Origin of the sequence: Rubrivivax gelatinosus (genome assembly GCF_004340905.1) — a bacterium.
Classification (GTDB): domain Bacteria; phylum Pseudomonadota; class Gammaproteobacteria; order Burkholderiales; family Burkholderiaceae_C; genus Rubrivivax; species Rubrivivax gelatinosus.
Map to the genome: position 1 here is coordinate 167,744 of NZ_SLXD01000006.1, position 110,634 is coordinate 278,377.

Below are 110,634 nucleotides of genomic sequence, written 5' to 3' on the forward strand. Positions count from 1 at the left end.
GAGCCGGTGCTGGCGCAGCTGCAGATCAGCCACCCCAACCACACCGGGCTGGCGATGGACCCGTTGACCCGGGCTTACACGCCCGCGCACTACCTGCGCCAGCTCGAGGTGCGCCACGCCGGGCGAACGGTGTTCTCGGCCGACCTGGACTTCTCGATCAGCGAGAACCCCTGGTTCCGCTTCCCCTTCCTGCCGCAGGGCGACGGCCGCCTGGAGGTCGAGGCCGTGGACACCCAGGGGCGGCGCTGGGCCGGCGTGCCGACGCCGCAGGCCGAATGAGAGCGGCGCTCGCCCTGGCGCTGGCGGCCGCGGCCTGCGCGGCGCAGGCCGCACCCTATGCCTGGATCACCAACCAGGGCAGCCACGACGTCTCGGTGATCGACCTGGCCGAGGAGCGTGTCGTCGCCACGGTGCCGGTCGGGCGCTCGCCGGCCGGTGTCGTGGCTTCGGCGGCGGCCGGCCGGGTCTTCGTCTCCAACCCCGACAGCCGCACGATCTCGGTCATCGACATGCACGCGCGCCGCGTCGTCGCGACGCTGGACGCCGGCAGCGGCCCGGTCGGCCTGGACGCCTCGGCCGACGGACGGCGCCTCGTCGCCGCCGACTGGTACGCCAACCGCCTGCTGGTCTGGGACACGGCGCGTCTGGACGCCGCGCCGCGCGCCATCGCCGTCGGCCGTGCGCCGGCCGGCGTCGTGGTGCAGGCCGACGGGCGCGCCGCCTGGGTCGCCGAACGCGACGACGACAGCGTCGCGCTCGTCGACCTGGAGCGCGGCACCGTGACGGCGAGGGTGGCCGTCGGCTCGCACCCCTTCGCGCTGCTGCTCGACGCGCCGCGCGGGCGGCTCTATGCGCTGAACGTGCAGAGCGACGAGGTCTCGGTCGTCGACACCGCGCGTGCGGCCGTCGTCGCCACCGTCGCCGTCGGCCACGCGCCCTACGGTGCGGCGCTGGCCGCCGGCGGCCGGCTGCTGTACGTGACGAACCAGCACGACGACAGCGTCAGCGTGCTCGACGCCGAAGGCCTGACGGTGCTGCGCACGCTGCACGGCTTCGGCTACCCCGAAGGCGTGGCCGCCTGGGGCGACCGCGTCGTCGTCGTCAACTGGATGGACGACGCGGTCAGCGTGCTCGACGCCGAGACCGGTGCCGAGCGCCGCCGCATCGCCACCGGCCGCAACAGCCGCGGTTTCGGCGCCTTCATCGGCGCGCCGGCCGCTCCCTGACCCACGAGGAGAACGAACCCGATGATCAGCCGCAGAACCGTCGTCTTCACCGCCGCCCTCGTGCTCGCCGCCGGCGCCGCCGTCGCCCACGGGCCCTCGCGCCTGAAGGTGACCGAAACGATCACGATCGCGGCGCCGCCGGCCGCCGTCTGGGCGCGCCTGCGCAACTTCGACGCGCTGAAGGACTGGCACCCGGCCGTCGCGCAGAGCCCGGCCAGCCAGGGCAACGAGATCGGCTCGGTGCGCGAGATCGTGCTCAAGGACGGCGGCAAGCTCAGCGAGCGCCTGGAGCGCTGGGACGACACGGCGATGAGCTACAGCTACCGCGCCGCGCCGGGCGGCGCGCTGCCGGTGACCAACTACGCGTCGACGATCACCGTGCGCGCCGAAGGCGAGGGCAGCGTCGTCGAGTGGCGCGGCGCCTTCTACCGCGGCTGGCCGAACAACGACCCGCCGCCGGACCAGAACGACGACGCCGCGGAGCGCGCGGTCACCGCGGTCTACCAGTCCGGGCTGGGCAGCCTGAAGCGCCTGGTCGAAGGCCGCTGACGATGGACCGTCGCCGCCGCCGCGCCCTGCTCGCCCTGGCGCTTGCGCCGGCGGTGCTGGCCGCGTGCGCGTCGGCCGCGGCCGGCCCGGCGCCGCGTGCGCTGGCCGAGGGCGTGTGGTGGGTGGCCGGCAGCGGCGGCGCGGCGGCGCCGGCCAACGCGGGGCGAATCGGCAACAGCGGTTTCGTCGTCGGCCCGGCGGGTGTCGTCGCGCTCGACACCGGCACCTCGTACGCGCACGGCCGGGCGTTGATCGCGGCCATCCGCGCCACGACCGAGCGGCCGCTGGCGCTGGCGCTGATCACCCACGTGCGCCCGGAGGCCTTGTTCGGCGCCACCGCGTTCCGCGAGGCCGGCGTGCCGGTGGCGATGCACCGGCAGGCCGCACGGCTGATGCGCTCGCGCTGCGACGGCTGCCTGGCGCAGCTGCGCCAGACGCTGGGGGATGCGGCGATGGCGGGCTCCGCGGTCATCGCGCCGGACCACGAGTTCGACGGCCCGACGACGCTGCACCAGGCCGGCCGGCCGCTGGAGCTGCTGCACGACGGCCACGCCAGCGGGCCGGGCGACGTCGCGCTGTGGGACCCGGCGCGGCGCGTGCTGTTCGCCGGCGGCCTGGTCGAGAACCGGCGCGTGCCGGCGATCGACGACGCCGACCTGCCCGGCTGGCAGCGTGCGCTGGCGTCGCTGGCCGCGCTGCAGCCGCGGGTGGTGGTGCCCGCGCACGGCCCGGCCGCCGGGCCCGAGGCCATCGCCGCGACCTCGGCCTATCTCGCCGCGCTGGACGAACGTGCGCGCGCCCTGGTGGCCGACGGCACCTCACTGATCGACGTGCCCGAGGCCGCGGCGCTGCCGGCCTACGCCGGCTGGGACGAGTACGAGGTGATCCACCGCCGCAACGCCTCGATCGCCTTCCTGCGCGCCGAACGGGCGCTGCTCTTCGGCGAGGCGGCGCGATGAGCCCGACACGCCGCGACGGCCTGCGCGTGCTGGCGGCCTGCGTGCTGGGCGGCGCCGCGCCGGCGCTGCGGGCGGCACCCGGCGGGCTGCCGTCGGCGGCCGACGGCGACTCCTCGCCGGCCTGGGAGGTGCTGCGCGCCCGTCTCTTCGGCGAGCGCCCGATGGCGGCGCAGGACGCGGTGCAGCTCGTCGCGCCGAAGCGCGCGCCCTACGGCGCCTCGGTGCCGGTGAAGATCGTGCCGGCCTTCGCTCAGACGCCCGCGCGCTGGGTGAAGCGGCTGACGCTGGTCGTCGACCACAACCCCTCGCCGCTGGCCGCGGTGCTGGATCTGACGCCGGCGCTGGGCTTCGCCGAGTTCGAGACCCGGCTGCGTGTCGACCAGTACAGCCACGTGCGGGTCGTCGCCGAGCTGTCCGACGGCACGCTGCACACCGACTCGCGCTACGTGAAGACCAGCGGCGGCTGCTCCGCGCCGCCCAACCGCGACGCCCCGGAGCACATCGGCCGCACGCTGGTGCGCCTGCTGGAGCCGGCGCGGCGCGGCGTGGCTGGCGCCGCCGAGGTGACGGTGCTGCACCCCAACGACACCGGCTTCGAGCTCGACCAGAGCACGCTGCTCTACATCCCGGCGCACTTCGTGCGGTCGCTCGCCGTGCGCTGGGCCGGCGCGCCGCTGTTCGACGCCGAGCTCGACTTCTCGGTCAGCGAGAACCCGAGCTGGCGCTTTCGCTTCGTGCCCCAAGGCCCGGGCGAGCTGCACGCCGAGGTCCTCGACACGCATGACGAACGTTTCGTCGGCCGGCTGGACGTGGAGCCCGCGGCATGAGGCGGCGCCTGCTGCTGTCGCTGCCGCTGGCGCTGGCCGCCGTTGGCGCCGTCGCCGGCGTTCCGGTGGCCTATGCGCCCGTCGTCGTGCAGCCGCGCGCCGTCGACGGCCACCAGGAGTACGACCTGCGCCCGGCGCTGGAGCGTGCGCGGCGCGAGAACCGGCGGCTCTACGTCTACCTCGGCGCGCACGACTGCGGCTTCTGCAGGCGCTACGAACGTTTCCTCGAGCAGCACGCCGCCGAGCTCGTGCCCGAGTTCAACAAGGGCTGGATCGTCGTCGACCTGCGCAGCAGCCTGGCGACCGGCGCCACCCGGCTGTGGCTGCAGACCGGGCCGCAGGCGCTGGCCTATGGCGACTTCCAGCGTGCGCTCGGCGACGAACGAGCGCGCCAGCTGATCTATCCCAGCGTCTGGCTGCTCGACGGCCAGGCGCGGCCGCTGATGCCGATGCCCGCGGGCACCGGCACCTTCGAGACCGTTCCCGAGCAGCTGGAGATCCTCCGGCTCGAACAGTAGGGCGCCCAGCCAGCGCCGCCGAATCAACAAGGGTCCACCATGATGCGAAGCGAGACTGCTCTTCCCCTGTCTGCCACGGCCCGCGACCAGGCCCGCAGGACGCGCCGCCCCCTGCGCCCGGCCGCGCTGGCCGCCGCGTTGTCGCTGGTCTGCACGCTCGGCGCGGCCTGGGCGCAGGGGCCGGCCTCGAAGGCCGAGCTGCCCGCGGTGCAGCGTGCGGTGCACGTCTGCGCGTCCTGCCACGGCGACTTCGGCCGCAGCACGCACAAGGCCTACCCGGCGCTGGCCGGCCAGACGCGCGACTACATGATCCGGCAGATGAAGGACTTCCGCGACCAGGCGCGTGCCGAGACCGACATCCAGGCCTACATGTGGGGCATCTCGGCGCTGCTGACCGACGAGCAGATCGAAGGCCTGGCCGACTACTACGCGGCGCAGACGCCGCTGCCCGGCAAGTCGCGCAACGCCAGGCTCGAGGCCGAGGGCAAGCTGATCTTCGAGCAGGGCGTCGGCGACCACACGGTGCGCGCCTGCACCAGCTGCCACGGCACGAACGCCCAGGGCGACGGCGCCGCACCGCGCCTGGCCGGGCTGCACGCCGACTACGTCTTCCGCCAGCTGCAGGCCTTCAAGACCCCGCTGCGCCGCCACGGCAACGTGATGAAGTCCGAGGCGATGGCGCTGAACGACGTGCAGATGAAGGCGCTGGCGGCCTACGTGATGTCGAAGTGACGGGACGGGGCCGGGCTTGCCGCGCTGGGCTCGCAACCAGCGCCGGCCCGGCCGATTTCCGCGCTCGATCACGTGGACGATGTAATGCCCGGGGCCCGGCAGCTCGTATCGGGCCTGCCACGCGAATGGCTCCAGCGCATCCAATTCAAATTGCAATCGATGCGCGGTGCGCAGCCGCGGATGACCCGGTGCTCAGCCCATCGGCATCGTGCCGAACCCGCTGCCGCCAGCCCGGCAGGCCGCTGTCGACGGCAGGTGTCCGCACCGATTGACTTCAAGTGGGCCTGAGATAACTTGTTGCATCCGACCCACCTCGTTCGAGCCGATCCGCGCGCGTACGACCCCTCATGGATCTTGACCACATCGAGCTGTTCGTCGTTGTCGCCGACCTCGGCAGCCTCAGCAAGGCCGCCATCCGCAGCGACCTGAGCGCGTCCGCCCTGAGCCGCAAACTGGGCGCCCTGGAGGCGCAGTGCCAAGGCGCCCTGCTCCACCGCACGGGGCGCGGTGTCAAGCTCACGGCGCTGGGTGAACATGTGCTTCCGATGGCCCGGGTGCTGCTGGCGCAGGCGAAGGCACTGAAGCACGAGATGAGCGCGTCCACCTCGGTCTGCAGCGGCACCGTTCACGTCGGCTGCGTGCCGGCCCTGGTGTCCCCGGTGCTCACCCGCGTCGTGCGCGAGGCGCGCGAACGGTTTCCCCATGTGGTGGTGCATGCGGCGGAGGGGTACCCGAACCAGATCGAGGAGTGGCTGGTCGACGGCAAGGTCGACCTCGGCTTCGTGCTGCGCAAGCCGCCTGAGAGCGTCGACAAGCCGCTGGCGGTGGCCAGGCTCTGCCTCGTCGGCCCCAGGCAGGACCGCATCACGCAGCAGGCCGAAGTCGACTTCAAGGCGCTCGACGGCCTTCCGCTGATGCAGCCGGCAGCGCCGAGCACGTTTCGCAATGCCATCGCGGAAACCGCACGGCAGGTCGGCATCAAGCTCAATGTCGTGGCCGAGGTGGACTCCGTGCACCTGATGAAGGAAATGGCCTGCGCCGGCGTCGGCTACGGACTCCTGTCGAAGACCGCGGTGCAACGGGAATTGCGCAGCGGGGAGCTGAGCGCGACGCCGATCGTCAACCCGGAGATCGTGCGCTCGATCTATCTGGGCACATCGCCCCGCAAGACGGAAAGCCGGGCGACGCGCGAACTCGCGCAACTCATCCGCCAGGTCGCCGGGCAAATGGCCGAGAGCGGCGAGTGGGGTGACGAGGAGGCTTCCAGTTAGATTGTCCTGCCGATGAACTGGCGTAACTCGTCGGCAAACAGTGCTGGCGTCTGCAGCGGCATGAAATGTCCCGACGGATGCTCCACATAGCTTGCCTGGGGCATCCGTGCGGCGATCTCCCGGCTGCGCTGCGGCGGGCGGATGGCGTCATGCGTGCAGCCGATCACACGCACAGGGCATCCGATGGCCGACAGTCGTGGCTCCAGATCGAAGCTCGCCAGCATTTCATTGACGGCGATGAACGAGTCCGGGTCGATCGCCAGCCAGCGCTGCCGGTGCAGCCGGAAGGCCTCCTGACGATCGCGCAGCGGCGCTGGATACGTGACCTCGAGCATGGCGTCGGCCACGCCGCGCATGCCATGCGCCCGCACCTTGCGCATGCGGTCCTGCATGGCGTCACGCGCGGCTTGCGGCATGCCGCCGGTGGCCGGGCTCGAGACCACCAGCCCGGCGGTGCGTTGCGGGTATCGGAGGGCGAACGCCAGGCAGACGGCCGCACCGAGCGCCGCGCCCGCCAGCACCACAGGCTGTGCAATGTCCAGGCCGTCGAGCAAGGCGGCCAGGTCCGCCTCCAGCGTGCCGAGCGTGATGTCCCGGTTCTTCTCCGACAGGCCAAAGCCGCGCTGGTCGTAACAGAGCAGGCGATGCTCGCCCTCCAGGCGTTCGACGACGGCATCCCAGCTCTCGATCGAGCCCCCCATCTCGTGCACCAGCACCACGGTCAGCGGGCCCTGGCCGGACAGCGCGTAGCGCTGGCAGATGCCGCCGGCGTCGACCCAGCCCTTATGCCGCGCGCCCATACAGTCGTGCGGGGTTCTCGACGTACACCTTGCGGCGCAGCCCCTCGTCCGGCGTCCAGCGGTCGAAGAGGTCGATCTGCCTGCCGATATCCGGCAGGTCCGGGTCCAGGGCGATGTAGGGCCAGTCGCTGCCCCAGAGCGCGCGGTCGGGCACCGTTTGCAGAAGGGCGTCGTGGAACGGCCGAACATCGTCGGCCTCGCACCAGCGCTGGCGCGTGACACGCGTCGCGACCAGCTTGACCCAGGCATCGGTATCACCCAGCAGCGACAGGAAGCTGCGAAAACTGGCGTGCCCGGCGCCCAGCGACACGTCGAACTGCCCCATGTGGTCGAAGACCAGCGGGACGCCGCAGCCCGCCAGCCAGGACGCTGCGTCGGCGATGTGCTCGCACCGGGCCCAGATCTGCGCATGCAGCCCCAGGGCACGCAGCCGCGGCGCCATGCGCTGCAAGGCATCCAGCCCGAGCGTGCCCGAGGGTTTGGGCGCGCCGAAGACGGGGCCGGTCTCGGTGAAGCGCAGCGCGCGCACACCGTCCTGCCGCATGCGGGCCAGCTCGGCATCGCTCGTTTCCTCGCGCACGACCGCGACCACCGCCAGCCGCGAACGGGCGGCACGGGCCGCGTCCAGCACGGCGCTGTTGTCGAAACCGTTGGCCGACGCATGGACCAGCACGCCGCGTGCAAAGCCCGCCGCGTCCAGCGCCGCCAGGTGCAGTTCGGCAGGCCCCAGCGGCGGCTGGTAGCGGCAGTCGGCGGCCAGCGGATAACGGTCGAAGGGGCCGAAGACGTGGGCATGGGTGTCCCAGGCGCCGGCGGGCAGCGGGCGCGCCGGTGAGGACACCCCGCGAAGCGCCGGTTTCGGGGTTTCAGGGCTGCTCATGGCACTCCTCGATGAATTCGCGCAGCAGCGGGGCGAACAGTTCGGGTGTCTGCACGGCGACGAAGTGGCCGGAGTCGACCTCGACGAAGCGGCCGCCCGCGATGCGCGCGGCGAGTTCGGCGCACTCCCGCGCCGGCTTCAGGCCGTCCCGGGTGCAGCCCACGATCAGGGCCGGGCAACGGATCCGGCCGTGCAGCCCCGTCAGGTCGACCGTGCCGAATGCGCGTGTCAGCGCAGCGAAGCTCCGGGGATCGTTGGCGAGGTAGCGGTTGCGGTACTGCTCGAAGCGCTGCCGGTCGGTGCGCAACTCGGGCGGATACGAGCGCTGGAGGCTGGTGTCCGCGACGGCCCGCATGCCCTGCGACTCCACCAGGGTGGCCCGCTGCGCCAGCGAAGCCAGTGCCGCGCCGGGCAGCGGGCCGGTGACCGGGCTGCTGGCCACCACGCTGGCGACACGATCCGGATGCGCGGCAGCGCAGGCCAGCGCGATGCTGCCGCCGATGGCCGTGCCCACGAGGTGGCAGGGGCCGTCGACGTCCAGCGCGTCCAGCAGGCCCACCAGGTCGCGCACCATGCCTTCCAGCGTGAGTTCGCCGGTCTTCTCCGATTGGCCGAACCCGCGCTGGTCATAACGCACCGCCGGCCACGCGGCCGGCAGGCGCTGCACCACCTCGTCCCAGCTGTCGAGCGAGCCGCCCGCTTCGTGGACGAACACGACGGTGTCGCGGCCGGCGCCGCGGGTGTCGCAGCGCAAAGACACGCCTGCAGCGTCGACCCACTTCATGGCGTCTGCGCAGCGTCGGCGGCGTCGTCGGGAATGATGGGCAGCAGCAGGTGGGAGGGATGCCGGGCGTCGCGGTAGATCTTGTGCAAGGTGGTCCGGCTGCTGCAGACGTGGAAGGGGATGTACTCGACGTTCGTGTTGCCGCCCACGCCGGTCGGAAGATCGAGCGACGTGATCTCCAGGCAGATCCGGTGGCCGCGGCGGAACAGGTTCGCGGTGGACATCATCTCGATCGTGTACTCGTGGACTTCACCGGGCCGTACCTCCTGCTGCGCTTCGCGCGTCAAGCGGTGCCAGGGCTTCCAGGGCCTGGACCTCTCGGGGTCCAGGGCCCGGTGCGACGCCTTCAGCCAGCCGCGGCTGACCTCGCGCTCGGGCAGCTGCAGGCTCACGCTGCTCTCGCCGGGGCGCGCACTCTGGATCGACTCGTCCGGCCCGACGTCCTTGAGGATCGCGATCCAGTTGGTGTCGGGCTGATCGATCTCGGCGTGCAGGACCAGGGAGGCGGGTCCGATCACCAGGGTGTCCTCGGCCAGCGGCGGCGTCAGATAGCGCAGCTTCGAGATCGTGCGGGTCTGCGTCGGCGGCATCTGGACGAACGCGTCCGGGGCGTTGCACCCATCGCGGCTTTGCGGGGCAAAGGGCTCGGTGCGCAGCCGCTCCCAGCTGTCGAGGTAGAACGCCTTCCACTGCGTTTGCGGCAGCGGCCAGTCGTCGGCCGTGCGCCAGCGGTTGGCGCCCATCACGAACACCTTCACCGGCGGCTCGTCCATGATCCCGGTGTCGATGCCTTTGAGCCAGTGGTCGTACCAGCGCAGGATCTCGTCGTGGAAACCGCGGAAGGGCCGTTCGAGCTGGGCCATGCCGGTGAACATCAGCTTCTTCGGCGAGTTCAGCCCGGCATACCAGTGCTGCGCACCCTGGAAGTGCGACTTGTAGGTCTGCGAATACCAGCCCGTGCCCAGATAGGCCGGGATGCGGATGCGCTCGAACATCTGCTCGGCCTTGCGCACGGCTTCGGGGGTGTCGAACGGCCGGATCAGCGTGTTGAACAACACGTTCGCCTTCTGGCCCTTCATGCTCAGGATGTTGTAGAGCTGGTGGTACATGACGAGGTCGGTGTTCGACATCGCCTGCCGCCACAGCGCCTCGGTCTCGTCCGGCAGTGGCGCGGGCGCGCCCAGCGTGCCGTGGCTGACCGAGCCGGCATCGATGGTCAGCGCAAAGGTGTGCAGCACGCCGCCCGGGTTGCGGTCGCGGAACTCGCGGTAGGCCGGCCCGGGGTCGTAGGGGAAGATCGCCTTCAGATGCGGCGGCTGCTGTGCCGCCGCCTGGAGCTGTGCGGCGCCGTAGGCCGAGATGCCGATCATCCCGACGTTGCCGTCGCACCAGGGCTGCACGGCGATCCACTCGATGAGATCGTAGAGATCCCAGGCGCCGCTGCCGCCGCCTTCGGACGGGCCTGCGCCGCGCAGGGTCCCGACGACATGCACGTAGCCGCGTGCGACCAGGAAGTCGGTGTCCCCCGCCTCGACCGAGCCGGCCCACAGCGAAGACCAGGCCGGCTGGGGCGGCACGGCCGCCGCGTACTCCGGCGACAGCAAGGCCTTGTTGTACGGCGCCATGGCCAGCAGCGCCGGCAGTCGGTCCTGGGTCTTGGGGCGGAAGACGTCGATGCACAGGCGAACGCCGTCGCGCATCGCGACCATCACGTCGCGCTCGGTCTCGATGCCGCTGTAGCGCGCGGCGGGCCGGTAGGCGCCGGGCGGCTCGCTCGGGCCGCCGTTCACCCATCTGGACTTCGAAACCATGTTCGCCTCTGCAGAGTTGGCCAAGGACGCCTCCCGCCTCAGTCGCTCAGCTTGATGTTGAGTGCCTTGACCAGGGCCTGGTTGTCGCCGAACTCCTGCGCCAGGTCGGCCCTCAGGGCGCTGCCGTCGCGCAGGCTGGTCTCGAAGCCGATGCTCTGCAGCTTCGTGCGGACCTCGGGGCTGGAGAGGGCTGCGCTGAAGACCTGATAGATCCTGTCGGCCAGCGGCCTGGGCATGCCGGCCGGAGCGGCCAGCGAGTAGAACGAGCCCTCGGCGAGCTTCAGGTTGCCGAAGCCGGCTTCGGCCAGCGTGGGCACGTCCGGCATCTGCGCGATGCGCGTCCTGGCCGTGGTGGCCAGCACCCGGAGCTTGCCGGAGCGGGCCCATTCGGCGAACAGCGGCGCGTTCAACAGCGTCACGTCCACCTGCCCCCCGAGCAGCCCGGTGACGATGGGCGCGCCGCCGGTGTAGGGGACCAGCACGATGTCGGTGCCGGTGTCCTTCTTGAAGCGTTCGAAGTCGAGGTGGTGGGGGACCCCGAGCATCATGGCGTAGTTGAGCTTGCCCGGCTGCGCCTTGGCCAGCGCGACCAGTTCCTTCATGTTCCTGGCCGGCACCGAGGATGCGACGGCGAAGACGTTGGGCGTGTAGGCCAGTTGCCCGATGAAGGAGAAGTCCTCGAGCGGCTTGTAGGGCATCGAGCGCAGGATCGGCACCAGCGAGAACGCGGCGTTGGCCGTGATCAGCAGGGTGTAGCCGTCTGCCGGTTGTTTGATCGTGTAGCCGAGCGCAATCGCGCCCGAGCCCCCGGCCTTGTTTTCGATGATCACGGTCTGCCGGGTCTGCCTGGCGACCGCTTCGCCGACGATGCGGGCGAGCGAGTCGATCGGGCCTCCCGCCGGCGTCGTGACGACCAGGCGCACCGGCTTGTCGGGCCAGGACTGCGCTGCGGCGGCAGTGGCCGCCAGGCAGGCCGAAGCCGCGAGCAAGAGCCGGCAGGCGGCGCGTCCGATGGCGTGGCCGTGCTGCGGTGTTCTGAACATGGTCTTGTCTCCTTGGTGTTGTCGACGCCGGGCGCGCCCGCCTGCGAGACACCGCGCAACGGCGAAGCCCGATCGGCGCCGTCGCCGGCAGCCGCAGTCTGCCGTGCTGCCGCCTGCGCGCCGGCCGTGCGTGCCCACCGGGGCGTCCCGGCCCACTGGGCTGCGAAGGCGGTGGTGGATCGCTCCTGCGTGTTCTGTCCCTGGCTGTCGGAGCGAATCGTGGCCGGGGGGCGCGCGGCTCGTGCCGCAGATCGTGCAAACCAGCCCTGCAGCTTGTGCAGACGCTGCCGGCCGGGGCCGCGCCCGGCTCTCCGTGTGCACGGGCCACGTCGCAGCCTGCAAAGCAGCTCTGCAGCTTCCACGCATGCGGACCGGCGTCGTCCGCCTACGCTGACGCGTTCATGAACTTCGGACTGGAGACGCCGTGCACGACCTGAGCCAGCTGCGGGTTTCGATCACCGGGCACGTGGCCCTGCTGACGCTGAACGCCCCGCCGGTGAATGCGCTGACGAGAATCCTGAACGATGAACTGACCGAGGCGCTGGACCGGATCTCCGAACTCGACGAGGTGCGCGCGGTGATCCTGACCGGCGACGGCAAGGTCTTCTGCGCGGGCGCCGACCTGAAGGGCCGCGCCGAGACGATCAAGGGCCCCGGCGACCTGCCCGCGCACTCGCGGCGCACACGCGAGTGTTTCCACGCCATCCGCGAGTGCGCCAAGCCGGTGATCGCCGCCGTCAACGGAGCGGCGCTGGGGTCGGGCCTGGCGATGGTCGCTTCGTCGGACATCATCGTGGCGTCCGAGAAGGCCTCGCTGGGCCTGCCGGAGGTGGATGTCGGCCTGCTGGGCGGCTGCCGCCATGCGATGCGCCTGTTCGGCCATTCCCGGCTGCGCCGCATGGCGCTCACCGGCCTGCGTGTCGACGGCGCCGAGCTCTATCGGCTGGGCGTGGCCGAGACCTGCACGACGCCGGAGAACCTGCTGGCCACGGCCTGGGAGATCGCCAACACCATCGCCGCCAAGAGCCCGGTGTCCACGCGCATGGGCAAGCACACGCTGAACGTGATCGAAGACATGAGCCTGCGCGACGGCTACCGCTACGAGCAGGACATGACGGCGCAGATCGGCAAGACCGAAGACGCGCGCGAAGCCCAGCTCGCCTTCAAGGAGAAGCGTGCGCCGGTGTTCAAGGGGCGTTGACCCCGGCACCGGGCAGCGGCGCGCCGCTCAGACGCGTTCGATGATCAGCGCGATGCCCTGCCCGACGCCGACGCACATCGTGCACAGCGCGTAGCGGCCTGCCGTGCGCTGCAGCTGGTTGACGGCCGTCGTCACCAGCCGGGCGCCGCTGGCGCCCAGCGGATGACCGAGCGCGATGGCGCCGCCGTTCGGGTTGACCCGTGCGTCGTCGTCGGCCAGGCCGAGCTCGCGCAGCACCGCCAGCCCCTGGGCGGCGAAAGCCTCGTTCAGTTCGATGACGTCGATGCGCTCCAGGCTCAGGCCGGTGAGGGCGAGCAGCTTGCGCACGGCCGGCGCCGGGCCGAAGCCCATGATGCGCGGCGCAACGCCCGCGCAGGCCATGCCCAGGACACGCGCCCGCGGCGTGAGCCCGTGGCGCCGGGCCGATGCTTCGTCGGCCAGCAGCAGCGCGCAGGCGCCGTCGTTCACGCCGGACGCGTTGCCGGCGGTCACCGTGCCGTCGGGGCGCACGACGCCCTTGAGCGCGGCCAGCGCCTCCAGCGAGGTCTCGCGCGGATGCTCGTCTGCGCAGACGACGAGCGGCGCGCCCTTTTTCTGCGGCAGCGACACGGGCACGATCTCGCTGTCGAAAAAGCCCGCGCGCTGCGCGGCGAGGGCTTTCTGCTGCGACGCCAGCGCCATCCGGTCCTGCGCCGCGCGCTCGATGCCGAACTCGGCCGCGACGTTCTCGGCCGTCTCCGGCATCGAGTCGACTCCGTGCTGCTGCTTCATCAAGTTGTTGACGAAGCGCCAGCCGATCGTCGTGTCGTGCACGGCGCTGTGGCGCGAGAACGCGCTCTGCGCCTTGGGCATCACGAACGGGGCCCGGCTCATGCTCTCGACGCCGCCGGCGATCATCAGCTGCGCCTCCCCGCTTCGTATCGCGCGCGCCGCGCTGCCCACGGCGTCCAGCCCCGAGCCGCACAGGCGGTTGACGGTGCTGCCCGGCACGCCGACCGGCAGGCCGGCGAGCAGGGCCGACATGCGTGCGACGTTGCGGTTGTCTTCGCCCGCCTGGTTGGCGCAGCCGAAGATGACGTCGTCGACGGCGGCCCAGTCGAGATGCGGATGGCGCGCCATCAGCGCCCGGATCGGGATCGCTCCCAGGTCGTCGGCGCGCACGGATGAGAGCGCACCGCCGTAGCGACCGAATGGGGTTCGCACGGCGTCGCAGATGAAGGCTTGGCGGTTCATGGAGGTCCTCGCTCGGGTTCGGCGCCACCTTAGCCAAGGGCGGTGGCTGCGCCTGCCTCACCGCCTGCAAGGCAGCTATGCACGCGGCGAGCATTGCGCCGCACGCAGGGCAGCCTTGCAGGCCACGGCGATGCCCGACGGCGGCGGCTGCCTAGAGTCGCCGGCACCGCTTCAGCGACCAGCCACCACCATGACCCTCCGCAACGGCCCTCTGTCCCACGTCAGGGTCCTGGACCTGAGCCGCATCCTCGCCGCGCCGTGGGCGGGCCAGATCCTGGCCGACCTCGGCGCCGACGTGATCAAGGTCGAGCGCCCGGGTGCCGGGGACGACACGCGTTCCTGGGGGCCGCCCTTCCTGAAGGATGCCGACGGCCGGGACACTCGCGAGGCCGGCTACTACCTGGCCGTCAACCGCGGCAAGCGCTCGATCACGCTGAGCCTGGACAAGCCCGAGGGCCAGCGCGTCGTGCGCCAGCTGGCGATGCAGGCCGACATCGTGCTGGAGAACTACAAGGCCGGAACGCTGTCGCGTTACGGCCTGGACGAGGCCTCGCTGCGCAGGCTCAACCCGCGTCTGATCTATTGCTCGGTCACCGGGTTCGGGCAGACCGGCCCGCGACGCGACCAGCCGGCCTACGACTTCCTGATCCAGGCCATGGGCGGGCTGATGAGCGTGACCGGCGAGAAGGACGGCCGCCCCGGCGGCGGCCCGCAGAAGGTGGGCGTGCCCATCGTCGACCTGATGACTGGCATGTACACCGCGGTGGCGGTGCTGGCGGCGCTGGCACGGCGCAACGAGACCGGCGTCGGCGACGCCCTGGACATCGGCATGCTCGACGTCCAGGTGGCCACGCTGGCGAACCAGGCCATGAACTACCTGGTCTCGGGCCGGGTGCCGCAGCGCAACGGCAACGCCCATCCGAACATCCAGCCGCAGGACGTCTACGCCTGCGCCGACGGCGAGGTGATCCTCGTGGTCGGCAACGACGGCCAGTTCGCCAGGCTGTGCGAGGTCTTCGGAGTCCCGTCATGGGCCGCCGACGAGCGTTTTGCCACGAATGCGCAGCGGGTGCGCAACATCACGGCGCTGTCGGCGCTGCTGCGCGAACACTTCCGCGCCTGGGAGCGCGAACGGCTGATCGCCGCACTCGACGCAGCCGGCGTGCCCTGCGGCCCGATCAACAGCGTGGCCGATGTCTTCCAGGACCCGCAGGTGCGCGCGCGCGGCATGCTGCAGCACGTGCCGCACCCCTGCGGCGTCGACGTGCCGCAGGTCATGTCGCCGATGCGCTTTGCCGCGGCCCCGCTGACGCCGCGCCCGGCGCCGCCGCTGCTGGGGCAGCACAGCGACGAGATCCTGGCGGAACTCGGCTACAGCGGCGCCGACATCGCCGCGCTGCGCGCCAGCGGGGCCGTCTGATGACCTCGCTGCCAACCGGCCACGCGGGCGCCGCGCTGGCCGCGCAGCGCGCGGTGCTGGTCATCGGTGCCGGCACGATGGGCAGCGCCATCGCCCAGGTGGCGGCCACGGCCGGGCACCGGGTCTACCTGCGCGACACGAGTGACGCTGCCCTGGACCGCGGGCGGGCGCAGATCGCGCAGGACCTGGAGCGGCGCGTGCAGCGCCAGCGGCTGGACAGCGCGCAGCGCGATGCAATCCTCGAACGGGTGACGCCGGCGCCGGCCGGCTCGGCCGTGCACGGGGTCGGGCTGGTCATCGAGGTGATCGTCGAACAGCTGGAGGCCAAGGCCGCGGTGCTGCGCGCCGTCGAGCAGGAGGTCGGCCCCGACGCCATCATCGCGACCAACACCTCGTCGCTGTCCGTGACCGCCATCGCCGGGCGGCTGGCGCGGCCGGATCGTGTCGTCGGCATGCATTTCTTCAACCCGGCCACGGTCATGCCGCTGGTCGAGGTGATCGCCGGGGCGTCGACGGCGCCCGAGGTCGTGCAGAGCACCTACGCCACCGCGCGCGCCTGGGGCAAGGTGGCGGTGACCTGCCGCAGCACGCCCGGTTTCATCGTCAACCGCGTCGCGCGCCCGTTCTACGCCGAGGCGCTGCGGCTGCTGCAGGACCAGGCGACGACGCCGGCCACGCTGGATGCGGTGATGCGCGACAGTGGGGGCTTCCGGATGGGCCCCTGCGAGCTGATGGACCTGATCGGGCACGACGTCAACTTCGCCGTCACCCGGTCGGTTTACGAAGCCTTCTTTCACGAGCCACGCTTCAGGCCCTCGCCGCTGCAGCAGGAACTGGTGGCCGCGGGCTGGCTGGGCCGCAAGAGCGGCCGCGGCTTCTTCGACTATGGCGAGGCGGCAGCGCCGCCCGCCGTGAGCGACGTCGGCGCCCGCGCGCAGCGTCCGCGCAAGGTCCGCGTCGAGGGTGCTCTCGGTCCGGCGCGCTCGCTCGTCGACCTCTTGCGAACGTGCGGCGAGGTCGAACTCGAGCTCGTCGACGGACCGGGGCTGCTGCGTGTCGACGGCCATGTCGTCGCGCTGTGCGACGGGCGCAGCGCGACGGCGCGCGCGCAGGCGCTCGGCGAGCCGGTGCTGCTGTTCGATCTGGCGCTGGACTTCAGCCGCTGCCCGCGCGTGGCGCTGGCCGCCTGCGCGCAGGCCTCGCCGGAACACGTCGACAAGGCCATCGGACTCTTCACGCTGCTGGGCAAGAAGGTCTCGCTGCTCGACGATGCGCCGGGCATGGTGGTGACGCGCACGGTGGCCATGCTGGTCAACGAAGCCGCCGAGGCCCTGCAGCACGGCATCGCGTCGGCTCAGGACATCGACGCGGCGATGCAGCACGGCGTGAACTACCCGCTCGGGCCGCTGGCCTGGGGCGCCGCGCTGGGGTTCGACCACGTGCTGAGCGTGCTGCGCCACCTCGGCGCCGCCTGCGGCGAGGACCGCTACCGGCCTTCGCTGTGCTTGCAGCGCCAGGGCGCGTGCACGCTGCCTGGCGGGATGGCGCCATGACGCGCCTGGTGCATCACGGCAGGCAGGGGCGTGTCGGCCTCGTCACGATCGACCGGCCGGAGCGCCGCAACGCGCTGAACCTGCAGGTCAAGCGGGAGATCGTCGAGTCGCTCCAGGGGCACGCAGCCGACGACGAGGTCGCGGTCATCGTGCTGGCCGGTGCCGGCGGCTGCTTCGTCGCCGGCACCGACATCGCCGAGATGGCGTCGATGTCGCCCACCGACCACCTGCGGCTGGACACCGACCGTGTCTTCCAGGCGCTGCGCCAGTCACCGAAGCCGGTGATCGCCGCGGTCGAAGGGTATGCGCTGGGCGGCGGCTGCGAACTGGCCCTGGCGTGCGACATCGTGGTCGCGGCCGAGGACGCGCAGTTCGGCCAGCCCGAGATCCGGGTGGGCATCATGCCCGGCGCCGGCGGCACGCAGCGCCTGCTCAGGGCGGCCGGGCGCCACAAGACCGCGCTGTGGACGCTGACGGGCCAGACGATCCCGGCCCGCGAGGCCTACGCGTCCAACCTCGTCAGCCAGCTCGTGCCGCCTGGCCAGGCCGTCGAACGGGCGACGCAGCTCGGCCTGCAGATCGCGCAGATGCCGCCGCTGGCCGTGCTGTCGATCCGCGAGGCGCTGCGCCTCGGTGCGGACGTGCCGCTGGACACCGCGCTGGCGCTGGAGCGGCGCCTGTTCGAGCGTTTGTTCGACACCCAGGACCAGCGCGAGGGCATGCAGGCTTTCCTCGACAAGCGCAAGCCGGCCTATCGCGGCCGCTGAGGCGCTGGTGCCGCCGCTGCGTCCTGCACGGCCTGGTGCTGCGGCAGTGGAAAGGCCGGCTCCACGCCGGCGGGCAGCGGGATCTCGTGGGCGTTCAGGGTCATCGCGACCATCGTGTAGTAGCCGACCAGCGCCGTCAGCTCGACCAGGGTCTGCGCGTCGAAACGTTGCAACGCGACGGCGTAGGTGGCGTCGGACACCGAGTTGAACCGGTTGAGCTCGGCTGCAAAACGCACGACCGCATCGTCGTCGGCGTCCAGCCCCTGCGGATGTTCACGCGCCAGCAGCGCGTCGATGACGGCGCTTTCAATGCCCGCCTTTTCGGCCTCCTGGCGGTGCGCGTACCACTCGAACGGCGACTGGCATGCCCTGCCGGTCAGCAGGATCGCCAGCTCCGACTGCCTGCGCGTCAGGCGTGTGCGATAGCGCAGCAGCTCACCGAGGGCCTGCCAGCGGTCGGCCAGCTCGGCGTTGTACAGGGCGGCGCGCAGCGGCCCCTGGATCCTGCCGCGCGGCCCCGACACGATCTGGTCGTGGACCCGGCGCTGCTCGGCGTCCATCTCGGCCGGGGCGAGAAGCCTGATGCGCGGCATGTCGCGGCCCCGCTTCAGCGGACGTCGGGCCGGCGGCCCGCGTCGTGGTCCATGCCGATCACGAACCGGCTGAAACGCCAGCGCCCGTCGTCGTCCTTGCGCGCGCGCACGATCTCCAGGCGCGCTTCGTCATCGGCCCCGCCCCAGCGCTCGAAGCAGTCCTGGATGGCGAGCCGGTCCACCAGGCCCTGGGCGCCGGCGCCCGCCGAGGCGCACGCGGCGATCGACAGGCGGGCCAGCGCATGCCAGCCGGCGGGCGTGCCGGTAGCTTGGCTCATGAATGAGTCTTCCCGTTCGGTTGGATGGGCGAGCCGGCCCGGCGACCTGGCGCCGTCGCGCTCAGAAGCGGTGCGTCATGCCCAGACCGACAACCGTCTGGGTCGACTTCGACGACGGCCCTTCGAGGTACAGCGCCGCGACCTGGTTGGTGCCGCTGGCGCGCTGATGCAGCACCCGAAGGTAGACGTCGGTGCGCTTGCTCAGGTAGTAGTCCAGGATGCTGTAGGCGGTGTTCCAGGTGGAGCCGGCCATGCGCGTGTGGTTGAAGCCGGCGCCGGGCCGCAGGCCGACGTCGTTCGGGTCGCGCGTGAAGCCGAGCGCGGTCGTGCGCATCTTTTCCGTCCGGCCGAGGGCCTCGAGTCTGGTGTTCGTGTGCTGTCCCAGGACTCGCCAGCCGGCGATGTCGTAATACGCCCCCAGACCGAGCACGGTGTTGTTCGACAGGACCGTCTTTGTCGCCTGATTGGCGTAGCTGACGCCGAACAGCCGGTCGATGCCGGTGTCGCCGAACGGCCGCAAGGTCAGCCCCTCGATCTTCAGGTACGCCATCGACACCCGCAGCGGGCCCTGGATGTAGTTCAGCGATGCGCCCACCGATTTGCCGCTGTTGGTCGTCGAGCTGCCGTCTTCCTGCGGGCTGTACATCAGGCTGCCATTGACGCCGTCCAGGGTCGGCGAGCGGTATTTGATGACGTTGTTCACGTACACCCCGGCCGTGCGGTCGTAGTTGCCCACGTGCACGCCCGTCACCGAGTTGAACCGGGGCGGATCGACGGCCACCAGGTCGACGATGGTGTCGTATTGCCGGCCGATGGTCAGGGTGCCGTAGCGCGTCGAGCTCAATCCAACCAGCGCCTGACGGGAGAATCCGTTGGCCACGCCGGTGTCCACGGCGATGCTCTGCTCCATTTGATAGATCGCCGCCAGGCCGCCGCCGAGATCCTCCCGGCCGCGCAGGCCCCAGTAGCTGGGCTCGTGTCGTGTTTCGACCTTCTTGCGACTGCCGCCGCCGATGTTGCTGTTGTACGTGGTGCCGACGTCCAGGACGCCATAGATGCTGACGCTTCCCTGGCTGAAGGCGGGGCTGGCGGCCGAGGCGCCAACCAGGGCTGCGGTGAGGATGTCTCTTTTGATTTTCATGTTGGCCTCGGTGAATGCGGCTCAGCGCTGCGTGGTGGAAGCAAGAAACTCGAGGAGCACGGCATTGAAGGCTCGGGGCTGTTCCCAATTGGCGGAATGCCCGGCGCCATCAATGACACGCGTACGGCTGTCGGGGAACGCTCGAGCGATTTCGAATGCCAAGGCCGGTGGCGTGTACAAGTCCGCGTCGCCCGTCATCAATAGAACCGGCATGCGCAGCGTTTTCAGCGCCTCGAGCGTGAGCCTGTTTTCGAGCGTGGGACGCGCCGATGCCTGTGCCGCAGGATCAATGGCATTGGCCCGTTCGATCGCGAGCCAGGCGGCAACGCCGCTCGGGCAGCTGGCCCGGTATTGCGGTCCCAGTTCGCGGAACTCGGACGGCAGTTGGTTCAAAATGGCAGGGCGCAGTGCGGAGCTGCGTTTCATGTAGTCCGCATCGGCTATGGCGACGAGGCTGCCGGCGATCGTCAGGCTCAGCAGCCGATCGGGATGCGAGAGCGCGAAATCGGTGGCGTAGATGCCGCCGGCGGCAACACCGACGGCGTGAAACCGGCGGACCTTCAGTGCATCGAGCAGCTGCAGCAGGTCGCTCGCTGCCGGCGGCGCTGCTCCGGGCCCGGAGTCCGATCCCGCATGGCCCCGTCGCGAATAGCCGATCACGCGATAACCGGCGCCTGCCAGTGCCGGTTGTTGCCGGGTCCAGCTCATGAGGTTGCCGGTTCCCGGGTGCAGCAGCACGACGGCCGGGCCATTGCCGCCCGTGTCCCAGTAGCGCAACCGGGCGTCGCCGATGCTCAGCGTTCCTTCGACGACGCTTGCCTGCGCAAGGACCTCCGCTTCATCGCACGCCGGCTCGCTGGCCCGGGCGGGAAGGGTGACTGCCGTGGCCATCGCCGCGATCACGGCTGCAATGCAGGATTCGGCAACGTTCGAGCGCAGGGACATGGGGTGGCCTCGCAATGGCTGCTTGTGTCAGCGATGCGAGGTTAATCAACCGATTTCGAAGGCACGCCTCAGGCATTGCAATGCAGCCTTTCGTGAATCGCACGACGGCAGCGACCGCGTGCCTGCGCTCGCAGGCCGCGGGAGAGGGCGCAGGTTCAGCCCGCCAGCCGCCGCGACTCGGCCGGGCCGCGGAAGATGAGCGGCTGCTCGGCGACACCGGCTTCGGCGCGCGCCACCGCCTCGGTGATCAGGCCGTGCTGCGGGCTTTTGGGGCACACCGGGTCGGCGGCCTCGGGGTCGTGGGCGACGAGCCAGGCCTGGCAGCGGCAGCCGCCCAGGTCTTCTTCCTTCTTCTCGCAGCTCGCGCAGGGCTCCTTCATCCAGCCGGTGCCGCGGTAGCGTGCGAAGCCTTCGCTGTCGAACCAGACCGAACGCAGCGACATCTCGCGCACGTTGGGGAAGGCCAGCCCCGGCAGCATCTTCGCCGTGTGGCAGGGCAGGGCGGTGCCGTCGGGCGTGACGGTCAGGAACATGCTGCCCCAGCCGTTGACGCACTTCTTGGCCCGGCCTTCGTGCCAGTCGGGCGCGACGAAGAAGAGCCGCATCTCGTCGCCCAGCTTCGTGCGCCAGGCGTCGGTGACGGCTTCGGCGTGGCGCAGCTGCTCGCGTGTCGGCAGCAGCTGCGCGCGGTTCAGGTAGGCCCAGGAGTAGTACTGCGTGTTCGCCAGCTCGACGTACTCGGCGCCCAGCCGGTGCGCCATCTCGATGATGCGGTCGACGTGATCGATGTTGAGCCGGTGCAGCACGACGTTCATCACCATCGGCCAGTCGTTGGCGCGGATCGTCTCGGCGACACGCTGCTTCAGCTCGAAGGTCTTGGTGTGCGACAGGAAGTCGTTGGTCTCGCGCGTCGAGTCCTGGAACGACAGCTGCACGTGGTCCAGCCCGGCGGCCTTCAGCGCTGCGGCACGTTCGGGCGTCAGGCCGACGCCCGAGCTCAGCAGGTTGGTGTAGTAGCCCAGGCGGTGGGCTTCGGCGACGAGTTCCTCGAGGTCCTCGCGCAGCAGCGGCTCGCCGCCGGAGAAGCCGCACTGCACGGCGCCGAGTTCGCGGCCCTCGCGCAGCACCCGCAGCCAGTCGGCGGTGGAGAGTTCCCCGGGCTGCGCGGCGTAGTCGACCGGGTTGTAGCAGAACACGCAGTGCAGCGGGCAGCGGTAGGTGACCTCGGCCAGCAGCCACAGCGGCGGGCCCGGGCGCGGCGCCGTCATGCGCTGTCCCAGGCCAGCCAGCGGCGCTCGCCGGCCATCGAGACGAAAGCCAGCACGTCGGCGGCGAGTTCGGGCGCCGCGAAGACGGCTTGCAGTTCGGCGGCGATGTCGGCGATGCGGCGTTCACCGTCGCAGCGCTCCAGGATCGCGCCGGCGCTGCCGTTGAGCTTGACCATGCCCTCGGGGTAGAGCAGCACGTGGCAGCCCTGCGCCGGCTCCCACTGGAAGCGGAAACCGCGTGCCAGGCGCGGGCGGCTGTCCAGCGTCGCGGTGCTGGCGCTCATGCCGTCACGCCGTAACGCTGCGCCATCGCGTCGTTCATCGCCCAGAGGATGTCGAGCTTGAACTGCAGCACGTCCAGCGCGCGTTGCTGCTGCGCCTGCGTCGTGAAGTGCGCCAGCGTGATCGCCAGCCCCTGCTCGACGTCGCGCCGGGCCTGGCTGACGCGGTTGCGGAAGTAGGCCAGGCCCTCGGGCTCGATCCAGCGGTAGTGCTCGGGCCAGGTGGCCAGGCGCTGTTTATGAATCTCCGGCGCGAAGAGCTCGGTCAGCGACGAGCACACCGCCTCCTGCCAGGGCGCACGGCGCGCGAAGTTGACGTAGGCGTCGACGGCGAAACGCAGCGCCGGGATGACGTGGCGTTCGTCCAGCACCTCCTCGCGCGTCAGCCCGACGGCCTGGCCCAGGCGCAGCCAGGCCTCGATGCCGCCGGGGTCGCGCAGGCCGCCGATCTCGAAGCCGTCGTGGTCGAGGATGCGCTGCACCCAGCCGCGCCGCACCTCGCGGTCGGGGCAGTTGGCGAGGACGGCCGCGTCCTTCAGGGGAATAGCCACCTGGTAGCAGAAGCGGTTGGCGACCCAGCCGCGCACCTGCTCGGGCGTCGCGCGCCCGGTGTTCAGCATGACGTTGAACGGGTGATGGATGTGATAGGCCTTGCCGCGCTCGCGCAGCCGGGCCTCGAACTCGTCGCGGGTCCAGGGTGTGGTCATGGCGTGCTCAAGGTTCGACGGTCTGGCCGTCCTCGCAGACCTCGACGCCGCGGCGTGCCAGCTCGGCGCGTTCGGGCGAGTCCTCGTCGAGGATCGGGTTGGTGTTGTTGACGTGGATGAGCAGGCGCCGCGTGCGCGCCGGCAGCCGGTCCAGCCACTCGAGCATGCCGCCGGGGCCGGACTGCGGCAGGTGGCCGATGTCGCGCGCCGTCTTCTTCGACAGGCCCAGGCGGATCATCTCGTCGTCGGTCCAGAAGGTGCCGTCGACGAGCACCGCGTCGGCGCTGCACATCAGGTCGAACAGCGGCGGCGTGATCTCGCCCAGCCCCGGCGCGTAGAAGGCGCTGCGCCCGCGCCGCGTGTCCTCGATGACCACACCGACGTTGTCGCCGGGCACCGGCGCGTCGCGGTGCGGCGAGTAGGGCGCGGCCTTGCTCGCCAGCGCGATGGCGCGGAACTGCAGGCCGGGCACGCCGGGCATCGTGAACGCGCGGCCGTCGGGCTCGACCCCGTGGCGTTCGACGCCGCAGAAGTGGCCCAGCACCCGCAGCAGCGGCAGGCCTTGCGTCAGGTCCTCGGCCACCGGGTCGGTGCACCACAGCGGCAGCGGCAGTCCGCGCTCGCGCAGCATCAAGAGCCCCGTCGCATGGTCGACCTGGCCGTCGACCAGCATCACCGCGGCGATCGCCGTGTCGCGTTGGCCGCGCGCCGGCTGCAGTACCGGGTTGGCTTTGATCTGCTGCAGCAGGTCGGGCGAGGCATTGAACAGCACGCCGTCAGCGCCGCCATCGGGTGCGACGAAGATCGAGGACTGCGTGCGCGGCCGGGCGCGCAGCGTGCCGCGGCGCACGCCGTCGCACTGGCGGCAGTTGCAGTTCCACTGCGGGAAACCGCCGCCGGCGGCCGAGCCGAGGATGTGGATGCGCATGGTGCGATGCGGGGAGGCCGGCGCAGGGCGCCGGCCGGCGGCGTCAGCGCGCCGCGACGTACAGGGTGATTTCGAAGCCGAAGCGCCAGTCGATGGCGGTCGGGGTCTGCCATTGCGGGGTCTGCATCGTGTGTCTCCTTCGAAGCATGGGCACGCACCGGACGGTGCGCGCGGGACTCGTGTTCCCGTGGACCATGGTCGCCGCGTGGCCGCCGCGCTCACAGCCCCCCGGTCATGAATCGGCCCTCGTGAAATTCATGAAACTCCCCTGGTGTTGGCCGCGGCGCTGGACAGAATGGGCCGGGTGATGGCCGAGCCGACGCCCCTGTTCCCCGAGACCGCGCCGCGCCGCGTGCACGAGGGGGTGACGGGCGACGGCCACGTGCTGGCGCTGCGCGAATGGGGCGCCGCCGGCGGCCGCCCGGCGCTGGTGCTGCACGGCGGGCCGGGCTCGGGCGGGTCGGCGCTGCTGGCGCGTGTCTTCGACCCGGCGCGCTGGCGCGTTCTGGTGCCCGACCAGCGTGGCGCAGGCGCGAGCCGCCCACGCGGCGCGACGGTGCGCAACACCACCGAGCATCTGCTCGCCGACCTGCGCACGCTGCGGCATGAACTCGGCATCGCACGCTGGACCGTCGTCGGCGGTTCCTGGGGCGCGACGCTGGCCCTCGCCCATGCGGCCGACGAACCCGGGGCCGTCGACGCGCTGCTGCTGCGCTCGGCCTTTCTCGGCCGCGGCGAGGACCTCGCCGCCTTCTTCGACGCGTCGCTCGCGCCGGCCGCCTGGGCGGCGCTGGTCGACGCGGCCGGCGTGCCGGCCGGGGCCGCCGTGCCGGAGCTGCTGGCGGCGCTGCAGCAGGCGCTGCACGGCGAACACGCCGAGGCCGCCGCGCTGGCCTGGCGGCGCTGGGAGCGTGCGCTGTCCTCGTCGGCCGGCGACCGCGGCCCGGTGCAGGGCGAAGACGCCGCCGCGCTGGCCGACCGCTACCGCGTGCAGGTGCACTACCTGCGCCATGGCTGCTGGCTGCGCGAGCGACCGCTGCTGACGCGCTGCGCCGCCGTGCCCGCGGTGGCGACGCTGCTGCTGCACGCCGACGACGACCGCGTCTGCCGCCCCGAAGGCGCGCGCTCGCTCGCCGCGGCGCTGCCCGGTGCTGCGCTGCGCTGGGTGCCGGGCGCCGGCCACGACCCGGCGCACCCGGCGATGGCCGCCGCCAGCGTCGGTGCGCTCGCGGCGCTGGCCGCGCGGGGCGACTTCGGCGGCGGCGCATGACGCTCACCGCCCAGATCCGGTTCATCGTCGGCGGCCTGACGCTGCTCTTCGCCGTGGCCGTCGTGCTGCTGCAGGGCTGGGTGCTGCGTGCCTCGGTGCACGAGGAGGTCGTCGCCGCCAACCGCGTCGCCGCGCAGCTGCTGCACCGCACGGCGCTGCGCTACGCGGCCCAGGGCACGCCGGCGATGCTGGCCTATCTGCAGGGCATCGGCCGCATCCGCAGCAACGACCTGACGCTGTACGAAGGCGACGGCACCGTGCTCTACCGCTCGCCGCCGTCGCCGTACAAGGCCGGGCGCGACGCGCCGGGCTGGTTCGAGCGCCTGATCGCGCCGCGGCCCGCGCTGCAGGCGGTCGACTTTCCCGACGGCCGGCTGGAGGTGCGCTCCAACGCCTCGCGTGCGGCGCTCGACGCCTGGGACTATCTGGTCCGCCTGGTTGCCGGCGCGGCCGTGCTGCTGCTCGTCGTCAACGTGCTCGTCGACCTGCTGGTGCGGCGCACCGTGCGGCCCTTCGGCCGCATCGTGCAGGCGCTGGAGGCGCTGCAGGCCGGGCGTTTCGACGTCGTGCTGCCGCCGCTGCCCGGGCGCGAGGCCGGCGCCATCGGCGAGGCTTTCAACCGCATGGTCGGCGAGGTCGCGCAGCGCCTGGAGAGCGAACGCCGGGCGCTGCGCGCCGAGAACGAGCTGTCGGACCGGCGCGAACTCGCGCGCTGGGTCGACCGCCAGATCGAGGACGAGCGCCGGCGCATCGCGCGCGAGCTGCACGACGAGTTCGGCCAGTCGGTGACGGCGATGCGTGCGATCGCGCTGTCGATCGCCCAGCGCCCCGGCGCCGACGCCGACACGGCGCAGGCCGCGCGCCTGATCGCCGGCGAAGCCTCGCGGCTGTACGACGCGATGCACGGCATCATCCCGCGGCTGGCGCCGCTGGTGCTGGACGCCTTCGGCCTGGCCGAGGCGCTGGACGACCTGGCCGAACGCACGCGCGCCGCGCATGCCGGTGTCGCCGTCGAGGTGGCGGTCGAGCTCGGCGCGCTGCGCCTGGCGCCCGAGGCCGCGCTGGCGCTGTACCGCGCGGCGCAGGAGGGCCTGACCAACGCGCTGAACCACGGCGGCGCGCGCCGCCTGGTGCTGCGGGTCGGCGCCGACACCGACACGCTGACGCTGCGCCTGCGCGACGACGGCCGCGGCCTGCCCGACGGCGGCGCGCCGCGTGCCGGCCACTACGGCCTGCGCTGGATCGCCGAACGCGCCGAGGCGCTGGGCGGCACGGTGACGCTGGCGCCGGCGCCCGGCGGCGGCGCCGAACTGAGCCTCGTCCTGCCGCGCGCCGCGGCCGAGGCCGCCCCCGAACCCGCGAGCGCCGAAGCGCCGCTTGACCCGAGGCCCGCATGACCCGCGTGATGCTCGTCGACGACCATGCGCTGGTGCGCATGGGTTTCCGCATGCTGCTGGCCAACGCCGGCGTCGAGGTCGTCGGCGAATGCGACAGCGGCGAGGAGGCCTGCAGCGTGGTGCCGCGGCTCAGGCCCGACGTCGTCGTGATGGACCTGGCGATGCCCGGCATGGGCGGCCTGGACGCCGTGCGCCGCCTGCTGGCGCAGGACCCGAAGCTGCGCATCCTGGTGCTCTCGGCGCACGAGGACACCGCGCACCCGCAGCGCGTGCTGCGCGCCGGCGCGCTGGGCTACCTGAGCAAACGCGCCGCGCCCGAGGCGCTGATCGCCGCGGTGGCCGCGGTCGCGCGCGGCGAGGCCTATGTCGACGCCCAGACCGCACGGGCGCTGGCGATGGTGCAGGTCAAGGGCGACCCGAGCCCGGCCGAGGCGCTGAGCGAACGCGAGTTCTCGGTCTTCCTGCAGCTGGCGCGCGGCCGCAGCGTCGCCGAGATCGCCGAGGACCTGAAGCTGTCGACCAGCACCGTCGGCACCCACCTGTACCACGTGAAGCAGAAGCTGGGTGCCGGCAACCAGTCGGAGCTGACGCTGGTCGCACTGCGCTGGGGACTCATTCAGGTGTAGCGCCGCGGGTAAACCCGATTCCCCGGCACGCGTGTTGCCGGACATTGGGCGTGGGCGGCAGGGTTGTGACGCCGCCAGCGGGGTGCGAGATGCGCGCGACGACGGCGGCTTGGATCGTGGTGGCCTGGACGGCCGCGGCGCAGGCCGCCGATCCGCCGGCGATCGGCGAGGTGCTGGAACACTCGCAGCAGCAGCGGCTGGACGCCTTCCACGTTGCCCCCGACGGCCCGCGTGCGGCCGCCGTGCGCGCCAGCTTCGAGCGCCTGCGTGGCGTCGCCGCACCCGGCGTCCAGGTCGAGCTGCGTGTGATCACCGGCGAGACGATCGCCGAGACCCTGCAAGGCCACGTCATCGTCGCCCACGAGCGCCTGGCCGACCTGCCCGAAGGCCAGAGGACCTTCGTGCTCGCGCACGAGCTGGGCCACGTCGTGCGCGAGCACTGGGCGGCGATGGGCGGCGTCTACCGCCGCTGGGTGCCCGGCGAGGTGACGCCCGAGCGCACCGACCCGGTGGCCGGCGCGCTGGGCCGCGACGCCTCGGCGCTGGCCCACCGCCAGGAGTTCGAGGCCGACGCCTGGGCGCTGGAGATGCTGGGCCGGATGGGTTTCGCCAGCGAGGACGCGGTCGGCGCCTTCCTCAGCCTGGGCATGCAGCCCGACACCGCGACGCACCCGGCGACACGCAAACGGGTCGCGGCGCTGCGCGCGCTGATCGCCGAGCGTGCCGCGGCGCGCTGAAGGCCTTCAGTCGCCGACGCGGAAACTCGTCACCGCGGTGCCCAGCCGGTCCGACTGGCCTTCCAGCGACTTGGCCGCGGCGGCCAGCTGCTCGACGAGCGCGGCGTTCTGCTGCGTCATCGTGTCGAGCCGGCCGATCGCCTCGCTGAGCTGGCCGATGTCCTGACCTTGCGTGCTGCCGGCCTCGGCGATGTCGCCGATCAGCGCCGAGACACGCGCGATGCTCGTGTGCACCTCCTGCATCGTGCGCCCGGCCTCGCCGACCAGGCGCGCGCCGTCGCCGACCTGGGCCGACGAGGCCTCGATCAGCGTCTTGATCTCGCGCGCCGCGGTCGAGCTGCGCTGCGCCAGCGCCCGCACCTCGGAGGCGACGACGGCGAAGCCGCGGCCCTGTTCGCCGGCGCGCGCCGCCTCGACGGCCGCGTTCAGCGCCAGCAGATTGGTCTGGAAGGCGATGCCGTCGATGACGCCGACGATCTCGCCGATGCGCGCGGCGCTGGCGTGGATCTCGTCCATGCGCTGCACGACGCTGCGCATCGTCGACGCGCCGCGGTCGGCCACGGCGCTGGACTCGGCGACCAGCGTGCGCGCCGTCGCCGTGTGCTCGGCGTTGCGCTGCACGGCGTCGGCCAGCTGCTGCATCGAACTGGCGGTCTGCTGCAGCGCGCCGGCCTGGCTTTCGGTGCGGTCGGACAGGTCGACGTTGCCGCTGGCGATCTCGCGCGAGGCCTCGCCGACGCTGCCGGCGGCCAGGCGCACCTCCATCACCATCGTGCGCAGCTTCTTGCGCATGCCGTTGAGTTCGGCACGCAGCCAGGCGATCTCGTCGCGGCCGGGCGACTCGATCTTCGTCTCCAGGTCGCCGGCGGCGATGCGCGAGACGCAGTGCACCGTCGGCTCGACGGTGACGCGGATGCTGGCGCGGATCGCCCAGCCGGTGAGCGCCGAGGCCACCGCGCCGAAGCTCGCCAGCGACGCGACCAGCAGGTTCGCCGGGGTCGTCAGCAGGGCTTCGACGGCCAGCACGGCGAACAGCGCGAAGCTGAGCGCGAAGCCTATCGTCACGCGCTGCACCAGGCTGACGCGGCGAATCCATTCCATGGCGGCCTCCGGCGCCACCGTGGGCGCTACTGCATGCCTTGTGATCGGCGTGCTGCCGGGCCTGTTTGAGGCCGCCAGCCTCCTGACAAACCCCCGGCGCCGCGGTGTTCGGTCACGCTCGGAGCGTGTCGTGCACCGGCCAGCCGGCGGCCTGGGCGTGCGCGCGCAGCCGCGCGTCGGGCCTTATCGCGACCGGGTGCGTCACCGCCTGCAGCAGCGGCAGGTCGCTGGCCGAGTCGGAATAGAACCAGCTCTCGCCGAAGTCGGCCAGCGTGCGTGCGCCCAGCCCCGCCAGCCAGGCGGCGACACGTGCCGGCTTGTGCTCGCGGAAACAGGGCAGGCCGTCGATCTCGCCGGTCGGCCGGCCTTCGGCGTCCAGCACCGCCTCGGTGGCGACCAGATGCTCGATGCCGAAGGCCCGTGCGAAGGGTTCGGCGACGAAACGCGAGGTCGCGGTGACGACGGCGCACAAGTCGCCGTTGGCCTGGTGCGCGTCGACGATGTCGCGCATCGCGCCCGGCAGGCGCGGCGCGATCTCGGCGGCGAAGGCCTCGCGCCAGGCGCGCAGCTGCGCGGGCGCGTGGGCGGCCAGCGGCGCCAGCACCGCGCGGTGCATCGCGTGGATGTCCAGCGTGCCGGCGACGTACTGGTGGCAGAAGGCGAGGTAACAGGCCTCGGCGTCGGGCGGCAGCGCGCCGCGTGCGACGAGGAAACGTGTCCAGGCCTGGCCGCTGTCGAAGTCGATCAGCGTGTGGTCGAGGTCGAAGAGCGCGAGCCTCATCCGGCCAGCGCCGGGGCGCGGGCCGCGGCGGTGTCGGCGATGTCGGCGACTTCGAGCACGCCGCGCAGCGCGTTGCAGACGACGAGGGCTTCGGCGCGTTCGACGTCGGCGCGCGTCAGCGGCCGTTCGACCGCGTCCCAGGCCGGGTCGGCCAGCAGCGCCGCCCGCTGCACGCCGGCCAGCGCGCCGTCGGCCAGCGGCGGCGTGCACCAGCGGCCGTCGAGCCTCGCGAACAGCGTGCAGCGGCCGCCTTCGACGACGCGGCCGTCGGCGTTGCAGAACAGCGTGTCGAAGGCGCCGGCGGCCTCGGCGGCGCGCACGCCGGCGTCGTAGAGCGCGCGGTCGGTGGTCTTGTGCGCGGCCAGCGGGCGCGGGCCGGGCAGCGGGGTCTCGGCCCAGCGCAGCCGAACCGGGCCGGGCGGCAGCGGCGCCAGCGGCGCGCGCACGACGGTGATGCGGCCGTCGTGCGCCAGCGTCAGCCGCAGGCGCTGGGCGAGGCCGGCACCCGCGGCCGCGGCGGCCTGCAGCGCACGCCGAGCCGCGTCGGCGTCGAGTGCGAAACCCAGCGCGGCGGCGCTGGCCGCCAGCCGCGCGAGGTGGCGCTCCAGCAGCGGCATCCGCCCGTCGGCCTCGGCGCGCACGGTCTCGATCAGCTCGAAACCCGGGTCCAGGCCGGTGAGGAAACGCGCCTTCAGCCGGCACTCGTCGTACTCGTCGTCGGCGCGGCTGTCCTGCACGATGCCGGCGCCGACGCCCAGCGTCAGCGCGCGGGTGCCGCAGGCGTCGGGGGCGGCCAGCGAGAGCGTGCGGATCGCGACCGACCAGCACAGGTCGCCGAGCGCACGCCCGGGCGGCGGCGCGTCGAGCCAGCCGATGGCGCCGCAGTACAGGCCGCGCGGCGTCGTCTCCAGCCCGGCGATCAGGCCCATCGTGTGCAGCTTGGGCGCGCCGGTGATCGAGCCGCAGGGAAAGATCGCGCGCAGCAGCGCCGCTGCGTCGACCTCGGGCCGCAGCCGCGCCTGCACCGTCGAGGTCATCTGGAACACCGTCGCATAGGGCTCGATCGAGAACAGCGCCGGCACCTGGACCGAGCCGACCTCGGCGACGCGGCCGAGGTCGTTGCGCAGCAGGTCGACGATCATCAGGTTCTCGGCGCGGTTCTTGACGTCCAGCGACAGCAGCCGCGCCGTCTCGCTGTCGCCTTCGGGCGCGCCGGTGCGCGGCGCGGTGCCTTTCATCGGCCGCGCGGTGATCACGCCCGCCTCGTGGCGCACGAAGAGCTCGGGCGAACACGACAGCAGGTGCGTCGCCGGCCCGCCCGGCGGCAGCACGACGTAGGCGCCGTAAGCCACCGGCTGGCGCGCGCGCAAGGCGCGGTACAGCGCCACCGGCGCGCCCCAGGCGCGGCCGTGCAGGCGGTAGGTGTAGTTGACCTGGTAGGTCTCGCCGGCGGCGATGGCCTCGTGGATGCGTGCGATCGCGGCGCGGAACTCGTCGCGCGAGACGCTGGGTTCGAGCGCGCCGACGCCGGCCGCCTGGTCGGCGCCGGGCTGGGCGGCCAGCCAGGCGTCGGCCTGCTCGCGCGACAGGCGTTCCAGCCGGCGGAACATCAGCACGCGCAGGCTGGCCCCGTCGTCGGCCGCCAGCCGCGCCGTGCCGGCGCGCTGCAGCTTCGCACCCCACTCGTAGTCGGCCAGCAGCAGCGCGTGCAGCCCGGCGCGCTGGTCGGCCGCGACGGCGTCCCAGGTCGCGTCCAGCGTCGCCGGGTCGGTGCAGCGGTGCTCGTGCACGAAGCCGGTGTAGAGCCGGCTCGTAGTCGACGCCGGCGTGGCGTCGCGGTCGTCGAGCAGCGCGCAGACGTCCATCGTGGCTCTCAGGACCAGTCGTCCATGTCGTGTTTGATCTTGTGGCGATTCGCGATGAGTTCGTCGACCGACGGCTCGTCGTTCAATGCTCGCTTGATCGCCAGCTTCGTCGCCTCGTAGTTGGTGCGGTACATGTCGCGCTTGTCCAGGTTCGGGTCCTGGGCGCAGCGCGGGTCGATCCAGACCAGGCTGACGATGCACAGCTCGTGGGCCATCTCGCGCGGGATCACGTTCTCGATCAGGCAGTCGACCACCGCGTCGGCGGTGGCGCTCTGCACCACGCCGCCGAAGAGCTCGATGTTGGCGCTGTCCTTGAGCGTCACCTTGGGCACCATGATCGTTGCCGGGCGCACGAGCTGGTTGCAGGCGCGGATCGCGAACATCGCCGTGTGGCCCTTGCTCTGCGCCATCATGTTGGCGAAGGCCTGGCCCACCGGGCCGTCGGTGCGGCCGATCAGGATCTCGGGCATCGCGTCGGTGAACTGGCCGTCTTTGGCCAGCACGGTGGCTTCGCCGGCGTGGAAGAGGTAGTCGCGGGGCATCGTCGGTTCTCGCGGTCGTCGAAGAAGAGGGTCAGCGCACGGCGATCCACTCGCCCAGCCCGCCGGCGGCGAGGTCGCCGCGGTGGCGCACGATGCCGCGCCGGGGCAGGTCGGCGAAGGGGCCGCCGTGCCGGGCGAGGTCGCGCGCGAGCAGTCGCCAGAATACCGTCACGTCGTCCTGCGCCGGCACGAAGCTGGGCGCGGGCGGGCCGGCGTCGGGGTTGCCGAGCACGACGACGCTGCCGCGGCGCATGCCGTAGCCGGCGTGCACGCCGCTGCGGCCGGCGATCGCCACCGTGCCGGCCACCAGCCGCGACGCCGCCCAGTCGCCGGCATTGCCGAAGACGACGAGCGTGCCGCGGCGCATGCGGTCGGCCAGGCGCGCACCGGCGTCGCCGCGCACGACGAGCGTGCCGCCGCGCATGCCGTCCAGGCTGCCGGGCAGCGGGCCGGCGCAGAACTCGCCGACGTGGCCGTGGATCTCCAGCGTGCCGCCGCGCATCTCGCAGCCGGCCAGCGCGCCGGCGTCGCCGCGCACGTCCAGCGTGCCGCCGGCCAGACCCGCGCCGGCGTGGTCGCCCGCCGGGCCGTCGACGAGCAGCCGGCCGGCGGCCATCTGCCAGCCGATGCGGTCGCAGCGGGCGGTGTCGCCGGCGATCACCAGCGCCTCGTCGTCACGCGCGGCGACGTCGAAACATTCGCCCAGCGCCAGCGTGCCGCGTCCGTGGCCCAGTGGCAGGCGTGAGATCTCGGCAGCGCCCAGCGTGGCCAGCGCGGCCGGCTGCAGCGCGCGCAGGTCCAGGCGCAGCGGCGGCGGCTGGCGCAGCGTCAGCGTCCAGCCGCTCATCGCGCGCCTCCGGGCAGCAGCTCGTGAAGATGGAAGTGGAAGGGCCCGAGCTTGCCGCCGTAGTTGCCGGCCGAGACGCGCCGCAGCCCGCCGGCGGCGCCCAGCGCCAGCGCGGCGTCCAGCCCGGCTTTCATCGCCGCGGCGACGTCGGCCGCCGACAGGCCGTCGATGACGACTTCCATCACGCAGCCGACCTCGGGCGTCAGCTCGGTCCTGGCCACCAGCCCGACCAGCGACGGGCAGAAGGCGTCGTTGGTCGACGCCGACAGCGCCGGGTACTTGCTGCCGACCTTGGAGCCCGAGCGCACGACGCCGCCCGGGAACGGCATCACGACGTTCGGCACGCGGCGCATCGCGGCGACGGCAGCCTCGGCGGCGGCGAGCGCGGCGTCGGTGTCGCGCGCCAGCAGCAGCAGGTTGCCGCCGCCGACGGCCTTGACCACCGGCGTCGATTCCTGGGCGACGAACTCGCCGTCCATCACCGGCACGCGCCAGTGGCGCTGGCCGCCGATCTGCTTGGCGATCTGCCAGCCGTCGCCGAAGAAACGCAGGTTTTTGCCCAGCGCCACCGGCTCGCCGTCGGCCAGCCCGGCGTAGACCGCGGTCGTCGGGCAGGTCAGGATGCACTGGCCGACGCGGCGCTCCAGCTGCTTGGCCAGCTCCTTGCCCGACATCGCGAAGAACAGCAGCGCGACGCCGGGGCGACCGTCGGGGGTCTCCTCGGGCGACAGCCGGCGTTCGATGCCGGCTTCGCAGCCGCAGCCGATGACCGAGGTGGCGAAACCGGTGGCCGCCAGCCCCGCCTGCTCGGCCCAGTGCGGCGTGTGCGCGGTGACGACGATGCGCGTGGCCTTCATCGGGAAGGCTTCGGCGAAGGTGGCGTCGACGACGACGCCGTTCAGCACGACGGCTTCGCTCATCCCTCACTCCCGTCGAACAGCGCCGCCGGCAGCAGCCGCCCGCCGTGGCCGCAGCGGCAGAGTTCGTCGTGCGTGATGCACACGTGGTCGAAGCGCATCGAGCGGTTGTGGTCCCAGTGGCGGCGCAGCGTCTTCTCGATGATCGGGTCGTAACCCGGCTCGACGAAGTGCACGCCGCCGGTCGGCAGCGCGAGCACGCGGCCCGAACGTGCGACCGCGGCGCCGTCCTTGAAGACGTGGGTCGGCGTCGCGAACATCGCCTCCCTGTCAGCTTCGTCGCGGTAGACGGCGATGTCGGCCGCCGCGCCGACGCCCAGATGGCCGCGGTCGGCCAGCCCCAGCAGGCGCGCCGGGCCGGCGCGTGTCATCACCGCGATCTCGTCCAGCGTCAGCTCGCGGCTCATCGAACGCAGCGCGCAGTTGGTGGCCACGTCCGGGTGCAGCCGGGCGAGCTGCTCCTCGCGGAACGAGCGGTCCATCAGCAAGCGGATCAGATGCGGGTAGCTGGTGAATGGGCCGCCGTTCGGATGGTCGGTGGTCAGCACCACCTGCCAGGGGTTCTTCACCAGCAGGAAGAGCTCCAGCCCGATGACCCACTGCAGCGCGTTGACATAGCTTTGCTCGCGGTAGCGGAAGGGCACGACGCCGCAGCCGGCGGTGCATTCGATGTCGGCGCCGACCCATTTGCGTGGCGAGGCCAGATGCGACTGCGCGTGCTGGCGCATCGTGTCGCCCGAGGCGGTGACGGTCTGGCCGAAGATGATCTGGCCGACGTCGATGCTGACCTTCGGGTTCGCGTCTACCGCCTCGGCCAGCGCCAGCGCGGCCGACGAGAACTTCTTAGGTCCGTCCGTGCCATAGGCGTGGAACTGCACGTGCGTCAGGTGTGCCGGCAGGCCTTCGAGCGCTTCGATGGTCTCCAGCGTCGACGCGATGTTGCCGGCCACGCCCAGGTTGCTGCCGTGGATGTGCAGCGGGTGCGGCATGCCCAGCTCGTGCACCGCGCGCGCCAGCGTGCGCACCACCTGGCGCGGCGTCACGCCCCAGTGCACGTGGGCTTCGTCGACGTCGAGCTTCCTCTGGTTGAACTTGAAGGCCGAGATGCCGCCCGGGTTGACGACCTTCACGCCCATCGCCTTGCTGGCGTTGACGGTCCAGGCGACGTAGTCGCGGATCTGCGCGAAGTTGCGCTGCTCGGGGCCGCCGGCGGCCAGCAGTTCGAGGAACAGCTCGTCGCTGCCCAGCATCACGTAGGCGCCGTGGTCGAGCACCGGCATGTCGCCCATCTCCATGTGGGCGTGGCGTGCGTTGCTGGGCACCATCGCCGGCTCGAAGGCGGCGGTGTAGCCCATCTCGACGTAGCGGTAGGCGGTGGCCAGCGTGCCGGGCGTGCTGTGGCCGCAGGACGGCAGTTCCAGCGCATTCGTCGGCAGCGGGATGGGCCCGGCCTCGGCGCGGTGGTCGTCGGTCATCAAGAGCCGCGCCAGATTCACCTTGCCGCCGCCGACGTGCGTATGCAGATCGATGCCACCGGCCATCACGACGCAGCCGCTGGCGTCGACCGTCTCGTCGTGGGGACGACCAGGCTCCGGCTGGACGATGCGGCCACCGACCACGGCGATGTCGCGCACGGTGCCGCTGTTCGGGTTGGCCGGGTCGATGACTTGGCCGTTGCGGATCAGGAGGCTGCTCATCGTGGGTTCCGGACGATTGCCTTGGCAGGGCTGACGCCGGCGTGCTTCAGCAGCAGCGAGCCGCGGTCGCCGGGTGGCCGGTTCCGTTCATGTCCCCCGGCCCGGCAAGCCGGGCCTCCTCCTAATACTTCACTCCACCGGCCACCCGACGCCCGCGGCAGCCACCGGCGTGGCGTGTCGCGAGTGGTGGTGCGCCTGTGCTGTGCCGGAGCCGGGGAGTGGGGCGTGTCCCGCAGCGAAGTATTAGGAGGAGGCGGCGGCCGCAGGCCGGCGCCGGGGGACATGAGCGGAGGGATACGCCCCACTCCCCGGCTCTCACGCCAATGCGGAAACGCGTGCTTCATCGCCTCGCCTCCAGCACCGCCCGCAACAGCGCCTGGGCGACCTGGGCGACCGAGGGCAGGGGGTCGGGGCGCACGGCATGGAGCGGCATCAGCACCGTGCCGTCGGTGCGGAACAAATGGCCGTCGTGGCCGATGCCAGGCGTGGTGACGGGGATGAAGACCGTGCCGGGGCGGCGGCAGGTGGCGGCCTGGGCAGGGTGGCCGAGCACGACCGTCGGCAGATCGGCCGCCGGAGGGCCGGCATCGGGATCGAAGCTGGAGACCCAGAGCAGCGCGTCGACCGCCCCGTCGGCCAGCAGGCGCTCGCTGCCGTAGAGGAAGGGTTCGTGTTCCAGGCCGAGCGCGCTGGCGCGCGTGCGCAGCGGCAGGCCCGCCAGCCAGGTGAAGACCTGGTTGGCGGTGGCGGCGCCGTCGCCGCCGCCGATCCACAGCGCTGCGGCACGGGTCGTTCGGTTCAGGTGGCCGACCGTCGCGTGCACCGCCTCGATCGCCAGCGCCGCCTGCGGCCCCAGGCGCGCCGGGGCACCGACGAAGACCGCGTAGTGCGCGGCGCGCAGCCGCGCGGCCAGGGCCGCGAGTGCGCTGCCGTCGTCAGATGGCGGGCGCGGCACCCAGGTCAGCAGGCGCTGCAGCGTCGCGGCGAGGTCTTCGCCCGGCGCTGCCGGCAGCATCTCGACGCTGACCGTGTCCGAGGCCCAACCGGCCAGCGCCGCGTCGTCGCCGTCCGGTGCGGCAAGGGCGACCGCGTGGCGGCGCGGGCCGTCGCTGTCGCCCAGGCCGCAGCGCCAGGCGGTCAGTGGGGCGAGGTCGGCCGGCACGCCGCCGACGAAGACGATCAGGTCGGCGCGGGTGCGCACTTCGCCGAGCGTGGTGGTGAACTGGCCGCGATCCTGCAGCGCACGCAGACCGGCGAACAAGGCTTCGCCGCCGGCGGCGTCGCTGATGGCGCCGGTGGCGCAGGCCAGCGGGTAGAGCGCACGGGCGCCGGCGACGTCGGTGCCCAGCCCTGCGAACAGCGGCAGCGCCGCGCCGGCCAGGATGGCGGCGGCGGCGGCCAGCGCGGCGTCGTCGGAGGCCGGGCGGCCGTCGATCTCGGCGCGCGTCTGGACCGGGTGGCTGGCGAAACGCGCCAGCCGCGCCTCGGCGCGCGGGCAGCGCTCGCCGGCCAGCGCCAGCGCTTCGCTGCCGGCGCCCAGACGCACGCCGAGGTGGTCGCAAGCCAACGGGCAGAAGGGACAGGTCCACGCGGACGGGGCCGCGGCGAGCTCGCTCATGGCCTGCTTGACGCAACACATGTGCCACCGCACCGTTCCTGCGTGGACGGCCGTCGTCCGGCCAAAAGCGCAACACTGTGTCGCGCTTTTCGTGCCGCGAGTCCCGCCACCACCGGGGCAGACCGTCGTCCCGGCTCTCCGGGTAAACGCCCGGTGGCGGGCCCTGAAACGTGACGCCGCGGGCCCGCCGCGCGGCCCGGCCCGTTCAGCGGCGCGCCGACACCGGTCGTGGCACGAAACGTGAACGCGCGGCGCCCATGCCGAGACCGCTCCGCCCTGCCTACGCCCCCGGCGCCAGCCGGCCGTCGTGCAGCGCGCTCGCGACCAGCCAGGCCTCGGCGCCGGACTCGCGGGCGCGGCGCAGGTCGGCGCCGTTGCGCACGCCGCCGGCGCCGATGAAGTGGGTCGCGGGTGAACGTGCACGCAGCGCGGCCATCGTCTCCAGGTCGGGCCCGGCGTCGCTGCCGACCCGCTCCAGCGTCATCACGATGACCTGGTGCGGCCAGCACTCGGGTGTGTCCCAGGCGCCGGCGGCGTCCAGGCGCTGCGCGCCGCGGCGGTCCAGCGACAGGATGCCGGCTTCGGGCGTCGGGAAGCAGGCGTCCAGCGCCGCGCGCGAGACCAGCGATTCGCTGCCGAACACCGGCCGCACACGCGCCGCCGCGGCGCCGAGCCGCGCACGCAGCGTGGCGGCCGCGGTGGCGTCGGCGAAGCCCGCGTCGAGCCAGAGTTCGACGCCCGGCAGCGCCGCCAGCAGTGCGGCAATCGTCTCGGCCTGCGGCCGGCCGTCGACGATCGCGTCGAGGTCGGCCACGTACAGCGTGGCCGAGGCGCAGGCCCGGCACAGCGCGCGCGCCACGGCCACCGGCTCGTGGCCGTCGACCAGGCGCGAGACCAGCGGCCGGTACGTGCTGCGCTCGCCGCGCCGGGCGCGCACGGCCACGCCATGCATCAGATCGACGACGGGGATCAGCCGCATCGGCAGGCTCCGCAGCAGGACCAAGGGGGCGCGATGACGCGCGTGTTCGTCTACGAGTATCTCAGCGGCGGCGGCCTGGTCGACGGCGACCCGGCCGCCAGCGCGACGCTGCTGCCGATGGGCCAGGCGATGCGCGATGCGATCGTGCGCGACCTGCTGCGCGCGAATCTCGGCGCGGTGACGGTGGCCACCTGTGCCGCCGCCGGCCCGGTGCCCGCCGGCACCCAGGCCGTCTGCGCCGCGCCGGGCGAAGCGCCCGAGGTCTTCGTCGCGCGCCAGGCGGCTCGCCACGACCTGGTCTGGGCCGTGGCGCCCGAGTCCGACGGCCTGCTCGCGGCGATGCAGGCCGCCGTCGGCCGCACCCGCTGGCTGGGCTGCGACGCGGCGGCGATCGCGCTGGCCTCGAGCAAGGGCGCGACGCTGGCGCGGCTGCGTGCCCACGGCATCGCCACGCCGCACGACCTGGCGGACGAAGCGAGCCGCTGGGTCGTCAAACCCGACGACGGCGCCGGCGCGGTGGCGACCCAGGTCTGGACCAGCCGCGCCGCCGCCGCCGCCGACGCTCGCCGGCGCGAGAACGTCGGCGCCGCCGCCTGGCTGGAGCCCTGGGTCGACGGCGAGCCGATGAGCCTGTCGCTGCTGGCACGTGCCGGCCACGCCGAGCTGCTGTCGGTGAACCGCCAGCGCATCGCCGTCGACGGCGACGGCCTGGTGCGCTACGACGGTGTCGACCTGGACTGCGTGTCGCCGAACGACCCGCGCCGCGCCGTGCTGGCGGCGCTGGCCGGGCGCGTGGCGGCGGCGATCCCCGGGCTGTCGGGTTTCGCCGGTGTCGACTTCGTCTGGCATCCGGCGCGCGGGCCGGTGGCCATCGAGGTCAACCCGCGCACGACCTGCGCCTTCGTCGGCCTGTCCGAGCGCCTGGGGCGCTGCCTGGCGGCCGACATCGTCGCCGCGCGCCGGGAGACGCTGCATGCCTGAGGCGGTGATCGGCTGGGACGTCGGCGGTGCGCACGTCAAGGCTGCGCGCTGCGAGGGCGGCGCCGTCGTCGACGTCGTGCAGTGGCCCTGCCCGCTGTGGCAGGGGCTGGACAAGCTCGAGCGTGTGCTCGACGCGGCGCTGGAGCGCTGGCCCGACGCTGCGCACGCCGCGCACGCGGTGACGATGACCGGCGAGATGGCCGACTGCTTCGCCCACCGCGAGGACGGCGTCGCGCGCATCGCCGCAGGCCTGGCCGGCCGCCTGCCGGCGCCACGTTTTTTCGCCGGAGACGGCTGGTGCAGCGCCGCCGAATGCGGCCCGCGCTGGGAGGCCGTGGCCTCGGCCAACTGGCTGGCGACGGCGCGCCACGCCGCCGCCGCGCTGGCGCCCGCGACCGGTCTGCTGGTCGACGTCGGCAGCACGACGACCGACTTCATCGCCTTCGGCGGCGGCCGTGTGCTCGGCCCCAGCCGGCGCGATGTCGACCGCCTGGCCAGCGGCGAACTCGTCTACCACGGCGTCGTGCGCACGCCGCTGTGCGCGCTGGCGCGCCGCATCCCCTGGCGCGGCCGGTCGCTGAACGTGATGAACGAGTTCTTCGCGACGACGGCTGACGTCTACCGCCTGAGCGGCGAACTCGACCCGGCGCACGACCAGCACCCCGCCGCCGACGGCGGCGCCAAGGACGCGGCGGGCAGCCGCGCGCGGCTGGCGCGGATGATCGGCCTGGACGCGCGTGACGCGTCGGACGCCGAGTGGGACGCCTTCGCGCTCGCCTGGCGGGCCGAGCAGGCGGCCGAGCTGCGCCGCCAGCTCGCGCGTGTCGCCGCCGCCCGGAGCCTGCCGCGCGACACGCTCGCGGTGGCCGCCGGCTGCGGCGCTTTTCTCGTGGCCGAGATCGTGCCGCCGGGCTGGCGCGTTCAGCCCTACGTCGGCGCGGTGGCCGCGGTCGCGCCGCAGGCGGCGCCCGAGGCGCGCGCCTGGGCCCAGGTGGCGGCCCCGGCGGTCGCGGTGGCGGCGCTGTTCGAGCGGGAGGCCGGCCGATGTGGGTCGTGAAGATCGGCGGCAGCGTCAGCGAGGACGCGCTGTTCCCCGTCTGGCTGGACCTGCTGGTGCAGCTGGGCGGCGGCCGCGTGACGCTGGTCTGCGGCGGCGGCGGTTTCGCCGACCAGGTGCGCCACGCGCAGGCGCGCTGGCGTTTCGACGACCTCGCGGCGCACAACATGGCGGTGCTGGCGATGGCCCAGACCGCCTACCTCGCGCAGTCGCTGCAGCCGCGGCTGCGGCTGGCCGGCAGCCAGGAGCAGATCCGCGCCGTGCTGCACGCCGGGCAGACGGCGCTGTGGCTGCCGATGGAGTCGATGCGCGATGCGCCGAGTGCGCAGACGAGCTGGGAGATGAGCTCCGACAGCCTGGCGCTGGACCTGGCGCGCCGGCTGAACGCCGAGCGCCTGGTGGTCGTGAAGTCCTGCAGCGTCGACCCCGCTGCGACGCTGGCCGAGCTGGGCCAGCGCGGCGTGCTCGACGGCCTGTTCGCCGGCATCGCACGCGACGCGGCGTTCCCGATCGACGTCGTGCACCGCGCCGAACTCGGCCGGATGCGCGCGCTGCTGCTCGACCCGGGGCTCGCGCTCGGCGCCTGATCAGGCGGCGACGGCCGGCCGCGCCAGCGCCTGCGCCAGCGCGCGCACGCGTGCCGGCTCCAGCGTGCCGCCACGCCCGATGCTGCAGACGGCGCTGCGGAACCCGGCGAACTGCGGCGCCAGCGCCACCAGCCGCGGCAGGTCGGGCGTGCGCAGGGCGCCGGCCAGGCCGACCGGCACGCCGGCGGCACGCGCCGCCTCGACGAAGGCCGCCAGCGCGGCCGGCGGCACCAGGTCGAACAGCGAGCCGGCGTGTTTGTCCGCGGTGTCGGCCATCAGCGCCGGGAAACGCAGTTCCAGCGCCAGTGCCACGAGCGCCATGTCCAGCCCGCGGTCGGCGACGAAGACCGGCACGACGGCGTGGCCGCAGCCGGCCAGTGCACGCAGCCGTGCCGCGGCCCGCGGCCCGGCTTCGATGCCGACCTTGACGAAGCGCACCCCGGTGGCCGCCATTGCCGCAACCCGCGCCAGCAGCGTGGCGGGTTCGTCGTCGGCGGTGTCGCCGATCGTCGCGCTGGTCGCGCCGCCGAAGCCGCAGGCCAGCAGGCGCACGATGGCGGCGACGGTGGCCGTCGGCAGCGCGCCCAGCGCGCCGGCGGACGGGTCCTTGCAGTCGATGAAGTCGGCACCGGCGGCGGCCGCGGCCAGGGCTTCGTGCGGGTCGCGCACGCTGACGAGCAGCTTCATCAGGCGGCCTCGCTGCGGTGGCGCCAGGCGGCGACGGCGTCGAGCAGCCAGCCCCAGGCTTCGAGTTCGGCCGGCCCGGCGGTCTTGTCGATCGCGATCTGCAGGTAACGCATCTCGCTGTCGACCTTGTCCGGCGCCAGCATGAACAGCCGGCTGACCAGCACCGCGCCCTCGACGACTGCCGCCTGCGCGCGGTTGAAGCCGACGAAGGGCGCGTGCGTCGCTTCGTGCAGCGCCGACAGCCTCAGCACCGGGCGTTCGGCGTCGTCGGCCACCTCGTCCAGCCGCAGCTCGACGTGGCGCAGCGCGGCGGCCAGGCGCAGCCCGCGGATGCGCTGGGCGCGTTCCAGCGGCCAGTCGCGCCGTCCGGTCACGCAGCCGGCGAAGACACGCACGTCGGCGACGAGGTTCAGCACCGCGCAGCGTGTCGCGAGGATGTTGTCCAGCGTCGCCGACGGCCGGAACGGCATCAGCACGACGCGGCCGTCGCGGTAACGCACGCCCATCGGCGCGACGTGCGGCCGGCCCTGGGTGTCGACGGTCGTGACGACGGTTTCGAAGATCGGTTCGGTGCTCATCGGTGCTGGCCGCGCACCGGGCGCGGGATCAGGAGGCAGGTGTCGTCCACTCGAGCGACAGCGCATGCAAGCGCTCTGCCAGCGCCGTTTCCAGTTCGGCCGGCGAGGCGACGACCTGGCAGAAATCGAGCTGGCGCAGGCGTTCGACGTTGTCGAGTTCGATGCGCCGCGGGCGCAGTGTCACCCAGTCGTGCGGCGCCTTGGTGACGACCACCGGCTCGGTGTCGCAGGCGAAGACGATGCCCGGAATGCCCAGCTTGCCGGCCTGCGCCAGCATGTTGGTCGGCAGCGTGTCGCTGATGCCGAAGGCGCATTTGGCGACGGTGTTGCTGGTGGCCGGCGCGATGATCACCGTGTGATAGACGTCGGTGTAGAGCCGGCCCACCGGCACCGCGCTGGCGGTCTTGTCGCGCACGATGCGCAGCCCGGGCGGGAAACGCTCGCGCAGCACCGGCAGCGGCCACTGGTACAGGCCCAGCACCTCCTCGGCCGCCGAGGACAGGAACAGGTCCAGCTGCGGCAGCCGCGCCGCCAGCGCCAGCGACTCCTCGAGGTAGTGGCCCGAGCCGGTGATGCACCAGGCGAAACGTGAACGCGGCGCCGGCGGGCTGGCGAAGTCCTCGTCGCCGTCGGCCCGCGCGGACCCCGCCGGCTCAGTCGGGGTGGGAGACCTCGATGTGGAGCTTGTGCAGTTTGCGGTACAGGGTGTTGCGGCTGACATCGAGCGCCTTGGCGACGTTGCTCACGTTCCAGCGATGCTGTTCGAGCAGTTGGAGCAGGACCTGGCGTTCGTTCGCCTGGATGGGGTTGAGCTTGACCGGCAGCGGCTCGGGCGTGGCGGCGGCGGCCGGCGGCGCGGGCGCGACCGGCAGGGCCAGCGCCGGGGGCGCCGCCGCCGCCTGCAGCGACGGCAGGTGCTCGCGCGTGATCGGCCGGCCGTCGGCCAGCGCCGCGGCGCTGCGCAGCACGTGGCGCAGCTGGCGCACGTTGCCCGGCCAAGCGTGCTCCATCAGCAGGCGTTCGGCCTCGGGTGTCAGCGTCGCGTCGCCTTCGGACTCGGCGGCCAGCACCGAACGGATCAGCTCGCGCCGGTCGCTGCGTTCACGCAGCGCCGGCAGCGCGAGTTCGATGCCGGCGAGGCGGTAGTACAGGTCTTCGCGGAAGCGGCCTTCGCGCACCAGCGTCGGCAGGTGGCGGTGGCTGGCGCTGACGAGCTGGAAGTCCACCGGCTGCGTCTCCTCGGTGCCCAGCGGCGTGACCTGGCGTTCGTCGAGCACCCGCAGCAGCCGCGCCTGCAGCTCCAGCGGCATGTCACCGATCTCGTCGAGGAACAGCGTGCCGCCGTCGGCCTGCAGGATCTTGCCGCGCCGGCCGTTGCGCTGCGCGCCGGTGAAGGCGCCGGCGCGGTAGCCGAAGAGCTCGGACTCGATCAGGGTCTCGGGCAGGCTGGCGCAGTTGACGGCGACGAAGGCGCCGCCGGCGTGCGGGCTGCCTTCGTGCAGCGCCCGCGCGAAGACCTCCTTGCCCGAGCCGGTCTCGCCGGTCAGCAGCACCGGCGTGCGCCGGGCGACGACGCGGCGCGCCGTCTCGAGGTGGCGCATGAGGCGCGGGTCGCCGAAGGTCGTGCCGTCGGCGGGGCGGGCACTGCCGCGTGCGGCCGGGCGCGCCGTGTGGGCCGCAGCGGTGGCTGCCGGCGCCACGGCCGGCGCGTGGGGGTCGCTCGCCGGTCGGCGGGCGACGGCGAAAAACCGCAGCGCGGCGTTGGCGCGGTACATCACGACCGGGTGGAACGAGGCCGAGCTGCTGCGCTGCAGCATGTCTTCGAGCGAGGTCTCGAAGAGTTCGTCGAGGCGGCGGTCGCGGATCTCGTCCATGGACTGCAGCCCGAGCTGGAACAGCGCGCTGCGGTTGGCGGCGAGGATGCGGCCGTCCTCGCCGATCGCCAGCTTGCCTTCGTGCAGCGTGTAGACGAACTCCGGCCGGGCGTGGAAGTGCAGCGGGTGCGCGGCGCGGAAACGCGCGTCGAGCAGGCGGTTCTCGATCATGCGTGCCGTCATGCCCAGCAGCACCAGCAGGTGCTGCTGCATCAGGCTGGAGCGGCTGGTGACGTCGAGCACCGCGGCGATCTCGCCTTGCGGGTCGTAGACCGGCACCGCCGAGCAGGTGAGCTGGGCGAACTCGGGGAAGAAGTGGTCCTCGCGCCGCACCGACACCGGCCCGGCGGCGGCCAGGCAGGTGCCCATGCCGTTGGTGCCGGCGGCGGCTTCGCTCCAGCGGCCGCCGACGCGCAGCCCCAGCGGGCCGACCTCGGCGCCGAACTCGGGTGTCGAGACCATGTGCACGATGACGCCGTCGGTGTCGGTCAGCACGACGGCCGACTCGGTGTCGGCGAGCTGCTGGAACAGCGTCGTCATCTCGTAGCGCGCGCAGGCGATGACGTCGGCGCGGCGCGCGCGGCGGTCCTCGAGTTCGGCGCGCGAGACGACGGCCGGTTCGTGGCGGCGTGCCGGGTCGAGCCGGTACTCGTTGACGCAGCGCGTCCAGGACTGCGCGACGACTTCGTTGCCGTCGTGCAGGCCGCCGCGCACCCGTTCGAGGATGCGGTCGGCATGCCGGTGGGCATCCCGCAGGCTGAGGCTCATGCATTGTCTCCGTCGCGCCAAGGGCCGCGGTCGCCGCCGCGGTTTTTTCGATTCTTGGCGACGCGGCACCCGCGCCGTACCGGGTGAAACACGGGTGAGCTGCGCTCCAGGCCTGCAACTTGCAGCCGGCGACGCGGTTGTTACACGAAGGACACGCCGATGCTGCCCCAGCCCGCTTCCCGCCTGCACGCCGAGCCGGACGCGTCCGCACCGCTGGACATCGTCTTCATCGAGGGTTTCACCGGAGAGACCGTGATCGGCATCGACGACGGCGAGCTGCACGCGCCGCAGCCGCTGGTCATCGACCTTCACGCCGGCGTGCCGCGTTTTCGCGCCTGCGACACCGACCGCATCGCCGACACCATCCACTACGGCGTCGTGCGCGAGCGCCTGCTGCGCCTGCTGGCCGAACACCGCGTGCAGCTGCTCGAAGCCTTCGCCGAAGCGGTGGCCGAGATCCTGATCCACGAGTTCGGCGCCGCCTGGGTGCGCGTGAAGGTCGCCAAGCCGCGCAAGTTCGCCGACCTGCAGGCCGTCGGCGTGCAGATCGAACGCCGCGCGCCGCCGCCGGACCGCAGCGCGGCGCTGGTGCACCTGCTCGGCACGGGGCTGGCGCCGGCGCGGCGCTGAGGCTCGCGCAGCCCGCATGCAAAAGGCCGCCCGAGGGCGGCCTTCTTCGTGGTGTGCTGCGGGGTCAGGCCGCGGCGAAGGGGTGTTGAGCCGAGCCCTTCTTGGCCACGACTTCCGCCGCGGTCGGCGTGCCGGCGACGGCGCGCTGGATCGACTCGCGCGTGGCGCGGTAGTTGTAGTCCTGGATCTTCTTGTCGTCCTCGGCGAGCCAGTGGATGAAGACGCCGACGCAGATGAACAGGTTGTCGGCTTCGTCGGCCGGGATCGTGCCGTCCTCGACGCTGTCGGCCACCGCCATCGCGACGCCGCGCTGCGCCGGGCCGAACATCTGCACCGCCTGCTTGGCGCCCTTGATCGTGACCTTGTTGAACATCACGGTCGCCGGCTTGGTCAGCAGGTTGGGCGCGACGACGGCCAGCAGCGAGGTGAAACCGTCCTTGTTGTTGGTGAGCGCGTTCGCGAACGCGGATTCGGCCGGGCTGCCGCGCGGGCCGATGATCAGGTCGATGTGGGCGACTTCGTTGCCGTCGCCGACCAGGGATTCGCCGACCATCATGCGATCGATCTTTGCCATGGGGGGTTTGTCTCCTTCGGTGGGTGGGGATGGCGGTGGCCGTGGGCGCGTCCCGCGAGGGGCTGCGTAATCACGTTCCATGCCACTCGCGGGGCGCATCCCCCACGAGTGCGGCGGCGAACAGCGCGGCCACCGTCAGATCGGCGCTGGTGCCGGGGTTCAGCCCCTCGCGCTTGAGCTGCTCGTCCCAGGCGGCGAAGCCGGCGTCGCTGTCGGGCGCGGGATGGCCGCGCCAGCGCTGCGCCGCGTGCAAGACAGTCTGTGCCACGGCCTCGCCGTGTTTTCGAACAATGTGTGAATCGGGCCAGCGCGCCAGGCATTCGAGGTGCAGGCGCTGCACGACGGCCGTCGTCGCGGCCCGGTCGCCGCCCGGAAAACCCTCGTTCTGCGCCTGCGCGGCGAGTGCCAGCACGTCGGCGAAACCGTTGGTGTACTGCGCCGCGATGCGGTCGCGCCCGGCGGCCAGCGCCATCGCGGCACGCAGGTCGACGTCGGGCTCGGCGTGCACGTCCTGCTCGGGCGCCTGCCCCAGGCCGGCGGGCTGCGCCTGCGCGATCGCGCGGAAGGCCGCGGCAGCGTCGGCGACGTCGAGCGCGCCCAGCACGCCGGCCAGCGTGTCGCCCAGCGCCGCCAGCGAAGCCGTCGCGCCCGGCGCTTCGGCAGCACGCGCCAGCGGCGCGGCCAGCAGCACGATGCCGAGGTTGGTGTTGCAGCCGACCGCGGCCCAGGTGGCGGCGACGGCGGCTTCGATGCGTTCGCCGACGCCGGCGCCGGGCGCGGTGATCGGCGCCACGGCCGCGGCCGCGCTGGCGACGAAGTCCTCGGCCTGCATGCGGTGGCCCGGCGAGGCGCGGCTGACGTTGCCGGGCTTGCGCACTGCGACGTCCAGCGCACAGGCCAGCCGGAAGGCGGCGGCGGCGTTCACGCGCGGCGGCGCGCCGCGCCGGCGGCGACGCGGCGCTGCAGCAGGTCGTCGACCAGGGCCTGGGCGATGTCGAAGGGCGTCACACGCTGCAGCCCCTGCCAGGCGGCGACGCCGTTGACCTCCAGCACCTGCAGCGGCGCGGCGCCGGGCGCCGGGATGATGTCGACGCCGGCGTAGTCGAGTTCCAGCGCCGCCGCGGCGTCTTCGGCCAGCCGCGCCAGCGCCGGCTCCAGCGCCGCCGGCAGGCAGCGGGCGCCTTGCGCGACGTTGTGGACCCAGTGCGTGCTGACCCGCCGCATCGCTGCCACCGCACGCCCGCCGACGACGAGCACGCGCCAGTCGAAGCCGGGCTCGGCGAGCGCCGGCACACGGCGCTGCAGATAGGCCATGCGGCCGTAACCGGCGTCCAGCGCCGGCAGCGGCCGGTGTTCGCCGTCGATCCGGCCGACGAGCTGCAGCCCCTTGCCCTGCGAGCCGAACAGGGGTTTGAGCACCAGCGCGTGGCCGGCGGCGCTTTCGCGCATCACCAGGCGCTGGGCCTCGACCGGCGACTCGATCGCCCAGGTCGGCGGCGTCGGCAGGCCGGCGGCGTGCAGCAGCAGCGAGGTGGCCGACTTGTCGACGCTGCGTTCGATCGCGCGGGCGTCGTTGTAGACCGGCACGCCCAGCGCACGCAGCGCGTGCAGCACGCCCAGGCGTTTGGTGACCTGCTCGAAGCTGCCGCCGGCGATGCCGCGCACCAGGGCCGCGTCCGGCAGCTCGCGGCCGAAACCCGGGATCACCAGGCCGTGCCAGGCGGCCGTGGTGTCGATGCGGCAGTCGGCCAGGTCGACACAGCGGCCGAGCGCACCGCGCGCGCGCAGCGCGGCCTGCAGCCGGCGGGTGTGCCAGCCGGTCTCGTCGGCGAAGATCGCGACGCGCAGGCCGCGCATCACGACGCCTCCTGCCACAGGCGCTGCAGCAGGCCCAGGTCGGTGCCGCCGGCGTGCCAGCTGCGGCCGCTGTCGACGTTGCTGACCCAGACCTCGGCCGGCGCGAACAGCGCCGGGTCGATCTTGTAGAAGTCGAAGCCGGCGTCGCGGAAGGTCTGCGCGAAGGAGCGCCCGTAGTCCGGCGAGTTGCGGCAGGGCAGGGCACGCGCCAGGCGTTCGGCCTCGGCGTCGCTGCCGCGCACCGACAGGTGCACGCGGCCGCCGTAGAGGATGGCGTCGTTGCTGCGGCCCATCGCCTCGACGCCGTCCGGGTGCGGCGCCGGCAGCGGCGCCCAGCCGACGCCGTCGACGATGTCGGCGAGCGCGAAGTGCAGCTCGTGCGCCTTGTGCAGCGCCACCTCGAGCACGCGCGCGACGACCTGGGTCGTGCCGGCGGCGCTGCGTGTCGGCGTCAGCACGATGGTCAGGCCCTCGGGCGGCAGCGCGCAGTCGCGCAGGATCTTGTCGATGACGACGGCCGGCGGCGGCCGGTCGACCTCCATCACCAGCACGCCGCGCGTGCCCTGGTCGCGCCAGCCGAGTTCGCCGTACAGCGCCTCCTTGGCAGCGAGCGCACGCGCCGGCCCCGAGCCGAGCGCGAAGAACTTCTTGCCGCCGGTCTCCTCCTTGCTGGCCGCCAGGCTCCAGCCGGCGTACTGCGAGCCCAGGCAGGCCAGCACCGGCAGAGAACTGCGCACCTGCAGCCAGCTCGGCCAGTCGGGGCCGGGCGCGAGCTCGACGCGGCCCAGGCCGCCGAGGCAGATCTCGCCGACCAGCAGCCCGGCGGCGATGCTGCCCGGCGTGGCGATGCCGGCGTCGACGAGGCGCACGCCGCGTTCGTCGTGCGAGACCTCGACACCCAGCGCCGCGGCGTCGGCGCAGAGGCGCTCGACCCAGGGTGCGACGTGCTCGTTGAGCGCGATCGTGGCGCCGGGCAGCGGCGCGGCAGAGCGGTTGTTCATCGGTTCTCCAGGAAGGCGAGCAAGGCCTCGCGGCGCGTGGCCAGCGCCGCCAGCAGCTCGGCGGCATCGGCGCCGGCGGCGGCCAGGCTGCAGACCGGGTCGCCGACGTCGAAACGCTGGCCGCCGCGCGGCCAGTCGCGCGCCAGCGGCATGGCGGCGATGCGGGCCGCGGCGAGGTCGTCGAGCACCAGCGCACGGCGAGCGAAGACGATCTCGTGGCCCTGCACGACACGCGGCGGCGCCGGCGGTGGCGGCAGCTCGCCGGCGGTGATGGCGCGCAGATGGGCGCGCAAGGCGCCGCCGCGTCCGACCTCGGGGTAGAGCTCGGCGCTGGCCGGCGGCCGGGCGTTGAGTTCCAGCAGCTCGGCGTGTTCGCCGTCGAGCAGGAAGTCCAGGCTGGCCAGGCCGTGCAGGTCGAAACGCCGCGCCAGCACCGAGGCCGCACGCACGATGGTTCGTTCGACCGCCGGCGGCACCGGCAGCGGGCCGACGATGCCGGCGAAGACCCAGCGCCGGCCGGCGACCGGGCGCACGGTCTGCCGGTTGAAGCCGAGCACGACGGCGTCGAGCCCGTTGGCGACCAGCGTCGCCGACATCGGCTGGCCCGGGCGCCAGCGCTGCCAGTAGCGGCCGGGCGCGGCGTGGCGGCCTGAATCGGCTTCGCGCACGTGCCAGCCGCCGCTGCCGCCGGCGTCCTTCTCCAGCCAGCCGACGGGGTCGGCCGGCGGCTCGAAGCTCACCGCCGGATGCGGCAGGCCCAGGTCGTCCAGCGCGGCGAAGAAGGCGCGCGGATCGCGCAGCCGGCGCAGCGCGCTGCCGCCGGTGCCCAGCAGCGGCAGGCGCTCGGCGCCGGCGTCCAGCAGCTCGGGGCGGCCGTCGAAACCCGCGCCGGCGATCCAGCCGTCGACGTCGCCGTCGCGTGCCAGCGCTTCCAGCGCGGCCAGCAGCCGCTCGCCGTCGATCTCCAGCCGGCCCGGCGTGCCGATGGAGTGCCAGTGCGCGGCACGCCTGACGGTGTCGGCGTCGCCGAACACGTCGAGCGCGACGACCGTCAGCCCGTCGAGCGCCGCCAGGTCGACCAGCGCGCGTGCGGACAGCGCGGCGACGGCCAGCATCAGCCGCCCGCGGCCGCCTTCTCGGCTTTCTCGGCCAGCCAGCCGCGGGCGGTCTCGAAGGCGTCGCCGAAGCTGAAACAGACCGCCTTCTCGGCGTTGCGCATGCGCTGCAGCAGCCGGTGCTGGGTCTGGTACTTGACGTTGCCGATGGCCAGCGCGCCGATGCCCAGCGCCTGGGTGCCGGCCAGCGGCTGGGCGTCGTCCATCACGCCGACGCCGGCGATGCCTTCGGGCGGCACGGCGTTGACGTCGGCGGCGACCTTCAGCGCGCCAGCGTGTTTCAGATCCTCGGCCGAGACCGCCTGCACGCCGGCCTTGGCGCAGGACAGCACGATGTCGGCTTCGGCCAGCGAGTGGCGCACCGCGTTGGCGTCGCCGCCGGAGATGCCGTGCAGCGTGACGCCGAAGTGGCGCGCGGTCTCGGTGGCCGCCTCCTCGGCGGCGTCGATGCCCTGGCGGCTGGACAGCAGCACCGTCGCGCCGGCCTGGGCGGCGATGACCGCGGCGATGCGGCCCACCGGCCCGGTGCCGCCGAGCACGACGACGCGCTGGCCGGCGAGGCCTTCGCCGCGTGTCTTCAGCGCCTGCTCGACGCTGGCGACCATCGCCGCGGCCGTCGTGTAGGCGCCGCTGGGGTCGGCCATCAGCGAGACGACGAAGGGCTTGACCATCGCCGCCTGGGCCTTCTTCAGCATGTCGGCGGCGAGCAGCGCGTCGCGCCCGCCGATGAAGATGCCGGTGCGCGCCACGCCCTTGGGGCCGCGCGAGAAGATCGCGTCCTGCGTCATGCCGGCCACCGCGTCGAGGCCGACCTCGCCATAGGGCACGACGAGCTGGTAGCCGGCGTCGGCGGCCATGTTGACGTCGAAGGGGCTCATCTGCTTGCCCGGCGTGAACATGTGCAGGATGTACGGACGTTCCATCGTTTGGCTCGGCTGGGAGTTCAGGCGACGCGGGCGCCGTGGGCGCGCGCGGCCACGGTGGTGAGGGCCAGCGCCGGGGAGACGACGCCGGCGGCACGCGCCGCGTCGAGCAGGCGCGCCGCGGCGGCGGCCGACGGCACGATCGCGAAGCCGGTCGGGCCCCAGGAGCTCTGGCCGACGGCGGCGGCGTCGCCGGCTTCGGCGTGCATCCACTGCAGCAGCCGGCCGACCTCGGCGCTGGTGTAGGCGCTGCCGTCCTGGGCCGGCGCGAAATGGCCGCCGAGCAGGTCCTGCACGCGGTTCAGCCCGGCGGCGAAGGCCGTGAAGTCGTCGCCGGCGGCGCCCGGCAGCACGCGCATCAGCACTTGGTGGCAGAGTTCTGCGGCGCCTTCGGCCGGCAGCGGCGGCAGCGCGGCGATGGCGCGTTTCTCCTCGTCGCCCGACAGCCCGCGCCGCCCCGGATGGCGCACGACGACGACCCGCCAGGCCGCCGGCAGCGCCAGCCGCGCCAGCACCGGCGCCGGCGAGCCGTCGCGGCCCGGGCCGCCGTCGACGATCAGCCCGCCGGCGTCGAAACCGGCGATGCCGATGCCCGAGCGCCGGCCGCGGCCCAGCCAGGCGGCGATCTGCGGCGTCGACAGCAGCAGCCCGTGAAGCTGGACGAAGGCCCGCCCCAGCGCCAGCGCGAGCTGGGTGCCCGAGCCGAAGCCGGCGTGCGGCGGCAGCACACGCACCAGGCGCAGCGCCAGCGGCGCGTCGAAGCCGCTGAGTTCGCGCAGGCGCGTGAGGTGGGCGAGCGCACGTTCGAGTTCGGCCTCGCCGTCCGCGGTGTCGGCGACGGCCGAGTCGTGCTCGGCGAACGCCAGTTCGAGCTCGGTCTCGAAACCGTCGATGACCAGCCCCAGGCTGCCGAAACGCCGGCCCAGCGTGCCCGCCGGGTCGAGGAAACCCAGGTGCAGCCGGCCGGGGGCGCGCACGGCGACCTGCACCGGGGCCTCAGCGCGGACGGGCAGGGGCGACAGCATGGTCGGCTCGCGGACGGTGGACGGCGCTCATGCCGCCACCGTTGCAAGACATGTTCCCTCGCCGCGCGCGGCGCCCGACGTGCGGGAATACCCGCAGAAAAGCGCGGATCGCGGCGCTTTAGGGCGCGTTCGCTGTGCCGCGCCGGGGACACTGTGTCAGCGCAGCGGCGCCGATCACTCGTACTTGAGGTACTTGAAACGCGGGTCGTCGGGCGTGCCTTCGAACACCGGGTCGGCGTCGCGCCCGGGCTGCCACATCAGCACCTCGTCGATCTTCTTCGCCAGCGCGAAGTCCTTCTCGGTGATGCCCTTGGCGTCGTGCGTCTGCAGCTTCACCGTGACGAAGGCGTAGGACACCGTCAGGTCGGGGTGGTGCCAGGCGGCCTCGGCGAGGTGGCCGACGGTGTTGACGACCATCAGCGTGCCCTTCCAGCCGGCGGTCTTGTACTTGCGGCGGATCCAGCCGTCCTCGTAATGCCAGGCCGGCAGCTCGTCCTTCAGCCGGGCTTCGACCTCGTCGACGGCGAACGGCTCGTTCGCCGGCTTCCTGCGCCAAGTCGTCATCGTGCGTCCTTCCCGCCCCGGGTGGAGCGGCCGGGCGCGACGATGACACGAGGCCGGCGCCCGCGTGGGCGCCGAGGTTTATGCGCGCTTGATCGCCTTGAACTTCTTCGTCTGCTCGACGAGCGCGCCTTCGACCGGCAGGCGCTCCATGCTCGACGCACCGTAGAAGCCGTTGACCTCGGGGCAGTGGTCGAGGATGTACTGCGCGTCCTCGGGCTGGGCGATCGGGCCGCCGTGGCAGAGCACGATGATGTCGGGCTTCACCCGGCGCGCGGCCTCGGCCCAGGCGTTGATGCGCGGCACGCAGTCGGCCAGCGTCAGCGCGGTCTCGGCGCCGATCGCGCCGCCGGTCGTCAGCCCCATGTGCGGCACCAGGATGTCGGCGCCGGCGCGCGCCATGTCGGCGGCGCTGGTCTCGTCGAAGACGTAGGGCGTGGTCAGCAGGTCCAGCTCGGCCGCGGCGCGGATCATGTCGACCTCCAGGCCGTAGCCCATGCCGGTCTCTTCGAGGTTGGCGCGGAAGGTGCCGTCGATCAGGCCCACGGTCGGGAAGTTCTGCACGCCGGAGAAGCCGACGGCGATGAGCTGCTGCAGGAAGTGATCTCGCAGCATGAACGGGTCGGTGCCGTTGACGCCGGCCAGCACCGGGGTGCGACGCACCATCGGCAGCACTTCCTTGGCCATGTCGAGCACGATCTCGTTGGCGTTGCCGTAGGCCAGCAGGCCGGCGAGCGAACCGCGCCCGGCCATGCGGTAGCGGCCCGAGTTGTAGATGACGATGAGGTCGATGCCGCCGGCCTCCTCGCCCTTGGCCGACAGGCCGGTGCCGGCGCCGCCGCCGATGATGGGTTCGCCGCGCGCGATCTTGGCGCGGAAGCTGTCGAGGATCTGCTGGCGGGGAATGCGTGCCATCGTGTTCTCCTGCGCCGGCCTCAGCCGGCGATCTCCTTGAAGGCTTCGACCAGCAGGCGGGCGAAGCTCGGGTCGTTGACGTGCAGCGGGCTTCGGATCAGCCGGCGGTTTTCGGTGGCCTGGAAGTCCTGCTCGATGGTGTCGAACAGCGCCGCGTCGGCGGCCGGGTCCCAGAAGGGCAGGCCTTGCGCGTCGAGCATCGAGACGCCGCCTTCGGGCAGGAAGAAACGCACCGGCCCGTCCATGCGGTTGAGCTTGGCGGCGATGAAACGCCCCATCGCGACGTTCTCGTCGACGCTGGTGCGCATCAGCGTGACGTTGGCGTTGTGCTTGTAAAGGTTGCGCTGGCGGTAGCGCTCGGGCACGGTGTCGATGGCGCCGAAGTTCACCATGTCCAGCGCCCCGCAGGAGCCGACGTAAGGCACGCGGCTGCGTGCGATGGCGCCGAAACGCTCGGGCCCGGCGCTGAAGACGCCGCCCATCAGCTCGTCGGCGACCTCGGTCGTCGTCGCGTCGATGACGCCGGCCAGCAGGTGCGAGTCGGCGAGCTTCTCCATCGACTGGCCGCCGGTGCCGGTGGCGTGGAACACCAGGCAGTCGTAGTCGGGCTCCAGCAGCGCGGTCATCGCCTGCACGCAGGGCGTCGTGACGCCGAACATCGTCAGCCCGATCGCCGGCTTCGTCGACGTGAACTCGGCGCGTTCGCGCACCATGCCGCCCATCGCGTGCGCGGCGTTGGCCAGCACACGCTGGCTGATGCGGTTGAGCCCCTGCACGTCGGTGACCGAATACATCATGCAGATGTCGCTGGGGCCGACGTAGGGCCGCACGTCGCCCGAGGCGACGGTGCTGACCATCAGCTTGGGCACGCCGACCGGCAAGGCGCGCATCGCCGGCGTGGCCAGCGCGGTGGCGCCCGAGCCGCCGGCCGACAGCAGCCCGGCGATGTCGTCGCGGCCGCGCACGAAGTGTTCGAAGGCCTGCGCCATCGCGATCACCGCGCTGCCGCGGTCGCCGGTGAAGACCGCCGCCGCGCCTTGCGGATGGCAGGCGGCCACCTCTTCGGCCGTGACGTCGACGCCGGCGCCGCGGCCCTGCGTCGAGAGATCCACGGTGCGCGTGGCCACGCCCATCGCGGCCAGGCAGTCGCGCAGGAAGACGAGTTCACGCGCCTTGGTGTCGAAAGTGCCGGCGACGACGGCGTAGCGGGGGGCGGTCGGGTCCATGCTGCTCCTCGAGAATGGAGACGTCGGGCTGAATATGAGACGAGTGTCTCACTGCGCGACCTGTGTTGCAATCCGCGCCAACCCCAGCCCCGCGATGCCCAAGACGACCCGTTCCTCGCTGCCCGCCCTGCCGCCGACCGTCGAGATCGAAGGCGGCATCCGCGGCGCGACGCGGCGCCTGCTGCTCGACGCGGCGATGGCGCTGATCCGCGAAGGCCAGGTGCCGACGCTGCCCGAGGTGGCGCGCCGCGCCGAGGTCTCGCGCGCGACGGCCTACCGCTACTTCCCCAGCCGCAGCGCGCTGGTGACCGCGGTGATCGACGTCTCGCTGGGGCCGCTGCGCAGCTTCGACTCCAGCGAGCCCGACGGCCGTCGCCGCGTGGCCGAACTTTTCGCCTCGACCTTCCCGCGTTTTCGCGAGTTCGAGCCGCAGATGCGGGCCGCGGTGCAGCTGTCGCTGGAGCACTGGGCGCTGGAACGCGCCGGGCGGCTGAAGGAAGAGCCCTACCGCCGCGGCCACCGCGTCGGCATCCTTGCGCACGCGATCGAGCCGCTGGCCGCCGAGCTGCCGGCGGCCTCGCTGGCGCGGCTGCACCGCGCGCTGTCGGTGCTCTACGGCATCGAGGCGCGGGTCGTGCTGAAGGACTTGTGGGGCGCGTCGGACGCCGAGGTCGACGCCACCGTCGGCTGGATGGCCGAGGCGCTGGTCGACGCCTCGCTGCGCGAGACCGCCGCCGCCCCGTCCAAGGCCGGCAAGACACGAAAGACCGCAGGATGAACGACGCACTGCCGCCGCTGCCGACGATCGCCCTCGGCCGCTACCGCCACTACAAGGGCGGCGAGTACGAGGTGCTGGGCGTCGTGCGCCACAGCGAGACGCTGCAGCCGCTGGTGCTGTACCGCCCCCTCTACGCCAGCGCCGACACCTGGGTGCGGCCGTTCGCGATGTTCGGCGAGACGGTCGTCGTCGACGGCCACGAACGCCCGCGCTTCGAGCGCGTCGGCTGAATCACCCGGCCCAGCGGCCGTCGGCGGCGCCGCGTTCGCGGAACCACTGTTCCAGGAACTCGACCGCGACACGCAGCTTGGCCGAACGTTCCAGCCGCGTCGGGTAGACCGCCCAGACGTCGGCCGGCTGTGTCCAGCCCGGCAGCACGGTCTGCAGCCGCCCGGCGGCCAGCAGCGGCGCCACCTGCCAGACCGAGCGCAGCACGATGCCGCGGCCGTCCAGCGCCCAGGCCAGCGCCGCCTCGCCGCTGTTGCTGGACAGCGCGCCGCCGACCTTCAGGCTCGCCTCCCGGCCGTCGCCGCGCAGCCGCCAGACGCCGAACGGGTGGTCGCGCTCCTTGATGACCAGGCAGTCGTGGGCGCGCAGGTCTTCCGGCGTGCGCGGCGTGCCGCGGCGGGCGAGGTAGGCCGGCGCGGCGCAGAGCACGCGGTGGTTGGCCGCCAGCCGGCGGGCGATCAGGTGCGGCGCGATCTCGTCGCCGACGCGCACGTCGAGGTCGAAGCCCTCGGCGGCGATGTCGACGAGGCGGTCGAACAGCTCCAGCCGGACCTGCAGCCGCGGCTGGCGCTCGGTCAGCGCGCCCAGCGCCGGCGCGAGCTGGCGGCGGCCGAAGCCGAAGCTGCTGCACACGCGCAGCGTGCCGCGCGCCTGGGCGCGCGTGCCGCCGACCTCCTGCATCAGCTGGTCGAAGTCGTCGAGGATGCGTTCGGCCCAGCGGCAGACACGTTCGCCTTCCTCGGTCAGCGCGACGCGGCGCGTCGTGCGGTGCAGCAAACGGGTGCCGAGCTGCTCCTCCAGCAGCCGGATGCGCTTGCTGACGTAGGCCGGCGACGCGCCCAGGTCCTGCGCCGCGGCGACGAAGCTGGCTTTGCGCGCGACGACGGCGAGCACCCGCAGGTCGTCGGCGGCAGGCGTCTTATTGAGCACGGTTCGTGTCGGATCGGTTCACGGATCGGGCCAGTGTAGATGCCTCGTGCACGATTACGATGGCCGCCGTCCGATCACAGGAGCCGCCATGAGCCGCCCGTACCGCATCGCGCTGATCCCCGGAGACGGGATCGGCAAGGAAGTCGCCCCCGAAGGCATGCGCGCCGTGCGCCGCGCGGCCGAACGTTTCGGTCTGGCGCTGGAGTTCACCGAGATCGAGTGGGCGAGCTGCGACTACTACCTGCAGCACGGCACGATGATGCCGGCCGACTGGAAGCAGCAGCTCGGCGGCATGGACGCGATCTTCTTCGGCGCCGTCGGCTGGCCGGCGACGGTGCCGGACAACGTCTCGCTGTGGGGCAGCCTGCTGAAGTTCCGCCGCGAGTTCGACCAGTACGTCAACCTGCGCCCGGTGCGCCTGTTCGACGGCGTGCCCTGTCCGCTGGCCGGGCGCAAGCCGGGTGATCTGGACTACCTGATCGTGCGCGAGAACACCGAGGGCGAGTACACCAACGTCGGCGGCACGATGTTCGCCGGCACCGAGCGCGAGATCGTCATCCAGGAGTCGGTCTTCAGCCGCCACGGCACCGACCGCGTGCTGAAGTTCGCCTTCGAGCTGGCCGCCTCGCGCGCACGCCGGCACCTGACCGTCGCCACCAAGAGCAACGGCGTCGCGATCAGCATGCCCTGGTGGGATTCGCGTGCCGACGAGATGGCGCGCGCCTATCCGCAGGTAGCGGTCGACAAGCAGCACATCGACATCCTGACCGCGCGTTTCGTGCTGCAGCCGCAGCGTTTCGACGTCGTCGTCGCCAGCAACCTGTTCGGCGACATCCTGTTCGACCTGGGCCCGGCGACCGCCGGCACGATCGGCCTGGCGCCGTCGGCCAACCTGAACCCCGAGCGCCGTTTCCCGTCGCTGTTCGAGCCGGTGCACGGCTCGGCGCCCGACATCTACGGCCGCAACATCGCCAACCCGATCGCGATGATCTGGTCGGGCGCGCTGATGCTGGACTTCCTGACCGGCGGCCAAGGCGCCGGCCGCGCCGCGCACGACGCCATCGTGCGCGCCATCGAAACCGTGCTGCGCGAAGGCCCGCGCACGCCCGACCTGGGCGGCAGCGCCAGCACCACCGAACTCGGCGAGGCGGTGGCGGCGCTGATCTGAGCCTGCCCCTTCAGGGGGACGAGTCCCGCCTTGCCTGCCTCTCCTGGCGCGCCGACAGTCTTGCTCAGGAGGAGGCATGGTGGAACGAATCGATAGGCACAGGCATAGGCTATCGTCGAGCCGGTTCAAACAGCGCGAGGTCGATGCTTGTCTTCCCCTGGCCCGCTGTGCGGGCCGATGAGCATGCAATTGCTCTCGCACGAGGCGGTCACGCTGCGCATTGCCACCGTGCGCGGCCAGCGCGTGCTGCTCGACGCTGATCTGGCTGCGCTCTACGAAGTCGAGACCAAGCGGTTCAACGAGGCTGTCCGCCGCAACCGGGCCAAGTTCCCGGTCGACTTCATGTTCCAGCTCACCGCCGAGGAGTGGGGGGCTCTAAGGTCGCAAAATGCGACCTTAGACGCGGCACCCGTCGGGCGAGGCCGGCACCGTAAGTACCTGCCCTATGCCTTCACCGAGCATGGGGCGATCATGGCCGCGAACCTGTTGAACAGCCCGCGTGCCATCGAGGTGTCGGTGTACGTCGTTCGGGCCTTCGTGCACATGCGCGAACTGGCGGCGACGCACGGAGATCTGGCCAAACGTCTGGCTGAGCTGGAAGAGAAGACGGAGGCCCTGGCGGTGGATCACGACAGCTTCAGCCGCAATACGCGCAACCAGCTCAGGCAGGTCTTCGACGCCCTGCGCGAACCGATGGCGCCGCCCGACCCGCCGAAGCGGCCGATCGGGTTCGTGCAGCCGGAGCACAACAACGAGAAGGCGAAGGGAACGCGGTAGAGCCCCATCGGTCGCGGCGGACGGCCTTGCAGGCCGCGCCGGGCCAGTGGCCCGGCTCTTCGCCAGGCGCGATCCGTCCACTGGACGGATCGCGTCCGGGCTCAGCCTTGCAGGCCGCGCAGCGATGTCAGCGAGCACTGGCAAGGCACCGCGCCCTCCGCGATCAAGCTTCCCGCCACGGTCCGGCTCCGCCGGACCGTTGGCGGACGGCCCCCTCGGGGGCTCACAAGAATCTCTCGAGAAGCCTCTTCGACCGCCGATCCAGCGCCTTCGCGTCGGCGATGCGGTAGCCGATGCCCTGGCTGTCGGTGATCAGCAGCGCGCTGCCGTTCAGGCGGCGGATGTCTTCCTCGCCCTTGAGCACCAGCGTCGTGCGGCCGCGGTCGGTGTCCACCGTCCAGGTGCTGGGCGTCGAGAAGGTCGAGACTTCCAGCAGGCGTTCGATGACCGGGGCGAACTCGCGCCGCGCGAGTTCTTCGTCGAGCAGCGTCTTCGCCGCCGCGGGCAGGGCCTCGGGGCGGGCGATCCACAGCCGCTCGCGGCCGTCGGTGCCGACCAGCGACACCGGGCCGGCGGGGTCGGACAGCGGGAAGACGCGCACCGGCACGACGCCGACGTGTTCGACGCCCTCGGCGTCGATCAGCACCAGGCGGCCGTGGGCGTCGCGCTGCAGCGTGATGGGCATGGGAGCGTTCATCGCGGTTCCTCAGGCGGCGCCGGCCGGATGCGCCGCCGGCGCGGGCGGCGGCAGCAGCGGGCGCTCGCTGTCGCTCTCGTCGACCTGGCGCAGCTGCGCCTCGTACAGCCGCCAGTAGGCGCCTTCGCGCGCCAGCAGCTCGTCGTGCGTGCCGACCTCGACGATGCGGCCGCGGTCCATGACGACCAGCCGGTCGGCGCGGCGCAGCGTCGACAGGCGGTGGGCGATGGCGATCGTCGTGCGCCCCTGCACCAGGTTGTCCAGCGCCTTCTGGATCTCCTTCTCGGTCTCGGTGTCGACCGAGGACGTGGCTTCGTCGAGGATCAGGATGCGCGGGTCGATCAGCAGCGCGCGCGCGATCGAGATGCGCTGGCGCTCGCCGCCCGACAGCCCCTGGCCACGTTCGCCGACCACCGAGTCGTAGCCGTGCGGCAGGCGCAGGATGAACTCGTGGGCGTGTGCGGCGCGCGCCGCGGCGACGATCTCCTCGCGCGTTGCGTCGGGCTTGCCGTAGGCGATGTTCTCGGCCACCGTGCCGAAGAACAGGAAGGGCTCCTGCAGCACCAGGCCGATGTGGCGGCGGTAGTCGGCGACGCCGAAGCGCCGCAGGTCGACGCCGTCGACCTTGATCGCGCCGTCGGTCACGTCGTAGAAGCGGCAGATCAGGTTGACCAGCGTGCTCTTGCCCGAGCCGCTGTGGCCGACCAGGCCGATCATCTCGCCCGGACGGATGTCCAGGTCCAGGCCGCGGATCACCGCGCGGCTGCCGTAGCGAAAGCCCACGCCCTGCAGCGACAGCCCGCCCTGCACGCGCTCGATCTTCACCGGCTGCGCCGGCTCGGGCACGTTGCTGACGTGGTCGAGGATGTCGAAGATGCGCTTGGCGCCGGCGGCGGCCTTCTGCGTCACCGAGACGATGCGGCTCATCGAGTCCAGCCGGCCGTAGAAGCGGCCGATGTAGGCGATGAAGGCGCTCAGCACGCCGACGGTGATCGCGTCGCGGCTGACCAGCCAGATGCCGAAGGCCCAGACGACGAGCAGGCCGATCTCGGTCAGCAGCGACACGGTCGGCGTGAACAGGCTCCAGGTCTTGTTCAGCTTGTCGTTGACTTCCAGGTTGGCGCGGTTGGCGCGGCGGAAACGCTCGGCCTCGCGCTGCTCCTGGGCGAAGGCCTTGACGACGCGGATGCCGGGAATGGTGTCGGCCAGCACGCTGGTGACCTCGCCCCAGACGCGGTCGATCTTCTCGAAGCCGGTGCGCAGCCGGTCGCGCACCAGGTGGATCATCCAGGCGATGAAGGGCAGCGGCAGCAGCGTCGCCAGCGCCAGCGACGGGTTGATGCTGAACAGGATCGCCGCCGTCATGCCGATCATCAGCACGTCGGTGGCGAAGTCGAGCGCGTGCAGCGACAGGAAGACGCAGATGCGGTCGCTCTCGCTGCCGATGCGCGACATCAGGTCGCCGGTGCGTTTGCTGCCGAAATAGTCCAGCGACAGCCGCAGCAGGTGCTCGAAGGTGGCGGTGCGCAGGTCCGCGCCGATGCGTTCGCTGACCAGCGCCAGCAGCCAGGTGCGCAGCCAGCCCAGCGCCCAGGCGACGAGCGCGGCGCCGGCCAGCCCTGCCAGCAGCATCCAGACCAGGTGGGTGTCGATCTGCTGGCCGTTCTGGTACGGGATCAGCACCTCGTCCATCAGCGGGATCGTCAGGTACGGCGGCACCAGCGACGCGGCGGTCGACGCCAGCGTCAGCACGAAACCGAGCAGCAGCTGCCACTGGTACGGCTTGGCGAACCGGCTCAGGCGCAGCAGCACCCAGGTCGACGGCGGCGCCGCCGACTCGACGCCGAAATCGGTCTCCTCGGGCTCGGCCTCGTCGTCCGGGTCGGCCTCGCCGCTGGCCAGGCGGCGCTTCTGGCGCTCGAACAGGCCGAGCAGCTTCAGCGCCGCCGGGTCGCGGCCCAGCGTGTAGCGCCAGGCGGCCAGGCGGCCGCCGGCGTCGTGCAGCGAGAGCTGGCCGACGCCGCCGTGGTCGGCGTGCTGCAGCGTCAGCGCGGTGTCCAGCGGCCAGGCGAGCCAGCGGTCGGTGCCGGCGTCGCGGGCGAGAAGACGGCGTTCGGTGAGAACTATTTCGCCGGACGCGAAGCGCTCCTTCGCGTCCAGGTCAACGTCCAGGCTTGCCAGCGCGTTCTCCCCTCGTTCGAGCGGTGCGGAGGGCACCGCGGCGAGCACAGGAGACGGATCGGTTGAAGGCATGACAGGGTAGCGGCGAGCGCGGGATTGTCGCGTAACGCGCCAGCCCGGTTCCACGCCGACCGGCCGCCGCCCCGAAATCGCGCCGCAGGTCGCTCCGGAGCGAAAAACGCACGACCACGATGAAGATCTTCGACGACATCCGCCTGCTGCGCGTGACCTACCTGCGCGGCCCCAATCTCTGGACCTACCGCTCGGCGCTCGAAGTCTGGCTCGACCTGGGCGAGCTGGAACAGCACCCGTCGGACCGGCTGCCCGGCTTCGTGGACCGATTGCTGGCGCTGCTGCCGGCGCTGGAGGAACACCACTGCGGCGTCGGCGAACGCGGCGGCTTCATCCAGCGCCTGCGCGGCGGCACCTGGATGGGCCACGTGCTCGAACACGTCGTCATCGAGCTGCTGAACCTGGCGGGCATGCCCACCGGCTTCGGCCAGACGCGCAGCACCTCGAAGGCCGGCGTCTACCGCATGGTCTTCCGCGCCCGTGACGAGGCCGTCGCACGTTGTGCGCTGCAGCAGGGCCACGCGCTGCTGATGGCGGCGATCAACGGCCGCGGGTTCGAGATCGCCGCCGCCGTGCAGGCGGTGCGCGACGCGATCGACCGCGCCTACCTGGGCCCGAGCACCGCGCACATCGTCGCCTCGGCGACCGAGCGCCGCATCCCGCACCTGCGCCTGAACGACGGCAACCTGGTGCAGCTGGGCCACGGCAAGCGCCAGCACCGCATCTGGACCGCCGAGACCGACCGCACCAGCGCCATCGCCGAAGGCATCGCGCGCGACAAGGACCTGACCAAGCGCCTGCTGGCCGCCGTCGGCGTGCCGGTGCCCGAGGGCCGTGTCGCCGCCAGCCCCGCCGACGCCTGGGAGGTCGCCGAGGACGTGGGCCTGCCGGTGGCCGTCAAGCCCAGCGACGGCAACCACGGCCGCGGCGTGACGCTGGACCTGACGACACGCGAGCAGGTCGAGGCGGCGTTCGTCGTCGCCGACGCCGAAGGCAGCGAGGTCATCGTCGAGCGCTACATCCCCGGCGACGAGCACCGCCTGCTCGTCGTCGCCGGCCGGATGGTGGCCGCCGCACGCGGCGAGGCCGCCTGGGTCGTCGGCGACGGCCGCAGCAGCGTCGCCGAACTCGTCGAGGCCCAGCTCAACAGCGACCCGCGCCGCGGCGAGACCGAGGATCACCCGCTGGGCCGCATCCGCGTGCGCGAGGACGGCGCGATCCTCGTCGACCTGCGGCGCCAGAACCTGGGCCCGGACGACGTGCCCGCTGCCGCCCGGCGCGTGCTGATCCAGCGCAACGGCAACGTCGCCATCGACTGCACCGACGAGGTCCACCCCGACTTCGCGCGCGTCGCCTCGCTGGCCGCGCGCACCGTCGGCCTGGACATCGCCGGCATCGACCTCGTCGCGCAGGACATCACGCGGCCGCTGCGCGGCCAGCACGCCGCGGTCGTCGAGGTCAACGCCGGCCCCGGGCTGCTGGCGCACACCAAGCCGGCGGTCGGTTCGCCGCGCCCGGTGGGCCAGGCGATCATCGACCACCTGTTCCCGCCCGGCGACGACGGCCGCATCCCGATCGTCGGCATCGCCGGCGGCGAGGCGGCGACCCCGGTGGCGCGCCTCGTGGCCTGGCTGCTGCAGCTGTCGGGCCACCACGTCGGCCTGGCCTGCCGCGACGGGCTGTTCCTGGACACGCGCCGCATCGACGAGCGCGACGCGACGCGCGGCGACATCGCCGAGCGCCTGCTGCTCAACCGCGAGGTCGACGCCGCCGTCTTCGAGAACGGCGCCGCGACCCTCCTCGACGAAGGCCTGGTCTACGACCGCTGCCGCGTCGGCGTCGTCACCGACCTCGACGGCGCCGAGGCGCTGGAGCGCCACGACATCCACGCCGCCGACGACCTGGCGCGTGTGCTGCGCACGCAGATGGACGTCGTGCTGGCCGACGGCATCGGCGTGCTCAACGCCGACGACGCGCGCATCGCCGCGCTCGCCGAGCACTGCGACGGCGAGGTGACGCTCTACGCCACCGACGCCGCCGCGCTGGCCGCGCACCGCGAGCGCGGCGGCCACGCCGTGCTGCTGCGCGAAGGCCGCCTCTGGCTGTGCGAAGGCCATGCCGAGACGCCGCTGAACGTGCGCGGCCGCTCGCCGCTGCCCGCCGCCGTGCTGCTGCCGGCCGTCGCCGCCGCCTGGGCCTTCGGTCTGGCGCCGGCGCTGCTGGCCGCCGGCCTGGACACCTTCGATCTGCAGACCCCTGCCGACATCCGCTGAGACCGCCATGGACGTCACCCGCATCCGCGCGCTGCGCGGGCCCAATCTCTGGAGCCGGCACACGGCGATCGAGGCCATCGTGCGCTGCACGCCCGAGGAGTCGGCGATCGAGGCCGGCTCGACGCTGGAACGCCGGCTGCGTGAACTGCTGCCCGACGTCTCGCCGGTGCGCCCGGTCGGCACGCGCGAGCCGGTGCCGATGGCGCGCTGGCTGGAGCGCCTGGCGCTGGCACTGCAGGCGCGCGCCGGCTGCCGCGTCTCGTTCTCGCGCACCGCGGCCGCGCCCGAGCCCGGCGTGCATCAGATCGTCGTCGAGTACACCGAGGAGAAGGTCGGCCGGCGCGCACTCGAGCTCGCCGAACGCCTGCTCGCCGCGGCCGTCGCCGGCGAGGCCTTCGACACCGAGGCCGCGGTCGCCGAGCTGCGCGCCATCGACGAGGACGTGCGCCTGGGGCCGAGCACCGGCTCCATCGTCTCGGCCGCGCTGGCGCGCGGCGTGCCGTACCGCCGCCTGACCGAGGGCAGCCTGGTGCAGTTCGGCTGGGGCGCACGCGTGCGCCGCATCTGGGCCGCCGAGGTCGACTCCACCGGCGCGGTGGCCGAGTCGATCGCCCAGGACAAGGATCTCAGCAAGCGGCTGCTGGCCTCCGCCGGCGTGCCGGTGCCGCGCGGCCGCCCGGTCGCCGACCTCGAGGACGGCTGGGCCGCGGCGATGGAGATCGGCCTGCCGGTCGTCGTCAAGCCGCGCGACGGCAACCAGGGCAAGGGCGTGACGGTCAACGTCACCGACCGCGCCCAGTTCGAGGCCGCCTACCGCACCGCCGACGAGATCGGCGAGGTGATGGTCGAGCAGTTCCTGCCCGGCCACGACTTCCGCCTGCTCGTCGTCGGCGAGAAGCTGGTCGCCGCGTCGCGCCGCGACCCGCCCTACGTCATCGGCGACGGCGTGCACAGCGTGCGCCAGCTCGTCGACACGGTGAACGCCGACCCGCGCCGCGGCGACGGCCACGCCACCGCGCTGACACGCATCCGCCTGGACGACGTCGCGCTGGCGCGGCTGGCGCTGCTGGGCCTGTCGCCCGAGGCGGTGCCGGCCAACGGCCAGAAGGTCGTGCTGCGCCACAACGCCAACCTCAGCACCGGCGGCAGCGCCACCGACGTCACCGACGACGTGCACCCCGAGGTCGCCGCGCGTGCGGTGGCCGCCGCGCGCATGGTCGGGCTGGAGATCTGCGGCGTCGACGTGGTCTGCGAGAGCGTCGGCGTGCCGCTGGAGCAGCAGCGCGGCGGCGTCGTCGAGGTCAACGCCGCGCCGGGCCTGCGCATGCACCTGGCGCCGAGCTTCGGCAAGCCGCGTGCGGTCGGCGAGGCCATCATCGAGCGCCTGTTCCCGGCCGGCCAGGACGGCCGCATCCCGGTCGTCGCCGTCACCGGCACGAACGGCAAGACCACCGTCTCGCGCCTCATCGCGCACCTGTTCAACGCCGCCGGCTACAAGGTCGGCATGACCAACACCGACGGCGTGTGGGTCGACGGCCACCAGATCGACAGCGGCGACTGCAGCGGCCCGAAGAGCGCGCGCAACGTGCTCGCCCACCCCGACACCGAGGCCGCGGTGCTGGAGACCGCACGCGGCGGCATGCTGCGCGAAGGCCTGGGTTTCGACCGCTGCCAGGTCGCCGTCGTCACCAACGTCGGCGCCGGCGACCACCTCGGCCTGAACTACATCACGACGGTCGAGGACCTCGCGGTGCTCAAGCGCGTCATCGTGCAGAACGTCGCCGAGAGCGGCTACGCGGTGCTCAACGCCGCCGACCCGATCACGCTGCAGATGGCGCAGCACTGCCCGGGCGGCGTGATCCTGTTCGCTGCCGACGGCCACCTGCCGGCGATGGTCGCGCACCGCGCCCAGGGCGGGCGCACGGTGTTCGTCGACGGTGACGCGATCGTCGCCGTCAACGGCTCGGCGCGCGCGCGTGTGCCGCTGCGCGAGGTGCCGCTCACCCGCAACGGCACGATCGGCTTCCAGGTCGAGAACGCGCTCGCTGCGGTCGCCGCGGCCTGGGGCTGCGGCCTCAGCTTCGACGCCGTCAGCGCCGGCCTGGCCAGCTTCGTCAACGACGCGCACAACGCGCCGGGGCGTTTCAACGTCATGGACTACCGCGGCGCGACGGTCATCGCCGACTACGGCCACAACGCCGACGCGATGCGCGCGCTGGTCGGTGCCGTCGAGGCGATGCCGGCCCAGCGCCGCTCGGTGGTCATCAGCGCCGCCGGCGACCGCCGCGACGAGGACATCCGCGAGCAGACGCAGATCCTGGGGGCGGCCTTCGACGAGGTGCTGCTGTACCAGGACGCCGCCCAGCGCGGCCGTGCCGACGGCGAGGTCATCGCGCTGCTGCGCGAGGGCCTGCGCGGCGCGCCGCGCACCCGCCGTGTCGAGGAGATCCACGGCGAGTTCGTCGCCATCGACCAGGCGCTCGCGAACCTGCAGCCCGGCGACCTGTGCCTGGTGCTCGTCGACCAGGTCGAAGAAGCGCTGGAGCACCTGGCGCGCCGCATCGCCGAAGCCTCGGAGCCGGTCGCGGCCTGATACGACGCGCCGCCTGAGAGGGCGGCGCGCGCCGGTCAGAACAGGAAGTACTTCTGGGCCAGCGGCAGCACGGTCGCCGGCTCGCAGGTCAGCAACTGGCCGTCGGCGCGCACCTCGTAGGTCTGCGGGTCGATTTCCATCTTCGGCAGCCAGCCGTTGTGCACCATGTCGCCCTTCTTCACCTGGCGGCAGCCCTGCACCGCGGCCAGGCGCTTGGCCAGGCCCAGCTGCTCGCCGATCTCGGCCTGCAGCGCCGCCTGGCTGACGAAGGTGAGCGAGGTCGCGGCGCGGGCGCCGCCGAAGCTGCCGAACATCGGCCGGTAATGCACCGGCTGCGGCGTCGGGATGCTGGCGTTGGGGTCGCCCATCGCCGCCACGGCGATGAAGCCGCCCTTCAACACCAGGCTCGGCTTGACGCCGAAGAAGGCCGGCCGCCACAGCACCAGGTCGGCCCACTTGCCGATCTCGACCGAGCCGACCTCGTGCGCGATGCCGTTGGCGATCGCCGGGTTGATCGTGTACTTGGCGACGTAGCGCCTGACGCGGAAGTTGTCGTTGCGGGAGTCCTGCTCCGCGACACCGCTCTTGCCCTCACCCCCCGCCCTCTCCCGCGTTGCGGGAGAGGGGGCCTGGAGCCAGCCGCGCTGGACCTTCATCTTGTGCGCCGTCTGCCAGGTGCGGATGATGACCTCGCCGACACGGCCCATGGCCTGGCTGTCGCTGCTCATCATGCTGATCGCACCCAGGTCGTGCAGCACGTCCTCGGCGGCGATGGTCTCGCGGCGGATGCGGCTCTCGGCAAACGCCAGGTCCTCGGCGATGCCGGCGTCCAGGTGGTGGCAGACCATCAGCATGTCCAGGTGCTCGTCCACCGTGTTGGCGGTGTAGGGCATCGTCGGGTTGGTGCTGCTGGGCAGGAAGTTGGCTTCGCCGGCGACCCGCAGGATGTCCGGCGCGTGGCCGCCGCCGGCGCCTTCGGTGTGGAAGGCGCAGAGCGTGCGGCCCTGGGTCGCGGCGATCGTGTCCTCGACGAAGCCCGACTCGTTGAGCGTGTCGCTGTGGATCGAGACCTGGGTGTCGGTGGCCTCGGCGATGTCCAGGCAGTTGTCGATCGCGCTGGGCGTCGTGCCCCAGTCCTCGTGCAGCTTCAGGCCGATGGCGCCGGCGGCGATCTGCTGGCTCAGCGCCTCGGGCCGGCTGGCGTTGCCCTTGCCGAGGAAACCGAGGTTCATCGGGAAGGCGTCGGCGGCCTGCAGCATGCGGTGCAGGTTCTCCGGCCCCGGCGTGCAGGTCGTCGCGAAGGTGCCGGTGGCCGGGCCGGTGCCGCCGCCGAGCATTGTCGTGACGCCCGAGTTCAGCGCCTCGTCGATCTGCTGCGGGCAGATGAAGTGGATGTGGCTGTCGATGCCGCCGGCGGTGACGATCAAACCCTCGCCGGCGATGATCTCGGTGCCCGGGCCGATGACGATGTCCACGCCCGGCTGCACCTCGGGGTTGCCGGCCTTGCCGATGGCGGCGATGCGGCAGCCCTTGAGGCCGATGTCGGCCTTGACGATGCCCCAGTGGTCGATGATCAGCGCGTTGGTGATGACGCAGTCGGCCGCCTCGTGGTGGCCGGGGCCGTTGACCGCCTGGCCCTGGCCCATGCCGTCGCGGATCGTCTTGCCGCCGCCGAACTTCACTTCCTCGCCGTAACCGCCGGCACGCAGCGTGTAGTCGGCCTCGACCTCGACGATCAGCTCGGTGTCGGCCAGGCGCACGCGGTCGCCCACAGTCGGGCCGTACATCTCGGCGTAGGCGCGCCGTCCGATGGTCGTGCTCATCACAGACTTCCTTGGATCTCGGCCCGGAAGCCGCAGACACGGCGCTCGCCGCCGTAGGGCACCAGCTGCACGGTGCGCTGCTGGCCGGGCTCGAAACGCACCGCGGTGCCGCTGGCGATGTCCAGCCGCAGGCCGCGTGCCGCCGCGCGGTCGAAGCTGAGCGCCGGGTTGGTCTCGGCGAAGTGGTAGTGCGAGCCGACCTGGATCGGCCGGTCGCCGGTGTTCTCGACGACCAGCGTCAGCACCGGGCGGCCGGGGTTGAGCGTCAGCTCGCCGTCGTCGATCAGCAGTTCTCCGGGGATCATCGCCGTCCTCATGCGATCGGTTGGTGCACGGTCACCAACTTGGTGCCGTCGGGGAAGGTGGCCTCGACCTGGATCTCGGGGATCAGCTCGGGCACGCCGTCCATCACGTCGGCGCGGCGCAGCACCTGCTTGCCGGCGCTCATCAGCTCGGCCACCGTGCGCCCGTCGCGTGCGCCTTCGAGGATGGCGGCGGTGATCAGCGCGATCGCCTCCGGCACGTTGAGCTTCAGCCCACGCGCCTGGCGGCGCTCGGCCAGCAACGCGGCGGTGAAGATCAGCAGCTTGTCCTTCTCTCTGGGGGTCAGGTCCATGGGCGGATTCCTCTGCAAGTCCGGCGCCATGTCAAGGCTGGTGCGCTTCTTGATTGCCGCAGCCCGATGAGCCCGCCGGCCGACACCGCTGCCGCCCCCGCCGAAGCGCCGCAGCGTGTCGTCAAGACACGCCGCGACTACAACGCCTGGGTCGCCAGCGAGACCATCGAGGACTACGCGTTGCGTTTCACGCCGCGCTCGTTTCGCCGCTGGAGCGAGTGGCGCGTCGCCAACACGGCCTTTGGCGCCGCGTCCTTCCTGATCCTCGAAGCCGTCGGCGCGACGCTGCTGGTACAGCACGGCTTCGTCAACGCGGCGCTGGCGATCCTGGCCACCGGCCTCGTGATCTTCCTCGCCGGCTGGCCGATCAGCGTCTACGCCGCGCGCCACGGTGTCGACATGGACCTGCTGACGCGCGGCGCCGGTTTCGGCTACATCGGCTCGACCATCACCTCGCTGATCTACGCGAGCTTCACCTTCATCTTCTTCGCGCTCGAGGCGGCGGTGATGGCCTACGCGCTGGAGCTGGCCTTGGACATCCCGCCGGCGCTGGGTTATCTGCTCTGCGCGCTGGTCGTGATCCCGCTGGTGACGCACGGCGTCACGGCGATCAGCCGGCTGCAGGTCTGGACCCAGCCGCTGTGGCTGGCGATGCTGGTCGTGCCCTACGTCTTCGTGTTCCGCGCCGAGCCCGGGCTGCTGGCCGGGCTGTCGGCCTATGGCGGCGAACACGGCGTGGCGGGTTTCGATGTGCTCGCCTTCGGCGCCGCGACCACGGTCGGCATCGCGCTGATCACGCAGATGGGCGAGCAGGCCGACTACCTGCGTTTCATGCCGGAGAAGGTGAGCCGCCACGGCTGGCGCTGGCACCTGGCGGTGCTGGCCGGCGGCCCGGGCTGGGTGCTGCCGGGCGTGCTGAAGATGCTCGGCGGCGCGTTGCTGGCCTATCTGGCGATCACGCGCATGGTGCCGCCCGAGCGCGCCGTCGACCCGAACCAGATGTACCTGGCGGCCTACGAGACCGTGTTCTCCGACTACGGCGTCGCGGTCGCGGTGACGGCGGCCTTCGTGCTCGTCTCGCAGCTGAAGATCAACGTCACCAACGCCTATGCCGGCTCGCTGGCCTGGAGCAACTTCTTCTCGCGCCTGACGCACGCCCACCCGGGGCGCGTGGTCTGGATGGTGTTCAACACCGGGATCGCGCTGGTGCTGATGGAGATGAATGTCTTCCAGGCGCTGTCGCACGTGCTCGGGCTGTACGCCAACGTGGCCATCGCCTGGATGATGGCGGTGGTGGCCGACCTCGTCGTCAACAAGCCGCTGGGCTGGTCGCCGCCGGGCATCGAGTTCAAGCGTGCGCACCTGTACGACATCAACCCGGTGGGTGTCGGCGCGATGGGCATCGCCTCGGCGCTGTCGGTGGCGGCGCACCTGGGCGCCTTCGGCGAGCTGGCGCAGGCCTATTCGGCGGCGATCGCGCTGGTCACCGCTTTCGTCGCCTCGCCGCTGATCGCCTGGGCGACGAAAGGCCGCTACTACCTTGCGCGCACCAGCACGCTGCCGGCCGGCAGCATCCCGATCGTCGCCGAGCCGGCCGCCGCCGATGGCCGCTACGCCCGGCTGCGCCACCGCTGCACGGTCTGCGAACGCGAGTACGAGACCGAGGACATGGCCTTCTGCCCGGCCTACCAGGCGACCATCTGCAGCCTGTGCTGCACGCTGGACGCACGCTGCCACGACCTGTGCAAACCGCAGGCCAAGCTGATGGCGCAGTGGCGCGCGCTGCTCGCGCGGCTGCTGCCGGCGCGCATGGCGCCGCAGCTCGACGCGGGTCTCGCCGACTACCTGCTGCTGATGGGCCTGGTGACGCCGGCGCTGGCGCTGGTGCTGGGCATCGCCCACCGCCAGGCGCTGCGCCTGCTCGGCGACCAGGCCGCGGCGCTGGGGCCGACGCTGGCCCAGGGGTTCGTCAGCAGCTTCCTGCTGCTGTGGATCGCCGCCGGCGTCGGCGTCTGGTGGGGCGTGCTGGCGCACCGCAGCCGCGCCGCGGCGCAGGAGGAGTCCAACCGCCAGACGCTGGCGCTGCAGCGCGAGATCGAGTCGCACGCGCGCACCGACGCCGCGCTGCAGGCCGCACGCGAAGAGGCGGACCGGGCCCGCGGCCACGCCGAGTCCGCCAACCGCGCCAAGAGCCGCTACATCACGACCATCAGCCACGAGCTGCGCACGCCGCTCAACAGCATCCTCGGCTACGCCCAGCTGCTGGAGGAGGACGAGGCGATGCCGGCGCACCGCCGCCAGGCGGTGTCGGTCATCCGCCGCGGCGGCGACCATTTGCTGAGCCTGATCGAAGGCACGCTGGACATCGCGCGCATCGAGTCGGGCAAGCTGGCGCTGGAGGTGCGCGCGATGCGTTTTGCCGACGGCCTGGCCGAGATCGCGCGCCTGTTCGAGCTGCAGGCCGCCGGCCGCGGGCTGGCTTTCCGCTTCGCGGTCGACGGCCGGCTGCCGGCCGTCGTGCGCGCCGACGAGAAGCGGTTGCGCCAGATCCTCATCAATCTGCTGGGCAACGCGATCAAGTTCACCCAGGCCGGCCAGGTGACGCTGCGCGTCGCCCACCAGCGCGAGATGGCGCGTTTCGAGATCGCCGACACCGGCCCGGGCATGACGGCCGACGAGCTGGCGCGCGTCTTCGAGCCTTTCGAGCGCGGCTCGGCGGCCAGCGGCCAGTCGGTCGGCTCCACCGGCCTGGGGCTGACGATCGCACGCATGCTCTGCGAGCTGATGGGCGGCGAGATGACGGTGGCCAGCACGCCCGGCCAGGGCACCACCTTCCGCATCCGGCTCTTCCTGCCCGAGGTGGCGGCGGCGGCGCCCGAGGTCGACGCGCTGCGCGCGCGCCGCGTCGGCTACGAAGGCCGGCGCCGGCGCGTGCTGGCGGTCGACAACGAGGAGGCCGACCGGCGCCTCGTCGCCGACCTGCTGCAGCCGCTGGGTTTCGAGGTCGAGGGCGCCGCCAGCGGCGAGGCCGCGCTCGAACGCCTGGCCGCCGGCCCGCCCTGCGACGCGGTCTTCATGGACCTGGCGATGCCCGGCATCGACGGCTGGGAGACGATCCGCCGGCTGCGTGCGGCCGGCCACACGATGCCGCTGGCGGTGGTCTCGGCCAACGCCTTCGACAAGAAGCTGGACAACGACGTCGGCCTGCCGGGCGAGGACTTCCTCGTCAAGCCGGTGCGTGTCGGCGAGCTGCTCGACTGGCTGGGCGCACGCCTGGCGCTGGTCTGGCGCGACGGCGCGCGCGTGCCGGAGCCCGCGCCGCCGCCGGCCGACGCGCCGCTGCCGCCGCCCGAGCTGCTGCGCCCGCTGCGCGACGCGCTCGCCCTGGGCCACGTGCGCGGCGTCGCGCGCCAGCTCGACACGATCGAGGCCGCCGACCCGGCGCATGCGGGTTTTGCCGCCCGCATGCGGCTGCTGGCGCGCCAGTTCAACTACGACACGATGAACGACATCCTGGACAAGGCCCTCGATGAACCCCGCGCCGCCTGATGACCCCCGCGGCGGCGCCGACGTCGTGCTCGTCGTCGACGACGTGCCCGACAACCTCGCGCTGCTCAACGACGCGCTCGACGAGGCCGGCTACACCGTGCTCGTCGCGACGTCGGGCGAGGCGGCGCTGGCGCTGGCCGCACGCGCCCAGCCCGATATCGTGCTGCTCGACGCGGTGATGCCGGGCCTCGACGGCTTCGAGACCGCGCGCCGGCTGAAGGCCGACCCCGAGACGGCGCCGATCCCGATCGTCTTCATGACCGGGCTCACCGAAACCGAACACGTGGTCGCCGCCTTCGGCGCCGGCGGCATCGACTACGTCACCAAGCCGATCCGCCCGCGCGAGGTGCTGGCGCGCATCGCCTCGCACCTGCACCAGGCGCGCAGCCAGCGCCAGGCGCGCAACGCGCTCGACGCCTTCGGCCACGCGACGATGGTCGTGCGCGAGCGCGACGGCCGCCGGCTGTGGCAGACGGCGCTGGCGCGGCGCATGCTGGGCGAGCACTTCGGCGGCGAGGACACCGACACCCCGCCCGAGCTGATGGCCTGGGTCGCACGCGAGTCGCTGCGCCGCCGCGCCGGCGCCGAGCCCGCGGGCCTGACGGTGGCACGCGGCGCGCGGCGCATCAGCTTCATGCTGCACCCGATGCCCGATGAGAGCGGCGAGCCGGTGCCCGGCGAGTGGCTGGTCGTCATGCGCGAGAGCGACGACGCCGCGATCGTCGAGGCCATGTCGCTGTCGCTGGAGCTCACCGCGCGCGAAGCCGAGGTGCTGTACTGGGTGGTGCAGGGCAAGGCCAACCGCGACATCGGCGACATCCTCGGCACCAGCCACCGCACCGTTACCAAGCACCTGGAGCACGTGTTCCAGAAGCTCGGCGTCGAGACCCGCACCGCCGCCGCGGCGCTGGCGATGGCGCGCGTGAAGCAGCTTGGTCGCGGGAACTAGGCCGTTCGTCGCAACGCCCTTGACCCGGCGCTCGCCCGGCTTCAACACTTTGCGACTCCGCCGGGCCGACCCCAGCCGCCGCTCCCGGTTCCGATCCACCGCAGAATCCCCGTGCGGCCGTCGAGGTCGCGCCCTCCCCACCTTGAAGATGCACACCTTCGTCGCCGGCGCCGTCTGCGCCGCAGCCGTCTCGATGGCCGCCACCGCGATGGCCGCCAAGCCCGCCAGCCGCGTGCGCGCCGAGATCCCGGCGCAGTACCGCTGGGACTTCAGCCCGATCTACGCGAACTGGGACGCCTGGGAAGCCGGCATGCGCGAGATGGACCAGCGCATCGACGCCTTCGCCAGGCTGCAGGGCACGCTGAAGAACGGCCCCGACGCGGTGCTCGCCGCCTACCGCGCCTACGACGAGATCGGCCAGCTGCAGTACCGCATCTACCGCTACCCGCAGCTGCAGCGCGACACCGACACGCGTGACCAGAACGTCGCCGGGCGCTTCCAGCGTGTCGGCGCGCTGTTCGCCAAGTTCGACGCCGCCAGCGCCTGGTTCACGCCCGAGCTGCTGACGGTGCCCGAGGCGACGATGCGCGAGTGGCTGGACAAGACCCCGGCACTGAAGCCCTACCGCTTCCCGATCCTCGAGAACTTCCGCCGCCAGGCGCACGTGCTCGACGAGAAGGGCGAGCGCCTGATGGCGCTGGCCTCGCGCAGCAACCGCGCGCCCAACGCGATCTACAGCGAGCTCAGCACCTCGGACATCAAGTTCCCGACGATCCGCCTGTCCGACGGCAAGGAGCTGACGCTGTCGCCGGCCAACTACCAGGCGCTGCTGTCCGACAGCACGGTGCAGGCCGACCGCGCCGCCGCCGCCGCCGCGCACGTGGGCACCTACGGCCAGACCGCGCACACCTACGCCGCGATCTACGAGGGCATCCTGCAGCGCGACTGGTTCGTCGCCCGCGCGCGCAACTTCCCGACGACGCTGGACGCGGCGCTGGACGAGAACGCGATCCCGCGCCAGGTCGTCGAGACGCTGATCGAGGTCGCGCGCCAGGGCACCGGCCCGCTGCAGCGCTACGCCAGGCTGCGCCAGCGCCTGCTGGGGCTGCCCAGCTACCACCTGTACGACCAGTTCGTGCCGGTGTTCCGCAGCGACAAGACCTGGCCCTATGACGAGGCGCGCCGCCAGGCCACCGCGTCGATCGCGCCGCTGGGCCAGGGCTACGTGCAGCGCTACGAGAAGGCCATCGCCCCGGGCCGCGTCGACGTCTACGAGAACGAAGGCAAACGCAGCGGCGCCTACAACGCCGGCGTCTACGGCGTCGGCCCGTACATGCTGCTGAACTACAACGACACCCGCGACGCGATGTTCACCTTCGCCCACGAGGCGGGGCACGCGATGCACACGGTGCTGTCCACCGAGCACCAGCCCTACGCGACGGCGGACTACACGATCTTCGTCGCCGAGGTCGCGTCGACGACCAACGAACGGTTCCTGCTCGAGCACCTGCTCAAGCAGACCACCGACCCGAAGGAGCGTTTCCTGCTGCTGCAGGAGGCCGTCGACGCGATCGTCGGCACCTTCTACACGCAGGTGCTGTTCGCCGACTTCGAGCTGCGTGCGCACCAGCTCGTCGAACGCGACGAGCCGGTGACCACCGAGGTGCTGAACAAGCTCTACGCCGGCCTGCTGAAGGAGTACTGGGGCGACGCGATCACCCACGACGAGTTCTACCAGTACACCTGGGCGCGCATCCCGCACTTCTTCAACTCGCCCTATTACGTCTACCAGTACGCGACCTGCTTCGCGTCGTCGGCGCAGCTGTTCAAGACGATGACCGAAGGCCCGAAGGCCGGGCGCGAGGCGGCGGTCAAGCGCTACCTGGAGCTGCTGTCCTCGGGCGGCAACGACCAGCCGATGAAGCAGCTGCAGAAAGCCGGTGTCGACCTGACCCAGCGCCAGACCGTGCAGGCGGTCGTCGACCAGCTCGACGAGCTCGTCACGCGCATGGAAGCCGAGGCCGCGAAACTGCAGTCGACAGCCAAGTAAGCCGGCGCTCCCTTTCTGTCCAGGCCGCCCTCCGGGGCGGCTTTTTCATGGGTTTGCGCGATTCGCTCTGGTGCATCTGCGCGGCTGTGGTGCCTCGCCCACGCCCGTGGCAATGCCCTGCGGGAAAACCCCGGTCGGCGTCACGGGTATGTCACACAATGGCGCCCGGACCGCGGACTTGTATACAGACGCGGCATAACGCTTGCTTCCGCACAAGCCGTTTTCCTTCTCTTTCTTCCTTTCACCATCCGTTCCAGGAGTCTCCATGTCCCGTTCGCTGAAGGCCGCTGCCGGCGCCGCCGCGCTGCTGTGTGTCGGCCTGGCCCATGCCCAGTCCACCGTCAACATCTACGGTCTGATGGACGCTGCCGCCGGCAGCTTCCAGATGGCCGGTGCCGAATCGACCAGCAAGGTCCAGAGCGGCAACATGACGACCTCCTACATCGGCTTCAACGGCAGCGAAGACGTCGGCAACGGCCTGAAGGTCACGTTCGCGATGGAGCACTTCCTGCAGGCCGATGCCGGCACCGCCGGCCGCTTCGTCGGTGACCGCTTCTGGGCGCGCAACGCCTACGTCGGGCTGGCGACCAAGTACGGCGAGTACCAGTTCGGCCGCACGACGACGACGATGTTCGTCTCGACGCTGATGTTCAACGCCATCGGCGACTCGTTCGCGTTCTCGCCCAGCATCCTGCAGGTGCTGACCCCGCAGACCACCAACCGCCCGGCCGGCGCGCAGATGCTCGCCTGGTACGGTGACACCGGCTGGAGCAACTCGGCGCTGTTCAAGAGCAAGAGCTGGAACGGCCTGAGCGTGAACCTCCAGGCCAACCTCGGCGAGGGCGGCGCCAACGCCTACGGCCGCAACGTCGGCGGCAACGTGCTGTACATGAACGGCCCGCTGGCCGCGACGGTGTCGTACTCGAAGGTCGAGAACGACGTCATCGGCGCGCCGGCCGGCTTCGAGGACCAGCAGACCAAGCAGGTCGGCGCCTGGTACGACTTCGGCGTCGCCAAGGTCTTCGGCCAGTACACCGCGGTCGACACCACCGCGGCGGTCGACACCGGCACCGACATCTGGGGCCTGGGCGCCTCGATCCCGCTGGCCGGCGGCAAGGTCCTGGCCCAGTACGGCCACGCCAAGGAAGACGGCAACGCGGTCGAGAAGACCAACAAGACGCTGACCCTGGGCTACGACTACAACCTGTCCAAGCGCACCGAGGTCTACGCGATCTACATGCAGGACAAGGTCACGGGCTACGACACCGGCGACACCTACGCCGTCGGCATCCGCCACAAGTTCTAAAACCCTGGCGGGGGCGCCCGCCTAGGTACCTCAGCTTCAGCGGCACCCCCGGGTGCCGCTTTTTTTCGCCCGTACCAAACAAAAAAACAGCCACCGGGCGAACCACGGTGGCTGTCGATTTCGTCCCCTCTGGGGACAGACCGCCGCAGGCGGTCAGGGGAGCGGCGGTGTTAACGCGCCTGACCGGATCCGGGTCTCCCGGTCCGGTCAGGTTGCCCCCCTCGGGGGGGCGGCCGCAAGGCGGCCGGGGGCTCTCACTTCCCCGTAGGAACCTTGCCCTCGACCCCCTTGACGAAGAAGTCGATGCCGCCCAGGAACTTGTCGTCCGCGGCCTCGTCCTTCTTCAGCACTTCCTTGCCGGCGTTGCTGACGATCGGGCCCTTCCAGATCACGAAGCTGCCGTCCTTCAGGCCGGCCTTGACCTCGTCGAGCTTGGTCTTGGTCTCGGCCGGCACCTTGTCGCTGATCGAGACGATGTCGATCGCGCCTTCCTTGACGCCCCACCAGGTGGCCGTGCCGCCGGTCCAGCTGCCTTCCAGCGCTTCCTTGGTGGCCTTGATGTAGTACGGCGACCAGTCGATGATCGCCGAGGCCAGGTGCGCTTCCGGCGCGTAGGCCGTCATGTCGCTGTCCCAGCCGAAGGCGAACTTCTTGTTCTTGGCCGCGGTCTGCAGCACGGCCGACGAATCGGTGTTCTGGAACAGGATGTCGGCGCCGCCGTTGATCAGGCTTTGCGCGGCTTCGGTTTCCTTGGGCGGGTTGAACCACTCGTTGACCCAGACCACCTTGGTCTTGATCTTCGGGTTCACGCTCTGCGCGCCCAGCGTGAAGCTGTTGATGTTGCGGATGACCTCGGGGATGGGGATCGAGCCGACGACGCCCAGCGTATTGCTCTTGGTCATCGAGCCGGCGATGACGCCGGCCATGTACGCGCCCTCGTAGGTGCGGCTGTCGTAGGTGCGGATGTTGTCGCCCTGCTTGTAGCCGGTGGCGTGCTCGAACTTCACGTCCTTGGCGTCGGCGGCGACCTTCTGGATCGGCTCCATGTAGCCGAAGGTCGTGCCGAAGACCAGCTTGTTGCCCTGGCCGATCAGGTCGCGGAACACGCGCTCGGCGTCGGCGGCCTCGGGCACCTTCTCGACGAAGGTGGTGACGATCTTGTCGCCGAACTCGGCCTCGAGCTTCTTGCGTGCGTTGTCGTGCGCGAAGGTCCAGCCGCCGTCACCCACCGGGCCGACGTAGGCGAACGCGATCTTCAGCGGTTCGGGCTTGGCCGCAGCAGCCGAGGCCGGCGCCGACGCCGGTTCGGCCGCTGGTTGCGCCGCTTCTTCCTTCTTGCCGCAGCCGACGAGGGCGGCGGCCGCCGCGAGCGTGGACCAGCCGGCCAGCTTCAGCAGCGAGCGCTTCGATTCGAAAGACATCGGTCTTTTCTCCAGGGGGTGAGGAAAGCGGAAATTATTGGCCCGGCTTCAGGAGCCGGGGAAGAACGGTTTGCCGAGCGAGGCCGGCATGTTGACCCGGATCCACGCCGGATTGCGGGAGATCAGCACCAGCACGACGATGGTCGCGACGTAGGGCAGCATGCTGAGGAACTGGCTCGGGATCTCGACGCCCTGGCTCTGCAGGTGGAACTGCAGCATCGTGACGCCGCCGAACAGGTAGGCCCCAAGCAGCACTCGTGCCGGGCGCCAGGTCGCGAAGGTCGTCAGCGCCAGCGCGATCCAGCCCTTGCCGGCGACCATGCCCTCGACCCACAGCGGCGTGTAGATCACCGACAGGTAGGCGCCGGCCAGCCCGCAAAGCCCGCCGCCGGCGACCACGGCCGCCAGGCGGATCTTGCGCACCGGATAACCCAGCGCGTGCGCCGACTCGGGCGACTCGCCGACCGCACGCAGCACCAGCCCGGCGCGCGAGCGGTAGAGGAACCAGGCCAGCGCTGCGGCCAGCACGATCGCCAGGTAGACCATCGGGTGCTGGCGGAAGAAGGCCGGGCCGACGAACGGGATGTCCGACAGCAAGGGAACCGCGAACGAGGGCCGCTCGCCGAGCTTGCCCTGCACGTAGCCGATGCCGACGAAGGCCGAGAAGCCGGCGCCGAACAGGCTCAGCGCCAGGCCGCTGGCGTACTGGTTGGTGTTGAGCCAGATGACGAGCAGGCCGAACAGCGCCGCCAGCGCCGCGCCGGCGCCGATGCCGGCGGCAAAACCCAGCCAGTCGCTGCCGGTGTGCATCGCGGTGGCGAAGCCGGCGATCGCGGCGACCAGCATCAGGCCTTCGGCGCCGAGGTTGACGATGCCGGCGCGTTCGTTGATCAGCAGGCCCAGCGCGGCGATCGCCAGCACCGTGCCGGCGTTGAGCGTCGCCGCGATCAGCAGGGGGAGGGTGGTGAAGTCCATCGCGGTCTCAGGCCTTGGCGCGCACCGTGTGCCACCAGCGCACGCGGTAGTGGATCAGCGTGTCGCAGGCCAGCAGCGTGAACAGCAGCAGGCCCTGGAAGACGCCGGTCAGCGACTTGGGCAGGCCCAGGCGCGACTGCGCCAGTTCGCCGCCGATGTAGAACATGCTCATCAGGATCCCGGAGAAGACGATGCCCACCGGGTGCAGGCGGCCGACGAAGGCGACGATGATCGCGCCGAAGCCGTAGCCGGCCGGCACGTACGGCGTCAGCTGGCCCAGCGGCCCGGCCGCTTCCAGCCCGCCGGCCAGCCCCGCCATGCCGCCGGACAGCAGCAGCGAGGTCCACAGCGCGCTGCGCGACGAGAAGCCGGCATAACGCGCCGCCGCCGGCGCCAGGCCGCCGACCTGCAGCTGAAAGCCCCGGTAGGTGCGGAACATGAAGGCCCAGAAGCCGACCACCGCGACGAGTGCGATGACGACGCCGATGTTGGCGCGCAGGCCGTCGACGAGGCGCGGGATCCTGGTCAGCGCGTCGAAGGTGATGGTCTGCGGGAAGTTGTAGCCCTGCGGATCCTTCCAGGGGCCGTAGACCAGCCAGCCGAGGATCATCTCGGCGACGTAGACCAGCATCAGGCTGACGAGGATCTCGTTGGCGTGGAAGCGGTCGCGCAGCGCGGCGACGACGCCGGCCCAGACCATGCCGCCGAGCACGCCGGCGAACAGGATCACGACGACGATGCCGCGGCCCATCCAGGCCAGCGACGGCGCCTGCATCGCCACCCAGCCGGCGGCCAGCGCGCCGACGACGAACTGGCCCTCGGCGCCGATGTTCCAGACGTTGGAGCGGTAGCAGACCGCCAGCCCCAGCGCGATCAGGATCAGCGGCGTCGCCTTGACGCTCAGCTCCGACAGCGCGTACAGGTTCTTCACCGGCTCGACGAAGAACACCTGCAGCCCGCGCACCGGATCCTTGCCGAGCAGGACGAAGAGCACCACGCCGATCAGCACCGTGATCGCCAGCGCCAGCAGCGGCGAGGCGATCGACATCCACTTCGACGGCTCGGGCCGTGCCTCGAGCTTCAACATCAGGCCGTCTCCCGCGGCGCCCACAGGCCGCTCATCCATTCGCCGATCTTCTCGATCGTCGCCTCGGCGACGGGAATCGACGGCGACACGCGCCCCTGGGCGATGACGATCAGCCGGTCGCTGATCTCGAACAGTTCTTCCAGCTCCTCGCTGACGACCAGCAGCGCGCAGCCGGCGTCGCGCAGCTTCAGCAGCTCGCCGCGGATCAGCGCCGCGGCGCCGACGTCCACGCCCCAGGTCGGCTGGCTGACGACGAGCAGCTTGGGGTCGGCGTCGATCTCGCGGCCGACGATGAACTTCTGCAGGTTGCCGCCGGACAGGCTCTTGGCCGCCGCGCCCGGGCCGCCGGCCTTGACGTTGAAGCGGCGGATGATCTTGTCGGCCAGCGCCGTGACGCGCGCGCTGGGGATCCAGCCGGCACGCGACACCGCTTCGGTGCGCGTCAGGAGCGTGTTCTGCGCCAGGCTCAGCGTCGGCACCGCGCCGCGGCCCAGGCGCTCCTCGGGCACGAAATGCAGGCCTTCGTGGCGGCGCTTGCGCGCGCCGTGGTTCGCGATGTCGCGGCCGAAGAGGCGGATGCTGCCGTGCGGCGCACGCCGGTCCTCGCCCGACAGCGCGGCCATCAGCTCCTGCTGGCCGTTGCCCGAGACGCCGGCCACGCCGACGATCTCGCCGGCGCGCACGTCGAAGCCGATGTCCTTCAGGTCGACGCCGAACTGGTCTTCGCGCGCCAGCGACAGGCCCTTGACCGCCAGCACCACGTCGCCGGCCGGGCGCGTGCCGTGCTGCAGCTGCGGCGGCTCGGCGCCGATCATCAGCCGCGACAGGCTGGCGTTGCTCTCCAGCGTCGGGTCGACCTCGCCGGTGACCTTGCCGCCGCGCAGCACCGTGCAGTGGTGGCACAGCGCGCGGATCTCGTCGAGCTTGTGGCTGATGTAGAGGATGCTGGTGCCGCGCTCGGCGAGCTGGCGCAGCGTGACGAAGAGCTTGTCGACGGCCTGCGGCGTCAGCACCGAGGTCGGCTCGTCGAGGATCAAGAGCTGCGGGTCGGTCAGCAGCGCACGCACGATCTCCACGCGCTGGCGCTCGCCGACCGACAGCGTGTGCACCGGGCGCTGCGGGTCGACGTCCAGGCCGTAGGTGTGCGCGACTTCGGTGATGCGGCGCGCCACCTCGGGCAGCTTCATCGCCTTGTCCAGGCCCAGCCAGACGTTCTCGGCGGCGGTCAGCGTGTCGAACAGCGAGAAGTGCTGGTAGACCATGCTGATGCCCAGCGCGCGCGCCTCGGCCGGGCTGCGCACCGTCACCGGCCGGCCGTTCCAGCGGATCGTGCCGGCGTCGGGCTGCACGGCGCCGTAGATGACCTTCATCAGCGTCGACTTGCCGGCGCCGTTCTCGCCCAGCACGGCGTGGATCTCGCCGGGCTTGACGCGCAGGCTGACGCCGTCGTTGGCACGGACCGCGGGGTACTGCTTGGTGATGCCGTCGAGTTCGAGGCGGTGCATGGACTCAGGAGTGCCGCGAACGGACGTCGGCGCCGTCGGCGTGTTGGGGGTCTCGTGGATCGGGACGGGCCGCAAGCGCCGTGCCAATGCTGACATTTTGAAGCATGCGGCCGCGTTCGAAACGCGGCACGCCGGCCACCCAGGTGGCGGCGACGTTGCGCTCGTCGGCCAGCGTCATCCAGGCGAAGACGCGCGCGTGCAGGTCCTGCGCCGGCAGCGTGGCCACCGCGCCGCGTGCCACCGCGTCGCGGTGCAGGGCGGCGGCGCCGTGCGCCCAGTCCCAGGCGACGACGTCGGCCGCAGCGCCCACGTCGAAGTGGCCGATCTCGGCGCCCAGGCCCAGCGCCTCGGCGGCGCCGCGCGTGGCGGCGTGCAGCGCGCACCAGGCGGTGAGCCGCGTGCCGCGCAGCGCCTGCACCTTGTAGCCCTCGGCCAGCGTGCGCTGCATCGACAGGCTGGTGCCGCCGCCGACGTCGGTGGCGATCGACACCTTGTGGCCGTGGTCGACCGCCGCCTGCCAGTCGAACAGGCCGCTGCCGAGGAACAGGTTGCTCGTCGGGCAGAACGCGATCTGCGCGCCGGTGTCGGCGAGCAGGCGGCGGTCCTCGTCGTCGAGCCAGATGCCGTGCGCCAGCACCGAACGCGGGCCCAGCAGGCCGTGGCGGTGGTAGACGTCGAGATAACTTCGTGCCTCGGGGAACAGGCGCGCGACCTCGGCGACCTCGTCGCGGTTCTCGGCGACGTGGGTCTGCAGGTACAGGCCCTCGTGGCGCGCCAGCAGGCGGCCGGCCATCGCCAGCTGCTCCGGCGTGCTGGTGATCGCGAAACGCACCGTCACCGCGTAGGCGTTGCGGCCGCGGCCGTGCCAGCGGGCGATCAGCGCCTCGTTGTCGCGTTCGGCGCCGGCGACGTCGTCGGTCAGCGCCGGCGGCGCGCCGCGGTCCATCAGCACCTTGCCGGCGACGAGGCGCATGCCGCGCGCGCTGGCGGCGGCGAACAGCGCCTCGGCGGAGGCCGCGTGCACTGTCGGGAAGACGACGGCGCTGGTCGTGCCGTGGGCCAGCAGCGCGTCGAGGAACAGCCCGGCACCGGCGGCGGCGACCTCGGGGTCGGCAAAACGCTGCTCGGCCGGGAAGGTGTAGGTGTCCAGCCAGTGCAGCAGGCCGGGGCTCCAGCTCGCGATGACGTCGAGCTGCGGGCAGTGCACGTGGGTGTCGATGAAACCCGGCATCAGCAGCCGGCCGCTGTGCTCCTCGCGCCGCCAGTCCTCGCCGGGCGGCTCGCGGCCGGGCAGGGTGCCGGCGATGCGGCCGTCTTCGATCAGCAGCCAGTGGTCGGGGCGCCAGCGCACGCCGTGCAGCGCCGGGTCGCCCCAGCCGGGTGTGGCCTCGAAGTCCAGCAGGTCGCCGTGCAGCGCGAGCTTGTTCACCGGGCGCTCCGTTCCATGCCGGTGCACCGGGGCAGGCCCGCGGATTGCATGCAAAACGGCGCGCAGGCAGGCACGCGCATGCCGAGGGCAGCGCGCAGGTCGACCTCGGGGGCGCTGCGTTCGGGCTTCACGGTGGTGGTGATGTCGCGCCGGCCCTGTTCCGGGCCGCGTCGCGGGTGACGATATTTTGCCCGTGCCGAACGCCGCTGCCGCTTGCGCTGTACTGTCTTCCAACCGCATTCGATGCTGCCGATGAGCGAAACCCGTCCGATCCGCTTCTTTCACCGCCAGCGCATCGTCGAGATCGCCGACGTGCCGGCCACGCGCACCGTGCTCGAATGGCTGCGCGAGCAGCAGCGCCTGGTCGGCACCAAGGAAGGTTGTGCCGAGGGCGATTGCGGTGCCTGCACCGTGGTCGTCGGCGAGCTGGGCGAGGACGGCCGGCTGAAGCTGGAGACCGTCAACGCCTGCATCCGCTTCCTGCCGACGCTGGACGGGCGCGCGCTGTTCACCGTCGAGGACGTCGCGCCCGGCGGCGTGCTGCATCCGGTGCAGCAGGCGCTGGTGGCGCACCACGGGTCGCAGTGCGGCTTCTGCACGCCGGGTTTCGTGATGTCCTTGTGGGCGGCCAACGAACGCCACCAGGCCGCCGGCACGCGGCCGACGCGCCAGGCGCTGGCCGACGAACTGTCGGGCAACCTCTGCCGCTGCACCGGCTACCGGCCCATCCTCGACGCCGGGCTGGCGATGTTCGACGCACCGCCGCTGCGGCTGGACACGGCGCCGGTCATCGCCGCGCTGAAGCAGATGCGCGAGGCGCCGCCGCTGCACACCGCCTCGGGCTTTCACGCGCCGCGCAGCGTCGGCGAGCTTGCCGCGCTGCGCGAAGCGCGGCCCGAGGCGCGCCTGCTGGGCGGCGGCACCGACATCGGCCTGTGGGTGACCAAGCAGCTGCGTGTGCTGCCCGAGCTGATCTGGACCGGCGACGTCGCCGAGCTGCGCCGTGTGGAGCGCCGCGACGACGCGCTCGTCATCGGCGCCGCGGCCTCGCTTGAGGACGCCTGGGCCGCGCTCGCCGCCGAGCACCCGCAGCTGGCCGAGATGTGGCGCCGCTTCGCGTCGCCGCCGGTGCGCCACGCCGGCACGATGGGCGGCAACGTCGCCAACGGCTCGCCGATCGGCGACTCGGCGCCGGTGCTGCTGGCGCTGGACACACGCCTCGTGCTGCGCCGCGGCGAACGTGTGCGCGAGCTGGCGCTCGCCGACTTCTACGTCGACTACCTGAAGAACCGGCTGGAACCGGGCGAGTTCGTGCAGGCCATCGTCGTGCCGCACACCGCGCCGGGCACCGTCGTGCGCGGCTGGAAGATCTCCAAGCGCCACGACTCGGACATCTCGGCCGTCTGCGCCGCGTTCGCCTTGCGCCTGGACGGCGACCGCGTGCAGCAGGTGCGCCTGGCCTACGGCGGCATGGCGGCGACGGTCAAACGCGCTGCCGCTGCCGAAGCCGCACTGCAAGGCCGGCGCTGGGACGAAGCCGCGCTGCGTGCCGCGCAGGCGGCGCTGGACGCCGACTACACGCCGCTGACCGACCTGCGCGCCAGCGCGGCCTACCGCATGCAGGTCGCGAAGAACCTGCTCGAAAGGCTCTGGCTGGAGACCCGGCCCGACGCGCCGCTGCCCGCTGCGGCGCTGGACGTCTGGCAGCGGGAGGTGGAAGTTTGAACGCGCCGGCGCATCCGCTGCCCGCGGCCGGCGTCGTCGGCCGCTCGCGCCCGCACGAGTCGGCCGCGGCCCACGTCGCCGGCAGCGCGCCTTACACCGACGACCTGCCCGAACTCGCCGGCACGCTGCACGCCGCGCTCGGGCTGTCGCCGGTGGCGCACGGCGTGCTGCGCAGCGTCGACCTGGAGCGTGTGCGCGCCGTGCCGGGTGTCGTCGACGCCTTCTGCGCCGACGCCATCCCCGGCGAGAACCAGTGCGGCTCGCTGGTCAAGGATGAGCCCATCCTCGCCGGCGGCCCGGGCGCCGTGCTGCGCCACCTGGGCCAGCCGGTCTACGCCGTCGTCGCGACGACACGCGAAGCGGCGCGGCGCGCCGCGGCGCTGGCCAAAGAGGTGATCGCCTTCGATGCACTGCCGCCGGTGCTCGACGCGATGCAGGCCCACGCCGCCGGCCAGTACGTCGTGCCGCCAGTGCGGCTGGCGCGTGGCGACGCCGCCGCCGCGCTGGCCGCGGCGCCGCACCGTGTCGAACTCGACTTCGGCGTCGGCGGCCAGGAGCACTTCTACCTCGAAGGCCAGATCGCCTACGCCCAGCCGCAGGAGCAGGGCGGCATGAAGGTGCTGTGCTCGACGCAGCACCCGAGCGAGATGCAGCACCTGGTCGCGCACGCGCTGCACCGCCCGTCGCACGCGGTGCAGGTCGAGTGCCGGCGCATGGGTGGCGGCTTCGGCGGCAAGGAGTCGCAGTCGGCGCTGCCGGCCTGCGTCGCCGCGGTGGCGGCCGTGCGCAGCGGCCGGCCGGTCAAGCTGCGCCTGGACCGCGACGACGACTTCCTCGTCACCGGCCGGCGCCACGGCTTTCGCTACCAGCTCGCGCTGGGTCACGATGTCGACGGCCGCGTGCTCGGCGCCGAGGTCACGATGGTCAGCAACGCCGGCCATTCCGCAGACCTGTCGGGCCCGGTGATGACGCGCGCGCTGTGCCACTTCGACAACTGCTACTGGCTGCCGGATGTCGCGATGCAGGGTTACGCCGCGCGCACCAACACCCAGAGCAACACCGCCTTCCGCGGCTTCGGCGGGCCGCAGGGCGCATTCGCGATCGAGTACGCGCTGGACAGCGTCGCGCGCCGCCTGGGCCGCGACGCGCTGGCCGTGCGCCACGCCAACTTCTACGGCGTCGGCGAACGCGACCTGACGCCCTACGGCCAGCGTGTCGAGGACAACATCGTCGTGCCGCTGGTCGACGAGCTGGCCGCCAGCAGCGACTACGCCGCGCGCCGCGAGGCCGTCGCCGCCTTCAACGCCACCAGCCCGGTGCTGAAGAAGGGGCTGGCGCTGACGCCGCTGAAGTTCGGCATCTCGTTCAATGTCGTGCACCTGAACCAGGCCGGTGCGCTGGTGAACGTCTACCTCGACGGCTCGGTGCTGGTGAACCACGGCGGCACCGAGATGGGCCAGGGGCTGAACACCAAGGTCGCCCAGGTCGTCGCCCACGAGCTGGGCCTGCCCTTCGAGGCCGTGCGCGTGACCGCCACCGACACGCACAAGGTGGCCAACACCTCGGCCACCGCGGCCTCGACCGGCAGCGACCTCAACGGCAAGGCGGCGCAGGACGCCGCGCGCCGCATCCGCGAGCGTCTGGTGGCCTTCGCCGCGCGGCGCTGGGGCGTCGCCGCCGAGGACGTGCTGTTCGCCGACGGCCGCGTGCAGGCCGGGGCTGAAGCGATGTCCTTCGCCGAACTCTGCAACGCCGCCTACCTGGAGCGTGTGCAGCTCTGGAGCGAAGGTTTCTACGCCACGCCCGGCCTGTCCTGGGACCGCCAGACGATGAGCGGCAAACCCTTCTACTACTTCGCCTGGGGTGCCGCCTGCAGCGAGGTGCTGGTCGACACGCTGACCGGCGAGTGGCGGCTGCTGCGCGCCGACGTGCTGCACGACGTCGGCGCCTCGCTGAACCCGGCGCTGGACATCGGCCAGGTCGAAGGCGCCTTCGTGCAGGGCATGGGCTGGATGACGATGGAAGAGCTGGTCTGGCACCCGAAGACCGGGCTGCTGGCCACGCACGCGCCCAGCACCTACAAGATCCCGACCGCCAACGACCTGCCGCCCGAGTTCCACGTGCGCCTGTTCGGCCGGCCGAACCCGCAGGACAGTATCCACCGCAGCAAGGCCGTCGGCGAACCGCCGCTGCTGCTGCCGTTCTCGGTGTTCTTCGCGATCCGCGACGCGGTCTCGGCCGCCGGCGGCCACCGTGTCGACCCGCCGCTGTCGGCCCCGGCGACCAGCGAAGCCATCCTGGCCGCCGTGCAGGCGGTGCGGGGCGCCGCGTGAGGCTGGCGGCCACGGCCGCACGCTGGCGCCGCGAGCGCCGGCCGGCGGTCGTCGTCGAGCTGCGTGCGGTGCGCGGCTCGGTGCCGCGCGAGGCCGGCACGCGCATGCTGGTGGCGGCCGACACGGTCGAAGGCACGATCGGCGGCGGCCACCTGGAGCTGAAGGCGATCGAACGCGCCCGCGCGCTGCTGCGCGGCGAAGCCGTCGAGCCGCTCTGGGCGGTGCCGCTGGGCCCGGCGCTGGGCCAGTGCTGCGGCGGCCACGCGACGCTGGCCTTTGTGCCGCTGTCGGACTGCCCGCCCGAGGCCTGGCCGCTGCCGGCGCCGCGTTTCGTGCTGCAGCTGCACGGCGCCGGCCACGTCGGCCGCGCGATCGTGCGGGTGCTCGACGGGATCCCCTGCCGCGTGCAGTGGGTTGACGAACGCGAAGACGCCTTCGCCGGCGCCGAGCTGCCGCCTCAGGTCGAGGCCGTGCCCGCCGCCGCGGCCGCCGACGAGCTGGCGCGCGCGCCGGCCGGCGCCTGCGTGCTGGTGATGACGCACCGCCACGACCTGGACCTGGAGATCGTGCACGCCGCGCTGGTGCGGCCGGACCTGGGTTTTGTCGGCCTGATCGGCTCGCGCAGCAAGCGAGAACGTTTCCTCGCCCGGCTGGCGGCGCGCGGTCACGGCGCCGAGGCGCTGGCGCGGCTGGTGTGCCCGGTCGGGCTGCCGGGCATCGCCGGCAAGGAGCCGGCGGTCATCGCGGTGGCCGTGGTGGCGCAGCTGCTCGCGCGTGGCTGAGGCCCAAAAAGACGGGGGCCGAAGCCCCCGCGAACCTTCGACGTTTCCTTGAGGAGGAATCAGCCGCCGGTGGCGATCTGGCGCAGCGCCGGTGCGTCGAGCACCTGGACGTTGTAGCCGGCCACCGAAATCACGCCCTGACGGGTGAGGCTGCGCATCAGGCGCGACAGCGTCTCCGGGGTGATCGCGAGTTGGGACGCGATGTCGCGCTTGCGTTCGGTCAGGCGCACCACGCCGCGCAGGCCGGCGGCGTCGGTCAGCTCGATGCGCTGCACCAGCCACGCGGCGAAACGTGCCGGCGCGTCCTTGTGCATCAGCTCGTGCGTGTTCATCTGCAGCGTCTGCACTTCACGCGCGAGGCTGGCGACGAGGTGGCGGCCGAGCGCGGGGTAACGCTCGATCAGCGCCTGCACCGCGTCACGCGGCAGCTCGACGATGACCGCTTCGGTCGTCGCGCGGGCGTCCAGCGCGTGGTTCTCGTGCAGCCACGCGGAGCTCTGGTCCAGCCAGGCCGGGCCGCGCACCGGACGTTCGATGTGGAAGACGCCGTCGGCGCCGCGATAGCCCAGCGCGACGTCGCCGCTCTGGACCAGCACCAGCGCATTGGCGCTGTCGCGACGGTCGAACACGGCCGCGCCGGCCGGAACCGTGCGCATGCGCGCGACCGAAGACAGCGCGAGCTGCTCGGCGGTGGAAAGCGCCGGCGTGCCGAAAAGACCTTGCCAGGTGCGCGCGTCCGGACCACGGGTCTCGGGCCGGTCGTCGTCGCGCACCGGCGCGGCGCTCGGGCGAGCCGTCGTCGTCGGACGCAATGGCGGGCGCGCTGATCGTTCAGCCAGGGCGCCGTCGGGCATCTGGAAACTGTGTTGCATATTGTCACCCCTACCCGGCCTACAGGCGGGTGGAGGCACTTTCCAGTAGCCCCACGGGGTGCCGATTGCGCCAGATCAAGCGGGAGGCGCGGTAGGCGGCCCGCAAAAACGGCATCTGCGCCAGGACAAGTGGCTTGTCGCCACCTGCCTCGGTTACGAAGCGATTCCATCGTCTCGAGGGCGGAACGCGCGTGATGCGTGCGCGCGAGCCCCCCGCCGCCAGTCTTTGCACAACTATGCACGTCGGCATGCGCTCTGCGCCCGCGCGGCGGCAGCGCGGGCCTACAGTGCGTCCCATGTCCGACTTCCCGCGTGGCGCCGAGACGCCGCGCCCCACCGCCGAGCCTGCGTGCGCACGACGCGCGCGATGGCTGGCCGCGCTGCGCTGGCTGTCCGGGCCGGCGGCGGCTGCGGCCTGCGCGTACTGCGCGGTGCACTGGGCGGACCTGTTCGCGATGCACTGGCCGCGCCGGCACCTGTGGCTGTTCAGCGCACGAGACACGCTGGCCTGGGAGGTCGACCTGCTCAACGCCCTGTTCGGCCTGACCCTGTACGCGCTGGCCCGGCTGGTGTTCACGCCGCTGGCATCGGCGCTGCTGGGCATCACGCTGCTGGGCACGGTGGCGATGGTCTCCGAGCGCAAGATGCTCGAACTGGACATGCCGCTGCTGCCCTGGGACCTGTGGTTCGTCGGCGACCTGGCCGACTTCGCGGCCTTCCTCGGCTGGTCGCTTGCGGCGGTGGCGGTGTTGGCGGCGTCGGCTGCCGCGGTCGTCCTCGTGCTCGGGTGGCGTTTCCGGCAGGCGATCTTCCGTCGCCGCCGGGGGATCGCGCGGTCGGCCGCCGCCGCCGCCGGCCTGGTCGGCGTCTGCGCCTGGGGGGTGGTGCTGCCGTCGACGCCCCGGGGCCTGTCCGGCCAGGTCCACAACATCACCTGGGACCAGGGCGCGAACTTCGCCAACTTCGGGCCGTACTACGCGTTCGCGGTCAACCTGCCGTTCATCGGCATCCCCGAGCCTGCCGCCGCAGACCTGGCCGCCGCGAAGGCGCTGGACGCCGCCGCCGTACCGCCGGCCCAGGCGGCCGGCGAGCGACCCGACATCGTGCTGGTGCTGTCGGAATCCTTCACCCGGCTGCCGGAGCAGCTCTTCGGCCGGCCGTTCGGCTGCCTCGCCACGGCGCCCGAGTCACGCCTGGTGTCGCCGGCCTGGGGGGGATTCACGGCCAACGTCGAGTTCGAACTGCTGACGGGCTACCCCTACGCGATGCTGCCGCCGGGCTCGGTGCCGTTCCAGATGTACCTGTCGCGCCCGGTCGCGTCGGCCCTGCCGCGGTTGCTGCGTGATCACGGCTGGCGTACCGAAGCCGTGCACACCTTCCACCGCGACTTCTTCTCCCGCCCGCAGGCCTACGCCGCGCTCGGCATCGACGACTACGCCGGCCTCGAAGACATGCCGGGCGCGCCCCGGCGCGGCCAGTATGTCGACGACCGCGTGCTCTTCGACCAGATCCTGAAGCGCCTGGACGCCCCCGGCGACGGCCCCCGCCTCGTGCACGCCGTCTCGATGATGGCGCACCTGCCCTACGACTGGGACGGCCGCTTCCCGGTGGAGCCGGGCCTGGCCGAACGCCTGCCGGCCGGGCTGGAAGGCGACCGCCTGGCGCTGACCCAGTACGCGTCGATGATCTACGACCACGAGCGAGCGTTCTGCGGCTTCCTGGAGCGGCTGAAGTCCCGGCCGCGGCGCAGCGTCGTGCTCTTCTACGGCGACCATTACCCGTCGTTCGGTTCGCTGGCGGTCTACGAGCGCCTGAACCGGGCGCTGCACGGCACCGATGCACCGCTGAACCTGGAGCGTGACTTCTCCAAGCCGCCGCTGGCCCTGTTCGACAGCCGCGCCGGCTTCGTGACGCTTCCGGCCGAGGTGGCGGCCTACAACGTCGGGGCCCTGGTGCTGCAGCAGGCCGGGCTGGCGGCGCCGGGGCACTGGGCGATGCCACACAAGCGCGATCAGGTCACGCTGGTGCGGCGGCTCTACGTGGCGGCCAACCAGTCGAGCGGCACCCTGGGCGATGCGACCTTCGACTCCGGCAGCCCCGAGCTGCGCACGCTGCGTGCACATGCCTGGAGCCATCTGTTCGGGCCGGCCGTTGCCGAAGGCGATCAGGCCGCCGGCAGCCGGTAGTCCTTCAGCATCTCGCGCAGCTTGTTCTTCTGCATCTTGCCGGTGGCGCCCAGCGGGATGGCGTCGACGAAGACGACGTCGTCGGGCGTCCACCACTTGGCGATCTTGCCTTCGTAGAAACCGAGCAGTTCCTCGCGCGTCAGCTCGGCGCCGGGCTTGCGCACGACGACCAGCAGCGGGCGCTCGTCCCACTTCGGATGCGGCACCGCAATGCAGGCGGCGATGGCCACCGCCGGGTGCGCCATCGCGATGTTCTCCAGGTCGATCGAGCCGATCCACTCGCCACCGGACTTGATGACGTCCTTGCTGCGGTCGGTGATCAGCATGTAGCCCTCGGCGTCGATGCGTGCGACGTCGCCGGTGGGGAACCAGCCCTCGCGCAGCGGGTTGCCGCCCTCGCCCTTGAAGTAGCGCGACAGCACCCAGGGGCCGCGCACCAGCAGGTCGCCCGAGGCCGGGCCGCCCCAGGGCAGTTCGCGGCCCGCGGGGTCGACGATCTTCATGTCGACGCCGTAGACCGCGCGGCCCTGCTTGGCCATCACCGCGAAACGTTCCGCCTCCGGCAGCGCCAGGTGCTGCGGCTTGAACGCGGCCACCGTGCCGACCGGGCTCATCTCGGTCATGCCCCAGGCGTGCAGCACGTGCACGTCGTAGTCCTCGGCGAACTTGCGCAGCATCGCCGGCGGGCAGGCCGAGCCGCCGACCACGGTGCGGCGCATCGAGCTGAACTTCAGCCCGTTGGCGTCGACGTAGGCCAGCAGCGCCTGCCAGACCGTCGGCACGCCGGCCGAGACCGTCACCTGCTCGGCTTCGAACAGCTCGTACAGCGACTTGCCGTCCAGCCCCGGGCCGGGGAAGACCAGCTTGGCGCCGGTCATGCAGGCCGCGTACGGCAGGCCCCAGGCGTTGACGTGGAACATCGGCACCACCGGCAGGATGCTGTCGGTGGCCGAGCAGTTCAGCGCGTCGGGCAGCGCGATCGCGAAGGTGTGCAGCACCGTCGAGCGGTGGCTGTAGAGCACGCCCTTGGGGTTGCCGGTGGTGCCCGAGGTGTAGCAGAGCGAGCTGGCGGTGTTCTCGTCGAACTCGGGCCAGTCGTAGCGGTCGGAATGGGCGTCGACCAGGTCCTCGTAGCACAGCAGGTTGGGGATCTTCGGGTCGGCCGGCATGTGTGCGCGGTCGGTCATCGCGACGAAGTGGCGGATCGTCTTCGTGCGTCCGGCCACCGCCTGCACCAGCGGCAGGAAGCTGAGGTCGAAACACAGCACCTGGTCTTCGGCGTGGTCGGCGATGTAGACGATCTGGTCGGGGTGCAGGCGCGGGTTGACCGTGTGCAGCACCGAGCCGGAGCCGGAGACCGCGTAGTACAGCTCCATGTGGCGGTAGCCGTTCCAGGCCAGCGTGCCGACGCGTTCGGACGGTTTGACGCCCAGCGCCGCCAGCGCATTGGCCAGGCGGCGGGCGCGTGCGGCCATCTCGCGGTAGGTGGTGCGGTGGATGTCGCCCTCGACGCGGCGCGAGACGACCTCGCGGTCGCCGTGGTGGCGTTCGGCGTGCACCAGCAGCGAAGAGATCAGCAGCGGCTGCTGCATCATCAAGCCGTTCATTCCTGTCTCCTGGTCTTGTCCTGGCCCGGTGTCCGACGCGGCACGGGCGGCGCGACCCATTCTGTCCAAGGGCCCGGCCCTGCTGCATGCGGGGTGGCCCGCAGCGGTCGCTAAGGTGACTGGCGCCCGGAAGGGCGGCCCACCCGCCGGGGCGATGCGGCGGCGGGCGGCGGCGCGTATCAACGCGCCGATGCCGACGCCCGCCCCCAACCCGCTGGAAAACGCGCTCGCCTGGTTCACCAGCGCGCCGGCACGCTGGCGCAGCGACGCCGAGGCGGTGGCCGAGTGGGTCTGGGTCGTGCTGCAGGGCGACTTCGCCGAGAACCCGACGACGGCGCAGACGATCACCGGCGGGCTGATCTCGATGATCCCGCTGGTCGACCAGTTGAGCGATCTGCGCGACCTGGTGGCGAATGTGCGGGCGTTGCGGGAGGATGACCGCGATCCCTGGCGGTGGGTGGCGCTGGTATTGACGCTGCTGGGGCTGTTCCCGACCCTGGGCAGCCTGGTGAAGACCGGGTTGAAGGTCGTGGTCGCCGAAGCGCGGCGGGAGGTCTATCGAGCCGCCAAGTGGGCCTACAAGGGCCGGAACTGGCTTGACGGCCAGAAGCTATGGAACGAGACGGCCGAGTCCGTCGATCGCGGTATCGGGCGGCTGGATGCCTTGCTGGCCAGCGCACAGATGCGCAAAGCCCTGACCGGGCTACGGATCGATGAGCCCTATCGTTATCTGTCGACCGAGATCCGTGCTTTAGCAGCTTCGCTCGATGCCAAGAGCCTACGTGCCGCCTATGACCGCGGGCTCGAGGCGCTGGAATGGGTGCTTGGGAAGGTGCAACGGTGGGGCACGGCGGCGAGTGCCAGCGCTGCCGGCGAACTCCTGGCCTCGCTGCGCCGAGTCCGAGATCGCATGAACGACGGTCTTGCACAGGTCTTGGAGCCCCTGCGATATTGGCTCGCTTGCCTGGCGAGGCGGCTGGAGGTGCACGGGGACATGCAGTACCGGGCCATGGTCAATGCCCGGAATGGGCATAAGCTGATGCCGACAAGATTGCGGCGCGACATAGAGGTTGAATCGATTCGTTCCCGCAGGCCGCCGTGGGTTTATGAGTCTAGGCGCGCGCGCCATCCGTCACTAGCGCAGGCGCCGTCGGTGCCCGCTGGACACTTCGGGATTGGTGATGATGAGGCTTCGGTGGTGAAAGGGGCATTTCAGAGTTTCTCGGGAAAGGTCGTCGCGGACCGTCTCCCGCCCGGTACGCGTTTGGTGCGGGTCGTTGACCCGAGATCGCGTGATGACAGCCCATTTTGGATGTCTGAGAGAGATTTTTTGGCGCTGAAGAGTAAGGGTGAGTGGCGGGAGAAGTGCGCCGTTTGGGCGCACTGGAATGGCAATGGCGAGTACACAGTGTACGTTGTGCCGCCGGGCGGTGGTCTCCCTGTTTGGCGAGGCGCTGCCGCGTCACAGCGACTGGAGATTTCTGGGAAGCCGGTCCTCAATGAATCTGGAGAGATGTTCTGGTTATCCGGCGGTGCACAACAGTTCGTAGTGAATCCGGCGGATCTCGATCCAGCATTCTTGGAGCGCAGAAAAAGGACCGGGTGGAGTTATGCAAACGAGAGCGTGGATGATCTATTGATGCCGGTGGGTGTGCCGGTTCTAAAGAATCAATGGGGAAATGAACAGATATGACAGTCTCTTTTGATCCGTCTGAGCCTTTTCTGCTGCAGCGCTATGTTTCCTTGAGCTATTTTGGTTTGATGCGCGATCATTTTGCGGATTGTGTTGGTGCTGCGGAAAATGCGCTCGATCAGGCTCTTATGAGTCTTCCGCGGGACTACCGGAGTCGCCCGATTAATGCGCAGCCGGACATTACGTGGGGTGCTGTTGTCATTCCAAATATGGCAAGCGTTTTGGCGGGATTGAATGAGGCGTATATCCGTGTCTCGCACGGTCGCTTGGGTTTTCTTGCTTCTGCAGGTGGGCTATCGACCGTTTTTGTTTCCATAATGCGAGACTACGACACTCGCTGGATGCCGGGTTTTTATCTGGAACAGTTCGAGCAAGGGCGGCGAGACTCTTGGCGCATAGCCAGCAACATCGATCGCTCTTGCCAGTGCATTTGGGCGCCCGGTGATCTCAGCTGGGACTACAACGAGGAAGCGCGCGGCCCCCTCGACGCTCCGCCGTCCTGGCCGGTCTATCGCCTCAATCCCCAAGTTCGCGTCAAGACCGACGACAAGATCCAGGTCAGCGGTGTTTATCTCCCCGCTGAAGCCGGCTGCGCCCAGTTCCTGATTGCGGGTCAGCAAGCGCTCGGCGCCTTGCCTCCCGACGACCCAGACGACCTGCGGACCACGGACGAACGCGCCATCCCCACCACCTGGACCCTCGTCGAAAAGATCGCCGACTCCGGCGGCGGCATCCCCGGCGCTTCCGACCCCTGGCTCGCCGGCATCCGCGAGCGCTGCATCGCCGGTGAACCCTGCCCGCGCACAGGCTGGTGGACTACACCCGCAGCACCGGCGCGGCGCCGCTTCGTGGCCGGAACGGTGATGCCCGAACTCGGCGGCGACTGGGGCACGACGGTCTGGCAGCTCGACCAGCCCGATTGAGGCGCGAGCGGGGCGGGCCCGCCGCGGCGCGCGCGGTTCAGCGCTCGCTGCAGACGCCGCGGATCAGCGCGGCCAGCGTCGCGACCACCGGGTCCAGGCTCAGCGACTCGTCGCCGTAGACCAGGTACAGCGGCGTCTTGCGCAGCCGCTGCGTCGCCAGCGGCAGCCGGCGCAGCCGGCCGTCGTCGAGCAGCGGCTGGATGCGGTGCAGCGGCAGCCAGCCGTAGCCGACACCGCGCGCCACGGCCTCGATCGCCGCGTCGATGGTCGTGAACGACCACAGCGACGCCGGGTGCGCCTTGATCAGCCGCTGCAGCTGCCGGTCGGCGATGACGACCAGCGGGTGCGCGTCCAGCTGCGCCGCGCTCAGCGGCGGTTCGACGGCGTGCAGCGCGTGCCCCGGCTCGGCGACGGCGATGAAGTCCACCGACAGCAGAAAGTCGCTGGCCGCCGGGTCGTCCGGGCGCTGGGTGATCAGGTACAGGTCGGCTTCGTGCGCCGCCAGCAGCGGCTCGCTCTCGGTGCGCAGCACCTCGGTGACGTGCAGCTTCACCGCCGGATGGCGCTGCTGGAAGCCGCGCAGCGCGGCGAACAGCAGCTCCTTCGGGAACACGCTGTCGACGATCAGCGTCAGCGCCGTTCGCTCGCCGGCCTGCAGGCCGCGCGCGCGCATCTCGATCTCGCCGAAGTTCTTCAGCAGCGGCCGCACCTGCGCCAGCAGCGACTCGCCGGCGACGGTGAGCGCCGCCCGCCGGCCGCGCAGTTCGAGCAGCGTCACGCCCAGGCGCTGCTGCAAGGCGGCGACGGCGTAGCTGACCGAGGACTGGCTGCGGTGCAGCTGCTCGGCGGCCTTGGCGTAGCTGCCGGTCTCGACGATGGCCTGCAGCACCGCCCATTGTTCGAGGGTCGTCGCGGGCAGCATGGTGCGAGCTTAATCGATCTGAAAATCGAATCAGTCAGATCGAGATATCGCGCTCATCCATCGAATCTGCCGCCATAAGCTGGATCCACAGGCCGGAGCCCCGGCCATCCACCTGGAGCAACTCATGGCCCGTTTCGACCCGCACGACCTGTCCCGCTTCGTCGGCAAGCACATCGTCTACACCTATGACAACGGCTGGAACTACGAGGTCTACGTCAAGAACGCGAAGACGATCGACTACCGCATCCACTCCGGCATCGTCGGTGGCCGCTGGGTGAAGGACCAGCGCGTGTTCATCGCCCGCGTCGGCGAGAACGTCTGGAAGATCTCCTGGACCGAGCCCACCGGCACCGACGTCAGCCTGATCGCCAACCTCGACGACATGATCTACCACGGCACCATCTTCTTCCCGCGCTGGGTGATCCAGGACCCGAAGAAGACGGTCTGCTTCCAGAACGATCACATCCCGCAGATGGTGGCCTACCGCGAAGCCGGCCCGGCCTACCCGACCGAGGTCATCGACGAGTTCGCGACCATCACCTTCGTGCGCGACTGCGGCCCCGACGACGAGACGGTGATCGACCGCGCCGCCAGCGAGCTGCCGGCCGGCTACCCCGCCAACCTGCGCTGAGCGCCGCCGCGGCGCCCCTCAGTGGGCGCCGCCTTCGTACCAGCGCGCCAGCTGCGCACGTTCCTCGTCGCTGAGGCCGGTCGCGTTGTTCAGCGGCATCGCCTTCAGCACCACCGCCTGCTGGTAGATCGCTTGCGCGTGCTGGCGGATCAGCTCCGGTGTGTGCAGCGCGACGTTCTTCTGCTGCAGCTGCGCGTTGTGGCAGATCACGCAGCGCTGCTCGACGACGGCCTGCACCTGCGCCAGCGTCACCGGCGCGGCGCTGGCCGCCTGCGGCGCACGCGGCGCCGGCGCCAGCCAGACGATCAAGGCGACGATCGACACGACGCCGGCCGCGGCGTAGCCCCAGGGCGGCTGCACGCCGTTGAGCCTGGCCTTGTGCCGGGCAACGAAGAACTGGCGGATCGCCGCGCCGGCGGCCATCAAGACGATCAGCACCAGCCAGTTGTGCTCGCCCTGCGTCAACCAGCCGTAGTGGTTGGACAGCATCGCGATCAGCACCGGCAGCGTGAAGTAGGTGTTGTGCACGCTGCGCTGCTTGGCGCGCTGGCCGTGCACGGGGTCCACCGGCTGGCCGGCCTTCATCTGCGCGATCACGGTGCGCTGCCCCGGGATGATCCAGAAGAAGACGTTGGCGCTCATCGCCGTGGCCATCATCGCGCCGACCAGCAGGAAGGCCGCGCGCCCGGCGAACAGCTGGCAGGCCAGCCAGGCGGCGAAGACGACGACGACGGCGATCGCCGCGCCGACCAGCCGGTCGCCGCCGACGCGCCGCCCCAGCGTGCGGCAGATGAGGTCGTAGACGATCCAGAACACCGCCAGGAAGGCCAGCGCCGCGGCCACCGCGGCGCCGGGCGCCCAGTCCAGCCGCGTGCGGTCGACGAGGAAGCTGCCGGCCTGGAACAGGTAGAGCACGGTGAACAGCCCGAAGCCGGTCAGCCAGGTGCTGTAGCTCTCCCAGTAGAACCAGTGCAGGTGCTCGGGCAGCGCCTTGGGCGCGACGAGGTACTTCTGCGGGTTGTAGAAGCCGCCGCCGTGCACCGCCCAGAGTTCGCCGTCGACACCCTTGCGCTTGAGCTCGGGGTCGCTCGGCGGCAGCAGGCTGCTGTCGAGGAAGACGAAGTAGAACGACGAGCCGATCCAGGCGATCGCCGTGATGACGTGGGCCCAGCGCAGCAGCAGGTTGGCCCAGTCGAGAAGATAGGTTTCCATGGCAGGAATCGTCGCGAAGCGAGGGGGCTCACCACGGCGGGCGCTCTGAGCCGGATCGTGTCGCGCCGAGGGCAGCCCGCAAGACCGGGCCGCCCGCCCACGGCGACTGCGGAAGACAGGTTAACGCGTCGGGTCTTGCAAGCCCCGTGCCCTGTTCACGAGCCGCGGTAGGTCGAGTGGCTCCACGGGCTGACGAGCAGCGGCACGTGGTAGTGGCCGGCGGCGTCGGCGATGCCGAAGTCGACGGTCACGGTGTCCAGGAACGGCGGCTCGGGCAGTTCGACGCCACGCGCCCGGAAGTAGGGCGCCACCTCGAACAGCAGGCGGTAGCGCCCGGCGGCCATCTCGTGCGCCGCCAGAAGCGGGCCGTCGGCGCGGCCGTCGGCATTGAGCGTCACGCGCTTCAGGGTCGTCGCCGCGTCGCCATGCAGGCGCTGCAGCGTCACCACCATGCCGGCCGCGGGACAACCGTGCGCGGTGTCGAGCACGTGGGTGCTGAGGTGTGCCATGCGAGGTCCGATCGTGTTGTCGACCAAAGTGTATACACTATTGTTCACAGTCGCCAACACCATGCCGCGCCGCCCCGCCGACCCCCTGCCGCTCGCGCCCGACGAGGCGCCCAAGCGTGCGCCCGGCGCCGGCGCGACGACGCAGCAGATCGTCGACACGATCACCACCGCCATCGTCGAACGCCGGCTGATGCCCGGCACCAAGCTCGCCGAGCAGGCGGTGGCCGATCTCTTCGGCGTCTCGCGCACGCTGGTGCGCGAGGCGCTCAACCGCCTGAGCCGCGACCGCCTGGTGACGCTGGAGCCCGCGCGTGGCGCCTTCGTCGCCCGCCCCAGCGTCGACGAAGCGCGCCAGGTCTTCGACGCCCGCCGCCTGCTGGAGACCGGCATGGTGCGCGAGCTCTGCGCGCGGGCCGAACCGGCCCACCTCGTGCGCCTGCGCGCCCACCTCGCCGCCGAGGCCGACGCCGTGCGCCGGCACGACGTCGCCGGCCGCACGCGGCTGCTGGCGCAGTTCCACGTCGTGCTCGCCGAGTGCCTGGGCAACACCGTGCTGGCCGAGCTGCTGGCCGACCTGCTGAGCCGCTGCTCGCTGATCGCGCTGATGTACCAGTCGGCCGACGCCGCCGGCCACTCGCAGGACGAGCACGTGCTGATCGTCGACGCCATCGAGCGCCGCGACGCCGACGCCGCCACGCGCCTGATGGCCGAGCACCTGGGCAACGTCGTCGGCAACCTGCAACGCCACCCGAGAGTCGGCGACCTCGCCGACCTGCTGAGACCCGCCGCATGAGCACACCTTACGCACGCGACCTGCGCGGCCACGGCCGCAACCCCCCGCACGCCCGCTGGCCGGGCGGCGCGCGCATCGCCGTCTCCTTCGTCCTGAACTACGAGGAAGGCGGCGAGAACAACCCGCTGCACGGCGACCCCGCGAGCGAGACCTTTCTGTCCGAGCTGATCAACGCCCAGCCCTTCCCGAACCGGCACATGACGATCGAGTCGATGTACGAGTACGGGTCGCGTGCCGGCGTCTGGCGCATCCTGCGCGAGTTCGAGCGCCGCGGGCTGCCGCTGACGATCTTCGGCGTCGCCGACGCGCTGGAGCGCTACCCCGAGATGGCCGAAGTCTTCATGGACCGCGGCGACGAGATCGCCAGCCACGGCCTGCGCTGGATCCACTACCAGGCGGTCGACGATGCGGTCGAGCGCGAGCACCTCGCGCTGGCGGTGCAGAAGATCCGCCGCCTGAGCAACGGCCAGTGGCCGCTGGGCTGGTACACCGGCCGCGACAGCCCGAACACGCGCCGCCTCGTCGCCGACCACGGCGGCTTCGCCTACGACAGCGACTACTACGGCGACGACCTGCCGTTCTGGCTGAACGTGCGCAAGAGCGACGGCAGCCTGGCGCCGCAGCTCGTCGTGCCGTACTCGCTGGACACCAACGACATGCGCTGCGTGCAGGTGCAGGGCTTCAACACCGCCGAGCACTTCACCACCTACCTGCGCGACAGCTTCGACGCGCTGTATGCCGAAGGCGACCCGGCCGGCCTGGACCGGCCGAAGATGATGAGCGTCGGCATGCACTGTCGTGTGCTCGGCCGGCCGGCGCGCATCGCGGCGCTGCAGCGTTTCCTGGACCACATCGGCCGCCACGACGGCGTCTGGGTCTGCCGCCGCATCGACATCGCACGCCACTGGGCCGAACACCATCCGTTCGACGCGTCCACCGCCCACGTCTGGGACGGACGATGACGACGCTGGCCGCGCTGAATGCCGCGTCGCGTGACGAGTTCGTCGCGCTGCTGGACGGTGTCTACGAACACTCGCCGTGGATCGCCGCCGCGGCGTTCGAGCAGCGCCCGTTCGCCACGCTCGCCGCGCTGAAACACGCGCTGGTTCAGGCCGTTCGCGCCGGCGGCCGCGACGCGCAGCTGGCGCTGCTGCGCGCCCACCCGGAACTCGCCGGCAAGGCCATGGTCGCCGGCACGCTGACGGCCGAGAGCAGCGGCGAGCAGCAGCGCGCCGGCCTCACCGCCTGCACGCCGGAAGAGTTCGCGACCATCCAGCGCCTGAACGCGGCCTACAACGCACGCTTCGGCTGGCCGTTCATCGTCGCGGTGCGCGGGCCGCGCGGCAGCGGGCTCACGCGCACCGAGATCATCGCCACGCTGCAGCGCCGGCTGGCTTCGCACCCCGAGGTCGAGTTCGCCGAGTGCCTGCGCCAGGTGCACCGCATCGCCGAGATCCGCCTGGCCGAGAAGTTCGACACCCAGCCGCATCAGGGCCGCGCCGTCTGGGACCGCGCCGAGGCGCTGGCCGCCTTCAGCGAGCCGCCGTACGCCGAACGCGGCGAGCTGACCGTCACCTACCTCAGCGCCGCGCACCGCGACTGCGCGCGCCTGCTCGCGCGCTGGATGCAGGACTGCGGCTTCGACAGCGTGCGCGAAGACGCGGTCGGCAACGTCGTCGGCGTCTACGAGGGCGCCACGCCCGGCGCGCCGCGGCTGCTCACCGGCAGCCACTACGACACCGTGCGCAACGCCGGCCGCCACGACGGGCGGCTGGGCATCCTCGTCGCGCTCGAAGCCGTCGCCGCGCTGAAGGCCGAAGGCCGGCGGCTGCCGTTCGCGATCGAGCTCGTCGCCTTCGCCGAAGAAGAGGGCCAGCGCTACGCCGCCACCTTCCTCGGCTCCAGCGCGCTGACCGGCGACTTCGACCCCGCCTGGCTGGACCAGGCCGACGCCGCCGGCATCACGATGCACGACGCGATGCGTGCCGCCGGCCTGCCGGCGACGATGGAGGCCATCGCCGCCGAACGCCGCGACCCGGCGTGCTACCTCGGCTACGTCGAGGTCCACATCGAACAAGGCCCGGTGCTGGCCGAACTCGACCTGCCGCTGGGCGTCGTCACCTCGATCAACGGAAGCCGGCGCTGGACGGGCCAGATCACCGGCCTCGCCAGCCACGCCGGCACGACGCCGATGGACCGCCGCCGCGACGCCGCCGCCGCCGCCGCCGAGTTCGTGCTCGCCGCCGAACGCCGCGCCGCCGCCGTGCCCGACGCGGTCGCCACCGTCGGCATCGTCGAGGTGCCCGGCGGCTCGATCAACGTCGTGCCCGGGCGCTGCCGCATCAGCCTGGACGTGCGGGCGACGAGCGACGCCGCGCGCGATGCGGTGGCCGACGCTGTGCTCGCCGACCTGGCCGAGATCGCGCGCCGCCGTGGCGTCGACTTCACGCTGACGCCGACGATGCAGGCCCCCGCCGCGCCCAGCGCGCCGGCCTGGTTGGCGCGCTGGGAATCCGCCGTCGCCGCGCTCGGCCTGCCGGTGCACCGCCTGCCCAGCGGCGCCGGCCACGACGCGATGACGCTGCACCGGCTGATGCCGCAGGCCATGCTCTTCGTGCGCGGCGGCGAACTCGGCATCAGCCACAACCCGCTCGAAACCGTGACCGACGACGACGCCGAACTCGCCGTCGCTGCCTTCGCCACCTTGCTCGACCAACTCGCCCGCGAATGACCCCCACCGCCTACGACGCGCTCGACGCCTGGATCGCCGCCCACTTCGACGACGAAGTGGCCTTCCTGCAGCAGCTGGTGCGGGTGCCCACCGACACGCCGCCGGGCGACAACGCGCCGCACGCCGAACGCACCGCCGAGCTGCTGGCCGGCTTCGGCTACGAAGCCGAGCGCCACCCGGTGCCGGCCGAGCAGGTGCACGCCTACGGCCTGCAGTCGATCACCAACCTGATCGTGCGCCGGCGTTTCGCCGCCGGCGGCCCGACGATCGCGCTGAACGCCCACGGCGACGTCGTGCCGCCTGGCGAAGGCTGGACGCAGGACCCGTACGGTGGCGCCGTCGTCGACGGCCAGCTCTACGGCCGCGCCTCGGCGGTCAGCAAGAGCGACTTCGCGACCTACACCTTCGCGCTGCGCGCGCTGGAGTCGCTGGGCGGGCCGCTGGCCGGCGCGGTGGAACTGCACTTCACCTACGACGAGGAGTTCGGCGGCGAACTCGGCCCCGGCTGGCTGCTGCAGCACGAGCTGACGAAACCCGACCTGCTGATCGCCGCGGGCTTCAGCCACCAGGTCGTCACCGCGCACAACGGCTGCCTGCAGCTGGAAGTGACGCTGCACGGCCTGGCCTCGCACGCCGCCTATCCGCAGACCGGCGTCGACGCGCTGCAGGCGGCGACCCAGCTGCTGGCCGCGCTCTACGCCCACAACGATGTGCTGCGCGGCCGCCGTTCGCAGGTCGCCGGCATCACGCACCCGTACCTCAACGTCGGCCGCATCGAAGGCGGCAGCAACACCAACGTCGTGCCCGGCAAGGTGGTGTTGAAACTGGACCGCCGCATGATCCCCGAGGAAGACGCGGCCGCCGTCGAAGCCGAGGTGCGTGCGCTGATCGAAGCCGCCGTCGCCAGCTCGCCCGGCGTGCGGGTCGAGATCCGCCGCATCCTGCTGGCGCATTCGCTCAAGCCCCAGGCCGGCAACGGCGCGCTGGTCGCGGCGCTGCAGCGCCATGCCGAAACGGTGTTCGGCCACCCGGTCGAGGTCTCGGGCACGCCGCTGTACACCGACGTGCGCCTGTACGGCGCGCGCGGCGTGCCGGCCGTCATCTACGGCGCCGGCCCGCGCACCGTGCTCGAGAGCAACGCCAAACGCGCCGACGAGCACCTCGACCTGGCGGACCTGCGCGGTGCGACGCGTGTCGTCGCACGCACCTTGTTCGACCTGCTGTCCGCCCCGGTGCACCGCGGCGACGCATAGCGGCGGCGCGGGCACGCGGCGGGGTCGCCGCGGGTGAGCACGGAACTTGCGTTTTGCATACAGAAGTCCGCCTACGGAAGTTCCCGTCCACGTCCTCCAGGAGCCCGCCCGAATGACCTCGTTCCCGCTCAAGCGCCGCACCCTTCTCGCCGCCGGCGCGCTGCTCGCCGCGCCCGCGCTGGCGCTCGCCCAGGCCGCCACGCCGATCAAGTTCCAGCTCGACTGGCGCTTCGAAGGCCCGGCCGCGCTGTTCCTGGCCTCGCAGGCCAAGGGCTACTACAAGGCCGCCGGCCTGGACGTCACGATCGACGCCGGCAACGGCTCGGGCGGCACCGTCACGCGCGTGGCTTCGGGCACCTACGACATGGGCTTCGCCGACATGGCGGCGCTGATGGAGTTCCACGCCAACAACCCCGACGCGGCGAACAAGCCGGTCGCGGTGATGATGGTCTACAACAACACGCCGGCCGCGGTGCTGGCGCTGAAGAAGAGCGGCATCGGCAAGCCCGCCGACCTCGCCGGCAAGAAGATCGGCGCCCCGGTCTTCGACGCCGGCCGCCGCGGCTGGCCGATCTTCGCCAAGGCCAACGGCGTTTCCAACGTCACCTGGGTCAGCATGGACCCGCCGCTGCGCGAAACGATGCTCGCGCGCGGCGACGTCGACGCGATCACCGGCTTCTCGTTCACCTCGCTGCTCAACCTCGAGGCGCGTGGCATCAAGGCGCAGGACATCGTCGTGCTGCCCTACGCCCAGTACGGCGTGAAGCTCTACGGCAACGTCATCATCGCCAGCCCCAAGCTGCTGAAGGAGAACCCGATGGCGGTGCGCTCCTTCCTCGCCGCCTTCGCCAAGGGCGCCAAGGAGGTGATGGCCAACCCCGACGCCGCCATCCAGTACGTCAAGGCGCGTGACGGCATCATCAACGTCGCGCTCGAGCAGCGCCGGCTGAAGATGGCGATCGACGCCGTCGTCGCCAGCCCCGACGCGCGCATCGAAGGTTTCGGTCAGGCGGTGCCGGGGCGCCTGGCGCTGATGGCCTCGCAGGTCTCCGACGCCTTCGCGACCAAGACACGCGTCAACCCGACCTCGGTCTGGACCGACGCCTACCTGCCGCACAAGGCCGAGCTCAACATCCTCCCGCCGGTCAAGAAGTGAGCGCCTTCGTCGACTTCCGCGAGGTCTGGCTCGCGTACAACGACGAGCTGCTGGCCCAGGGCCAGTTCGCCGTCGAGGACATCACGCTGCAGGTCGGGGAGGGCGAGTTCATCGCCATCGTCGGGCCGTCGGGCTGCGGCAAGTCGACGTTCATGAAGCTGGCGACGGGCCTGAGGCGGCCCAGCCGCGGCACGATCATCATCGGCGGGCGCGAGGTCGACGGCCCGCTGAAGATCACCGGCATGGCCTTCCAGGCGCCCAGCCTGCTGCCCTGGCGCACCACGCTCGCCAACGTGCTGCTGCCGCTGGAGATCGTCGAGCCTTACCGCAGCAGCTTTCGCAGCAAGCGCGCCGAGTACGTCGAGAAGGCGCGTGCGCTGCTGGCCAGCGTGGGCCTGGCCGGCTACGAGGACAAGTACCCGTGGCAGCTCTCCGGCGGCATGCAGCAGCGCGCCAGCATCTGCCGCGCGCTGATCCACGAGCCGAAGATGCTGCTGCTCGACGAGCCTTTCGGCGCGCTCGACGCCTTCACGCGCGAGGAGCTGTGGTGCACGCTGCGCGACCTGCAGGCGGCGCAGAAGTTCAACGTCATCCTCGTCACGCACGACCTGCGCGAGAGCGTGTTCCTCGCCGACACCGTCTACGTGATGAGCAAGAGCCCGGGGCGTTTCGTCGTGCGCCGCGAGATCGACCTGCCGCGCCCGCGCGACCTGGAGATCACCTACACGAGCGCGTTCACCGAGATCGTGCACGAGCTGCGCGGCCACATCGGCGCGATGCGCAAGAGCGGCGTCGCCGTCCCGCAGTGAAGCCCTGAGGTGCACATGAAACTGGGCAAGAACTTCGAACGCTGGGCTCCCTGGGGCCTGCTGGCGCTGCTGCTGCTGCTGTGGGAGCTGTTCGTCGCCGGCTTCGACATCCCCGAGTTCATCTTCCCGAGCCCGATCCAGATCGGCCGCGAGTTCACCGAGTTCGGCGGCCCGCTGCTCGAAGCCGCCTGGAAGACCTTCTGGGTGACGATGCTCGGCTTCGTGCTGGCCATCGTCGTCGGCGTGCTGCTCGGCTTCCTGGTCGGCAGCTCGCGGGCCGCCTATGCCGCGCTGTACCCGCTGCTGATCGGCTTCAACGCGGTGCCGAAAGCGGCGGTGGTGCCGATCCTCGTCGTCTGGTTCGGCATCGGCCTGGGGCCGGGCATCCTGACGGCCTTCCTGATCTCGTTCTTCCCGATCACGGTGAACATCGCCACCGGCCTGGCGACGCTGGAGCCGGAGCTGGAGGACGTGCTGCGGGTGCTCGGCGCCAAACGCTGGGACGTGCTCGTCAAGGTCGGGCTGCCGCGTTCGCTGCCGTACTTCTTCGGCTCGCTGAAGATCGCGATCACGCTGGCCTTCGTCGGCACCGTGCTCGCCGAGATGACCGCCGGCGACTCCGGCATCGGCTACCTGATGCAGACCGCCGGCAGCCAGCAGCGTTTGCCGCTGGCCTTTGCCGGGCTGGTGACGATCGGCGCGATGGCGATGCTCATGTACGAGCTGTTCTCCTGGGTCGAGAAACGCACCACCGGCTGGGCGCACCGTGGATCGCAGAACCACTGAGCCCGCCGCGCGGGCGCCATCGTCGGCATGCCCGGCATGACGGGCCCGGCGCCCGATCGCCTGCTCGCCTGGCTGCGCCGCGCCAACGCGGTCGCGGCCCAGGCGCTGGCCGGGGGCCGGCACCCGTTCGGCGCCGTGCTCGTCGCGCCGGACGGCGACACCGTGCTGCTGGAGCAGGGCAACGTCAGCGCCGTCGAACACGCCGAGGCGGTGCTCGCGCGCGAGGCCGCGCGGCGCTGGGGGCCGGCCTACCTGGCCGGCTGCACGCTGGTGACGACGGTCGAACCCTGCGCGATGTGTGCCGGCACCCAGTACTGGGCCGGCATCGGCCGGCTGGTCTACGGCATGGAAGAGCGCGAGCTGCTCGCGCTGACCGGCGCCCACCCCGAGAACCCGACGCTGGACCTGCCGTGCCGCGAGCTCTTCGCACGCGGCCAGCGCGCCATCGAGGTCATCGGCCCGGTGCCGGCCGCAGTTCCGGAGATCGCGGCGCTGCACCGGGACTTCTGGCGCCGCGGCTGAGCGCCGCGCCCGGCGCCAGCAGCTCGGCCCGCACCGCGCCGTCCAGCGCCTCGACGACCAGCGCGCCGCGGCTGCCGGCCGGCAGCACGTGCTCGGCACCGGCGGCCAGCACCTCGTCATCGGGGCAGCCGCGGGCCGTCAGCCAGACCCGCCCCTGCAGCACACGCAGCCGGCGGCCGGCGGGGCCCGGCGGCAGCGTCAGCGCCTGGCCGGGAGCGAGGAGGAGGGCGGTGGTGTCCATGGCGCTGATCGTCGGGGCGCGGCCGGGCGCCCGCCAGCCACAGCGCCGCGCGGGCTTCACCGGCACAGATGGCCGCCGACGTGCGGCTGTGCTGGCCTGTTCGGGCCGCGGCTGTACTGGTCCGCGGCCGCGAGGCGCGCCCACAATGAACGCATGCACGCCACCGCAGCCGACGTTTCCCGCCCGCTGTACCGCCGCCTCGCCGACCACCTGGCCGGCGCCATCCGCGGCGGCACGCTGCCGGCCGGGGCGCGGCTGCCGTCGGTGCGCCAGGCGGCGCGCGAGCAGCTGGTGTCGGTGGCCACCGTGCTGCAGGCCTACCGCGCGCTGGAAGACGAACAGCTGGTGCAGGCGCGGCCCAAGTCGGGTTACTTCGTCGCCGCCGCGCCGCGTGGCGTGCGCCTGGCCGAACCCGGCACCTCGTCGCCGCCCGAAGCGCCGCTGGCGGTGGACATCGCCTCGCTGTACGAGCTGATGATCCAGATGCTGGGTGCGCCCGGCGTCGTGTCGCTGGGCGCCGCCTGCCCGGCCTCGGCGCTGTACCCGGGCGCGCGCATCCGCCGCGCCGTCAGCCAGGCGGCGCTGCGCCACCGCGCGCTGCTGACGCATTACCCCGGCAGCTTTGGCGAGGAATCACTGCGCCGCGCGATCGCGCGCCGTGCACTCGCCATGGGGCTGACGCTGGACGCACGCGACATCGTCGCCACCGGCGGCTGCAACGAGGCCATCGCGCTGGGCCTGCGCGCCGTCACCCGGCCCGGCGACACCGTCGCGCTGGAGTCGCCGACCTCGTTCGGCTTCCTGCAGATCCTCGAAGCCCAGGGCCTGCGCGCGCTGGAGATCCCGACCCACCCGCGCCACGGCCTGTCGGTGGACGCGCTGGCGCTGGCGCTGCAGACGCAGCCGGTGCGCGCGCTGCTCGCGGTGCCGACGCTGCAGAACCCGCTGGGCGCCTGCATGCCGGTGGGCGAGCGCCGGCGGCTCGCGCAGCTGCTGGCGCGGCACCAGGTGCCGATGATCGAGGACGTGATCTACAACGATCTGGCCGAACGCGACGAACACCGGCGCGCGGTGAAGTCCTTCGACACCGAAGGCCTGGTGATGGTCTGCGGCTCCTTCGCCAAGACCGTGGCGCCGGGGCTGCGTGTCGGCTGGATCGAGGCCGGGCGTTACAGCGCCGCCGTGAAGCGCGTGAAGCCGGCTTTCGGCGGCGGCAACACCGGCATCGTCGAGATGGCGATGGCCGAGCTGCTGAACCAGCCCGGCTACGAGCCGGGGCTGCGGCGGCTGCGGCGCGCGATCAACCCGCGCATGGCCGAGGCGCGTGAGCTCGTCGCCGCGCACTTCCCGCGGGGCAGCCGCGTCACCGACCCGGCCGGCGGCATCATGCTGTGGGTCGAGATGCCGGCGGTGGTGGACTCGATCGAACTCTTCCGCCGCGCGCTCGCGGCCGGCATCTGCGTCGCGCCGGGCACGATGTTCAGCGCCAGCGACCGTTATCGCCACTGCCTGCGCCTGAGCCTGGGCGGCGACTGGGACGACAGCCACCGCGGCGCCATCGCACGCGTCGGCGTGCTGGCCTGCGCGCTGGCGGCCGAAGCGGCCCGCCCGGCCACGCCGCAGGCCGCCAACGACGAGCCACGCGCAGCCTGAGTGCCGCGCTCTCCTACACTCCGCCGTCCCCAACCACCTCCGGGCGCCGCGTGCGTGCCCGCCTCGCATGGGCTGGCACGGCCACCTCCGCATCGACTACAGCCGCGACGGCGAACGCTGCATCGCGCTGGACCGCCACCACGGCCCGCTGCGTGTGCTGCAGCGGCTGTATCCCGAAGGCCCCGGCATCTGCCACCACGTGCTGGTGCACCCGCCCGGCGGCATCGTCGGCGGCGACGTGCTGGAGCTGGACGCCACGCTGGCCGAGGGCACGCACGCCGTGCTGACGACGCCCGGCGCGACACGTTTCTATCGCAGCGCCGGCGAGACCGCGCGCCAGCGGGTGAGCTTCGAGCTCGCCGCCGGCGCGCGCCTGGAATGGCTGCCGATGGAGACTATCGCCCACCGCGCCTGCCTGGCCGACAACGCCTTGAGCCTGCGCCTGGCGCCGGGCGCCGAGGCCATCGCCTGGGACCTGCTGGCGCTGGGCCTGCCCGCCGCCAGCGAAGCCTTCGACGCCGGGCGCTACGCCCAGCGCACCGAAGTGCCGGGTGTCTGGCTGGACGCCGGCGTCGTGGACGGCAGCGACCACGTGCTGCTCGACGGCCCCTGCGGTTTTGCCGGCCACCGCGTGCTGGGCACGCTGTTCTGCGCCGCGGGCGGCGCGGGTTTCGACGCCGCGCGACGCACGGCGCTGCTGGAGGCGGCGCGCGAAGTCATAGCCGCCGACACGCTGGCCGCCACCGCCGGCGTCACCTCGCCGCACGCGCCGGTGGTCGTGGCGCGGGTGCTGGCCGACCGCGTCGAGCCGGCGATGGCGCTGGCCGTCAAGCTGCGCGCCGCCTGGCGGCGTGTGCTCTGGGGCCTGGCGCCGAACCCGCCGCGAATCTGGCGGACCTGAGGCGCGCTCAGCGCGCCGGGGCGCCGCCGTCTGGGCTGTCGGCGGCCGTTTCGGTGACCCGGCCCAGCGTCGTCCACTGACCGCCCGGCTGCCGCTGCAGCGTGAAACTCCGCCGCCGGCTGGGGCAGCAGGCCGCGTCGCCCGGCGCGTGCGCCAGGCCCTCGACGCGCAGGCGCTCGGGGCCCAGCGCGCGGATCGTCTCCACCCAGCGCACCGGCATCTCCAGCCGCACCGCCGGCGACGACGCGCCGGGGTCGACGACGAAGCTGTCGCCGGTGCCGACCACGACGATGGCCAGGCGCGCGCGGTCGCTGCCCGAGCCGCCGCGGCAGCCCAGGTCGCCGTGCCAGACCACGGCGTAGCGCGCGTGCTCGCGGGCGGCGTCGTCGCGGTAGGGCCGCAGCGTGGCCACCCGTTCGGGCGGGATCTCGTCTTCGGTGCAGGAGACGGCCTGGGCGTAACGGGTGGCGGCCTGGGCCGCCGCGTCGCTGGCGTCCTGCGCCGAAGGCGCCGCCTGCGTGCCGGTGGCGGCGAGCGCCAGCGCGATGGAGAGCGGGGCGGTTTTCATGGCGTGGCGCCATTGTCCGCCGCCCCGGCGGTGCCTAGGTCAGCGCCGGCACGCCGTCCTCGGTCTCGCCGACCGCGGCTTCGCGCGTGCGTGTCGCGCGGCGCTTGAGCCACAGGTACAGGCCGCTGCCGAGCACGACGATGGTCGCCACGTCCAGCAGCGTCCAGAGGATCTTCATCGGCATGCCGGCGTAGTCGCCGAAGTGCAGCGGCCTGGACACCAGCAGCGCCGTCAGGTACCAGGGCAGGGCAGGCGCCGCGGTGACGCCGGCGCTGCGTGCGTCGACCAGCACCGGCTTCAGCAGCCTGGACGTCAGCGGCGTGTCGCCCTGCAGGAAGACGGTGACGTGGTGCGGGCTGGAGTAGGCGGTGCCCGGGAAGGCGAGGAAGGACACCTTCTGGCCCGGCGTGTGCGCCAGCGCCGCGCCGAGCGCCTGCTGCACCGGCGCACGTTCGGCGTCGGGCACCAGCGGCTGGCCGGCGTAGGGCGCCAGCAGCGCGCTCAGCTGCGAGTACTGCCAGTACTTCACCAGCGGGTCGGCCCAGGTGTTGATGACGCCGGTGAAGCCGACGACGGTGGCCCAGACCAGCGTCACGATGCCCAGCAGGTTGTGCAGGTCCAGCCACTTCAGCCGCGGCGATCTCTCGCGGCGCACGGTGCCGAAGTCCAGCCGGCGCATGAACGGCGCGTAGAGCACCACGCCCGAGACGATGGCGACCACCATCAGCAGGCCCATGAAACCCAGGAACAGCATGCCCGGCAGGCCGGCGAACAGGTCGACGTGCAGGCGCTGCATCCAGTACATGAAACCCTGGCTGGTCTTGGCGTCGCGCAGCACCTGCGCCGTGCGCAGGTCGACGGCGACCGACTTGTAGTCGTCGGTGGGCGCCGGCGTCGGCGTCAGCGTGAAGTGCCAGATCAGCGGCTGCTCGTCGTCGGGCGCGGCGTACTGCACGACGCGCTGCGGG

104 protein-coding genes (2 of these 104 only partly in view) are annotated in these 110,634 nt (G+C 72.0%); 47 read left to right on the top strand and 57 right to left on the bottom strand.

Features of this window, described 5'->3' with window-relative positions:
- From EV684_RS11165 to EV684_RS11200, 8 genes are all read left to right on the top strand, one after another.
- Nucleotides 1–279, top strand: the final stretch of a protein-coding gene (locus tag EV684_RS11165; protein WP_132647196.1) for a quinoprotein dehydrogenase-associated SoxYZ-like carrier. It extends 561 nt beyond the left edge of the window; the window shows 279 of its 840 coding nt (coding positions 562–840); the start codon falls outside the window, past its left edge; the stop codon is at nt 277–279.
- Nucleotides 276–1,226, top strand: a complete 951-nt coding sequence (locus EV684_RS11170) for a YVTN family beta-propeller repeat protein (protein ID WP_132647197.1) — start codon at nt 276–278, stop codon at nt 1,224–1,226. The genes EV684_RS11165 and EV684_RS11170 overlap by 4 nt, the downstream gene beginning before the upstream one ends.
- Nucleotides 1,227–1,247: 21 nt before the next feature.
- A complete protein-coding gene (locus EV684_RS11175; RefSeq protein ID WP_132647199.1) occupies nt 1,248–1,775 on the top strand; it encodes an SRPBCC family protein in 528 nt (175 codons plus the stop codon).
- A gap of 2 nt (nt 1,776–1,777) precedes the next feature.
- On the top strand, nt 1,778–2,734 hold the full coding sequence (locus tag EV684_RS11180; protein ID WP_132647201.1) for an MBL fold metallo-hydrolase: 957 nt from the start codon (nt 1,778–1,780) through the stop codon (nt 2,732–2,734).
- The gene (locus EV684_RS11185) at nt 2,731–3,561 is read left to right on the top strand and encodes a quinoprotein dehydrogenase-associated SoxYZ-like carrier (RefSeq protein ID WP_132647203.1); all 831 of its coding nucleotides are present in this window, start codon (nt 2,731–2,733) and stop codon (nt 3,559–3,561) included. Before EV684_RS11180 ends, EV684_RS11185 begins: the two co-directional genes overlap by 4 nt.
- Nucleotides 3,558–4,079 carry a thioredoxin domain-containing protein gene (locus EV684_RS11190; RefSeq protein ID WP_132647205.1) on the top strand — a complete coding sequence of 174 codons (522 nt, stop codon included), beginning with the start codon at nt 3,558–3,560 and terminating at the stop codon, nt 4,077–4,079. The genes EV684_RS11185 and EV684_RS11190 overlap by 4 nt, the downstream gene beginning before the upstream one ends.
- Before the next feature lie 39 nt (nt 4,080–4,118).
- Complete coding sequence (locus tag EV684_RS11195) at nt 4,119–4,811, top strand: c-type cytochrome (RefSeq protein ID WP_242478471.1); 693 nt, start codon at nt 4,119–4,121, stop codon at nt 4,809–4,811.
- Between the two features lie 347 nt (nt 4,812–5,158).
- Complete coding sequence (locus tag EV684_RS11200; RefSeq protein ID WP_132647207.1) at nt 5,159–6,082, top strand: LysR family transcriptional regulator; 924 nt, start codon at nt 5,159–5,161, stop codon at nt 6,080–6,082.
- Here EV684_RS11200 and EV684_RS11205 read toward each other — a convergent pair.
- Genes EV684_RS11205 through EV684_RS11225 form a run of 5 tightly spaced genes read right to left on the bottom strand, consistent with a single transcriptional unit; the run spans nt 6,079 to nt 11,400 of the window.
- Nucleotides 6,079–6,882 (bottom strand): alpha/beta fold hydrolase, encoded by an 804-nt coding sequence (locus tag EV684_RS11205; protein WP_132647209.1) that lies wholly within the window; start codon nt 6,880–6,882, stop codon nt 6,079–6,081. The two genes, EV684_RS11200 and EV684_RS11205, sit on opposite strands and share 4 nt — an antisense overlap.
- Nucleotides 6,866–7,762, bottom strand: coding sequence for an amidohydrolase family protein (locus EV684_RS11210; RefSeq protein WP_132647211.1), 897 nt, complete (start codon nt 7,760–7,762; stop codon nt 6,866–6,868). Before EV684_RS11210 ends, EV684_RS11205 begins: the two co-directional genes overlap by 17 nt.
- The gene (locus tag EV684_RS11215) at nt 7,749–8,546 is read right to left on the bottom strand and encodes an alpha/beta fold hydrolase (RefSeq protein WP_132647213.1); all 798 of its coding nucleotides are present in this window, start codon (nt 8,544–8,546) and stop codon (nt 7,749–7,751) included. Before EV684_RS11215 ends, EV684_RS11210 begins: the two co-directional genes overlap by 14 nt.
- The gene (locus EV684_RS11220) at nt 8,543–10,357 is read right to left on the bottom strand and encodes a CocE/NonD family hydrolase (RefSeq protein WP_132647215.1); all 1,815 of its coding nucleotides are present in this window, start codon (nt 10,355–10,357) and stop codon (nt 8,543–8,545) included. The genes EV684_RS11215 and EV684_RS11220 overlap by 4 nt, the downstream gene beginning before the upstream one ends.
- Nucleotides 10,358–10,395: 38 nt before the next feature.
- Nucleotides 10,396–11,400 carry a Bug family tripartite tricarboxylate transporter substrate binding protein gene (locus tag EV684_RS11225; protein ID WP_165908469.1) on the bottom strand — a complete coding sequence of 335 codons (1,005 nt, stop codon included), beginning with the start codon at nt 11,398–11,400 and terminating at the stop codon, nt 10,396–10,398.
- Nucleotides 11,401–11,824: 424 nt separating this feature from the next.
- Here EV684_RS11225 and EV684_RS11230 point away from each other — a divergent pair, with 424 nt between their 5' ends.
- Nucleotides 11,825–12,601: an enoyl-CoA hydratase/isomerase family protein gene (locus EV684_RS11230; RefSeq protein ID WP_132647219.1), complete on the top strand. Its 777-nt coding sequence runs from the start codon at nt 11,825–11,827 to the stop codon at nt 12,599–12,601.
- Between the two features lie 27 nt (nt 12,602–12,628).
- Here the strand turns inward: EV684_RS11230 and pcaF are convergent, their stop codons facing one another.
- Complete coding sequence (gene pcaF, locus EV684_RS11235) at nt 12,629–13,834, bottom strand: 3-oxoadipyl-CoA thiolase (RefSeq protein WP_132647221.1); 1,206 nt, start codon at nt 13,832–13,834, stop codon at nt 12,629–12,631.
- Between the two features lie 190 nt (nt 13,835–14,024).
- On the opposite strand from pcaF, the gene EV684_RS11240 reads away from it, so the two are divergent.
- Genes EV684_RS11240 through EV684_RS11250 form a run of 3 tightly spaced genes read left to right on the top strand, consistent with a single transcriptional unit; the run spans nt 14,025 to nt 17,574 of the window.
- A complete protein-coding gene (locus EV684_RS11240) occupies nt 14,025–15,254 on the top strand; it encodes a CaiB/BaiF CoA transferase family protein (RefSeq protein WP_132647223.1) in 1,230 nt (409 codons plus the stop codon).
- Complete coding sequence (locus EV684_RS11245) at nt 15,254–16,807, top strand: 3-hydroxyacyl-CoA dehydrogenase (RefSeq protein ID WP_132647225.1); 1,554 nt, start codon at nt 15,254–15,256, stop codon at nt 16,805–16,807. The genes EV684_RS11240 and EV684_RS11245 overlap by 1 nt, the downstream gene beginning before the upstream one ends.
- Nucleotides 16,804–17,574 carry an enoyl-CoA hydratase-related protein gene (locus tag EV684_RS11250; protein WP_132647227.1) on the top strand — a complete coding sequence of 257 codons (771 nt, stop codon included), beginning with the start codon at nt 16,804–16,806 and terminating at the stop codon, nt 17,572–17,574. Before EV684_RS11245 ends, EV684_RS11250 begins: the two co-directional genes overlap by 4 nt.
- Here the strand turns inward: EV684_RS11250 and EV684_RS11255 are convergent.
- The 9 genes from EV684_RS11255 to pqqA form a co-directional block, all read right to left on the bottom strand.
- Nucleotides 17,559–18,134 (bottom strand): carboxymuconolactone decarboxylase family protein, encoded by a 576-nt coding sequence (locus EV684_RS11255; protein ID WP_242478472.1) that lies wholly within the window; start codon nt 18,132–18,134, stop codon nt 17,559–17,561. The genes EV684_RS11250 and EV684_RS11255 overlap by 16 nt on opposite strands.
- 47 nt (nt 18,135–18,181) lie before the next feature.
- Entirely contained in the window at nt 18,182–18,445 is a 264-nt protein-coding gene (locus tag EV684_RS11260) for a hypothetical protein (protein ID WP_132647231.1), read from the bottom strand.
- Between the two features lie 61 nt (nt 18,446–18,506).
- Nucleotides 18,507–19,586: a porin gene (locus EV684_RS11265; protein WP_132647233.1), complete on the bottom strand. Its 1,080-nt coding sequence runs from the start codon at nt 19,584–19,586 to the stop codon at nt 18,507–18,509.
- Between the two features lie 21 nt (nt 19,587–19,607).
- Nucleotides 19,608–20,531: an alpha/beta fold hydrolase gene (locus tag EV684_RS11270; protein WP_132647235.1), complete on the bottom strand. Its 924-nt coding sequence runs from the start codon at nt 20,529–20,531 to the stop codon at nt 19,608–19,610.
- A 155-nt stretch (nt 20,532–20,686) separates the two neighbouring features.
- Complete coding sequence (gene pqqE, locus EV684_RS11275) at nt 20,687–21,799, bottom strand: pyrroloquinoline quinone biosynthesis protein PqqE (protein ID WP_132647237.1); 1,113 nt, start codon at nt 21,797–21,799, stop codon at nt 20,687–20,689.
- Nucleotides 21,796–22,083 carry a pyrroloquinoline quinone biosynthesis peptide chaperone PqqD gene (gene pqqD / locus EV684_RS11280; RefSeq protein ID WP_132647239.1) on the bottom strand — a complete coding sequence of 96 codons (288 nt, stop codon included), beginning with the start codon at nt 22,081–22,083 and terminating at the stop codon, nt 21,796–21,798. The genes pqqE and pqqD overlap by 4 nt, the downstream gene beginning before the upstream one ends.
- On the bottom strand, nt 22,080–22,787 hold the full coding sequence (gene pqqC, locus EV684_RS11285) for a pyrroloquinoline-quinone synthase PqqC (protein WP_132647241.1): 708 nt from the start codon (nt 22,785–22,787) through the stop codon (nt 22,080–22,082). The genes pqqD and pqqC overlap by 4 nt, the downstream gene beginning before the upstream one ends.
- Nucleotides 22,788–22,794: 7 nt before the next feature.
- Nucleotides 22,795–23,715 carry a pyrroloquinoline quinone biosynthesis protein PqqB gene (gene pqqB, locus EV684_RS11290; RefSeq protein WP_132647243.1) on the bottom strand — a complete coding sequence of 307 codons (921 nt, stop codon included), beginning with the start codon at nt 23,713–23,715 and terminating at the stop codon, nt 22,795–22,797.
- 43 nt (nt 23,716–23,758) lie between these two features.
- Complete coding sequence (pqqA, locus tag EV684_RS11295) at nt 23,759–23,863, bottom strand: pyrroloquinoline quinone precursor peptide PqqA (protein WP_200222316.1); 105 nt, start codon at nt 23,861–23,863, stop codon at nt 23,759–23,761.
- A gap of 159 nt (nt 23,864–24,022) precedes the next feature.
- On the opposite strand from pqqA, the gene EV684_RS11300 reads away from it, so the two are divergent.
- From EV684_RS11300 to EV684_RS11315, 4 genes are all read left to right on the top strand, one after another.
- On the top strand, nt 24,023–24,985 hold the full coding sequence (locus tag EV684_RS11300; protein WP_242478473.1) for an alpha/beta fold hydrolase: 963 nt from the start codon (nt 24,023–24,025) through the stop codon (nt 24,983–24,985).
- Complete coding sequence (locus EV684_RS11305) at nt 24,982–26,382, top strand: HAMP domain-containing protein (protein ID WP_132647245.1); 1,401 nt, start codon at nt 24,982–24,984, stop codon at nt 26,380–26,382. The genes EV684_RS11300 and EV684_RS11305 overlap by 4 nt, the downstream gene beginning before the upstream one ends.
- A complete protein-coding gene (locus tag EV684_RS11310; protein WP_132647247.1) occupies nt 26,379–27,008 on the top strand; it encodes a response regulator in 630 nt (209 codons plus the stop codon). Before EV684_RS11305 ends, EV684_RS11310 begins: the two co-directional genes overlap by 4 nt.
- Before the next feature lie 89 nt (nt 27,009–27,097).
- Nucleotides 27,098–27,745, top strand: a complete 648-nt coding sequence (locus EV684_RS11315) for a M48 family metalloprotease (RefSeq protein ID WP_132647249.1) — start codon at nt 27,098–27,100, stop codon at nt 27,743–27,745.
- 6 nt (nt 27,746–27,751) lie between these two features.
- Here the strand turns inward: EV684_RS11315 and EV684_RS11320 are convergent, their stop codons facing one another.
- From EV684_RS11320 to EV684_RS11360, 9 genes are all read right to left on the bottom strand, one after another.
- Nucleotides 27,752–28,846, bottom strand: a complete 1,095-nt coding sequence (locus EV684_RS11320; protein ID WP_132647251.1) for a methyl-accepting chemotaxis protein — start codon at nt 28,844–28,846, stop codon at nt 27,752–27,754.
- 112 nt (nt 28,847–28,958) lie between these two features.
- A complete protein-coding gene (locus tag EV684_RS11325; RefSeq protein ID WP_132647253.1) occupies nt 28,959–29,627 on the bottom strand; it encodes an HAD family hydrolase in 669 nt (222 codons plus the stop codon).
- Entirely contained in the window at nt 29,624–31,492 is a 1,869-nt protein-coding gene (pabB, locus tag EV684_RS11330; protein WP_132647255.1) for an aminodeoxychorismate synthase component I, read from the bottom strand. Before pabB ends, EV684_RS11325 begins: the two co-directional genes overlap by 4 nt.
- An 8-nt stretch (nt 31,493–31,500) precedes the next feature.
- A complete protein-coding gene (gene fae, locus EV684_RS11335) occupies nt 31,501–32,034 on the bottom strand; it encodes a formaldehyde-activating enzyme (RefSeq protein ID WP_132647257.1) in 534 nt (177 codons plus the stop codon).
- Nucleotides 32,035–32,065: 31 nt separating this feature from the next.
- Nucleotides 32,066–32,881 (bottom strand): formylmethanofuran dehydrogenase subunit C, encoded by an 816-nt coding sequence (locus EV684_RS11340; protein WP_132647259.1) that lies wholly within the window; start codon nt 32,879–32,881, stop codon nt 32,066–32,068.
- Nucleotides 32,878–33,801 carry a formylmethanofuran--tetrahydromethanopterin N-formyltransferase gene (fhcD, locus tag EV684_RS11345; protein WP_132647261.1) on the bottom strand — a complete coding sequence of 308 codons (924 nt, stop codon included), beginning with the start codon at nt 33,799–33,801 and terminating at the stop codon, nt 32,878–32,880. The genes EV684_RS11340 and fhcD overlap by 4 nt, the downstream gene beginning before the upstream one ends.
- Complete coding sequence (locus EV684_RS11350) at nt 33,798–35,495, bottom strand: formylmethanofuran dehydrogenase subunit A (RefSeq protein WP_132647263.1); 1,698 nt, start codon at nt 35,493–35,495, stop codon at nt 33,798–33,800. Before EV684_RS11350 ends, fhcD begins: the two co-directional genes overlap by 4 nt.
- 340 nt (nt 35,496–35,835) lie before the next feature.
- Nucleotides 35,836–37,113, bottom strand: coding sequence for a molybdopterin-binding domain-containing protein (locus EV684_RS11355; protein ID WP_132647265.1), 1,278 nt, complete (start codon nt 37,111–37,113; stop codon nt 35,836–35,838).
- A gap of 280 nt (nt 37,114–37,393) precedes the next feature.
- The gene (locus EV684_RS11360; RefSeq protein ID WP_132647267.1) at nt 37,394–38,092 is read right to left on the bottom strand and encodes a HisA/HisF-related TIM barrel protein; all 699 of its coding nucleotides are present in this window, start codon (nt 38,090–38,092) and stop codon (nt 37,394–37,396) included.
- Nucleotides 38,093–38,125: 33 nt separating this feature from the next.
- Here EV684_RS11360 and EV684_RS11365 point away from each other — a divergent pair, with 33 nt between their 5' ends.
- From EV684_RS11365 to EV684_RS11375, 3 genes are read left to right on the top strand one after another with little or no spacing between them, the layout of a single operon-like run.
- Nucleotides 38,126–39,073, top strand: a complete 948-nt coding sequence (locus tag EV684_RS11365; RefSeq protein ID WP_132647269.1) for an ATP-grasp domain-containing protein — start codon at nt 38,126–38,128, stop codon at nt 39,071–39,073.
- The gene (locus tag EV684_RS11370) at nt 39,066–40,130 is read left to right on the top strand and encodes a hydantoinase/oxoprolinase family protein (RefSeq protein ID WP_132647271.1); all 1,065 of its coding nucleotides are present in this window, start codon (nt 39,066–39,068) and stop codon (nt 40,128–40,130) included. Before EV684_RS11365 ends, EV684_RS11370 begins: the two co-directional genes overlap by 8 nt.
- Entirely contained in the window at nt 40,118–40,717 is a 600-nt protein-coding gene (locus EV684_RS11375; RefSeq protein ID WP_132647273.1) for an amino acid kinase family protein, read from the top strand. The genes EV684_RS11370 and EV684_RS11375 overlap by 13 nt, the downstream gene beginning before the upstream one ends.
- Here EV684_RS11375 and EV684_RS11380 read toward each other — a convergent pair whose 3' ends face one another.
- The 4 genes from EV684_RS11380 to EV684_RS11395 are packed head-to-tail and all read right to left on the bottom strand — an operon-like array spanning nt 40,718 to nt 44,624.
- A complete protein-coding gene (locus EV684_RS11380) occupies nt 40,718–41,404 on the bottom strand; it encodes a (5-formylfuran-3-yl)methyl phosphate synthase (RefSeq protein ID WP_132647275.1) in 687 nt (228 codons plus the stop codon).
- On the bottom strand, nt 41,404–41,982 hold the full coding sequence (locus EV684_RS11385; protein ID WP_132647277.1) for a DUF447 domain-containing protein: 579 nt from the start codon (nt 41,980–41,982) through the stop codon (nt 41,404–41,406). Before EV684_RS11385 ends, EV684_RS11380 begins: the two co-directional genes overlap by 1 nt.
- 28 nt (nt 41,983–42,010) lie before the next feature.
- On the bottom strand, nt 42,011–42,703 hold the full coding sequence (locus EV684_RS11390; protein WP_132647279.1) for a flavoprotein: 693 nt from the start codon (nt 42,701–42,703) through the stop codon (nt 42,011–42,013).
- Nucleotides 42,636–44,624, bottom strand: coding sequence for a sigma-54-dependent Fis family transcriptional regulator (locus EV684_RS11395; protein ID WP_132647281.1), 1,989 nt, complete (start codon nt 44,622–44,624; stop codon nt 42,636–42,638). Before EV684_RS11395 ends, EV684_RS11390 begins: the two co-directional genes overlap by 68 nt.
- A gap of 159 nt (nt 44,625–44,783) precedes the next feature.
- Between EV684_RS11395 and EV684_RS11400 the strand changes: the two genes are divergently transcribed.
- Complete coding sequence (locus EV684_RS11400) at nt 44,784–45,254, top strand: dihydroneopterin aldolase (RefSeq protein ID WP_200222317.1); 471 nt, start codon at nt 44,784–44,786, stop codon at nt 45,252–45,254.
- A gap of 64 nt (nt 45,255–45,318) precedes the next feature.
- On the opposite strand, the gene fae (EV684_RS11405) is transcribed toward EV684_RS11400, so the two are convergent.
- From fae (EV684_RS11405) to EV684_RS11450, 10 genes are all read right to left on the bottom strand, one after another.
- A complete protein-coding gene (fae, locus tag EV684_RS11405) occupies nt 45,319–45,828 on the bottom strand; it encodes a formaldehyde-activating enzyme (protein WP_132647283.1) in 510 nt (169 codons plus the stop codon).
- Between the two features lie 70 nt (nt 45,829–45,898).
- Complete coding sequence (locus EV684_RS11410; RefSeq protein ID WP_132647285.1) at nt 45,899–46,753, bottom strand: triphosphoribosyl-dephospho-CoA synthase; 855 nt, start codon at nt 46,751–46,753, stop codon at nt 45,899–45,901.
- Nucleotides 46,750–47,685, bottom strand: coding sequence for an ATP-grasp domain-containing protein (locus EV684_RS11415; RefSeq protein WP_132647287.1), 936 nt, complete (start codon nt 47,683–47,685; stop codon nt 46,750–46,752). Before EV684_RS11415 ends, EV684_RS11410 begins: the two co-directional genes overlap by 4 nt.
- The gene (gene mch, locus EV684_RS11420; RefSeq protein WP_132647289.1) at nt 47,685–48,686 is read right to left on the bottom strand and encodes a methenyltetrahydromethanopterin cyclohydrolase; all 1,002 of its coding nucleotides are present in this window, start codon (nt 48,684–48,686) and stop codon (nt 47,685–47,687) included. Before mch ends, EV684_RS11415 begins: the two co-directional genes overlap by 1 nt.
- Entirely contained in the window at nt 48,683–49,801 is a 1,119-nt protein-coding gene (locus EV684_RS11425; protein ID WP_132647291.1) for an ATP-grasp domain-containing protein, read from the bottom strand. The genes mch and EV684_RS11425 overlap by 4 nt, the downstream gene beginning before the upstream one ends.
- A complete protein-coding gene (locus EV684_RS11430) occupies nt 49,801–50,724 on the bottom strand; it encodes an NAD(P)-dependent methylenetetrahydromethanopterin dehydrogenase (RefSeq protein WP_132647293.1) in 924 nt (307 codons plus the stop codon). The genes EV684_RS11425 and EV684_RS11430 overlap by 1 nt, the downstream gene beginning before the upstream one ends.
- 20 nt (nt 50,725–50,744) lie before the next feature.
- The gene (locus EV684_RS11435) at nt 50,745–51,749 is read right to left on the bottom strand and encodes a beta-ribofuranosylaminobenzene 5'-phosphate synthase family protein (RefSeq protein WP_132647295.1); all 1,005 of its coding nucleotides are present in this window, start codon (nt 51,747–51,749) and stop codon (nt 50,745–50,747) included.
- 174 nt (nt 51,750–51,923) lie between these two features.
- Nucleotides 51,924–52,313 carry a 4a-hydroxytetrahydrobiopterin dehydratase gene (locus tag EV684_RS11440; RefSeq protein WP_132647297.1) on the bottom strand — a complete coding sequence of 130 codons (390 nt, stop codon included), beginning with the start codon at nt 52,311–52,313 and terminating at the stop codon, nt 51,924–51,926.
- A gap of 78 nt (nt 52,314–52,391) precedes the next feature.
- Complete coding sequence (locus EV684_RS11445) at nt 52,392–53,225, bottom strand: phosphoenolpyruvate hydrolase family protein (protein ID WP_132647299.1); 834 nt, start codon at nt 53,223–53,225, stop codon at nt 52,392–52,394.
- 20 nt (nt 53,226–53,245) lie between these two features.
- The gene (locus EV684_RS11450; RefSeq protein WP_132647301.1) at nt 53,246–54,451 is read right to left on the bottom strand and encodes a Tm-1-like ATP-binding domain-containing protein; all 1,206 of its coding nucleotides are present in this window, start codon (nt 54,449–54,451) and stop codon (nt 53,246–53,248) included.
- A 94-nt stretch (nt 54,452–54,545) separates the two neighbouring features.
- On the opposite strand from EV684_RS11450, the gene EV684_RS11455 reads away from it, so the two are divergent.
- Entirely contained in the window at nt 54,546–55,229 is a 684-nt protein-coding gene (locus EV684_RS11455) for a TetR/AcrR family transcriptional regulator (RefSeq protein ID WP_132647303.1), read from the top strand.
- A complete protein-coding gene (locus EV684_RS11460; protein ID WP_132647305.1) occupies nt 55,226–55,459 on the top strand; it encodes a DUF1653 domain-containing protein in 234 nt (77 codons plus the stop codon). Before EV684_RS11455 ends, EV684_RS11460 begins: the two co-directional genes overlap by 4 nt.
- A gap of 1 nt (nt 55,460) precedes the next feature.
- Here the strand turns inward: EV684_RS11460 and EV684_RS11465 are convergent, their stop codons facing one another.
- Nucleotides 55,461–56,387, bottom strand: a complete 927-nt coding sequence (locus tag EV684_RS11465) for a LysR substrate-binding domain-containing protein (RefSeq protein WP_132647307.1) — start codon at nt 56,385–56,387, stop codon at nt 55,461–55,463.
- A gap of 88 nt (nt 56,388–56,475) precedes the next feature.
- Here EV684_RS11465 and EV684_RS11470 point away from each other — a divergent pair, with 88 nt between their 5' ends.
- Together EV684_RS11470 and EV684_RS11475 are read left to right on the top strand one after the other, a co-directional pair.
- Nucleotides 56,476–57,555: a tartrate dehydrogenase gene (locus EV684_RS11470; RefSeq protein WP_132647309.1), complete on the top strand. Its 1,080-nt coding sequence runs from the start codon at nt 56,476–56,478 to the stop codon at nt 57,553–57,555.
- 177 nt (nt 57,556–57,732) lie between these two features.
- On the top strand, nt 57,733–58,332 hold the full coding sequence (locus EV684_RS11475) for an ORF6N domain-containing protein (protein WP_132647311.1): 600 nt from the start codon (nt 57,733–57,735) through the stop codon (nt 58,330–58,332).
- Between the two features lie 223 nt (nt 58,333–58,555).
- On the opposite strand, the gene EV684_RS11480 is transcribed toward EV684_RS11475, so the two are convergent.
- Both EV684_RS11480 and EV684_RS11485 read right to left on the bottom strand, forming a co-directional pair.
- Complete coding sequence (locus EV684_RS11480) at nt 58,556–59,029, bottom strand: cyanophycin metabolism-associated DUF1854 family protein (protein ID WP_132647313.1); 474 nt, start codon at nt 59,027–59,029, stop codon at nt 58,556–58,558.
- Nucleotides 59,030–59,038: 9 nt separating this feature from the next.
- Entirely contained in the window at nt 59,039–61,282 is a 2,244-nt protein-coding gene (locus EV684_RS11485) for a cyanophycin metabolism-associated ABC transporter (RefSeq protein WP_207184395.1), read from the bottom strand.
- A 119-nt stretch (nt 61,283–61,401) separates the two neighbouring features.
- Here EV684_RS11485 and EV684_RS11490 point away from each other — a divergent pair, with 119 nt between their 5' ends.
- A complete protein-coding gene (locus EV684_RS11490; protein WP_132647315.1) occupies nt 61,402–63,555 on the top strand; it encodes a cyanophycin synthetase in 2,154 nt (717 codons plus the stop codon).
- Nucleotides 63,556–63,562: 7 nt separating this feature from the next.
- The gene (gene cphA, locus EV684_RS11495) at nt 63,563–66,148 is read left to right on the top strand and encodes a cyanophycin synthetase (protein WP_132647317.1); all 2,586 of its coding nucleotides are present in this window, start codon (nt 63,563–63,565) and stop codon (nt 66,146–66,148) included.
- 35 nt (nt 66,149–66,183) lie between these two features.
- Here the strand turns inward: cphA and ureC are convergent, their stop codons facing one another.
- The 3 genes from ureC to EV684_RS11510 are packed head-to-tail and all read right to left on the bottom strand — an operon-like array spanning nt 66,184 to nt 68,587.
- Nucleotides 66,184–67,971, bottom strand: a complete 1,788-nt coding sequence (gene ureC, locus EV684_RS11500) for an urease subunit alpha (RefSeq protein ID WP_132647319.1) — start codon at nt 67,969–67,971, stop codon at nt 66,184–66,186.
- On the bottom strand, nt 67,971–68,276 hold the full coding sequence (locus tag EV684_RS11505) for an urease subunit beta (RefSeq protein WP_132647321.1): 306 nt from the start codon (nt 68,274–68,276) through the stop codon (nt 67,971–67,973). The genes ureC and EV684_RS11505 overlap by 1 nt, the downstream gene beginning before the upstream one ends.
- Before the next feature lie 8 nt (nt 68,277–68,284).
- Entirely contained in the window at nt 68,285–68,587 is a 303-nt protein-coding gene (locus tag EV684_RS11510) for an urease subunit gamma (RefSeq protein ID WP_132647323.1), read from the bottom strand.
- 66 nt (nt 68,588–68,653) lie between these two features.
- On the opposite strand from EV684_RS11510, the gene EV684_RS11515 reads away from it, so the two are divergent.
- The 4 genes from EV684_RS11515 to EV684_RS11530 all read left to right on the top strand — a co-directional run bounded on the left by EV684_RS11515 (nt 68,654) and on the right by EV684_RS11530 (nt 76,441).
- Complete coding sequence (locus EV684_RS11515; RefSeq protein ID WP_132647325.1) at nt 68,654–72,136, top strand: hybrid sensor histidine kinase/response regulator; 3,483 nt, start codon at nt 68,654–68,656, stop codon at nt 72,134–72,136.
- A complete protein-coding gene (locus EV684_RS11520; RefSeq protein ID WP_132647327.1) occupies nt 72,117–73,085 on the top strand; it encodes a response regulator in 969 nt (322 codons plus the stop codon). Before EV684_RS11515 ends, EV684_RS11520 begins: the two co-directional genes overlap by 20 nt.
- Nucleotides 73,086–73,233: 148 nt before the next feature.
- Nucleotides 73,234–75,135, top strand: coding sequence for an oligoendopeptidase F (pepF, locus tag EV684_RS11525; RefSeq protein ID WP_242478479.1), 1,902 nt, complete (start codon nt 73,234–73,236; stop codon nt 75,133–75,135).
- Between the two features lie 265 nt (nt 75,136–75,400).
- Nucleotides 75,401–76,441, top strand: coding sequence for a porin (locus EV684_RS11530; RefSeq protein ID WP_132647329.1), 1,041 nt, complete (start codon nt 75,401–75,403; stop codon nt 76,439–76,441).
- Between the two features lie 254 nt (nt 76,442–76,695).
- Here the strand turns inward: EV684_RS11530 and EV684_RS11535 are convergent, their stop codons facing one another.
- From EV684_RS11535 to guaD, 5 genes are read right to left on the bottom strand one after another with little or no spacing between them, the layout of a single operon-like run.
- The gene (locus EV684_RS11535) at nt 76,696–77,862 is read right to left on the bottom strand and encodes a BMP family ABC transporter substrate-binding protein (RefSeq protein ID WP_132647331.1); all 1,167 of its coding nucleotides are present in this window, start codon (nt 77,860–77,862) and stop codon (nt 76,696–76,698) included.
- A 48-nt stretch (nt 77,863–77,910) separates the two neighbouring features.
- A complete protein-coding gene (locus EV684_RS11540; RefSeq protein WP_132647333.1) occupies nt 77,911–78,837 on the bottom strand; it encodes an ABC transporter permease in 927 nt (308 codons plus the stop codon).
- Nucleotides 78,838–78,844: 7 nt separating this feature from the next.
- Nucleotides 78,845–79,924, bottom strand: a complete 1,080-nt coding sequence (locus EV684_RS11545; protein WP_132647335.1) for an ABC transporter permease — start codon at nt 79,922–79,924, stop codon at nt 78,845–78,847.
- Nucleotides 79,924–81,429, bottom strand: a complete 1,506-nt coding sequence (locus EV684_RS11550; protein ID WP_132647337.1) for an ABC transporter ATP-binding protein — start codon at nt 81,427–81,429, stop codon at nt 79,924–79,926. Before EV684_RS11550 ends, EV684_RS11545 begins: the two co-directional genes overlap by 1 nt.
- A 4-nt stretch (nt 81,430–81,433) precedes the next feature.
- Entirely contained in the window at nt 81,434–82,858 is a 1,425-nt protein-coding gene (guaD, locus tag EV684_RS11555; RefSeq protein ID WP_132647339.1) for a guanine deaminase, read from the bottom strand.
- A 243-nt stretch (nt 82,859–83,101) separates the two neighbouring features.
- Here guaD and xdhA point away from each other — a divergent pair, with 243 nt between their 5' ends.
- Genes xdhA through xdhC form a run of 3 tightly spaced genes read left to right on the top strand, consistent with a single transcriptional unit; the run spans nt 83,102 to nt 87,698 of the window.
- A complete protein-coding gene (xdhA, locus tag EV684_RS11560; protein WP_132647341.1) occupies nt 83,102–84,583 on the top strand; it encodes a xanthine dehydrogenase small subunit in 1,482 nt (493 codons plus the stop codon).
- Complete coding sequence (gene xdhB, locus EV684_RS11565) at nt 84,580–86,916, top strand: xanthine dehydrogenase molybdopterin binding subunit (protein ID WP_132647343.1); 2,337 nt, start codon at nt 84,580–84,582, stop codon at nt 86,914–86,916. Before xdhA ends, xdhB begins: the two co-directional genes overlap by 4 nt.
- Nucleotides 86,913–87,698 carry a xanthine dehydrogenase accessory protein XdhC gene (gene xdhC, locus EV684_RS11570; protein WP_132647345.1) on the top strand — a complete coding sequence of 262 codons (786 nt, stop codon included), beginning with the start codon at nt 86,913–86,915 and terminating at the stop codon, nt 87,696–87,698. The genes xdhB and xdhC overlap by 4 nt, the downstream gene beginning before the upstream one ends.
- A gap of 59 nt (nt 87,699–87,757) precedes the next feature.
- On the opposite strand, the gene EV684_RS11575 is transcribed toward xdhC, so the two are convergent.
- Complete coding sequence (locus tag EV684_RS11575; protein ID WP_132647347.1) at nt 87,758–88,471, bottom strand: Crp/Fnr family transcriptional regulator; 714 nt, start codon at nt 88,469–88,471, stop codon at nt 87,758–87,760.
- Between the two features lie 395 nt (nt 88,472–88,866).
- On the opposite strand from EV684_RS11575, the gene EV684_RS11580 reads away from it, so the two are divergent.
- A complete protein-coding gene (locus tag EV684_RS11580; protein ID WP_165908470.1) occupies nt 88,867–90,756 on the top strand; it encodes an LTA synthase family protein in 1,890 nt (629 codons plus the stop codon).
- Here EV684_RS11580 and EV684_RS11585 read toward each other — a convergent pair.
- Nucleotides 90,735–92,363, bottom strand: coding sequence for a 3-(methylthio)propionyl-CoA ligase (locus tag EV684_RS11585; protein WP_132647351.1), 1,629 nt, complete (start codon nt 92,361–92,363; stop codon nt 90,735–90,737). The two genes, EV684_RS11580 and EV684_RS11585, sit on opposite strands and share 22 nt — an antisense overlap.
- Nucleotides 92,364–92,553: 190 nt before the next feature.
- On the opposite strand from EV684_RS11585, the gene EV684_RS11590 reads away from it, so the two are divergent.
- Together EV684_RS11590 and EV684_RS24360 are read left to right on the top strand one after the other, a co-directional pair.
- The gene (locus EV684_RS11590; RefSeq protein ID WP_242478475.1) at nt 92,554–94,056 is read left to right on the top strand and encodes a hypothetical protein; all 1,503 of its coding nucleotides are present in this window, start codon (nt 92,554–92,556) and stop codon (nt 94,054–94,056) included.
- Nucleotides 94,053–94,979: a hypothetical protein gene (locus EV684_RS24360; RefSeq protein WP_242478476.1), complete on the top strand. Its 927-nt coding sequence runs from the start codon at nt 94,053–94,055 to the stop codon at nt 94,977–94,979. The genes EV684_RS11590 and EV684_RS24360 overlap by 4 nt, the downstream gene beginning before the upstream one ends.
- A 37-nt stretch (nt 94,980–95,016) precedes the next feature.
- On the opposite strand, the gene EV684_RS11600 is transcribed toward EV684_RS24360, so the two are convergent.
- The gene (locus tag EV684_RS11600; protein WP_132647353.1) at nt 95,017–95,901 is read right to left on the bottom strand and encodes a LysR family transcriptional regulator; all 885 of its coding nucleotides are present in this window, start codon (nt 95,899–95,901) and stop codon (nt 95,017–95,019) included.
- Nucleotides 95,902–96,025: 124 nt separating this feature from the next.
- Here EV684_RS11600 and EV684_RS11605 point away from each other — a divergent pair, with 124 nt between their 5' ends.
- Nucleotides 96,026–96,532: a phenolic acid decarboxylase gene (locus EV684_RS11605; RefSeq protein ID WP_132647355.1), complete on the top strand. Its 507-nt coding sequence runs from the start codon at nt 96,026–96,028 to the stop codon at nt 96,530–96,532.
- 18 nt (nt 96,533–96,550) lie between these two features.
- On the opposite strand, the gene EV684_RS11610 is transcribed toward EV684_RS11605, so the two are convergent.
- Nucleotides 96,551–97,744, bottom strand: a complete 1,194-nt coding sequence (locus EV684_RS11610) for a urate hydroxylase PuuD (RefSeq protein ID WP_132647357.1) — start codon at nt 97,742–97,744, stop codon at nt 96,551–96,553.
- A gap of 155 nt (nt 97,745–97,899) precedes the next feature.
- A complete protein-coding gene (gene uraH / locus EV684_RS11615) occupies nt 97,900–98,253 on the bottom strand; it encodes a hydroxyisourate hydrolase (protein ID WP_132647359.1) in 354 nt (117 codons plus the stop codon).
- A gap of 61 nt (nt 98,254–98,314) precedes the next feature.
- On the opposite strand from uraH, the gene EV684_RS11620 reads away from it, so the two are divergent.
- The 8 genes from EV684_RS11620 to EV684_RS11655 all read left to right on the top strand — a co-directional run bounded on the left by EV684_RS11620 (nt 98,315) and on the right by EV684_RS11655 (nt 106,303).
- The gene (locus EV684_RS11620; protein ID WP_132647361.1) at nt 98,315–99,046 is read left to right on the top strand and encodes a GntR family transcriptional regulator; all 732 of its coding nucleotides are present in this window, start codon (nt 98,315–98,317) and stop codon (nt 99,044–99,046) included.
- The gene (gene puuE, locus EV684_RS11625; RefSeq protein WP_132647363.1) at nt 99,043–100,008 is read left to right on the top strand and encodes an allantoinase PuuE; all 966 of its coding nucleotides are present in this window, start codon (nt 99,043–99,045) and stop codon (nt 100,006–100,008) included. Before EV684_RS11620 ends, puuE begins: the two co-directional genes overlap by 4 nt.
- Complete coding sequence (gene uraD, locus EV684_RS11630) at nt 100,005–101,777, top strand: 2-oxo-4-hydroxy-4-carboxy-5-ureidoimidazoline decarboxylase (RefSeq protein WP_132647365.1); 1,773 nt, start codon at nt 100,005–100,007, stop codon at nt 101,775–101,777. The genes puuE and uraD overlap by 4 nt, the downstream gene beginning before the upstream one ends.
- Nucleotides 101,774–103,030, top strand: coding sequence for a M20/M25/M40 family metallo-hydrolase (locus tag EV684_RS11635; protein WP_132647367.1), 1,257 nt, complete (start codon nt 101,774–101,776; stop codon nt 103,028–103,030). Before uraD ends, EV684_RS11635 begins: the two co-directional genes overlap by 4 nt.
- Before the next feature lie 112 nt (nt 103,031–103,142).
- A complete protein-coding gene (locus EV684_RS11640; protein WP_132647369.1) occupies nt 103,143–104,186 on the top strand; it encodes an ABC transporter substrate-binding protein in 1,044 nt (347 codons plus the stop codon).
- Nucleotides 104,183–104,995, top strand: a complete 813-nt coding sequence (locus tag EV684_RS11645) for an ABC transporter ATP-binding protein (protein WP_132647371.1) — start codon at nt 104,183–104,185, stop codon at nt 104,993–104,995. The genes EV684_RS11640 and EV684_RS11645 overlap by 4 nt, the downstream gene beginning before the upstream one ends.
- Before the next feature lie 15 nt (nt 104,996–105,010).
- Nucleotides 105,011–105,781, top strand: coding sequence for an ABC transporter permease (locus EV684_RS11650; RefSeq protein WP_132647413.1), 771 nt, complete (start codon nt 105,011–105,013; stop codon nt 105,779–105,781).
- A 36-nt stretch (nt 105,782–105,817) separates the two neighbouring features.
- Nucleotides 105,818–106,303 (top strand): nucleoside deaminase, encoded by a 486-nt coding sequence (locus tag EV684_RS11655; RefSeq protein WP_132647415.1) that lies wholly within the window; start codon nt 105,818–105,820, stop codon nt 106,301–106,303.
- Here the strand turns inward: EV684_RS11655 and EV684_RS11660 are convergent.
- Nucleotides 106,233–106,544, bottom strand: a complete 312-nt coding sequence (locus EV684_RS11660; protein WP_132647373.1) for a DUF2917 domain-containing protein — start codon at nt 106,542–106,544, stop codon at nt 106,233–106,235. The genes EV684_RS11655 and EV684_RS11660 overlap by 71 nt on opposite strands.
- Before the next feature lie 153 nt (nt 106,545–106,697).
- On the opposite strand from EV684_RS11660, the gene EV684_RS11665 reads away from it, so the two are divergent.
- The gene (locus EV684_RS11665) at nt 106,698–108,197 is read left to right on the top strand and encodes an aminotransferase-like domain-containing protein (protein ID WP_132647375.1); all 1,500 of its coding nucleotides are present in this window, start codon (nt 106,698–106,700) and stop codon (nt 108,195–108,197) included.
- A gap of 67 nt (nt 108,198–108,264) precedes the next feature.
- Complete coding sequence (locus tag EV684_RS11670; RefSeq protein ID WP_132647377.1) at nt 108,265–109,098, top strand: urease accessory protein UreD; 834 nt, start codon at nt 108,265–108,267, stop codon at nt 109,096–109,098.
- Nucleotides 109,099–109,105: 7 nt separating this feature from the next.
- Here the strand turns inward: EV684_RS11670 and EV684_RS11675 are convergent, their stop codons facing one another.
- Complete coding sequence (locus EV684_RS11675) at nt 109,106–109,666, bottom strand: hypothetical protein (RefSeq protein ID WP_132647379.1); 561 nt, start codon at nt 109,664–109,666, stop codon at nt 109,106–109,108.
- 34 nt (nt 109,667–109,700) lie between these two features.
- Nucleotides 109,701–110,634, bottom strand: partial view of a PepSY-associated TM helix domain-containing protein gene (locus EV684_RS11680; RefSeq protein WP_132647381.1) — the 3' portion only. Its footprint extends 218 nt past the window's final position; the window shows 934 of its 1,152 coding nt (coding positions 219–1,152); the start codon falls outside the window, past its right edge; its stop codon occupies nt 109,701–109,703.

What these genes read in the sequence shown, in the direction of transcription:
- EV684_RS11170 (WP_132647197.1), top strand. Translation starts at nt 276, where the DNA reads ATGAGAGCGGCGCTCGCCCTGGCGCTGGCGGCCGCGGCCTGCGCGGCG.
- EV684_RS11175 (WP_132647199.1), top strand. Translation starts at nt 1,248, where the DNA reads ATGATCAGCCGCAGAACCGTCGTCTTCACCGCCGCCCTCGTGCTCGCC.
- EV684_RS11180 (WP_132647201.1), top strand. Translation starts at nt 1,778, where the DNA reads ATGGACCGTCGCCGCCGCCGCGCCCTGCTCGCCCTGGCGCTTGCGCCG.
- EV684_RS11185 (WP_132647203.1), top strand. Translation starts at nt 2,731, where the DNA reads ATGAGCCCGACACGCCGCGACGGCCTGCGCGTGCTGGCGGCCTGCGTG.
- EV684_RS11190 (WP_132647205.1), top strand. Translation starts at nt 3,558, where the DNA reads ATGAGGCGGCGCCTGCTGCTGTCGCTGCCGCTGGCGCTGGCCGCCGTT.
- EV684_RS11195 (WP_242478471.1), top strand. Translation starts at nt 4,119, where the DNA reads ATGATGCGAAGCGAGACTGCTCTTCCCCTGTCTGCCACGGCCCGCGAC.
- EV684_RS11200 (WP_132647207.1), top strand. Translation starts at nt 5,159, where the DNA reads ATGGATCTTGACCACATCGAGCTGTTCGTCGTTGTCGCCGACCTCGGC.
- EV684_RS11205 (WP_132647209.1), bottom strand. Translation starts at nt 6,882, where the DNA reads ATGGGCGCGCGGCATAAGGGCTGGGTCGACGCCGGCGGCATCTGCCAG.
- EV684_RS11210 (WP_132647211.1), bottom strand. Translation starts at nt 7,762, where the DNA reads ATGAGCAGCCCTGAAACCCCGAAACCGGCGCTTCGCGGGGTGTCCTCA.
- EV684_RS11215 (WP_132647213.1), bottom strand. Translation starts at nt 8,546, where the DNA reads ATGAAGTGGGTCGACGCTGCAGGCGTGTCTTTGCGCTGCGACACCCGC.
- EV684_RS11220 (WP_132647215.1), bottom strand. Translation starts at nt 10,357, where the DNA reads ATGGTTTCGAAGTCCAGATGGGTGAACGGCGGCCCGAGCGAGCCGCCC.
- EV684_RS11225 (WP_165908469.1), bottom strand. Translation starts at nt 11,400, where the DNA reads ATGTTCAGAACACCGCAGCACGGCCACGCCATCGGACGCGCCGCCTGC.
- pcaF (WP_132647221.1), bottom strand. Translation starts at nt 13,834, where the DNA reads ATGAACCGCCAAGCCTTCATCTGCGACGCCGTGCGAACCCCATTCGGT.
- EV684_RS11240 (WP_132647223.1), top strand. Translation starts at nt 14,025, where the DNA reads ATGACCCTCCGCAACGGCCCTCTGTCCCACGTCAGGGTCCTGGACCTG.
- EV684_RS11245 (WP_132647225.1), top strand. Translation starts at nt 15,254, where the DNA reads ATGACCTCGCTGCCAACCGGCCACGCGGGCGCCGCGCTGGCCGCGCAG.
- EV684_RS11250 (WP_132647227.1), top strand. Translation starts at nt 16,804, where the DNA reads ATGACGCGCCTGGTGCATCACGGCAGGCAGGGGCGTGTCGGCCTCGTC.
- EV684_RS11255 (WP_242478472.1), bottom strand. Translation starts at nt 18,134, where the DNA reads ATGGACGCCGAGCAGCGCCGGGTCCACGACCAGATCGTGTCGGGGCCG.
- EV684_RS11260 (WP_132647231.1), bottom strand. Translation starts at nt 18,445, where the DNA reads ATGAGCCAAGCTACCGGCACGCCCGCCGGCTGGCATGCGCTGGCCCGC.
- EV684_RS11265 (WP_132647233.1), bottom strand. Translation starts at nt 19,586, where the DNA reads ATGAAAATCAAAAGAGACATCCTCACCGCAGCCCTGGTTGGCGCCTCG.
- EV684_RS11270 (WP_132647235.1), bottom strand. Translation starts at nt 20,531, where the DNA reads ATGTCCCTGCGCTCGAACGTTGCCGAATCCTGCATTGCAGCCGTGATC.
- pqqE (WP_132647237.1), bottom strand. Translation starts at nt 21,799, where the DNA reads ATGACGGCGCCGCGCCCGGGCCCGCCGCTGTGGCTGCTGGCCGAGGTC.
- pqqD (WP_132647239.1), bottom strand. Translation starts at nt 22,083, where the DNA reads ATGAGCGCCAGCACCGCGACGCTGGACAGCCGCCCGCGCCTGGCACGC.
- pqqC (WP_132647241.1), bottom strand. Translation starts at nt 22,787, where the DNA reads ATGACCACACCCTGGACCCGCGACGAGTTCGAGGCCCGGCTGCGCGAG.
- pqqB (WP_132647243.1), bottom strand. Translation starts at nt 23,715, where the DNA reads ATGCGCATCCACATCCTCGGCTCGGCCGCCGGCGGCGGTTTCCCGCAG.
- pqqA (WP_200222316.1), bottom strand. Translation starts at nt 23,863, where the DNA reads ATGCTTCGAAGGAGACACACGATGCAGACCCCGCAATGGCAGACCCCG.
- EV684_RS11300 (WP_242478473.1), top strand. Translation starts at nt 24,023, where the DNA reads ATGGCCGAGCCGACGCCCCTGTTCCCCGAGACCGCGCCGCGCCGCGTG.
- EV684_RS11305 (WP_132647245.1), top strand. Translation starts at nt 24,982, where the DNA reads ATGACGCTCACCGCCCAGATCCGGTTCATCGTCGGCGGCCTGACGCTG.
- EV684_RS11310 (WP_132647247.1), top strand. Translation starts at nt 26,379, where the DNA reads ATGACCCGCGTGATGCTCGTCGACGACCATGCGCTGGTGCGCATGGGT.
- EV684_RS11315 (WP_132647249.1), top strand. Translation starts at nt 27,098, where the DNA reads ATGCGCGCGACGACGGCGGCTTGGATCGTGGTGGCCTGGACGGCCGCG.
- EV684_RS11320 (WP_132647251.1), bottom strand. Translation starts at nt 28,846, where the DNA reads ATGGAATGGATTCGCCGCGTCAGCCTGGTGCAGCGCGTGACGATAGGC.
- EV684_RS11325 (WP_132647253.1), bottom strand. Translation starts at nt 29,627, where the DNA reads ATGAGGCTCGCGCTCTTCGACCTCGACCACACGCTGATCGACTTCGAC.
- pabB (WP_132647255.1), bottom strand. Translation starts at nt 31,492, where the DNA reads ATGGACGTCTGCGCGCTGCTCGACGACCGCGACGCCACGCCGGCGTCG.
- fae (WP_132647257.1), bottom strand. Translation starts at nt 32,034, where the DNA reads ATGCCCCGCGACTACCTCTTCCACGCCGGCGAAGCCACCGTGCTGGCC.
- EV684_RS11340 (WP_132647259.1), bottom strand. Translation starts at nt 32,881, where the DNA reads ATGAGCGGCTGGACGCTGACGCTGCGCCAGCCGCCGCCGCTGCGCCTG.
- fhcD (WP_132647261.1), bottom strand. Translation starts at nt 33,801, where the DNA reads ATGAGCGAAGCCGTCGTGCTGAACGGCGTCGTCGTCGACGCCACCTTC.
- EV684_RS11350 (WP_132647263.1), bottom strand. Translation starts at nt 35,495, where the DNA reads ATGAGCAGCCTCCTGATCCGCAACGGCCAAGTCATCGACCCGGCCAAC.
- EV684_RS11355 (WP_132647265.1), bottom strand. Translation starts at nt 37,113, where the DNA reads ATGAGCGAGCTCGCCGCGGCCCCGTCCGCGTGGACCTGTCCCTTCTGC.
- EV684_RS11360 (WP_132647267.1), bottom strand. Translation starts at nt 38,092, where the DNA reads ATGCGGCTGATCCCCGTCGTCGATCTGATGCATGGCGTGGCCGTGCGC.
- EV684_RS11365 (WP_132647269.1), top strand. Translation starts at nt 38,126, where the DNA reads ATGACGCGCGTGTTCGTCTACGAGTATCTCAGCGGCGGCGGCCTGGTC.
- EV684_RS11370 (WP_132647271.1), top strand. Translation starts at nt 39,066, where the DNA reads ATGCCTGAGGCGGTGATCGGCTGGGACGTCGGCGGTGCGCACGTCAAG.
- EV684_RS11375 (WP_132647273.1), top strand. Translation starts at nt 40,118, where the DNA reads ATGTGGGTCGTGAAGATCGGCGGCAGCGTCAGCGAGGACGCGCTGTTC.
- EV684_RS11380 (WP_132647275.1), bottom strand. Translation starts at nt 41,404, where the DNA reads ATGAAGCTGCTCGTCAGCGTGCGCGACCCGCACGAAGCCCTGGCCGCG.
- EV684_RS11385 (WP_132647277.1), bottom strand. Translation starts at nt 41,982, where the DNA reads ATGAGCACCGAACCGATCTTCGAAACCGTCGTCACGACCGTCGACACC.
- EV684_RS11390 (WP_132647279.1), bottom strand. Translation starts at nt 42,703, where the DNA reads ATGTCAGCCGCAACACCCTGTACCGCAAACTGCACAAGCTCCACATCG.
- EV684_RS11395 (WP_132647281.1), bottom strand. Translation starts at nt 44,624, where the DNA reads ATGAGCCTCAGCCTGCGGGATGCCCACCGGCATGCCGACCGCATCCTC.
- EV684_RS11400 (WP_200222317.1), top strand. Translation starts at nt 44,784, where the DNA reads ATGCTGCCCCAGCCCGCTTCCCGCCTGCACGCCGAGCCGGACGCGTCC.
- fae (WP_132647283.1), bottom strand. Translation starts at nt 45,828, where the DNA reads ATGGCAAAGATCGATCGCATGATGGTCGGCGAATCCCTGGTCGGCGAC.
- EV684_RS11415 (WP_132647287.1), bottom strand. Translation starts at nt 47,685, where the DNA reads ATGCGCGGCCTGCGCGTCGCGATCTTCGCCGACGAGACCGGCTGGCAC.
- mch (WP_132647289.1), bottom strand. Translation starts at nt 48,686, where the DNA reads ATGAACAACCGCTCTGCCGCGCCGCTGCCCGGCGCCACGATCGCGCTC.
- EV684_RS11425 (WP_132647291.1), bottom strand. Translation starts at nt 49,801, where the DNA reads ATGCTGGCCGTCGCCGCGCTGTCCGCACGCGCGCTGGTCGACCTGGCG.
- EV684_RS11430 (WP_132647293.1), bottom strand. Translation starts at nt 50,724, where the DNA reads ATGGAACGTCCGTACATCCTGCACATGTTCACGCCGGGCAAGCAGATG.
- EV684_RS11435 (WP_132647295.1), bottom strand. Translation starts at nt 51,749, where the DNA reads ATGCTGTCGCCCCTGCCCGTCCGCGCTGAGGCCCCGGTGCAGGTCGCC.
- EV684_RS11440 (WP_132647297.1), bottom strand. Translation starts at nt 52,313, where the DNA reads ATGACGACTTGGCGCAGGAAGCCGGCGAACGAGCCGTTCGCCGTCGAC.
- EV684_RS11445 (WP_132647299.1), bottom strand. Translation starts at nt 53,225, where the DNA reads ATGGCACGCATTCCCCGCCAGCAGATCCTCGACAGCTTCCGCGCCAAG.
- EV684_RS11450 (WP_132647301.1), bottom strand. Translation starts at nt 54,451, where the DNA reads ATGGACCCGACCGCCCCCCGCTACGCCGTCGTCGCCGGCACTTTCGAC.
- EV684_RS11455 (WP_132647303.1), top strand. Translation starts at nt 54,546, where the DNA reads ATGCCCAAGACGACCCGTTCCTCGCTGCCCGCCCTGCCGCCGACCGTC.
- EV684_RS11460 (WP_132647305.1), top strand. Translation starts at nt 55,226, where the DNA reads ATGAACGACGCACTGCCGCCGCTGCCGACGATCGCCCTCGGCCGCTAC.
- EV684_RS11470 (WP_132647309.1), top strand. Translation starts at nt 56,476, where the DNA reads ATGAGCCGCCCGTACCGCATCGCGCTGATCCCCGGAGACGGGATCGGC.
- EV684_RS11475 (WP_132647311.1), top strand. Translation starts at nt 57,733, where the DNA reads ATGAGCATGCAATTGCTCTCGCACGAGGCGGTCACGCTGCGCATTGCC.
- EV684_RS11480 (WP_132647313.1), bottom strand. Translation starts at nt 59,029, where the DNA reads ATGAACGCTCCCATGCCCATCACGCTGCAGCGCGACGCCCACGGCCGC.
- EV684_RS11485 (WP_207184395.1), bottom strand. Translation starts at nt 61,282, where the DNA reads ATGCCTTCAACCGATCCGTCTCCTGTGCTCGCCGCGGTGCCCTCCGCA.
- EV684_RS11490 (WP_132647315.1), top strand. Translation starts at nt 61,402, where the DNA reads ATGAAGATCTTCGACGACATCCGCCTGCTGCGCGTGACCTACCTGCGC.
- cphA (WP_132647317.1), top strand. Translation starts at nt 63,563, where the DNA reads ATGGACGTCACCCGCATCCGCGCGCTGCGCGGGCCCAATCTCTGGAGC.
- ureC (WP_132647319.1), bottom strand. Translation starts at nt 67,971, where the DNA reads ATGAGCACGACCATCGGACGGCGCGCCTACGCCGAGATGTACGGCCCG.
- EV684_RS11505 (WP_132647321.1), bottom strand. Translation starts at nt 68,276, where the DNA reads ATGATCCCCGGAGAACTGCTGATCGACGACGGCGAGCTGACGCTCAAC.
- EV684_RS11510 (WP_132647323.1), bottom strand. Translation starts at nt 68,587, where the DNA reads ATGGACCTGACCCCCAGAGAGAAGGACAAGCTGCTGATCTTCACCGCC.
- EV684_RS11515 (WP_132647325.1), top strand. Translation starts at nt 68,654, where the DNA reads ATGAGCCCGCCGGCCGACACCGCTGCCGCCCCCGCCGAAGCGCCGCAG.
- EV684_RS11520 (WP_132647327.1), top strand. Translation starts at nt 72,117, where the DNA reads ATGAACCCCGCGCCGCCTGATGACCCCCGCGGCGGCGCCGACGTCGTG.
- pepF (WP_242478479.1), top strand. Translation starts at nt 73,234, where the DNA reads ATGCACACCTTCGTCGCCGGCGCCGTCTGCGCCGCAGCCGTCTCGATG.
- EV684_RS11530 (WP_132647329.1), top strand. Translation starts at nt 75,401, where the DNA reads ATGTCCCGTTCGCTGAAGGCCGCTGCCGGCGCCGCCGCGCTGCTGTGT.
- EV684_RS11535 (WP_132647331.1), bottom strand. Translation starts at nt 77,862, where the DNA reads ATGTCTTTCGAATCGAAGCGCTCGCTGCTGAAGCTGGCCGGCTGGTCC.
- EV684_RS11540 (WP_132647333.1), bottom strand. Translation starts at nt 78,837, where the DNA reads ATGGACTTCACCACCCTCCCCCTGCTGATCGCGGCGACGCTCAACGCC.
- EV684_RS11545 (WP_132647335.1), bottom strand. Translation starts at nt 79,924, where the DNA reads ATGTTGAAGCTCGAGGCACGGCCCGAGCCGTCGAAGTGGATGTCGATC.
- EV684_RS11550 (WP_132647337.1), bottom strand. Translation starts at nt 81,429, where the DNA reads ATGCACCGCCTCGAACTCGACGGCATCACCAAGCAGTACCCCGCGGTC.
- xdhA (WP_132647341.1), top strand. Translation starts at nt 83,102, where the DNA reads ATGCTGCCGATGAGCGAAACCCGTCCGATCCGCTTCTTTCACCGCCAG.
- EV684_RS11580 (WP_165908470.1), top strand. Translation starts at nt 88,867, where the DNA reads ATGTCCGACTTCCCGCGTGGCGCCGAGACGCCGCGCCCCACCGCCGAG.
- EV684_RS11585 (WP_132647351.1), bottom strand. Translation starts at nt 92,363, where the DNA reads ATGAACGGCTTGATGATGCAGCAGCCGCTGCTGATCTCTTCGCTGCTG.
- EV684_RS11590 (WP_242478475.1), top strand. Translation starts at nt 92,554, where the DNA reads ATGCCGACGCCCGCCCCCAACCCGCTGGAAAACGCGCTCGCCTGGTTC.
- EV684_RS24360 (WP_242478476.1), top strand. Translation starts at nt 94,053, where the DNA reads ATGACAGTCTCTTTTGATCCGTCTGAGCCTTTTCTGCTGCAGCGCTAT.
- EV684_RS11600 (WP_132647353.1), bottom strand. Translation starts at nt 95,901, where the DNA reads ATGCTGCCCGCGACGACCCTCGAACAATGGGCGGTGCTGCAGGCCATC.
- EV684_RS11605 (WP_132647355.1), top strand. Translation starts at nt 96,026, where the DNA reads ATGGCCCGTTTCGACCCGCACGACCTGTCCCGCTTCGTCGGCAAGCAC.
- EV684_RS11610 (WP_132647357.1), bottom strand. Translation starts at nt 97,744, where the DNA reads ATGGAAACCTATCTTCTCGACTGGGCCAACCTGCTGCTGCGCTGGGCC.
- uraH (WP_132647359.1), bottom strand. Translation starts at nt 98,253, where the DNA reads ATGGCACACCTCAGCACCCACGTGCTCGACACCGCGCACGGTTGTCCC.
- EV684_RS11620 (WP_132647361.1), top strand. Translation starts at nt 98,315, where the DNA reads ATGCCGCGCCGCCCCGCCGACCCCCTGCCGCTCGCGCCCGACGAGGCG.
- puuE (WP_132647363.1), top strand. Translation starts at nt 99,043, where the DNA reads ATGAGCACACCTTACGCACGCGACCTGCGCGGCCACGGCCGCAACCCC.
- uraD (WP_132647365.1), top strand. Translation starts at nt 100,005, where the DNA reads ATGACGACGCTGGCCGCGCTGAATGCCGCGTCGCGTGACGAGTTCGTC.
- EV684_RS11635 (WP_132647367.1), top strand. Translation starts at nt 101,774, where the DNA reads ATGACCCCCACCGCCTACGACGCGCTCGACGCCTGGATCGCCGCCCAC.
- EV684_RS11640 (WP_132647369.1), top strand. Translation starts at nt 103,143, where the DNA reads ATGACCTCGTTCCCGCTCAAGCGCCGCACCCTTCTCGCCGCCGGCGCG.
- EV684_RS11650 (WP_132647413.1), top strand. Translation starts at nt 105,011, where the DNA reads ATGAAACTGGGCAAGAACTTCGAACGCTGGGCTCCCTGGGGCCTGCTG.
- EV684_RS11655 (WP_132647415.1), top strand. Translation starts at nt 105,818, where the DNA reads ATGACGGGCCCGGCGCCCGATCGCCTGCTCGCCTGGCTGCGCCGCGCC.
- EV684_RS11660 (WP_132647373.1), bottom strand. Translation starts at nt 106,544, where the DNA reads ATGGACACCACCGCCCTCCTCCTCGCTCCCGGCCAGGCGCTGACGCTG.
- EV684_RS11665 (WP_132647375.1), top strand. Translation starts at nt 106,698, where the DNA reads ATGCACGCCACCGCAGCCGACGTTTCCCGCCCGCTGTACCGCCGCCTC.
- EV684_RS11670 (WP_132647377.1), top strand. Translation starts at nt 108,265, where the DNA reads ATGGGCTGGCACGGCCACCTCCGCATCGACTACAGCCGCGACGGCGAA.
- EV684_RS11675 (WP_132647379.1), bottom strand. Translation starts at nt 109,666, where the DNA reads ATGAAAACCGCCCCGCTCTCCATCGCGCTGGCGCTCGCCGCCACCGGC.